Source organism: Streptomyces sp. NPDC012888 (genome assembly GCF_042900645.1).
GTDB lineage: Bacteria > Actinomycetota > Actinomycetes > Streptomycetales > Streptomycetaceae > Streptomyces.
The window spans coordinates 1-111,653 of the sequence record NZ_JBIBBM010000007.1; the positions used below are offsets into that span (position 1 = coordinate 1).

Here is a 111,653-nt window from a genome sequence, read left to right on the forward strand (position 1 = left end):
CGCAGGCCATCGCGCAGCGACGCGACGAAGGAGCGCCCTTGACGCCGCCGCACGCCCCGGAAGGACGATGGGACGGACGGGCAACCACCCCGACGCACCCAACGCCCCCGCCCGAGTGGGCCCAGCCACCCCCACCCCCGTCCCGCTGACGAAGCCCCGCCCGAGCAGGCCCGGCCACCCCCACCCCGCTCGCGGCCCGTGAGCGGGCCGGGGCACGGGGCACCCGGCACCGGCCGGGGGAGGTCGGTGGCCGGTAGGCGGGACGGTCAGCGCCTGGCGCCGAAGTTCTGGGTCCACCACGGGCCGCCCGAGCCCTTCTGGATGCCCACGCCGATGTCCTTGAAGTCGCAGTTGAGGATGTTGGCCCGGTGACCGGGGCTCTTCATCCAGGACTCCATCACCGCCTCCGGCGTCTGCTGCCCCCGGGCGATGTTCTCGCCGTACGTCGACCAGCGGTAGCCGGCGGCCGTGGTGCGCTCCCCGGGGTCGGCGCCGTCCGGGTTGGTGTGGTCGAAGAAGTCGCGGTTCGCCATGTCCGCGGAGTGGCCCTGCGCGGCGGCGCGCAGCCGGGCGTCGTCCCTGAGCGGACCGCAGCCGGCCGCCGCCCGCTCCTTGTTGACGAGGGCCACCACCCGCGCCACCGCCCCCGTAGGGGCGGGGGAGGCCGCGCGCGGTGCCGGAGAGGTGGAACTCCTCGTCGGAGTGGCGCTCCTGGCCGTCGGCTTCGACGGACCCTTCGGTGCGGCCGGGGCGCTGGAGGGCGACCCGGACGGGGACGGCGAGGCGGAAGCCGGGGCCGACGGCGGGGCGGAGGGTGCGGGTGCCGCCGCGGAGGCCTCGGGGGCGGACAAGGCCACCACGGGGGACGCGGGGGTCCGCCGGCCGGCCTCGGCCCCGGTGCCGTCGGGCCCGGTCGCGGCGTACCAGAGGCCCCCGCCGGCCACGCAGGCGGCGGCGACGGCGGCTCCCGCGGCCCGGCGCCGGGTCTGGCGGCGCCGGCGGAGCGCGCCCCGGCCGCCGCCCGCCCCGGACCGGCCGGCCACGGTGGCGCGCCCGCTGCTCCCGGAGCCGGAACGGGGGCCCGTGGCGGTCGCGGTCGCCGGGGCGGCCTGCGCCGAGCCCGCCGGTGCCAGCCCGGCCGCCGAGCGCACCCCGGCCAGCAGGGCCGCCGACACCGGGACCAGGGCCAGGCCGGCCAGCAGGCCCTCGGCGGGGACCAGGCCGCTCCACAGGCCACCACAGCGCACGCAGTCCCGGGCGTGGCGAGCTATCCGCTTGCGCCACAGAGCCGAGGGGCGCCCGTCCCAGCCGGCCAGCACCCGCCCCAGCTCGGGGCAGGGCGGGTCGGTGTCCAGTGCGCGCACCACCACCCGGGCCGCCTCCAGCTGGGCCTTCATCCGCTGCACCCGAACGGCGGTGTGCTGCGGGGACAGCTCCAGGGCTTCGGCCACCTCGGCGCGGGTCAGTTCGCCCGCGCATTCCAGCCACCACAGGGACAGCAGCCCGCGGTCGTCGGGCTCCAGCCAGCGGGTGGCGCGCGCGGTCTCCTGGCGCTGACCCGACAGCTGCAGGCGGAGCATCGTCAGGTCGACGAAGTCGGCGCCCGGGTCGGCGATCTCCCTGGCCTCGTCCAGGGCGCCGGGGCCGGCCTGGCGGTGCTGCCAGTCCGCCCGGACCCGGTTCATGGCGATCGCCACCAGCCAGGACCGGAAGCTTTCCGGGGTGCGCAGGCCGGGCAGTCCGTCCAGTGCCCGCAGCATGGTGTCCTGGACGACGTCGTCGACGTCCCAGGAGCCGCCCAGCGCGCGCCCGACGATGTTGTAGACCAGCGGCAGGTGCGCGCTGACCAGCTCGTCCTGTGCCCGCGGGTCGCCCTCCCGGGCGGCGATGACGAGCGCCGCGAGGGCCGCCGTGTCGTGCTGTGCGTTCATGTGATGATCCCTGTCCGTGCCGCCGGTCGATGATGCCCAATGCCTGGGAGACCGTCGAGGGGGCACCGGATAACGGTTTTCCGTACGACCTTCGAAGAAATCTTCCGCGAATTCCTCCGCCTCGGCGCGGCGCGCTGCTCAGAGCAGTGGGGCGAGGGCCTCCGCGGCCGCCCGAACGGCCGGGGCGTAGGACTGCAGTTCCGCCCGGTCGGTCAGGAAGGTGACCGTGGTGACGCTGACGCCGCCGATCGGCCGTCCCCCCGGGTCGAGTACGGCGGCCCCGACGCAGCGGATCGACGGCTCGTTCTCCTCGTCGTCCACCGCGAACCCGCGGGCCCGGATCAGTTCCAGCTCCGCCGCCAGTTCCGCGGGGCCGGTCAGGGACCGGGGCGTACGGGCGGTCAGCGCGGCGGGGCCGTTCTCCCCGGTCAGGGCGGCCACTTCGGCGTCGGTGAGGTGGGCGAGGACCGCCTTGCCGATCGCGGTGGTGTGCAGCGGCATCCGCATGCCGGTGCGCGAGGCCGTGCGGAAGGGGCGGTCGCTCTCCAGTTTGCGGATGTAGGTGATGGTGTCGCCGCTGTGCAGGGCGAGGTGCACGGTCTGCCCGGTGGCCCGGCGGAGCTCCTCCAGGACCTCTCCGACACCCCGGGGTTCGCTGCCCGCGACGGCCGCGGCGAGGGCGCGCAGCCGCGGCCCCGACGCGTACCGGCTCTCGCCGGCCGGCCGGACGTAGCCCTGTTCGGCGAGGGAGGCGAGGATCCGGTGGGTGCTGGACTTGGGCACGGCGGCGGCCGCCGCCACGTCCGTCAGCCGGTGCGGCCCGCCGGGCGCCGACACCGCCTCAAGGATGCGCAGCGACTTCTCCAGCGCGGTGCCGGCCGTCGACGTGCGGCCGCCGGCCCGGGGCGTCCGTGGCGGGGGCGGCGCGGTTCCGGCGTCGATGTCGGGTTGCTGCTCGGGACCGGGCACGGAGGCCTCCGGGGGTGGGTAGAGTCGGCGCACAGGAAGTTCCGTTATACGGTACCGAGTTCCACTACGTGGAACAGGGGGGAGGGTTCCGTTGCACTCCGATTCCGATTCCGAGGCCCAGTCCGATTCCGAGGCCGATTCCGAGTCCGAAGCCCCGTCCGAGGCCGCGCCCTGGTCCTGCTTCCGGGCCGGGAGCTGCCATCCGTACGCGGCCATCGCCGCCCAGCGGCTGCTGCCGGTCCTCCGTAACACCTCGGCCGACGAGGCCGTCCGGCAGACCACCGACCTGCTCGCGGCCGGCTGCCGCGTGGTGGAGCTGACCACCTCCACGCCCGGCTGGGCCGGTGCCGTCGCCCGGACGGCCGCGCTCGCCGATGCGCACGGCCGGCCGGCGCTCGTCGGCACGGGCACCGTGACCACCGCCCGCGAGGCCCGTACCGCGCTCGACGCCGGAGCCGCCTTCCTGGTCTCGCCCTACCCGGCGCCCGAGGTACGGGCCGAGGCCGACCGCCGGGGAGCGGTGTTCATCGAGGGCGGGTTCACCCCCGGGGAGATCGCGGCGGCCGTGCGTGCCGCCGGCGCCGCCAAGGTGTTCCCGGCCCATGCCGTCGGGCCGGGGTTCGTCCGTTCCGTCAGGGCCGTGCTCCCCGACGCGCTGATCGTCCCCACCGGTGGCATCCGGCCCGACGGGGTCCGGCCCTGGCTCGACGCGGGGGCCGCGGCCGTCGGTGTGGGCGCCGGGCTGCCGGACGACCCCGCCGAGCTCGCCGCGCTGTTCGCCGGGCTGGCCCGCCACTGCGCTTGTGCCTGTGGCTGTGGCTGTGGCTGTGCTTGTGCCGGCTGCGTGGTGGAGGGGCGGTCGTGAGCGCGGCGTCGGCGGCCGGGGCGGGGTCCCGGCCCGCCGGGGGGTACGACGTCCTGGTGCTCGGCGAGGTGCTGGTCGAGATCCACGCCGACCGTGCCCTGCACGAGGCCGCTGACGGCACCGCGGCCCGCATCTCGTACTCCGGGGACGCCCTGAACGCGGCCGCCGCGGCTGCCGCCGCCGGGGCGCGGACCGCCCTGCTGGCCGTCGTCGGCGAGGACGAGCTCAGCGTTCCCCTGCTGGAGCGGGCCGCCGCCCTGGGCGTCGACGTCAGCCACGTCCGGCGTTCGCCGCGGCCCAACGGCGCGTACCTGTTGTCCGCGGACGGGGAAGGGGGACGGGAGTTCGTGTACTGGCGTACGGGGAGCGCCGGTTCCACGCTCGGCCCCGAGCACGTGGAGGGGTGGCGTCCGCTGCTCGGCTCGGGCGCGGCGCTGATCACCAGCGGCATCACCGGTGCGCTCGGGCCGGGCTGCCGGGAGGCGGTGGTCGCCGCGGCGGAGGTGGTGCACGCGGCCGGCGGGCACCTCTCGTACGACCCCAACTACCGCGCGCGGCTCACCACCCCGGGCGAGGCCCGCGCCCTGCTCGCCCGCGTCGCGCCGCTCACGGGGCTGCTCAAGACCTCCTGTCCGGCCGACGCCCGCGCCCTGGTCGGCACGGGTGATCCGCGGGCCGCCGCGGAGCGGTACCGGGGGCTGGGGGCGCGGGCGGTCGCGGTGACCGCGGGGGCCGGGCGGCTGCTCCTGCACGACGGCGACAGGGCCGGCTACCTGCCGGTGCCGGCCAACCCCCGTCCGGTGGACGCCACCGGGGCCGGCGACTGCTTCACCGGCACGGTCACGGCCCGGCTGGCCCTGGGCGACCCGCTCGGCGTGGCCGCCGCGTACGGGGTGGCGGCGGCGTCCCTGTCGGTCTCCGGCCGCGGGGGTACGGGGCGGGTGCCGGGCTTCGCGGAAACGGAGGCGTTGGCGGCGGGTCAGCCCCTGGCTTGGGGCTGACCGGGCCTGCCCTGCGGGCCGGTGCCCGGTGCGGGGCGGAGTGCCCGCTGCGCGGCTGTGGCTCCGCCCTGGCCCGCTCAATCGCCGCTCGGGCTTGGTCTCGCCCGGCGGGGGTGTGGCCCTGCGGGCCGGTTCCGGTGGGGCAATCCAGCCCCTCCGGCGTTTGAGGAGCGGGGTTCGGGGCGGAGCCCTGTGTGCTCGGGGGGAGCGTTGGCTGTGCGGCTGTGGCGCCGCCGGGGCCCGCTCAATCGCCGCTCGGGCTTGAAGTGCGGCCCGGCTTCGCCAGGCGCCCCGGGGCTTCGCCCTGGCCCGCTCAATCGCCGCTCGGGCTGGAGTGGCTCGGCGGGGGTGTGGTCCTGCGGGCCGGTTCTGGGCGGGAAATCCAGCCCCTCCGGCGTTTGAGGAGCGGGGTCGGGGCGGGGCCCCGGGTGAGGGTGGGGCGCCGCCGGGACGGGGGTGTCTCGCGGCCCGGCGGCGCCGGTCGGCGGCGGGGTCAGCGGCCCCGCAGGCCCCGGTCGACGGCGGTGATCAGCTCGCCGTCCGGGGTGTCCGCGTCCAGCGACCAGAACATGGCCCCGCCCAGCCCGCGTTCGCGGACGTACGCCGACTTGGCGCGCAGCACCCACGGGTCGTCGTACGTCCACAGCGTGGTGCCGTCGAACAGCCAGGCGTGGCCCCCGCGCAGGTCCCGGTGGAGCCGGTACCGGCCGCTGTCGGCGAGCTGCTTCAGCGCCTCGTAGTCCTCGTAGCCGGGGGCCCAGGTGGCCGGTGCGGGGCCGGAGGCGGGCCGGCCCATGCCGTCACCGCCGCCGGTGACGCCGGTCCAGCCCTGACCGTAGAACGGCATGCCGACCACCAGCTTCTGCGCCGGGGCGCCGCGCCGCAGCCACGCGTCCACCGTGCCGTGGACGCTGAAGTCCCCCCGCGCGTACAGGGCGGACTGCTGCGCGGTGGTCCGCTCGCCCGACACGTGGAAGTCGTAGCCCTGGAGGGTGACGAAGTCGAGGTCCCGCATGACGCGGCGGACCTCGAAGCCCGCGTCGATCTTCGCGGGCGCGGCCGGTACGAAGGCCGTCAGTTCGTACGCGCGCTTCCCCGCGCGGCCCAGGGCGTCCAGCTGGGTACGGAACTCCCGGACCAGCTCGGTGAAGTTGTGCTTGTCCTCCGGCCGGAACCGGGTGTCGGTGTCCCCCTCCGAGCCCGGCCACTCCCAGTCCAGGTCGATGCCGTCGAACAGGCCGGCGGCGGCGCCCGGGCCGCCGCGGGAGCCGTCCTGGGGCAGGTTGCCCTTGATGTAGAGGTCGATGCAGGACTCGACGAAGGCCTTGCGGGAGGCCGGGGTGAGGGCGGCGTCCGAGAAATGCGTGGACCAGCTCCAGCCGCCCAGCGAGATGAGCACCTTCAGGTGCGGGTGCTTGGCCTTCAGTTCGCGCAGCTGATTGAAGTTCCCGGCGAGCGGCTGCTGCCAGTCGTCGGCGACGCCGTCGACGGAGTCCGTGGCGTCCAGGGGGCGTACGTAGTCGGCCCAGGCGTCGGCCTCGCCGGGCACGTTGCCGGTGAAGCACCGGCCGTCGGGACCCACGTTGCCGAAGGCGTAGTTGACGTGGGTGAGCTTGGCGGCCGTGCCGCTGGTGTCCAGGTCCTTGACCTGGAAGTCACGCCCGTAGACGCCCCACTGCGTGAAGTACCCGACGCGCTTGAGCGCACGGCCGGGGTGACGGTCGGCTCCCGAACCGGTGTCGGCGCCGGCGGCGGGCGCGAACGCGGCCAGCAGGGAGAGGGAGCAGGCGGCGACGGCCAGCCTGCCGAGCATGCTGCGGCGCATGGGCTTCCTTTGCGTCAGGAGGCGGGAGGATGCGGCGTGCGGCGGTGCATGCGCGAAGGTATTGGTCTGGACCAGGCTGGTCAAGGGGAGGAACCGGCCGCCCGGAGAACGGAGTCGGGACCCGTTGTCCGCGCCGCCGTTCCCCGGCGCCGCCGGCCGGGCGGAGCCCGCGCCAGTGGTCGGCCGCACGGCTGACACCGACGCCGCGATCGCACCCGCCGCGCGAGTCGTCGTGCGGAATCCGGTGGCGGGGCGACGGCTGTGGCGTGAAGGATCACCGGATGCCTGAAGTGGAGCTGTCCGAAGGGACCATCACTCTGTCCCCCCTGCGTCCGGACGATGTCGAGGCGCACCTCGCCGGGGAGGACGAGCTGCTCGTCCGTTGGCTCAACGGCGGTCCCGGCACGCGGGAGGGAGTCGACGCGTACTTCCGGCACTGCCGGGAGCAGTGGGACACCGGCGGGCCACTCCGCGCGTTCGGCGTCCGGACGGGTGCCGACCAGGTGCTCGCGGGCACGATCGACTTGCGGTTCGCAGGAGAGGGCCTGGCGCCCGGCCAGGTGAACGTCGCCTACGGCCTCTATCCGTCCTGGCGGGGGCGCGGCCTGGCGACCCGCGCGGTCCTGTTGGCGTCCCGGTACGCGGCGGGTGAGGGCGCGGCGGAGGCGGTGATCCAGGTGGAGCCGGAGAATCCCGCGTCTGCCGCAGTCGCGCGGCGGGCAGGGTTCACCCTGGGCAAGCCGACGCGCAGCAAGGACGGCACGCGCTTCGACCGGTACGTCGGGGACCTGCACGCCGTCGCCCGGTGACAACCGACGGTTACGGGCCGGCCCGCAGTCCGACAACGCTGTTCTGGCGCTGGGGGTGCACGGAGTCCGTTCGTGCCACCCGGTCGCCGTGCTCCGGTCGGACGAGCCAGGCCGTCGCGGTGGCACGATCCGGTTCCGGAGGGGCGTAGCCTCGGCAGCGGCCGCCGGCGGACCCCGGGCCGACGGGTACCCCATACGCCACCACCCGCGGAGGAACCGACCGTGAAGTACGCCTTCTCCACCCTCGGCGTCCCGGGCCGCACCATCGCGGAGGCCGCCGCCCTCGCCGCGGAGCACGGCTTCGACGGGGTGGAGCTGCGCGCCCACCCGGAGGAGCCGCTCCACCCCGGAACCGGATCCTCCGACCGCGCCGCCGCCGTCCGCACGCTCGCCGCCGCCGGGGTCGAGGCGCTCACCGTGGCCGGTTACGCCCGGGTCGCCGCGCCGGGGGAGGACGACCTCGTGGTCGCCGAACTGCTGTCGCTGATCGTGCTCGCCGCCGACCTCGGGGCCCCGTTCGTCCGGGTGTTCGCCGGCGGCCGCGGGCTGCCGGAACGCGCGGCCGACGCCGCCGCCGTACGCCGGCTCGCCGCCGCTGCGCCCTTCGCCGAGCGCCACGGCGTCCGGATCCTGCTGGAGACCCACGACTCGCACCGCACCGGCGCCGCCACCGGCCGGGTGCTGGACGAGGTCGGGCATCCGGCCGCCGGCGCCCTGTGGGACGTACTGCACACCTGGCTGGGCGGGGAGGAGCCGGCCGCCTCCCGCCGCGCCCTGGCCCGGCACCTGGCGTACGTCCAGGTCAAGGACGTGGCCTCGCCCCGCGAACTCACCCCGCTCGCGCTCGGCGCCGGGGTGCTGCCGCTCGCCGAGGCCGTGGCGGCCGTACCGCCCGGCGGGTGGGTCTGCTGGGAGTACGAGAAGCGGTGGTACCCCGGCTCCGCCGAACTGCCCGGGCAGCTGACCCAGGGCCGCGAGTACCTGGCGGGCCTGGCCCGGGTTCAGGCGGACCGGGCCAGCCGGCGCGGGTCCACCGGGTGACGGAACGGCAGCCCGCGCGCGTACCGCTCCACCTCGGACACCGCGAGCTCCGCCAGCCGGGCCAGTTCACCGCCCAGCGAACCCGCGACGTGCGGGGTGAGCAGCACGTTCGGCAGGGTGAACAGCGGTGAGCCGGCGGGCGGCACCTCCGGCTCGGTGTGGTCGAGCACGGCGTTCAGCCGGCCGGTGACCAGCTCCCGGAGCAGCGCCCCGGTGTCGACGAGGGAGCCGCGGGCGGTGTTCACCAGGGTGGCGCCGTCGGGCATCAGCGCCAGCCGTTCCGCGTCCAGCAGGTGCCGCGTCTCCGCGGTGGCCGGGGCGTGCAGGCTCACGACGTCGGCGTGGCGCAGCAGTTGCTCCAGCGTGCACGGCTCCGCACCCAGCGCGGCCAGCTCCGCCGGGTCCGCGTACGGGTCGTGCACCAGGACCCGGAAGTCGAAGGGGCGCAGGAGCTCCAGCACCCGGCGGCCGACCAGGGAGGCGCCCACGAGGCCGACCGTACGGCGGTGGTTGCCGGCGTCGGGGTAACGCGCGAGCAGGTCGACGGGGGCGCGGTCGGTGCGGTAGGCGTGGGCGGCCTGGAGCACGCGCTTGTTCGCGAACAGGATCGCGGCCAGGGTGTACTCGGCGACCGGCACGGCGTTGGCGGCGGCCGCGCTGGACACCACCAGGCCCCGCTCCCAGCAGGCCGCGGTGACGTGGGCCTTGACACTGCCGGCCGCGTGCACCAGGGCGCGCAGCCGGGGCATCCGCCGCAGCGCGGACGCGTCCACCGGCGGGCAACCCCAGCCGGTGACCAGGACCTCGGCCTCCCGCATCCGGTGGTCCAGGGCGGTGTCCGGCGGCACCGCGAAGTCGGTGGCCAGCAGCGCGGGGTCGACGTCGGCGACCCGGAGCAGCGAGGGGAGGGCCTCCGGCGAGCCGAACACGGCGGACCGGGTGGCGGCGCTCATGGCGAGCAGGGCGACGGGACGGCGGGTCACTGGGCGGCTCCTGCGGTCACGGGTCGGTCGTCGGGGACCAATCTGGCCGCCCTGGCCGCCCGGGACAACGCCCGCCGCGCGCTCACGGCCGGGTCGTACCGAAGCCGTCGCGTGGCTGTCGGGCCGGGGGGCGCGGTCTGGACGGTGGGGGAGGGGGTTTCTATATTCGCCACCGACCGGCATTCCCACGCTCGGGAGTCAGCCCATGCTCACGTACGATCAGGACGGCTTCCGGCGCGCGGGCCGGTCACACCGCGTCATCTCCGGTGCCCTGCACTACTTCCGCGTCCATCCCGCCCTGTGGGAGGACCGGCTCCGCCGGCTGCGCGCCATGGGCGCCAACACCGTCGACACCTACGTCCCCTGGAACTTCCACGAAACCGCCCCCGGCAAGGCCGACTTCACCGGCTGGCGCGACCTGGGCCGGTTCCTGCGCACCGCCGCCTCCCTCGGCCTCGACGCCGTCGTCCGGCCCGGGCCCTACATCTGCGCCGAATGGGACTTCGGCGGCCTGCCGGCCCGGCTGCTCGCCGTCGACGGCCTGCGGCTGCGCTGCTCCGACCCGGCCTTCCTGGCCGAGGTCTCCGCCTGGTTCGACCTGCTGGTGCCGGAACTGCTGCCACTGCTGGCCGGCAACGGCGGCCCGGTCGTCGCCGTCCAGATCGAGAACGAGTACGGCTCGTACGGGAACGACGCCGCCTACACCGCCCACGTCGAGACCGCCCTCAGCGAACGCGGCGTGGACTGCCTGCTGTTCACCGCCGACGGCCCCGAGGACGCCATGCTCCAGGGCGGCACCCGCCCCGGCCGCCTCGCCACCGCCACCTTCGGCGCACGCCCCGCCGAACGCCTCGCCGCGCTGCGCCGCTACCAGCCGACGGGCCCACTGGCCGCCATGGAGTACTGGATCGGCTGGTTCGACCACTGGGGCGAGGACCACCACGTACGCGACGTCCGGAACGCCGCCCACGCCCTGGACGAACTCCTCGCCACCGGCGCCTCCGTGAACATCTACATGGCCCACGGCGGCACCAACTTCGGCTTCTGGGCCGGTGCCAACCACACCGGCTCCCGGCCCTGCGAACCCGGCTACCAGCCCACCGTCACCAGTTACGACTACGACGCCCCGATCGGCGAGGCCGGCGAACTCACCCCCAAGTTCCACGCCTTCCGCGAGGTCATCGGGAAGTACACCGATCTGCCCGCCGGTCCGCTCCCCGAGCCCCCGCCCCGGCTCGCCCCGCAGCGGGCCGTGCCCACCGGAACGGCCGCCCTGCTGCCCGCCCTCGACCTGCTCTCAACCCCCGTGCACCGCCCGGCGCCCGAACCGATGGAGAAGCTCGGCCAGGACTTCGGGATGATGCACTACCGGACGTCCGTCACCGGCCCCCGCCCGCCCATGCCCGTCCTCATCGACGGCCTCGGCGACCGGGCGTACCTCTTCGCCGGCGGGCGGCCGCTCGGCACCGTCGACCGCAACGCCCCCGACGAAGGGCCCGACCTGTCCGTCGGCGAGGAGGGCGTCGTGCTCGACGTCCTCGTCCGCGCCCAGGGACGGGTCAACTACGGGCCGCTGCTCGACGACCGCAAGGGCGTCTGGCGCGGTGTCCGGCACGGCCACCAGCAGCTCTTCGGCTGGGAGATCCGGCCCCTGCCGCTCTCCGACCTCTCCGCCCTCGCCTTCACCGACGACCCCGGTACGGCAGGCGCCCCCGGCCCGGCCTTCCACCGGTTCGCGCTCACCGTGCCCGCCCCCGCCGACGGATTCCTCGACCTCACCGGCTGGACCGCCGGCCTGGTCTGGCTCAACGGCTTCCTGCTCGGCCACCACGACAGCGCACGCGGCCCCCAGCGCACCCTCTACGCCCCCGCCCCGCTCTGGCACGCCGGCACCAACGAGGTCGTCGTGCTCGAACTGGAGCGCCCCGGCCCCTACCTGGACCTCCGCGACACCCCCGACCTGGGCCGGCCCACCCCCTTCACCCCGCACTGACACCCCCGAGGCTCGCCCGGGGGATAGCGTGCGACCATCCACTGACGAGGAGTTGCACACACCATGCGCTACGTCCCCCTGGGCAGTTCCGGCCTCCACGTCTCCGCCATCGGCCTCGGCTGCAACAACTTCGGCGGCCGGCTCGACGAGGCCGGCACCCGTGCCGTGGTCGACGCCGCCCTGGACAGCGGCATCACCCTCTTCGACACCGCCGACATCTACGGCGGCCGCGGTGGCTCCGAGAGCCATCTCGGCAAGGCCCTCAAGGGGCGCCGCGACCAGGTGGTGCTCGCCACCAAGTTCGGCTACGACGGCGTGGACATGGGATACGGCCCGGCCGTCGGCGCCCGGGGCGGCCGCGCCTACGTCCGGCGCGCGGTCGAGGAGTCCCTGCGCCGCCTGCGCACCGACCACATCGACCTCTACCAGCTGCACAGTCCGGACCCCGCCACCCCGATCGCGGAGACCCTCGCCGCCCTCACCGAACTCGTCGCCGAGGGCAAGGTCCGCTACATCGGGCACTCCAACCTCAGCGGCTGGCGGCTCGCCGAAGCCGCCCACACCGCCCGCGAGACCGGCGCCGTACCCTTCGTGTCGGCGCAGAACGAGTGGTCGCTGCTGGAGCGCTCCGCCGAGCGGGACCTCGTGCCCGCCGCCCGCCACTACGGCGTCGGCGTCCTGCCGTACTTCCCGCTCGCCAACGGACTGCTGACCGGCAAGATCCGGCGCGGTGCGCCCGTCCCGCCCGGCTCCCGCCTGGAGGGCCGCGACGCCTACCTCACCGAGGCCCGCCTCGACGTGGTCGAGGCCCTCGCCGCCCTCGCCGAGAAGCACGGCCGCACCGTGCTGGAGCTGGCCGTCGGCTGGCTCTCCGCCCAGCCCGGCTGCTCCTCCGTGATCGCCGGCGCCACCTCCGCCGAGCAGGTGCGGGCCAACGCCGCCGTCGCCGACCGCCCGCTCGACGACGCGCTCCTCGCGGAGGTCACCGCCGTCGCCGACGGGGCCGGGCCCGGGGCCGCCACCGCCGGCTGAGCACCGGTCGAGGCCGCGGGCCCGTCCGCCGTGCCCGGACCCGCGGGTCCCGCACGGCGGACGGACCGAGGGTGGAGCCGGCTTCAGGGGCCGGCTTCAGGACACGATGTCCTTGCGGGCGAACCCGCGGAACGCCAGCGCCGTCAGGACCAGCGCGTACGAGACCGACACCGCTGCACCCTTGGCCATCCCGCCCCACTCCAGCTGCGGCTGCAGGGCGTCCAGCCAGGCGAACTGCCAGTGCGCCGGCAGGAACTCCCGCCAGTCGCCCAGCGCCGTCACCGCGTCCAGCACGTTCCCGACGATCGTCAGGCCCACCGCGCCGCCGACCGCGCCCAGCGGGGCGTCCGTCCGCGTCGACAGCCAGAACGCCAGCCCCGCCGTCACCAGCTGGGACACGAACACGTACCCGGCGGCCAGCGCCAGCCGGCCCAGTGTCTCCCCGGCCGGCAAGGCCCCGCCGGTGGGCAGCTCCAGCGGCCCCCACCCGTAGGCGACCGACCCGACGGCCAGCGCCACGGCCGGCAGCAGCAGCATCGCGGCCAGGCTGAAGCCCAGCGCGACGACCAGCTTGCTCCACAGCAGCCGGGCCCGGGGCACCGGCGAGGCCAGCAGGTAGCGCAGCGAGGACCAGCTGGCCTCCGAGGCGACCGTGTCGCCGCAGAACAGGGCCACCGGAACCACCAGGAGGAAGCCGGCGGAGACGAACAGGCAGGTGGCGGCGAAGTTCGCGCCCGACTGGGTGGCCGTGTCGATCAGGGTGACCCGGCCGGCGCCGCCGCGGTCGTCGTCCGGCCCGCCGCCCACCGCGAAGGCGACGAGCATCACGAACGGCAGCGCCGCCAGCACTCCGCCCATCACCAGCGTCCGCCGGCGCCGCCACTGCCGCAGCGCCTCCACCCGCAGCGGCAGCGTCCGTCCCGGCCGGTAGCCGGGCGCCGTACCGGCCGTCCCGGGCGTCTCCGCCGTCGCGCGCGTACCCGCCGCCCTCATGCCGGTCCTCCGATCAGGGTGAGGAACGCGTCCTCCAGCCTCCGGTGCGGGCCGACCGCGCTGACCGGCACGTCCAGCCGTACCAGCTCGGCGATCAGCTCGGCCGCCGTGGCACCCTCCAGCCGCACCAGCAGCCCGTCCTCGGTGACGGTCACCGCACCCACTCCCTCCAGGGCCGCGACCTTGCCGACGACCACCTCCGTCACCGGCCCGGCCGGCTTCACCAGCAGTGTGTCCCCGCCGCCCGTGATCTCGGCCACCGGGCCCGCCGCCACCCGCCGTCCCCGGTCCATGACGACCAGGTGCGTGCAGGACTGCTCGACCTCCGCCAGCAGGTGGCTGGAGACGATGACGGTGCGTCCGCCGGCGGCGTAGCGGATCATCACGTCCCGCATCTCGCGGATCTGCGGCGGGTCCAGACCGTTCGTCGGCTCGTCGAGGATCAGCAGGTCGGGCAGCCCCAGCATGGCCTGTGCGATCGCCAGCCGCTGCCGCATGCCCTGCGAGTACGTCCGTACGGCCCGTTCCAGCGCGTCGCCCAGACCGGCGATCTCCAGGGCCTCCGCCATGTGCGAGTCCCCGGCCGGGCGGCCGGTCGCCCGCCAGTACAGCTCCAGGTTGGCCCGGCCCGACAGGTGCGGCAGGAACCCGGCGCCCTCCACGAACGCCCCGACCCGCGAAAGCACCGGCGAGCCGGCGTGCACCGGCTGCCCGAACACCCGGATCTCCCCGGCGTCCGGCGAGATCAGCCCCATCAGCATGCGCAGGGTGGTGGTCTTCCCTGCGCCGTTCGGGCCGAGCAGCCCCAGCACCTGGCCCGGCTCCACCCGGAACGACAGGTCCCGCACCGCGTACCGGTCCTCGGCCCCGGCGTACTTCTTGCTCAGGCCGGTGATCTCCAACGGCACCCGTACGTCGGCGACCGGAGCTCCCGCGTCCGGCCCGGCCGGACCCGCCGCGGCCGGAGCCCCGCCCGCCCGGCGGCGCCGTCCCACCGTCAGCAGCAGTACGGCCAGCACGGCCGCACCGAGCGGAAGCCCCCACGTCCAGGCGGGCAGCCCCGCCGCGGCGGTCCGCACCCCGTCCGCGACCGGCACCTGCAACGGCCCCCGCACGGTCACCGTGTACCCGGCCGGGGCCGCCGGGGTGGCGTACCCGAGGTCGGTGGCCGCGACCACCAGCCGCAGCCGGTGCCCCGCCTCCACCTTGTGGTCGATCGCCGGCAGCCGCAGCTCCACCGTGGCACCCGCCGTGGCGCCGGTCACCCGGACCGGGGCCACCAGCTGGCTCGGCAGCACCTGCTGCCGCCCGTCCGGCCCCACGTCGTACACCTTGCCGAAGAGCACGGCGGAGCCGTCCGCGGCGGTCGACCGCACGGTAACCCCGACGGTCGGGGTTCCGGTGATCCGCAGCTCGGTGTCCAGCGGCGCGGAGTCGAAGCGGGCGAACTGGCCGGGGAAGTCCACCGCCACGCCGGTGCCCAGCGCGGCGAGCGCGCCGCCGCCGAAGCCGGGCAGCGCGGACAGGCCTGGCGGGGCCCCGCCGGCGGGGTTGGCGAAGGCCTGCTCGCGGCCGGTGAGCGGGAAGGGGCGCGGTGAGGACGTCAGGCCCGGGTAGCGGTCCGCGGACGCCCCGCGGACCCGGACGTCGCCGTTGGTGGTGTCGATGCCGCCGGTGCGGGTGACCCGGAACGCGGGGCCGGTGTCGGCGTGCTCGTCGCCCTTCAGGTAGCGGTCGAACCAGGACGCGGTGCGGTCCGCCACCCGGGCGGACTCGTCCGTGCCGCCGTCGTGCCCGCCCGCCGTCCAGTCCACCGCGACGGGGGCCCCGTTGGCGGAGATCGCCCGGGCCATCGCGTCGGCGTGGTCCAGCGGGAACAGCGAGTCGGACTGCCCCTGCACGATCAGCGCCGGCACCTTGATCCGGTCGCCCACCGCCGAGGGGCTGCGGGCCTCCAGCAGGGCGCGGGCCTCCGCGTCGGGTGCTCCGGCCACCGCCACCCGTTCGTACATGGCGCACAGCACGGGCTGGAACCTGCCGCAGCCCGGCGCGCCGGCACCCTGGGCGGCGCCGGGGGCAGCGTTCCCCGGGGCCGTGTTCCCGGCGGCCGTGTCCCCCGGGGCCGTGTTCCCGGCGGCCGTGTCCCCGGGGGCCGTGTTCCCGGTGGCCGGGGCGGCCGGCGGAGGGGCGGCCCCGGCACCGGCGGCCGCGCCACCGGTGAAGAACACGCCGGCCCACAGCTTCTTGAACACGCCGTTCGGGAACAGCGCGTCCGCCAGGTTCCAGTACGTGATCTGCGGGGCGATCGCGTCCACCCGCCGGTCGTGCCCGGCCGCGAGCAGGGCGATGGCACCGCCGTACGAGGCGCCGGCGACGCCCACCCGGGGGTCGCCGTCCGCGTCGAGCCGTACCTCGGGCCGCTTCGCCAGCCAGTCGATCAGCCGCGAGACGTCCTTGACCTCGAACTCGGGATCGTTCAGGCCGATCCGGCCGCCGGAGCGGCCGAAGCCCCGCGCCGACCAGGTCAGCACGGCGTACCCGTCCCGGGCCAGCCGCTCGGCCTGCGGGCGCAGGTCCTCCTTGCTGCCGCCGAAGCCGTGTCCGAGCAGCACCGCGGGACGCTTGCCCGGGCCGGCGCCGCCGGAGGTGAAGTACGAGGTGTCGATCGCCGCGCCGGGCATCTCCAGCACCTGGTCCTGCCGGTCCACGGGCGGCGAGTCCCCGGCCGCCGACGTGGCGGTCCAGGTCCCGGCCCCCGCGAGCAGGGTGAGGGCGGCGGCGCCGGCGAGCATGCGGTCGCGGCGGCGCCGGGGCAGTCGGAGCTTCATACCGGCACCCTACGGCGGCGGGGCCGCCCGGTCCGAGCACCCCGGGGGGTACACCGCCTCCTGCCCGGGGCGTACGCGGGGGTGGACGCGTACCGCGGGCGCGGTACGCGGTCCCCGCCCGGCCGGCGGGGCACGTGCGCCGCCCGCGGGCCGCCGTGCCGTGCTCGCCGCCCGTGCCGTGCTCGCCGCCGGTGCCGCGCCCGGCGCAGGTGCCGTGCTCCCCGCCGGTGCCGCGCCCGGGCCCGTCCGACCTGCGCGAGGGCCGCCGGGGCGGGACGATGGCGGCATGCTGCTGGCCGACGTCGCCCGCGTGTCCCGGGAGGTCACCGAGACCTCCGCCCGGTCGCGCAAGGTCGCCCTGCTCGCGGAGCTGTTCGCCGCCGCCCCCGCCGACGAGGCCCCGCTGGTCATCTCCTACCTCGCCGGCCGGCTCCCGCAGGGCCGGCCCGGCATCGGCTGGCGGGCCCTGGCGCAGGACGTGCCCCCGGCCGGCCTGCCCACCCTCACCCCGGCCGCGGTCGACTCCGCCCTCACCGCCCTGACCGGCGTGGCGGGCACCGGCTCGCAGGCCGCGCGGCACCGGATCGTCGGCGGCCTGCTCGGCGCGGCGACCGCCGAGGAGCAGCGGTTCCTGCGCGGCCTGCTGTCCGGCGAGGTCCGCCAGGGCGCCCTGGACGCGGTGGCCCTGGAGGCGGTGGCCCGGGCGGCCGGGGTGCCCGCCGACCGGCTGCGCCGCGCCGTCATGCTGGACGGCTCGCTGCCCCGGGTGGCCGGGGCGGTGCTGGCCGGCGGGGCGGCGGCCCTCGACGCGTTCGCGATGCGGGTCGGGCAGCCGGTGCAGCCGATGCTCGCCGGCACGGCGAAGTCCCTCGCGGAGGCGCTGGCCGCGCTCGCGCCGTGCAGCGTCGAGGAGAAGCTCGACGGCATCCGCGTGCAGGTCCACCGGGACGGCGACGAGGTGCGCGTCTACACCCGGTCGCTGGACGAGATCACCGGACGGCTGCCCGAGGTGGTGGAAGTGGCCAGGGCGCTGCCCGAGCCGTGCTTCGTGCTCGACGGCGAGGTGATCGCCCTCGGCCCGGACGGCCGCCCGGTGCCCTTCCAGGACGTGGCCGGCCGGGTCGGGTCCCGGCTGGACGTGGCGGCCGCCCGGGCCGCGCTGCCGGTGGCCCCGTACTTCTTCGACGTCCTCGCCACCGGCGACCGGATGCTCCTCGACCTGCCCGTCCGGGAGCGCTACGCCGCCCTGGCCCGGCTGCTGCCGGAGTCCGCGCGGGTGCGCCGCCTGGTCGTCGACGACGCCGACGCGCAGGCCGCTCCGGCGGGGGAGTTCTGGGCCGAGACCCTGCGCCGGGGCCACGAGGGCGTGGTGGTCAAGGCGCTGGACTCGCCGTACGCGGCGGGCCGCCGGGGCAAGCAGTGGCTCAAGGTGAAACCGGTGCACACCCTGGACCTGGTGGTGCTGGCGGCCGAGTGGGGCCACGGCCGGCGGGCCGGCCTGCTGTCCAACCTCCACCTGGGGGCCCGGGCCGCCGACGGCGGGTTCGTCATGCTCGGCAAGACGTTCAAGGGACTGACCGACGAGATGCTGCGCTGGCAGACCGGCCGGCTGCGCGAACTGGCCACCGGCGACGACGGGTTCACGGTCCGGGTCAGGCCCGAGCTGGTGGTGGAGATCGCCTACGACAGCGTGCAGCGCTCGCCCCGGTACCCGGGCGGGGTGACGCTGCGCTTCGCCCGGGTGCTCCGGTACCGCACCGACAAGACCGCCGACCAGGCCGACACGGTGGAGACGGTGCGCGCGGCGCCCGGCGCCGCCGCTTCCGGGTAGCCCCTGAGGGCCCGGGCCTGGGTGCGGGTCCGGGAGGGCGGCGGCGCCGGGGGAGCGGGTCAGCGTACGGGGGCGGCCGCCGGGCCGGTGAGGGTGCTCGGCCGCCGACGCCTCGCGCGTGCCGCACCTGGCCGCCGTGGGCGGCCGCTGGGGCGAACTGGCCGCCCGAGACGGCTACCGCGAGGGCCTCCGTGCCTTCGTGGACGGCCTCCTGCCCCCACCGCCGACCCCGCCCGCCGCGACCGCCCTGCCGGCCCCGCCGGCCCCGCCCGCCCCGCTCGCATGACGCTGGCGGCGGACCGGGGTGCGTGACAACCTGTGGCCGTGATCATCAGAGTGAGTGAAGCGCGCGTACGCCCCGACCGTTTCGACGCGTTCCGCGACATGATCGTCGCCGCGGTGCGCGACTTCCCCGACCTGCACCCGGGGCTGGTGGCCCACGAGGTGCTGCTGGCGCCCCCCGACTCGCTGCTGTACGTCAGCCGGTGGCGCGGCGAGGAGGACCTGGTGGCCTACGCCGGAGAGCACTGGCGTGACCAGCCCGTGGTCCTTCCGGGCGAGGACGAGTACCTCCTCGCGCCGCTCCGGGTACGGCACTTCACGTCCACCACTCCTTAGCCGCCGTGCCGCTACGCGGCCACCCGGCCCGTCCGGCGGGCGGCGGCCGCGGCGCGGGCCGGGGCCCAGGCCCACAGGGCGATGGCGATGAAGAGCACCTGCTCGGGAATCCTGAACCACAGCGGCGTCGCCGGCTCCCCGTCGAGCGTGATCCCGGCGACGGCCGCGTGGACGTTGGCCGGCAGCATCACGACGAACAGCGCGGCGAGACCCAGCCCGGCCATCGGCCGCGTGCTCTCCCGGACGAGCCCGGCGGCGCCGAGGAGTTCCAGGACGCCCGTCGCGTAGACCACGAGCCGGGGGAACGGCACGAACGGCGGGACCATCGCGACCAGGTCGTGGTGGCCGGGCATGGGCCCCAGGTCGGACGGGACGAAGTGGGCGCTCGCCGTGAACACCAGCATGGCCGCGAGGCCGTGCAGCACGGACACCCGCCAGGTAGCGAACCGTACGACGCCGAACGCGCCGAGCAGCCGGAACAGGACGGTGGGAACGGCGATGAGCATGAGTGTGCCGAGCATGAGAGGAAGTTCCTTTCGATGGGTCGGTCGCGTTCAGGCCCTCGTTGGAAGCCGGCCCTGTCGAGGGTGCGAGACACCCTCGATAGAATGGATAATAGCGTTATCCATTATCCGTTGGCGAGAGGATCGAGCAGATGAAGGTCTCCGAGCTCAGCCGGCGCACGGGCGTGCGCGTGCCGCTGATCAAGCACTACCTGCGCGAGGGGATGCTGCCCCCGGGCCGGGCCACCGCGTCCAACCAGGCCGAATACGGCGAGGACCACGTCCGCCGGCTCCGTCTCATCCGCACCCTGATCGCGACGCGCGGGCTGTCGGCCGGTGCGACGAAGGAGATCCTGGACGCGATCGCCGCCGGTCAGGAGGACCTGCACCAGGTCTTCGGGATCGTGCTGGGCGTCCGCCCGGCCGCACTGGAACGGGAGCCGCACCGCGAGCGCGCGGCCGGCTCGGAAGCGGCGTCGCCGGAGCCGGCGTCGCCGGAGCCGGCGTCGGCGGGGTCGGCGGCGGGGCCGGAGTCGGCGGGTCTGGCCGACGCGCGCCGGCTGATCGCGGAGATGGGGTGGGACGTCTCCCCGGGCAACCCTGCCGCCCGCACCGTGGCGGAGGTCCTGACCGCGCTCGCCGGCCTGGAAGCGGACATCGACTGGCGCGGCCTGCTGCCCTACGCCCGTCTCGCCGACGGCATGGCCGACGAGGACATGCGGCAGATGCGGGGCGACCGCGACCTGCTGGCCCAGGCCGAACGGGCCGTCCTGGTCACGATCCTCCTCGAACCCGCCCTGCTGGCGCTCCGCCGCCTGGCCCAGGAGTCCAAGTCGGCCCGGCACTTCGGCGGCGCCCGGCCGCCCGGCGGCGCGGACGAGGGCTGAGGCCCGGCTGCCGCCGGGGGGCGCCGAGTAGGCCATAAGGCACGCTTATGGGGTGATAACCAGACCCCGGGTACCAGCTTAGGTAAGCCTTAGTTTAGGGTTCTCTTGATCACGTCCTGCCGTCCGAAGGGAACCCCCATGCCTCGCCCCCTGCGCGTAGCGATCGTCGGAGCCGGCCCCGCCGGGATCTACGCCGCCGACGCGCTGCTGAAGTCCGAGGCAGCCGCCGAACCGGGCGTGTCGATCGACCTGTTCGAGCGGATGCCGGCCCCCTTCGGTCTGATCCGCTACGGCGTCGCCCCCGACCACCCCCGCATCAAGGGCATCGTCACCGCCCTGCACCAGGTGCTCGACAAGCCGCAGGTCCGGCTCTTCGGCAACGTCGACTACCCGGCCGACGTCTCGCTGGACGACCTGCGTTCCTTCTACGACGCGGTCATCTTCTCCACCGGCGCCACCGCCGACCGGGCACTGGACGTCCCCGGCGTCGACCTGGACGGCTCCTACGGCGCGGCCGACTTCGTCTCCTGGTACGACGGCCACCCGGACGTGCCCCGCACCTGGCCGCTGGAGGCGGAGAAGGTCGCCGTCCTCGGCGTCGGCAACGTCGCCCTCGACGTCGCCCGCATCCTCGCGAAGACCGCCGACGAACTGCTGCCCACCGAGATCCCGCCGAACGTGTACGACGGACTCAAGGCCAACAAGGCCCTGGAAGTCCACGTCTTCGGGCGCCGCGGCCCGGCCCAGGCCAAGTTCAGCCCGATGGAGCTGCGCGAACTCGACCACTCCCCGTCCATCGAGGTCATCGTCAACCCCGAGGACATCGACTACGACGAGGGCTCCATCACCACCCGCCGCTCCAACAAGCAGGCGGACATGGTCGCCAAGACCCTGGAGAACTGGGCGATCCGCGACATCGGCGACCGCCCGCACAAGCTGTTCCTCCACTTCTTCGAGTCGCCCTCCGAGATCCTCGGCGAGGACGGCAAGGTGGTCGGCCTGCGCACCGAGCGCACCGCGCTCGACGGGACCGGCAACGTCAAGGGCACCGGCGAGTACACGACCTGGGACGTCCAGGCCGTCTACCGCGCCGTGGGCTACCTCTCTGACGAACTCCCCAAGCTGCCCTGGGACGTGGAGTCGGGCACGGTCCCGGACGAGGGCGGCCGGGTGGCCGAGGCGGGCGAGCCCGTGCCGTCGACGTACGTCACCGGGTGGATCCGGCGCGGCCCCATCGGCCTGATCGGGCACACCAAGGGCGACGCCAACGAGACCGTCGCCAACCTGCTGGCCGACCACGCGGCCGGCCGCCTGCTCACTCCGGCCACGCCGGAGCCGGAGGCGGTGGACGCGTTCCTCGCCGAGCGCGGTGTGCGCCACACCACGTGGGAGGGCTGGTACCGCCTCGACGCCGCGGAGAAGGCGCTGGGCGAGCCGCAGGGCCGCGAGCGCGTGAAGATCGTCGAGCGTGAGGACATGCTCCGCGCCAGCGGTGCCTGACGGGCGCCCGCGCCCTCCTTCTCCGGCCCGGTCCCGCAGTGCACGCCCCGCACTGCGGGGCCGGGCCTTTTGCCTCAGAGGCAAGCCGCTTTGCCGGTGAGGCAACTCTCTGGCTCAATCGGACGTATGGACGACGCCGAAGACGAGCTCCCCTCGGTCGCCCCGCAGCTGCGCGCCCTGCGCCGCCGCACCGGGCTGACCCTGGAGGCCGCCGCCGCCCGGGCCCGGCTCTCCCCGGCCCACCTGTCCCGTCTGGAGACGGGGCAGCGCCAGCCCTCGCTGCCGCTGCTGCTGGAACTCGCCCGCACCTACGGCACCACGGTCTCGGAGCTGCTGGGGGAGACCCCCGCCGTCGCCGACCCCATCGTACGGGCCGGTGCTCCGGGGGCCCGGGAGGCCGACGGCTGGACGTACTGGCGCGCGGGCGGCTCCGGCCGCGGGATGCAGGCGCTGCGCGTGCACGTTCCGTACGGGCGGCCGCAGGGGGACCTGGTCCGGGTCCACCCGGGCGAGGAGTGGCTCTACGTGCTCCAGGGGCGGCTGCGGCTGCACCTGGGAGAGGCGGAGTACCGGCTGGAGCCGGGCGACAGCGCGCACTTCGACTCGCTCACCCCGCACCGCATCGGCGCGGCCGGCGCCGCCGGGGCGGACCTGCTTTTCGTCCACACCCTGCTGCAGAGCAGCCTGGCCGGGGTGTGCCTCGGCGGCGCTGCCGCTCCGCGATGAAGGAGACCCGCGTGACCGAGACCCCGTCGACCCCCTCGACCCCGTCGACCCCCTCGAAGCCATCGGAGATCGAGTCGAAGTTCCCGCGCGGGCTGGTGATCCGGCTGATCGCGTACCTGTTCGTCGGGCACCTGTTCGCGTTCTTCGTGTACCTGCTCTTCGTGCTCGGCGCCAGCAACCAGTAGCGGCCGTCGCCGCAGCCGCGCGGCCCCTTCCCCCGCGACTCGAACGCCGGCGAGGCTGAATTCGCCGCCTACGCCGGGCGGAGTGGCGCGCGGCGCACCGAGGGGGCTGGCCTCCGGCCGGCGCAGCCGCGCTAAGCCCCGGACTCCGGCCGGCGATCAGGCGGCGGTTCCAGGGGCGGCGCCGTGACCTGGCACTGGACGCGGCACTGCGGATGCGCCGCCCCCGCGAGGTCCGCCGGGCGCCGCACCGTCGCCCACGCCAGCACTGCCCCCGCCACCAGCAGTCCCGCGCACCACACCATCGCCCACCCGAAAGCCGCGTCGAACGCGGCCGGCGTACGGTACGCCTCCGGCCCCATCCCCGACAGCAGCGGCAGGGCCGCCACTGCCAGCAGGCCCGCCGCCCGGGCCGCCGCGTTGTTGATGCCGCTGGCCAGCCCGGCCCGGCCCGGGTCGACCGAGGCCAGCACCGCCGAGGTCAGCGGCGCGACCAGCGTCGCCAGGCCGAGGCCGAGCACCGTCATCGCGGGCAGCACGTCCGCCCCGTAGGAAGCCGACGGGCCGGCCCGCATCATCAGCAGCATCCCGGCCGCACAGACCAGCGGGCCCACGGTCAACGGGATCCGTGGCCCGATGCGCTCGCCGAGCTCTCCCGCCCGGGCCGACAGCAGCAGCATGATCACCGTGGTCGGGAGCAGCGCCGCGCCGGCGGCCAGAGCCGAGTACCCGGAGACCACCTGGAGCTGGAGCACGGCCAGGAAGAAGAAGCCGCCCAGGGCCGCGTACACGGCCAGCGTGACCAGGTTGACGGCGGTGAACTGCCGCGAGGCGAAGATCGACGGCGGCAGCATCGCGTTCGGGCGCCGCCGCTCCACCAGCACGAAGGCCACGCCCAGCAGCACCCCGGCGACCGCGGCGCCGGCCACCCACCCCGTCGCCGAGTAGGCCTCGATCAGCGCGTACGTCACCAGGCCGAGCGAGAGCGCCCCCAGCGTCGCGCCCAGCACGTCGAACCGGCCCGTGGCCTGCGGGTCCCTGGTCTCGGGTACGTAGCGCAGGGCGACCGGCACGCACAGGGCCGCCAGCGGCACGTTGATGAGGAACACCCAGCGCCAGCCGGGGCCGTCCACCAGCCAGCCGCCGAGGAACGGTCCGACCGCCGCCCCCACCCCGCCGAGCCCGGACCACAGCCCGACGGCCCGGGCCCGGTCGTCCGGGTGCAGCGAGGACTGGATCAGCGCCAGCGAGCCGGGGGTGAGCAGCGCGCCCCCGACGCCCTGGAGGGCGCGGGCGGCGATCAGCACCCCGGCGTTGGGGGCCAGCCCGCACAGCAGGGAGCCGGCCGCGAACCACACCGTGCCGATCACGAACACCCGGCGCCGGCCGAACCGGTCCCCGAGCGCACCGCCGACGAGGATCAGCCCGGCCAGCGTGAGCATGTAGGCGTTGACCGTCCACTGGAGCACGGCCAGGTCCGCGTCCAGGTCCTCGCCGATGCGGGGGAGGGCCACGTTGACCACCGTCGAGTCCAGCAGGGCCATGGTCGACCCGAGGACGGTGGTGAGCAGGATCCACCGCCCGCGCGCGGAGGCGAGCCGGATCCCGGGGGACGGTGTGGAGGGCGCGGCGGGTACGGACGGTGCCATGCCTCCAGGCTGGCCGCCCCGGCGCGACCGGGCCACCGGAACCGGCGGCGGGCCCCGGCACCCCGGAACGGGCTGTCGGCGCGCTGCCGCCCGGTGGCGGAGCGGCGGGAGCCGGAAAGGCCCTCTTGTCGCCCCGCCGTCCCGTGACCCACCATGACGCGCACATGTCACACACATGTCCTGCGCATCCCCACCCCATACCCCCACGCGCCGCACACCCGCAAGCGACGCACGAGGAGACACACGTGGCACGACGGAACGGACCGTTACGCGCGGCGCTCGCCGCCCTCACCTCCCTGGTGCTCCTCCCCGCCGGCATCGCCGCCGCGGCCGGACCACCGCCCGGGCCCCCGCCCACCGCCGCCGAGCAGAAGATCGAGCCCGAGCTCCGCACCCGGCTCGACCAGGCGGACAAGGCCGTCTTCTGGGTACGGCTGGACAGCGCGGCCGACCTCACCGCCGCCGCCACCCGCAGCAGCCGGGCCGACCGGGCCGACGCCGTGTACCGGGCCAAGAAGGCCCATGCCGAACGCACCCAGGCCGGGCTGCTCAGGGCCCTCGACGGTGCCGGCGCCGAGTACACCCCGTTCTGGATCGTCAACACCGTCCGCGTGGTCGGCAGCGCCAAACTCGCCGGAACCCTCGCCCAGCGCCCCGAGGTCGCCAGGATCGCCGCCGACGACCACGTCACCCTCCCGAAGCCGGCCGAAGGCAGCCCCGAACCCACCGCCGACGCCGTCGAGTGGAACATCGACCGGATCAACGCCCCGCGCGTCTGGGAGGAGTTCGGCGTCCGCGGCGAGGGCGTCGTCGTCGCCAACATCGACAGCGGCGTCGACTACCAGCACCCCGCCGTCGCCGCCCAGTACCGGGGCCGGGCCGCCGACGGCTCGGTCAGCCACGCCTACAACTGGTTCGACCCGGCCGGCATCTGCGCGGGCGGAGCCCCCTGCGACAACAACGACCACGGCACCCACACCATGGGCACCATGGTCGGCGACGACGGCGGCGCCAACAAGATCGGCGTGGCACCCGGCGCCAGGTGGATCGCCGCCAAGGGCTGCGAGACCAGCTCCTGCTCCGAGGCCTCCCTGCTGGCCTCCGGCCAGTGGATCGTCGCCCCGACCGACGCGAACGGCCAGAACCCGCGGCCCGACCTCGCCCCGCACGTCGTCAACAACTCCTGGGGCGGACCCGGCGGCGACGGCTGGTACCAGCAGGTCGTCGACACCTGGCGGGCGGCCGGCATCTTCCCGGCCTTCTCCAACGGCAACTCCGGCCCCGGCTGCGCCACCAGCGGCTCACCCGGCGACTACGCCGCCTCCTACAGCTCCGGTGCCTTCGGCGCCGACAACGCCATCGCGTCGTTCTCCTCGCGCGGCGCACCCCAGGGCGGCGGCATCAAGCCGAACATCGCCGCCCCGGGCGTCAACGTCCGCTCCTCCGTGCCCGGCGGCTACGACTCCTTCTCCGGCACCTCCATGGCCTCCCCGCACACCGCGGCCACCGTCGCCCTGATCTGGTCGGCCGCGCCCGCCCTGGAGGGCGACGTCGCCCAGACCGAGGCACTGCTCGACGGCACCGCCGTCGACACCGAGAACACCAGCTGCGGCGGCACCGCCGCCGACAACAACGTCTTCGGTGAAGGACGCCTCGACGCCCTCGCCGCGGTACGGGCCGCCCCGCGCGGCCCGGTGGGCTCCCTCGCCGGGACGGTCCGCTCCGGCGGCGAGCCGGTGGCCGGCGCGAAGGTCACCGCCGACGGCCCCATCGACCGCACCACGACCACCGCGGCCGACGGCAGCTACCGCTTCCCGTCCCTGTCGGCCGGCGAGTACGCCCTGACCGCCGGCAAGTTCGGCTACGGCCAGGAGGCCGCGACCGCCACCGTCACCGAAGGCGCCACCGCCACCTCCGACTTCACCCTCGCCCAGGCGCCCTCCGGGAAGCTGACCGGTACCGTCTCCTCCGCCGGTGGCCCTGCCCCCGGCGCCACCGTCACCATCGCCGACACCCCGGTCACCGCCACCGCCGACGACCGGGGCCGCTTCGAGGTGACCCTGCCGCACGGCACCTACGAGGTGCGCGCCACCCACACCTCCCGCTGCCTCAGCGGCGGAAGCAGCCGGGTCACCGTCGCGGGCGACACCACCGTCACCGTCACCCTCCCCGACCGCACGGACGGCTACGGCCACGCCTGCGCCACCGCGGAGGACCGCCCGTACCAGGCCGGCGACCGGCGGATCGCCCTCACCGGCGACAACGCCACCGAACGGGTCGACCTGCCCTTCCCGCTCCCGCTCTACGGCCGGACCCACGGCCAGGCGTGGATCAGCACCAACGGCACCGTCAGCTTCGGCGGCGCCCACGGCGGCGACTTCAACGGCGACATCCCCAGCACCGCCACCCCCAACGCCGCCCTCTACCCGTTCTGGGACGACCTCGTCGTCGGCCCCGCGGACAGCGGCTCCGGCATCTTCACCTCCGTCACCGGCACCGCCCCGCACCGCGCCTACGTCGTCGAGTGGCGCAACGTCTCCCACTTCTCCGCCCGCGCGGAGACCTTCTCCTTCTCCGCCGTGATCGGCGAGGACGGCCGGGTGACCTACCACTACGACGGCACCGGCGGCAGCGGCACCAGGGGCGGCTCCTCGGCCACCGTCGGCGTGGAGAACCCCACCGGCACGGACGCCTTCAAGTACGCCTACAACAGCCCCGTCCTGACCGACGGCCTGTCCATCGCGTTCCGCACCACCCGCAGCGGCGTCGTCTCCGGACGCGTCCTGGACGCCAACGACGGCGGCGGCGTGGCGGGCGCCACCGTCACCTTCGGCACCGGCGAAACCGCCGTCACGGCGACCACCGCCGCCGACGGCGGGTACGTGGTCCAGGCACCCGCGGGCACCGGCACCGCCACCGTCAGCGCCCCCTCGTACGAGACCGCCCAGGCGGCCGTCGAGGTCAGGGCGGCCGAGGTCACCACCCTCACCAGGTCGCTCCGCACCGGCAGGGTGACCCCCTCCCGTACCTCCGTCGAACTGGTCGCCACCCCCGGCCAGAAGCGCACCCGCACCCTCGGCCTCACCAACCCGGGCCTGGGAACCGCCTACACGGTGGCCGAGGACGCGGACTGGCTGGCCGTCACCCCCGCCGCCGGCGACCTGCCGTCCGGCGGCAGGGCCACGCTCACCCTCGCGGTGGACACCACCGGGGCCGCCCCCGGCACCGTCCTCACCACCGACCTGAGGATCGCCTCGGCCAGCGGCCGCACCCCGGTCCTCGCCGTCCCCGTCAAGGTCGTCGTCCCCCGCTACCAGACCGCCCTGGACGCCGGCGCCGACTACTCCGGCACCGACGCCCTCGGCGACACCTGGACCCCGGACCGCAAGTACACCCCCGGATCCCACGGCTACCAGGGCAGCTCCACCGTGAAGTCCACCGGCCGCGCCATCGCCGGCACCGAGGACCAGCGGCTGTACCGGACCGCCCGCGAGGGCATGTACGAGTACCGCTTCGACAACGTGCCCGACGGCACCTACACGGTGGAGCTCGGCTTCGCCGAACTCTCCTCCACACGGCCCGACAAACGGGTCTTCGACGTCCTGGCCGAGGGCACCCAGGTGCTCCCGTCCCTCGACATCGCCCTGGAGGCCGGCACCTACACGGCCCTGAACCGCACCTACACCGTGACCGTGACCGACGGCACGCTCAACCTGCGCTTCGTCACCCACACCGGCTTCGGCAAGCCGCTGCTCAACACGCTGCGGGTCACCGAACGCCCCGACCTGGGCTGACGCCCGCCCGGCCGGTGGCCGCTCGGACATCCGAGTGGTCACCGGCCCGGCACCCGGGCGGGGCGCCCCGCGCCCGCCGCCCCGTCTGCTCAGCTGGTCAGGATGACCAGTGACCTGACCGTCCCGCTGCCCCCGGGCACCGCCTGGGCCACGGGCGACACCGACGGGATCAGCGACAGCGCGACCCCCGACGGCCCCGGCCCCGGAGGCGAACACCCCGGCCCCGGAGCCGAACACCCCGGCCCCGGCGGCGATCACGCAGGCCCCGGCCCCGGCGGCCCGCCGCTCGACGCGGCCGGGCTCACCGCCGCCCTCGCCCTCTGGCCCGTCCTCGGCACCCTCGTCGAGGAGGGCGAGCTCGGCCTGCACACCCCGCTCGGCGCCTACGGGCTCCCCGGCCCGGCCACCGCCCACCAGTTGCTCACCGCCGGCCGCAGCCCGGGCCGCGACACCGCGCTGACGCGCCTCGCCGAAACCCTCGGCGGCCGCCCCCTGGCCGCGCTCGCCACCGAACGCGTCTGGCGGCCCCTCGGCATGCACCGCACCACCCTGACGCCCGCCCCGCGCACCACGCTCGACGACACCGCCGCCTTCCTCGGGCACCTGCTCACCCCTGGAACCGGCCCCCTGGCCCCCGCGTGGATCGCCGGCTCCCTGCGCATCCGCACCGGCGAACTCGCCCCCGCCCGCGGCCTGCTCTGGCGGCCCGCACCAGGTCAGGGCCCCCGCCGGGACGTCTGGGTCCACCACGCGGACGCCGGCCCGGCAGCGCTCTGGATCTCCCCCCGCCGCCGGCGCTGGGCCGCCCTCCTGGCCCCGCCGACCGCCCCGCCCGCGCTCCGCGAAGCCGTCCGCGACCACGCCTTCGACGCGGCCCCCGCCGCCTGACGCCCCCGGCCGGCGCCGCGAGCCGCGCCGCGCTACGAGCCGCGCCGCACCCGCGCCGCGCGGCGGGCCTCGGCGGTCTTGCGGGCGTCCGCCGCCTTGCGGGACGTCTGGCCGCGGCCCGGCCGGCCGCCCATCCCGCGGAAACCGAGCCGGGTCTGCTCGCCGGCCTCCCGCCCGGCCCCGCCCGGCGCCGAACGGGCACCGGTCAGCCGCGCCAGCTCCGGGTCGCCCGGGCGGACCTGGACCGTACGGGCGCGGACCCCGGCCTCGGACAGCATCCGGGCCAGGTCACGCCGCTGCGCCGCGCTGACCAGGGTGACCACGGTGCCCGACCCGCCGGCCCGGGCCGTACGGCCGGCCCGGTGCAGGTAGTCCTTCGCCTCGCCCGGCGGGTCCACGTTGACCACCAGGTCCAGGTCCTCGACGTGGATGCCGCGGGCGGCGACGTCCGTGGCGACCAGGACCGGGACCGCGCCGGTGCGGAACTGCTCCAGCGTGTGCGTGCGCTGCGGCTGCGACTTGCCGCCGTGCAGCGCGGCCGCCGCGATGCCGCTGTCCTTCAGCTGCCGGGTGAACCGGTCGACCGCCGCCTTGGTGTCGAGGAACAGCAGCACCCGCCCCTCCCGCGCCGCGATCCGCGTGGCGGTCTCGAACCGCTCGGCCTGCTGCACCTGGAGCACCAGGTGCTCCATCGCGGTGACCTCGCCCGCCTCCGGGTCCACCGACACCACCGCCGGGTCGTCGAGGAACTCCCGGACCAGGCCGGCGACGCTGCCGTCGAGCGTCGCCGAGAACAGCATCCGCTGCCCGTCCGCCCGCACCAGGCCCATCACCTCGGTCACCTGCGGCAGGAAGCCCAGGTCGCACATCCGGTCGGCCTCGTCGAGCACCGTCACGGCCACGTCGTCCAGCCGGCAGTACTTCCGCTCCAGCAGGTCCGCCAGCCGTCCCGGGGTCGCCACCAGCACCTCGGTCCCGGCCCGCAGCGCGGCGGCCTGCTGGTTGATCGCCAGCCCGCCCACCGCGGTGGCGGTCCGCAGCCCCAGGGCCCGCGCCAGCGGATCGAGCGCCTCCGTCACCTGCTGCGCCAGCTCGCGCGTGGGCACCAGCACCAGCGCCAGCGGCTGCTTGGCCGCGGCCCGCCGGCCCGCCGTACGGGCCAGCAGGGCCAGCCCGAAGGCCAGGGTCTTGCCGGACCCGGTCCGGGCCCGGGCCAGCACGTCCCGTCCGGCGAGCGCGTTCGGCAGGGCGGCCGCCTGCACCGGGAACGGCTCGGTCACCCCCTGGCCCGCCAGGGCCGCGCGCAGCGCCTCCGGCAGCTCCAGGTCCGCGAAGGAAGCGGCCGGCGGCAGGACGGGGGCGGCCGGCTCCGGGAGGCCGGAGCCTCCGGTCGTACGGCTCTCGGTGCGCGTACGGGGTGACTGGGCCACGAATCGCCTTTCGTCGGCGGAGGAGGGGGCGGCGGGGACGCCGGTCCCGTCAATCGTAGGCGCAGCCGCCCGGTGCACCCGGTTGACGGGGTCCGCCGTGCGGCCCGGGCCCGGCCGCGCGACCATGCTCGTATGGTCGGCGCTGCCCCGGACCGGACCCCCGCCCAGACCGAGCTGAAGCACGACGCGATCGGCTTCCTCGACGCCCTGGTCATCGGTCTGAACTCCACCTCGCCCGCGTACTCCCTGGCCGCCGCGATCGGCCCGATCGTCGCGCTCGCCGGCGTCCACGCACCGGGGGTGATGCTGGCCTCGTTCGTGCCGATGCTGCTGATCGCCACCGCCTTCTACTACCTCAACAGGGTCGACCAGGACTGCGGCACCACCTTCTCCTGGGTGACCAGGGCCATGGGCCCGTGGGCGGGCTGGCTCGGCGGCTGGGCCATCTTCATGACCGGCGTGCTCGTCATCGGCTCCCTCGCCGACGTCGCCGTCCGCTTCGGACTGCTCACCGTCGGCCTGGACTCCTGGGCCAACAGCGAGGCCGTCCGGCAGACCCTCACCGTCCTGCTCATCCTCGTCATGACCGCCGTCTGCGTGCTCGGCACGGAGATGTCGGCGCACGTGCAGAACGTGCTGATCATCGCCCAGGTGCTCTCCCTGCTGCTGTTCGCCGGCGTCGCCATCCAACGCGTCTACGCCGGGACCAGCACCCTCGGCGGCACCGAACCGGAACTGAGCTGGCTCAACCCGTTCGGCGCGGGCGGCGCCGCGCTCACCGGCGGACTGCTGCTCGGCGTGTTCATCTACTGGGGCTGGGAGTCCGCGGTGAACCTCACGGAGGAGGTCAGGGACTCCGCGTCGGCCCCCGGCAAGGCCGGGCTCTGGTCCACCGTCATCCTGCTCGTCACCTACCTGTCGGTGGGCATCGCCGTCGTCGGCTACGCCGGTACGCAGTTCCTCGCCGACAACGCGGACGAGGAGGAGGCCGTGTTCGCGGTGCTCGCCCACGAGGTGATGGGCGGCTGGGACTGGGTGGTGCTGCTGGCCGTGTCCACCTCCGCCCTGGCCTCCACCCAGACGACCATCATCCCGGCCTCCCGGACGGCCCTGTCGATGGGCCGCCGCCACGCCTTCCCCGAGGGGCTCGCCCACATCCACCCCCGGTTCCGCACCCCCGACGTCAGCACCTGGCTGGTGGCGGGCATCGCGATCGCCTGGTACCTGGTGGTCAACTGGATCAGCGAGAACGCGCTGTTCGACTCGATCACCGCGCTCTCCCTCCTCATCGCCTTCTACTACGCCCTCACCGGAGTGGCCTGCGCGATCTACTACCGGCGGCACCTGACGGAGAGCCTGCACAACTTCCTGTTCATCGGCCTGGGCCCGCTCGTCGGGGCCGGCCTGCTGGCCTGGCTGCTCGCCGAGTCGGTCGTCGACATGTCCGACCCGGCGAACTCCTACAGCGGCGTGTCCTGGTTCGGCCTCGGCCCGCCGCTGGTCATCGGCATCGGCATCGCCCTGACCGGCGTGGCCGTGATGGTCGTCCGGCGGCTGCGGCACGGCCTGTTCTGGCGGGAGCGGCGGGGTGTCGCCGACCCCGCCCTGGTCCACGGCGGAGCCGGACGGCCCGCCGGTCCGGACAGTGGGGAGGCCTGAGATGTCCGTCGTCCTCGGCTACGACGAATCACCCGGCGCGGAACGTGCCCTGCGGGTCGCGCTGGAGGTCGCGGCCGCCTTCGGGGAGCCGCTCGTCCTGGTGTACGGCGCGGCCGCGCCCGGCTCGCTCGGCGAGGAGTACCGCTCCCACCAGGAGGCCATCCGCCAGGCCGGGCGCACCGCCCTCGCCCACGCGGTGGAGGCGGCCGACGAGGCCGGGGTGCCCTCGGCGGTCGAGATCGTCGACGAGAAGCCCGCTCAGGCCCTGCTCGGCGCCGCGGAACGCCACGGCGGGCGGGTCATCGTCGTCGGCAGCTGGGGCGAGAGCCCCATCCGCGGCGCCCTGCTGGGCTCCACCCCGCACAAGCTCCTGCACCTGTCCCGGCTGCCGGTGCTCTGCGTCCCGACCGACTAACCGCCGGCCCCAGCCGGGACGCGGACCGTCTCCACCCACCGGGGCGGGTCGGGCGCGCCGTCGCCGATGACGGCGGCGATCAGCCGGCAGGACGGGGACTCGTCGGGCCACGGGGTGTACCCGTCGGTGAGGACGACCACGATGCCCGGCCGGTCCGGCAGGGCGAGCGCGGCGGTGATGCCCCTGACCATGTTCGTGCCGCCACCCCCGGCCAGGACGATCTGCTCGGTGCTGGTGACCCGCGAGACGGCGTGGACGTCGGCGTCGCAGGCCAGTACGGCGACCCGGTTGCTCCCCACGCCCACCTGCCGCAGCACCCCGGTGACCTCCCCGAGCGCCGCCGCCAGGTCCGCCTCGCCCATGGAGCCCGAGGTGTCGATGACCACCGCCACCCGGGGCAGCGGCCGGCGCAGGCTGGGCAGGACGACGCCGCGCAGCGCGGGGGTGCGGCGGGAGGGCCGGCGGTAGGTGTAGTCGACGGCCCCGGCGGCCCAGGCGGCGGCCTCCCGTACGGCGCCCGCGAGGGCCTGCCGCCAGTCGACGGTGGGTTCGAGGACCTCCCGGGACCAGCGTTCCCAGCCGGCCGGCAGCCGGCCGCGGGCCCGCTGGTGGGCGCGCATGGCCTGGGCGGTGGTGCGCCGCAGTGCCTCGGCCTCCACGGGGCCGAGGCGGGCCGGCCCGGCGTCGTCGGGCAGCTCCCACGCCGCGGGGAGGCCGTGGGCGCCGGAGCCGCAGTCCGGCGGGCAGCCGGGCGGGGTGGGCGGGACCGACGCCAGGTAGCCCTCGAACAGGCCGCCGGTGGGCAGGCCGAAGTGCTTCGGCTCCATCCGGCCGGCGGGAAGCCGGATCCCGTCGGCGAGGAGGTCGTCGTTGATCTCGCAGTCCTGCGCGATGTTGACCCGTACGGGATCCCGCTGGTCGGCGGCCGGCAGCCGGTCGGCGCGCCCGTGGTGGTCGCGCAGCAGGTGCGCCACCTCGTGCAGCCATACGCCGGCGAGCTCCGCGACCGGTGTCGCGTCCACGAAGCGGGGGGAGACGTAACAGCGCCAGTGCCGGTCGACGCCCATCGTCGGGACCCCGTCCGAGGGCACCACGGTGAGGGCGTACAGGGCGGAGGCGAGGTAGGGCCGGTCCTCGGCCGCCCGGTAGCGGGCCGCCAGCAGCTTGGCGGAGTCGAGGCGCCGCGCGGCGTCCCCGGGCTGCATGCTGTCCCCGGGCTGCTCGGCTTCCACGGGCTGCGTGGTGCTCACGGGATGCGCGGTGTCCCCGGGCTGCGCGGTGTCCACGGGCGGGTCAGCCGGTGCCCGGCAGCGAACCGGCCAGCTGCAGCAGCTCCACGAAGGCGTCGATCCCGTCCGGCACGGGCCAGGTCAGGTCCCGCATCGCCGCGAGGTCGGCCGCCGCCCGCGCCGCCACGTCCGGCACGCCCGCGTCCACGGCCTTGGCGAGGACCGCCCAGGCCGCCTCCCAGCGCTCCCGGGTCAGGTCGCCCTGCACGGCCGCCACCACGGCGATCAGGAAGGCGAGCTGCCGGTCCCCGCGCTCCGGCAGGGCGAAGGCGTCCGGGTTGGCCAGCACCCGGTCCGGGTCCGGCAGGTCCAGGTGCTCCGTGTACGAGAGCAGCTCCAGGCCCGCGCCCTCGCCCACCGTCCCGGTGAGCGCGGCGGCCAGCGCCTCCCGCCCGGCCCCGGCCGCGTACCCGGTGGCCAGCAGCCGCAGTGCCATCTCCCAGGTGCGCGGCGACGGCCAGGCCCGGCCCCGGCCCTCCGCCGCGTCGGGCAGGTGGTGGACGAGTCCGGGCCGGGCGGTCAGGAAGCCGGAGATCACCCCGCGTGCGCGGGCGACGGCACCGGGGGCCCGGTTCGGGTCCACGACGGGCACGGCGAGCTCGGGCCAGGTGCCCGCCATGCCGCGGGCGACCGTCCGCGGCCGGTGGGTCCAGTCGAGGTGGACGAACCGGTTGGCCAGCGGTGCGCTGAGGTGCCAGCCGTCGGCCGCGCTGGAGGGCGGGTTGGCGGCCGCGACGATACGGACGGACCGGGGCAGCACCAGGCTGCCGACCCGGCGCTCCAGCACCACCCGCAGCAGGGCCGCCTGCACGGCGGGCGGGGCGGAGGACAGCTCGTCGAAGAACAGCAGCCCGTGCCCGGTGCGGGCCAGGCGGACCGCCCAGTCCGGCGGTGCCATCGGCACACCGGTGGTCGCCGGGTCCTCGCCGACGACCGGCAGTCCGGCGAAGTCCGACGGCTCGTGGACGCTGGCGATGACCGTCTCCAGAGGCACGCCCAGCCGGTCGGCCAGGCGCTCCATCCCGGCCGACTTGCCGATGCCGGGCTCGCCCCACAACAGGACCGGCTGGTTGGCCGTCACGGCCAGTGCCAGCGCCTCCAGCTGCGGATCGGTGGCGGGCTCCGTACGGGTGGCGCCCAGCCGGGCGTTCAGGGCGTCGGCGGCCGCCAGCGGGCCCGAGGCCGGGGCGCCGTGGGCGGCGGGGGCGGCGCTCATGCGTCCTCCTCGTCCGAGGCGTACTCCTCCTGCTCGTCCATCCACTCGTCCCACCAGTCGGAGCCGATGCCCGGGAACTCCTCCAGGACCCGCTCGCGGAGGAAACCGAGGTCCGTGCGGGCGTAGCGCCGGATCACCTGGGCCAGGGACATGTCCATGTTGTCGACCACGTCGATGCGGGCGCCGGCGTCCAGCAGCGCCCGCACCAGCTCCGGCGACCCGCCGTAGGTCACGGCGGACATCAGCGGGGTGCGGTCGGTCTTGTCCTGGGCCTCCAGCTCCAGGCCGGCCGCGAGCAGCCGGGGCAGCAGCGGCTCGTGGTCGAGGAGCTGGAGCAGGTGCAGCAGGCTGCGCCCGTTCGGCAGCAGCATCCGCGGGTCGACGCCCGCGTCGAGCAGTGCGAGGACACCGGGGGTGTCGCCGTGCTGGGCCCGCAGTGCCAGCTCCCGCTGCTGCTCCCGCAGGGCGCGCGGCAGCCTGCCCTCCCCGGTGCGGACGGTCTGTCCCACGGCGAAGCAGCCGGCGACCGCTCCGCCGAAGGCCCGCAGCGCCTGCTCGCGCTGCCTCTCCTGCGGGGTGTGCGGCATGTCCAGTTCGCCGTCCCGGAAGCGCACTTCGTGCCACTCGCCGCGGCAGCGCACGCGCAGCGGCGCCGGAGCAGCGGGTGGGCGAGGCCCGGCCGCGGGCCCGGCCTGCGGGAACAGGGCGGCGGCGACCAGCGGGTGGAGCTCGCCCGGGGTGAGCCGTCCGGCCCGGACCAGGTGCAGGTCGGGGTCCGGCCGCCAGGCGTGCTCGGGGAGGAACGGTACGTCGGCGACCTCGTCGCGGTCGGCGAAAGCGGCGCGCAGCGGAGCCGAGGCGTCCGGGCCGTCGGCCAGCAGCAGGAGGTGGAACCGCCAGTGCACCGCGATCCGGAACCGGTCGCCGGCCCCGGCCGCCGCCAGCCGGCGGGTCTCGGCGGCGAGCCCGGCCAGGTCGAGGCCGGCCGCGGCGAGCACCTTGGCGGGGTCGATCCGCAGGTAGGCGGGCGTGTCCCCGTTCTCGGTCGCGTCGAGCTCCAGGCCGGCGGCCGCGCACGCGAGGGCGCTCTCGCCCTTGGCGAGCAGGACGGCGGCCCACTCCGCCCGGGCCGCCGGATCGGTGGCCCCGGGGTCCTCGCCGGGGTACGCCTCCGGCGGGAGCGGGGTGCCGTCGGCGCGGAAGAACGGCAGCCGGTCGGCACCGCGGGCGTGCCGGTCGCGCAGCTCCCCCGCGTGCCGGGCGTCCCAGAGGTGGCGGGCCCCGGACCAGTCCTGCGGGGCGGTGCGGAAGGGGTCGGCCCCGAAGGGGGCGCAGTACAGCGTGATGCGCTGCGGCCCCTCCGTCATGGGGGAGGTGGTGGCGTACAGGGTCAGCGGCTCCGCCGGCGCCGGGTCGCAGGCGTAACGGGCGAGCACGATCCGCCGGTAGGTGTCGAGCGTGGTCCGCCCGCCCAGGAGCCGGGGCATGTGCCAGCGCAGCAGATCGGGCGCGAGGTGGCGCAGGTCCCCGGCCACCGCCTCGGCCGTGGCCGCGCCGAACTCGCCGCGGATGGCGTCGAGGTCGAAGACGGGGTCGACCGCCGCGGCCGCGCACGCGGCCCGCCAGTCCCCGGCCAGCCGGTGCGCCGTCGCCCGCTCGATCATCCAGCGGGGCACGGCGTAGCGGCGCACGCGCAGCCACACCGGCACGTCCGAGGGCGGGAGCCCGCCGGGGAGGGAGGCGTACGTCACCGGTACACGCTGCCGATCGCACGCAGGTCCGGGTGGGCCCCGCGGGCGGGCCGCAGCCGCGCGGAGAAGGACCGCTTGACCCGGCGGGGCAGCCCCGGGCCCAGCCCCACGTACTCCAGCGGGGAGCCGTCCGGGACGGCGGCGAGCAGCGACTTGGCGCCGCGTCCGGTCAGGCCGGTGTGGCGCAGCTCCAGACGGCGCAGCGGGCTGCCCGGCAGGGCCGCGGCGAGGGCCTCGGCCCCCGCGTCCCCGGTGCGGTTGGGCGGCGAGCCGAGGCTGCGCTCGGACATGGGCCGGCCGAGGTCGAGGGACTCGACGGCACCGAGGGCGTCGGCCAGGGCCCGGGCGCCGGCGGGGCCGATGCCGTTGCCGCCGAGGCCGAGGCGTACCGGACGCTCCGGGCCGGCGGCGGCCGCGGCCGCCAGGACGGCGGCGCCCTCGTCGCCGAGGTGGTTGGCCGGCAGGTACAGCTCGCGCACGCCGGCCTGCCGGATTAGGGCGGCGAGCAGCGGCGCGGCGTCGGGACCGAGGCCGTTGCCGCCGAGGAAGAGCCGTTCCAGGGGCGCTTCCCGTTCGGTCAGGGCGTCGAGGAGGAGCCGTACGCCGTCGGTGCCGAGGCCGGTGTTCACCAGGTCCAGGGTGCGCAGGGCGGTGTTGCGGCGCAGCAGTCCGGCGAGGGTCCGCGCGCCGTCGGTGTGGAGCGGGTTCCGCTTGAGCCACAGGGCGCGTACGGACGTGTCACCGGCCAGGGCGCCGGCGAGCGCGCCGAGGCCGTCGGGGCCGATGCGGTTGCAGCCGAGGTAGAGCGTGTGCAGGCCGTGCCGGCCGGCCTGCGCGGTCAGGGCTTCCGCAAGGGCCCGGGCGCCCTCGTCGCCGAGGGAGTTGGTGCCGAGCAGCAGGTGGGCGGCGTGCGGCGAGGCGGTGGCGGCGGGCAGCAGGCGTGCCGCGCCCGCCGGGCCGAGCCCCTGCTTGCACAGGTCGACGCGTCCGTCGGCGCGCAACGTGCCCAGCGGGTAGCTCTCGTCGCCGGTGAGCGGTGCCGCGTCGGCCAGCCGCGCGAGCAGCGGGTCCAGTGCGACCGGGTCCGCGAGCGGCAGGTCCGGGTGCTCGATCGCCGGGCACCGTACGGGTATCGGCTGGGTCATCACCGCTCCACCGGTCACTTCGCCGGTGTCCGGCGTCCACGACTAAGACTGGTGACAAGACCGGTCGGATTCGAACCGACGTCCTCCAGCTTGATGCGTGGGCGCGACGACCTCTGCGCTACGGCCTTGCCGCGGGTGATCATACTGGCCCGGCGGCCGGAATTCGATCACGGTTTCGCACCGGCCGCCCGCCCGGCCGCCCACCGGGCCGCCCGGCGGGGCGTCAGCCGGCGGGCCGGTTCCGCGGCACAGTCTGCTGGACCGCCCACCGGTTGCCGTCGGGGTCCGTGAAGTAGACGAAGGACCCCCACGGCTGGTCGTCGATCTCGCTGACCCCGATGCCACGCGCCGTCAGTTCCGCGTGCGCCGCCTCGATGTCGGCCACCACGACCTGCATGTTGTCCAGGGAGCCGGGGGCCATGCCGGTCAGCCCCCGGCCCAGGGCGATCGAGCAGGCCGACCCGGGCGGGGTCAGCTGGACGAACCGGATCTCGTCGCTCACCGTCACGTCGTGGTCGGCGTGGAAACCGACCTGTTCGTAGAACGCCTTGGCCCGGTCCACGTCGGTGACCGGCACGGCCACCAGCTCCAACTTGATGTCCATGCGCTCCATCATGCGCCCGCCGCGGGGGCCGCGCCCGCCGCCGGAGCCGCGCCGACGTCCGCGTCCGGGTCCGGGTCCGCGTCCATGTCCGGGTCCGCGTCCGCGTCCGTGTCCGTGTCCGCGTCCGCGCCGGCGAACTGGGTCCGGTACAGCTCCTCGTACCGGCCGCCGGCCGCCAGCAGCTCCGGATGCGTGCCCCGCTCCACGATCCGCCCGCCCTCCACGACCAGGATGAGGTCGGCCGCCTGCACCGTCGACAGCCGGTGCGCGATGACCACGGCGGTCCGGCCGGCCAGTGCCTCGCCCAGTGCCTCCTGCACCGCCGCCTCGGAGGTGGAGTCCAGGTGCGCGGTCGCCTCGTCGAGGATCACCACCCGCTGCCGGGCCAGCAGCAGCCGGGCGATCGTCAGCCGTTGCCGCTCGCCGCCGGACAGCCGGTACCCGCGCTCGCCGACCACCGTGTCCAGCCCGTCCGGCAGCGACGCGACGAGCCCGTCCAGCCGGGCCCGGCGCAGGGCCTCCCACACCTCCTCCTCGGTGGCGTCCGGCCGCGCCAGCAGCAGGTTCGCCCGGACCGACTCGTGGAACAGGTGCCCGTCCTGGGTGACCATGCCGAGGGTCTCGCGGATCGAATCCGCCGTCAGGTCCCGTACGTCGACCCCGTTCAGCCGCACCGCGCCCTCGTCGGCGTCGTACAGCCGGGGCAGCAGCTGCGCGATGGTCGACTTGCCGGCCCCGGACGAGCCGACCAGGGCGACCATCTGCCCCGGCTCGGCCCGGAACGACACCCCGTGCAGCACCCGCTCGCCGCCCCGCCCGTCCAGCGCCGCCACCTCCTCCAGCGAGGCCAGTGACACCCGGTCGGCCGACGGGTAGCCGAAGGACACCCCGTCGAACTCCACCGCCACCGGGCCGTCCGGCAGCCGGCGGGCGTCCGGGCGTTCCGCGATCAGCGGCTCCAGGTCCAGCACCTCGAAGACCCGCTCGAAGCTGACCAGTGCGCTCATCACCTCCACCCGCGCCCCGGCCAGCGCGGTCAGCGGCGCGTACAGCCGGGTCAGCAGCAGGGCCAGGGCCACCACCGAGCCGGCGTCCAGGGAGCCGCGCAGGGCGTAGTAGCCGCCGAGCCCGTACACCAGCGCCAGCGCGAGCGCCGACACCAGCGTCAGCGCCGTGACGAACAGGGACTGCGCCATCGCGGTGCGCACGCCGATGTCGCGGACCCGGGCCGCCCGGGCCGCGAACTCCGCCGACTCGTCCGCGGGCCGCCCGAACAGCTTGACCAGGGTGGCGCCGGGTGCCGAGAACCGTTCCGTCATCTGGGTGCCCATCGCCGCGTTCAGCTGGGCGGCCTCGCGCTGCATGCGCGCCATCCGGGTGCCCATCCGGCGGGCCGGGAGCACGAACACCGGCAGCAGCGCCAGCGCCAGCAGGGTGATCTGCCAGGAGATGCCCAGCATCACGGTCAGGGTCAGCAGCAGGGTGACCGTGTTCGCCACCACCCCCGACAGCGTGTTGCTGAAGGCCCGCTGGGCCCCGATCACGTCGTTGTTGAGCCGGCTGACCAGGGCGCCGGTGCGGGTCCGGGTGAAGAACGCCACCGGCATCCGCTGTACGTGGTCGAAGACCGCGGTCCGCAGGTCCAGGATCAGCCCCTCGCCGAGTGTGGCCGACAACTTCCGCAGGAGCAGCCCCAGTCCGGCCTCCGCCACCGCGATCGCCGCGATCAGCAGGGCCAGCCGGACGACGAGGCCGCTGCTGCGGCCCTCCACGATGGCGTCCACCACGCGTGCAGCCAGCACGGGCGTGGCCACCGCGAGCAGCGCCCCGAAGACGCTCAGCAGCAGGAACAGCAACAGGCCCCGGCGGTGGGGGCGGGCGAACGCGGCGACCCGGCGCAGTCCGGCACGGGAGAACGGGCGGCGGTCCGCCTGCGCGTTCAGCGTGCTGTGCAACGAGGTCCAGGCGGTGACTTCCATGTCCATGCCCGCACGCTAGGACCTCGACCAAGGTCGAGGTCAACGCCTCCGCCCGCCCTTCGGCGGGTCACCCCCCGAGCACCCCGTCCCGTCCTCCGCCCCGGCGGGCCGCGCCTGCCGGATCCGCGTCATCGGGTGCCTCCCGGCCGTCGGCTTTCCGCCACGCGTGCGATAGATTCACTTCCCATCGCCACCCGCCCCATCCATCCCTTCAGGCAGGCTTCTCAATGAGCGACATCATCAACGGACTTGGCCGCACCTCCGCCTACGGTGCCCTCGGCCTGGTGCTGCTGATCCTCGGCATCGTCCTGGTGGACGTGCTGACGCCCGGGAAGCTCGGCCGGCAGATCTGGGAGGAGCGCAACCGGAACGCGGCCCTCCTGCTCAGCTCGGCCCTGATCGGTATCGGCGGCATCGTCTTCACCTCCATCTGGACCACCTACGACGACTTCGGCAAGGGCCTGATGTCCACCGCGGCGTTCGGCATCCTCGGCCTGGTCCTGATGGCCGTCGCGTTCCTCGTGCTCGACCTGGTCACGCCCGGCAAGCTCGGCGCCATAGTGGTCGACCCGGAGCCGCACCCCGCCGTGTGGGTCACCGCCGCCTGCAACCTGGCCGTCGCCGCCATCGTCTCGGCCTCCATCGCCTGACCGCGCGTACGGCGCCACGACGGCGGGCCGCGCCCCCGGGTCCTTCCGGACCCGGGGGCGCGGCCGTTCGTACGGTACGGGCGGCGGTTCAGGCCAGTCCCAGCGCGAACACCGCGAACCCGGCCGCCAGCACCCCCGCCAGCACCCGGCGCAGCGCCGGGGCACCGCGCCGTCCGGGCGCCGGCGGGGCCTCGAAGCGGTGCGCGTACCGGCCGATGGCCACCAGCAGGACCGCGAACAGCGGCATCCAGGCCAGCCGCTGCCCGATCCACGCCAGGGTGTCGGGCGCCGTCGTCAGCCCCGGCACGGCGCCCGCGAACGACGCGGCCGTGGCCGTGACCCACATCGCCGTCTGGTGCCAGCACAGGATCGTCATCGCGGACAGGTTGACCACCACCACCGGCGCCCACAGCGCCGGGCGGGCCAGCAGCCGGGCCAGCCGGTCCCGCAGCAGCACCGCCGCCCCGGACTGCGCCGAGGCCAGCGCCAGGACCAGCAGCGACGGCGGGTGCGAGTTGGTCCGCCCCTCACCCGGCACCCCCACCATCGACGCGGGGTAGTGGAAGACCAGCAGCAGCGCGGCGAACAGCGCCGCCCCGCCAGCCAGCAGCAGCCACGCCCCGCGCCGCCCGATCCGCCGCTCGCCCCAGCTCACGCCCAGCTGGTACGCGAAGAGCCAGCCCGGCAGCACGTTCAGCACCGCCACCCAGGACGGCACCGACCCCGCCCACGGCCCGTACCGCAGGAGGTCGACCACCGCCACCGAGGCCATCAGCGGCGCGGCCGCCCAGCCGCCGAGCCGGGCCGCCGCCCGCGCGCACAGCGGGGTGAGCGCGGTGACCACCAGGTACACGCCGACGAACCACAGCGGCTGGATCACCAGCGTGGCGCCGGTGCGCAGCGTGGCCAGCGGCACCCCCGCCGCGTACAGCACGGGCGCGGCCAGCGCCCACACCACGGTCACCCCGAGCACCGGCCGCCCCAGCCGGACGGTCCTGGCGCGCAGCCAGTCCGCCGTGGAGCCCGGCCGCCTGCGGTAGGACAACACCGAGGCGTACCCGCCCACGAGGAAGAAGACACCCAGCATCTGGAGCACCCAGCTCGCCGGGGCGAACCCGGAGAAGGCGGACAGCGGGCTGGCGTTGTGCAGTCCGCCCTCCAAGTCCCGGGTGAATCCGCCGAGCAGCCAGTGCCCGGCGGGCACGGCGAGCAGGGCCAGGGCGCGCAGCCCGTCGAGGGCCCGGTCCCGATGGGCCGGGGTGCGCCGCTCGATCCGGCCGGCGGTGCGGCGGAACAGGGTGGCGGCGCTCATCGGACGTCCCCCGCGGCGATCCGGGCGAAGGCGCCGAGGGAGTCGGTGCCCGGGGCGAAGTAGCCGTCGTGGCCCTCGGCCCGGGCGGCGGGCACGCGCCGGGCTCCGAAGGCGGCGCCGGCCGGGTCGGCACCGTGGCCGAGGCCGGCGAACTCCACGTGCGGGACAGCGGAGATCCAGTCGGAGGGGCCGAGCGCGGCCCACACCCGGGCCCGGGTGCCGAGTCCGGAGACCGTGCCTGCCCGCATGCCCGGCGATCCGGCGACCACCACGTCGCGGGCGTCGGTGCCGTGCGCCGCCAGCCCGCACACCACCGACCCGTAGCTGTGGCAGAACAGCGCCGGGTCGGGCGCGCCGACGGCGTCCAGGCCCCGGACGAACCGCACCAGCCGCGCGGCCCCGGCCTCGGCCAGCCGGCCGCCCGCCGCGTCCGGTCCGACCCCGACCGGGGTGGTGTACCCGGTCCAGGCGATCACCGCCGTGTCCGCACCGGCGGCCGCGCGCAGGGCCCGCGCCATGCCGCGCGGCCCGGTGTGCGGAGCGCGCGCGGCGTCGTGCGAGGCGGCGTCGTTGTCCGAACCGGCCACGAGGACGGAGACCTGCGCGGCCCGCTCCAGGTCGCCGAAGACCTCGGCGACCTGGCCGCGGCCGCGCGGGTCGAAGGCCAGGATCTGCCGCCCGGGCCCGGCGAGGGCCGCGAACCGCGGGTCGGCGGCGGCGCGGACGGCGATCCGGTTGGCCTCGTAGCGCAGGGCCGGCGGCGCCCCGTCCAGGTTTCCCACGACCAGCGGATGACGGCGTACCAGCCGCTCCCGCTCCGCCGCGGACAGTCCGGCGAAGAACCGGGCCACCTCGTGGGGGGCGGCGGCCGGGTCCGGCAGCGGCCGGCCCGCCGTGCCGTCGGCCCGCCAGGCGGCGGTTCCCGGCGGCGGGCCGGTCACCGGCGTCTGCGCGCCGGCCGACACCCATCCCGTCGTCCCCGCGGCCACGGCCCCCGCCAGTGCGACGGCCACCAGGGTCCTCCCCGTGCGGCGCATTCCCGTCTCCTCTCCTCGGCGTCGCCGGAAAGGTAGGGAGGCGGTACCGGGCGGGACGTCCCACCGGGGTGCCAAGCCGGAAGTCATACCTGGGTAGGGGGTGGTGGAGACCGCAGCGGACGTCCGTGGCGTGTCGGCCAGTTGTCCGGATCCGTGCTCCGCCGTGAGGAGGACGCGATCCGGGCCTTCGGGATGATTCGCCCGGCCTCCGGGTGCAAGAGGGTGGTGCGGGACCAACCCCTCCGAAAGGAACGGCACTTCGTGCGTCTGACACGCCTCGGCACCCTGCTCGCCGCCGCCGGCCTCGCCGCCACCACCGTCCCCCTGCTGTCAGCGACCCAGGCGTCCGCCACGGGAGCGGACACCTACCTCCCCAAGTCGCCGGTCTGGCAGCGCTGCAGCCCCGACCAGCCGGCCTCCTTCGAGTGCGCGACCGTCAAGGTCCCGCTCGACTACCGGCGCCCGCAGGGGCGGAAGATCGACATCGCGCTGTCCCGCATCAAGAGCCAGGACCCGGCCAAGCGGCGCGGGATCATGCTGCTCAACCCGGGCGGCCCGGGCGGCTCCGGCGTCGGCCTGGCGCCGATGGTCCACGAGTCGATGCCCAAGGAGGTCCGCGACCAGTACGACCTCATAGGCTTCGACCCGCGCGGTGTCGGTGGCAGCAGCCCGATCAGCTGCCGGCTGACCGACGCGGAGCAGAACTTCGACCGGCCCTACCGCCCCGAGACCTTCGCCTCGGACGTCGCCTGGGCCCGCACGGTCGCGGAGAAGTGCCGCAAGCAGTCCGGTTCGGTCCTGCCGCACATCACCACCCGCAACGCCGCCCGCGACATGGACGCCATCCGTGCCGCCCTGGGCGAGAAGAAGATCTCCTACCTCGGCTACTCCTACGGCACCTACCTCGGCGCCGTCTACACCCAGATGTTCCCGAAGCGCACCGACCGCTTCGTGCTCGACAGCGGGGTGGACCCGGCCCGGATCTGGCGCGGCATGATCCAGGTGTGGGCGACGGACGCCGAGCCGGCGTTCGCCCGCTGGAGCCGGTGGACCGCCGAGCGGAACGCCCAGTACCACCTGGGCGCCACCCCGCAGGCCGTCTCCCGGACCTTCTGGGACCTGGTGGCCCGCGCCGACCGGGAGCCGATCGAGATCGACGGCATGAAGCTCACCGGGGACGACATCCGGTCCTTCCGGGCGGTGTTCTTCTACCCGCAGCAGGCGGCGGAGACGGTCGTCGCCCTGAAGGCCGCCGCGGAGGGCAAGCCCGCCCCCACGCAGCTGCCCGACCTGGTGCGCACCCCGGCCCCGGTGCCCGCCCCGGGCGCGGCCTCCGGACCCGCGCCGGTGCCGGCCTCCGGCCCGGCCCCCGACAACGGCACGGCCGTCTTCTGGGCCGTGGTCTGCGGCGACACCGCGAACTGGCCGCGGGACCCGGAGCGCTACCGCAAGGACGCGGAACGGGACAAGGCCCGCTACCCGCTGTACGGCGACTTCGCCTCCAACATCAAGCCGTGCGCGTTCTGGCAGCCCCCGGTGGAGGCGGCCACGCCGATGAACGTGGCGGCCCCGGTGCTGACCGTGCAGAACGAGTGGGACTCGCAGACCCCGCTCTCCAGCGGCCTCGGCCTGCGCCGGGCGCTCAAGGGCTCGCGGATGGTCACGGCGGCCGGCGGTGAGGGCCACGGCGTGTACCTCTTCGACCCCAAGTCCTGTGCGAACGCCACCGTCAACCACTACCTGGCGACGGGCAAGCTGCCCGCCAAGGACGTGACCTGCCGGACCACCGCGCCGGACACGGCGGACCGCCGCGAGGCCCCGGTCTCGCCCGAACGTCAGCGCTTCCCGCTGGGCGGCACCAACCGCTTCTGAGCCGGATCCCCGTGTGAGTGACGGGGACGGCGGGGACGGCGGGGCGTTCCGGCTAGCGCTGGAGCGCCTCGCCGACCAGGCGGATGCCGCGGGCGATCCGGCCGAGCTGGTCCAGCTCGACGGCGTACATCCGGATGGAGTTCTCGATGACGCCCTCCGCCACGCCGAGGGCGGGCAGTTCCTGGCGGGCGGTGTGCAGGGCCACGCGGACCGCGCGCAGCTCGTGCTGGACCTGGAGCTGGGCGTGCCGGGCGAGCAGCGCGGGGTGGCGCGTCAGGGTCGGGTATCCGGCGTAACGCGCGGGAAGCAGGTCCCGCAGCCAACGAGTGGCGGTGCGCTCCCAGTCGTGGGTTCCGGGTGCCTTGACCTGGCAGGGCCAGTCCGGGCTGAGTGCGGTGGTCGTCCGGGGCATCTCGTCGCTTCCGGGGTGTCGAGCGGCTGTCGAGAGGGTGGAAAGGTGGCGGCCTCGGCCCAGGGGAGTGACCGAGGCCGCCGTAGGGGTGGCGCCCGGCGGGATGTGGGGCCCGCCCGGCGCATCGTCCGGGCGGCGTGAGGAGGATCGCCGACCGGCTGTTCGATGTGGCCTGAGTAAACATATATACCGTCGAGTAGGCAAGGGCATGAAAAATTTCATGCCCGGGGTGGGTGTGAAAACCTGCTCGTCAAACGCGCGAAAGCGGGACGGAAGCGCCTCTTCCGGTCAGAGGAAGAACCCGTGCTGGTCGGCGACCTGCTCGTAGTTCTCCAGCCGCGCCTGCGTACGCTCCGGATCGGCGTCGGCCATCGCCTGGAGCACCGCCGCCGACAGGATGCCCGGCGCCGCGTACGAGTCGAACACCAGCCGCGAGCCGGTCGCGGCGGTCAGCGCCACGTCCGCCTCCTCCACCAGCGGCCCCAGCGTCAGGTCGGTCACCAGCGCCACCCGCAGCCCGGCGCTGCGGGCGGCCTGCAGCGCGGCCAGGGACTCCTTGGCGTGCCTCGGCATGGCGAAGGCCAGCACCCACGTCCCGCCCGCCGCCCGGGCCTGCATCAGCGTGTCGTAGGCGACGCTGCCGCCCTGGGTGATCAGCCGCACGTCCGGGTGGATGCGGCGGGCCGCGTACGCGAAGTAGTGGGCGAGCGAGACCGAGATCCGCAGCCCCATGACGGTCAGCGGCACCGAGCCCGCCAGCTCCCGGCCCAGGTCGAGCACCTGGTCGGTGTCGGCCAGCAGCCGGCGCACGTTCTCCAGGTTCACGATCTCGGTGTCCACGGCGGCCTGGAGCTCGTTGCGCCGGATCTCCCGGCTGGCCTCGGGCGCCCCGGCGACCGCGCTCAGGGCGATCGGCTGGAGCACCTCCCGCAGCGCGGGGTAGCCGCTGAACCCCAGGGCGGTCGCGAACCGGGTCACGGACGGCTGGCTGACGCCGACCCGCTCCGCGAGCTCGGTGATCGACAGGAACGCGGCCTCGGGCAGGTGGTCGATCAGGTACTGGGCGATCCGCCGCTGGCCGGGGGAGAGGCGGTGACCGTTGAAGAGCGCGCGGACCCGGTCGGCCGGGGCCCGCTCGTGCTCCGGAGCCTGACCGCTGCTGGGTGTGATCGCGGCCGCCTGCGCGCGTGCCCGCTGCCCCGATGGCACCGTCGTGTCTCCTTGCTCCCGCCACTCGTCTCCAACATAGCCCACTCGCTGCGATCGGGACGGCACGCTCCGCCGCAGCCGGGCCCCGTCCCAACTGGCGGACGCCCACGCCCCGCACGGCCCACATCCACCCCCGCCCGCAGCGCACGGGCCCAGCCCCGCGCCCCGCCAGGGGCGCGGGGAACTGCGGGCCCAGCCACGCACGGCGGGCGGCCGGGGTACGACGGGGGCCCCGCGAGGGGCGCGGGGAACTGCGCGAGCGGCCGGGCGGGGCCGCCCGGACGGGCGGGGTCAGGGGTGGTCGCCCGGGCGGACCAGGGCGGCTTCGTACGCGAAGATCACCGCCTGCGCCCGATCCCGCAGCCCCAGCTTCGCCAGCACCCGCCCGATGTGCGTCTTCACCGTCTGCTCCGCCAGCACCAGCCGCCCCGCGATCTCCTGGTTCGACAGCCCCCGCGCGATCAGCTCCAGCACCTCCGTCTCACGCGGCGTCAGCCCGTTCAGCCGCAGCGCCGGGTCCCGGCGCGGGGCCGGCCTGCGCTCCACGAAGTCCGCGATCAGCCGCCGGGTCACCGACGGGGCCAGCAGCGCCTCGCCCGACGCGACCACCCGCACCGCCGCGATCAGGTCGGCCGGCGGGGCGTCCTTCAGCAGGAAGCCCGAGGCCCCGGCGCGCAGCGCCTCGTACACGTAGTCGTCGATGTCGAAGGTCGTCAGCATCAGCACCTTCGGCCGGTGCACCACCCCCGGCGGGGGAGCCAGGACCTCCCGGGCCGCCGACAGCCCGTCCAGCTCCGGCATGCGCACGTCCATCAGCACCACGTCCGGGTGCGTGCGCCGGGCCAGCTCCACGCCCTGCCGGCCGTCCGGCGCCTCGCCCACCACGTCGATGTCGGACTGCGCCGACAGCAGCGCGGCGAACCCCGCCCGCACCATGGCCTGGTCGTCGACGATGATCACGCGGATGGTCAACTGGCGTCCTCCGTCAGGGGAAGTCGGGCGGCGACCCGGAAGCCGCCGTCGGGAAGCGGACCGGTGTCCAGCGTCCCGCCGGTCAACCGTACGCGCTCCCGCATGCCGACCAGCCCGTGCCCCGTGCCGGAGTCCTCCAGCGGTGCCGGCGCGCCCTCCGCCGGCCCGTTGACCACCAGCACCAGCAGCTCGGCGCCGTCCTCGGTCACCGACACCCGCGTCGGCGCGCCCGGAGCGTGCCGCACCACGTTCGCCAGCGCCTCCTGCACGATCCGGTACGCCGACAGGTCCACCGCCTGCGGCAACACCCGCGCCCGCGCCCCCGCCCCCGAAAGCGCCGCCGCCAGCGACAACTCCACCGGCTGGCCGGCCCGTACGGTGGCCTCCACCAGCTGCGGCAGCCGGTCCAGACCCGGCTGCGGGGCCCGCTCGCCGTCCGCGCCGTCACCGCGCAGCACCACCAGCAGCCGCCGCATCTCGGCCAGCGACTCCCGCGCGGCGGCCGCGATCGCCTCGAACTCCTCCCGCGCCCCGTCGGGCAGACCCGCCAGCCGGTACGGCGCCGAATCCGCCTGCACCGTGATCACCGACATGTGGTGCGCCACCACGTCGTGCAACTCCCGCGCGATCCGCGCCCGTTCCTCCAGCAGCGTGCGCCGGGACCGCTCCGCCTCGCTGATGCTCTCCTGCTCGGCGATCCGCCGCTCCGCCTCGCCCAGCCCGCGCAGCGCCCCCGCCAGCGCCAGCACCACCCCGGACAGAACGAACAGCAGCGCCCAGGTGCTGCTCGCCCCCGCCGGTGCGAAGAACCCCAGGACCACCCCCACGGCACCGGTGGCCAGCCACACCCCCACCAGGACCCGCACCGGCTCGCGCAGGCCCAGGCACAGCATCAGCACCAGATAGCCGACGATCACCATCGGCGTCCACGGCCACGGCTGCCCGCCCACCCGGTCCGCGTCCGCCGCCAGCAGCACCGCCCCCGCGGTGTCCGCGACCAGCACCGTCCCCCACGCCGGCACCGGCCGGGTCACCGCCAGCAGCAGCGGTACGGTCTGCGCCACGCCCAGCGCCCCGGCCCAGCCGCCGTCCAGCCCGTAGTCGTTCGCCAGCACGGCGATGGTGGTCGGCAGCAGCGACAGCACGAAGCAGGCCACCACCAGGTACGGCAGCCGGCGCTGCCAGGCCCGGGGCGCCCGCGCGAACAGCGGCTCCGCGCCCCCGGCCGGCGCCCGCAGCAGCGCGGCCGCCGCACGGGGCCGCAGGACGGCCCGGCGCCGGGTCGGCACGGGCGGCTCGGGGGAGGGGCCTGGGTTCTTCATGATCCGGCCAGCGTAGTGTCCGGGCGGCGGACGGCACCGGACGACGGGGGAACGGGACACATGGCAGTGGCGGCGGCGCTGGAGAAACTCGTACCGGTCCTCCTGGCCTTCGGGTGCGGGGTGCTGCTGGCACGGCGCAAGGTGGTCCCCGCCGACAGCTCCCGCGTCTTCGCCGACTACGCCTTCCTCTTCGCGGTCCCCTGCTACCTCTTCGGCAACATCTACACCAGCGACCTGCGAGCCCTCTTCGAGTGGCGGGCCGTCCTCGGCTACGCCACCGCGGCCGGCCTCGCGGTCGTCGGCGTGGGTGTCGCGGCCCGGCTGCGCGGCGGGCTCGGGCTGCGCGGCGCCGCCCTGCGGATCATGGCCTCGGTGCAGGTCAACACCGCCTACTTCGCCGTCCCGGTGTTCATCACCGTGTTCGGGACCGCCGCGCCCGTGTTCCCCGTCCTGCTCTTCCAGGTATGCGTGCTGTCCCTGGTCGTCATCGCCGTCATGGAACTCGGCCGCCGGACCCCCGCCGCCGACGGCCCCGGCCCCGGCGGCAGCCGCCCGCTGCGCGCCCTCGCCGCCTCCCTCACCACCCCGCTGGTCCTCGCCTGCAACGCGGGCGTCCTGCTCAACCTGCTCTCCGTGCCCGTCCCCGGCCCGGTCCTGGCCGGCTTCGCCTTCGTCGGCGACAGCGCGTCGCCGGTCGCCCTGTTCGCCCTCGGACTCCACCTCGGCGGAACCGGCCTGAACCTCCGCGGCACCACCGCCGAGGAGGCGGTCCTCGTCGCCTTCAAGTGCGCCGGCTTCCCCCTGCTCACCTGGGCGGTGTGCGCGGGCGCGTTCGGCGTGACCGGCGACCGGCTGGCGTACCTGGTGCTGATCGCCGCCATGCCGGCCCCACAGAACGTGTTCGTCTTCGCCCAGCGCTACGAGGTGGACGTCGACCTCTCCGCCGCCCTGGTGATCAAGAGCTCGGTCGCCGCGCTGCTGCTGCTCCCGCTCTGGATCCAGTGGGCCGCCGCGGTCCCCTGACCGCCCTCACTCCGGGCGCTCCTCCGGCACCGGCCGCAGCGCGGGGTGGCGGACGCGCATCCGCTCCCCGAGGGCCCGCGCCAGCCGGGCCGTGGCCGGCAGTTCCGCGCTGTCCCGGGCCAGCCCGGCCACCACCCCCAGCCGGTGCAGCAGCCGCTGCCGGGCCGAGGCGGTGCCCCACACCCAGTCCCGCCGGGCCGCCCGGGCGAGGTGGTCACGGCCGTCCCGCCGCGCCCGCGGCACCAGCGCGTCGCCGCGGACCAGCCAGCCCGCGCACGCGTCCACCAGCCCCTCCACCGGCGGCGCCGCACCGGTCTCCGCGGTCCACACCCGGGCGTACTCCCGCTCCGCCCGGGCCAGCAGCGGCTCCGCGACGGCCGTGACGCACCAGCAGGTCGGGAACCCGATCCGCAGGTAGGCCAGTTCGGTCAGCCCGCTGCCCAGCGACGCCTGCTCGAAGTCGACGAACCGCACCCCGTCCGCGGCGTGCAGATCGTTGCCCGGACACGGGTCCCCGTGCAGCAGCGCGTTCCCCGGCGCCGCGGCCAAGCGGTCCACGAGCGCGGCGAGTTCGCCGCGCACCCCCTCGGGCACCGGGACGTCCAACCGGGCCGCCAGTCCGAGGAAGGCCTCCACGTCACCGCCGTCCGGCCCCGACCACCGGGGCAGGGCCCCCGCGTCCCCGGGCCGCCCCCGCGAGTGCAGGCGGGCCAGCGCGGCGGCGTAACCGACGATCCACTCCCGGGCGGGCGGCCTGGAGTGCTCCAGGTGCTCCAGGACGAGCACCCGCGCCCCCGGGTCGACGGCCAGGAGCCGCGGCACCACCGCCCGCCCGTCCCGCCCGCCGCGCGCGGCCAGCCGCAGGGCCGTGACCTCGCGTTCGAACCGCTCCCGGGCGTCGGCGCCGCCGACGCTCTGCTTCACCACGGCCGGGCCGCCGGCCAGCTCCACCCGCCACACCCGGGACCGGGGACTGCTCCCCAGCCGCCGGGCCTGGCCCGGCGCTCCCAGCACGTCCCGCAGCCCCGCCCCGAACGGCACCCGCCCTGTCGTCAGCACGGCAGCGATCCTGTCACCGGGCGCCCGTGGCGTCACCGGAATATCCGTGTGTCCGGGGACGTCCACCTCGACCGCCCCCGTGACCCCCTTTCGTTGACCACGGCATGGAACCGTTTCCGACCGTCGCCGCGCCGGGTGTGCGGGAACGCGCCGACGCCCTGGCCGAGGCCGCCTGCCACCTCCACGACGTCGCGGGCCCGGGCCGGTGGAACCGGGACGCCGCCGAGGACGCGGTGGAGGCGATCGAGACCGCCGCCCACGCCCTGGCCACCGTGGACCCGCGGGCCGAGCTGATCCTGGCCCCGCTCCACACGGGCCTGGCCGAGCTGCGCCGGCACCTCTGCCTGCCGCCCGCGGACCCGCTCACCGACACCGGGCAGCCCCCGACGCCCCGCACCCTCGGCAACCCGCGCCGGACCCGGCGGGCCGCCCTGCCGCAGACCCCCGCCGGCGCCCCGACGCCCCGGCAGCGCACGTCTCCCGCCCGGCCCGCGGCCGAACTGGACATGCGCTGACTCCCACCGGCGGGGCGGCACGCCTGCCGTCGCCCCTGCCGTTGCCCCTGCCGTCGCCTCCGCCGCCGTCGCCCCCGCGGTCAGCTCCGTGGGGTCGGCGAGCACCTCGGAGGCGAGCACCGGGTCGAGGTCCGCGAACCGCAGCGGGTACCGGCGCCGCCGCCAGTGGTCCCCGGGGCGGGTGTCCAGCCAGACCGCGCCCAGCCGCTGTTCCGGGGCGTCGTCCACCCCGCCCACCGCGATGCCCGGCTCCAGGCCCACCACCAGGTACTTTCCGAGCCCCAGGCGCCGGCACACCCACCGCTCCACCCCGGCGTCCTGCGGCACCCCGCGCGCGCTCCCAGCCGCGCCGGGTCAGCCCGAGCAGCCCGCCCACCGGCGCGGTGACGCCCTCGAACCGGGCCAGCCGGCGGCCGGCCGCCTCCCCGGGGGTCAAGGCCGGCACCGGCCGCGCCAGCTGCCCGAACGGCTGGGCAATGCCGCGCAGGCCGAGCGGGGCGGCGTCGGTGCCGATGGCGGCCAGTACGTCCAGGCCGTCCACGGCCCGCTGGTGGGCCCCGCCCCCGGCCACCGCGAGATCACCGGGACGAGTCGGCGGACCGTACCGTCGTCGCCCAGGTGCCCCAGGTCGTGCAGGATCCAGGCCTCCTTCGCGGGCATCCCGGCGAGCTCGTCCGGCACCCCAACCGGAGCCGTGGCAACGCCCCGCGGGCCGGCGCGCCCGTCACGCCAGGGGATTGGGCAGCTCCGTCCACTGGTCGCCCGGGACCCCCGGGCTGAGCCGCATCAGGGTCAGCGCCTTGGTGGGCAGCGGCTCGGACAGCAGGGCGCGGGCGTCGGCCGTCGCGGGCAGCCCGTCCGCCGCGGCCGCCAGGCACTCCGCGAACCGCTCCGCCGACCCCGCCGTCGCACCGACGGCCCCGGTCAGCAGGGACCCGAACAGCTTGCGGCGCAGCGCCGTCACGTCGTCCGTCACCAGCCGCCCGGACACCGGCGGCACGGGCAGCCCGTGCCGGGCCAGCCGGGCCGGACTGATCCGTACGTCGGCCAGGTCGCGGTACACCAGCCGCAGCGGATCCCCGCCGGGCGACAGCACCACGAGCAGGTTCTGCCCGTGCGCCTCCAGCGCCACCCCGAGGTCCAGGACCTCCAGGCAGACCGAGACCGCCAGCCGGGCGAAGGCGGCCCGCCAGGACGCCGATCCGGTCAGCCCGGTCTCCGTCAGCGCCGCCACCGGCACCACCCGCTCGCCCGCCCCCGCGTCCGCGTACCGCTCCGGAGCCTCCCGCAACAGTGCCGCCAGGTCCGCGCTGTGCGCGGTGGCCGCCCCCAGGGTGCGGGTGACGTGCAGGCGTCCGCCGAGCCGGCCGCACAGCGCCTGCGCGAACTCCGAGACGGCCGCGGCCGTCTCCACCGAGTACACCGAGATGTCCCGTACGGAGGAGGTCAGCCGGCTGGTCAGCGCCGTCTTGACGTGCCCGTCGGTCCAGCGGGCCCCCTCCGCCGGAGCGAGCGTCCGCAGGGACATCAGCGGATGCGCGGCGAAGTCCCCGCCGGCCGCGCCGAGCGGCGACTTCAGGACGTGTTCGGCCTGCCACGGGTGCACCGGCAGCAACAGCCGCCGCCCGTCCCGCAGCGCGTCCGGCCAGTCGCCCGTGACCAGGCAGTCCCCCTCCGCGACGGCCACCGTCCCGAGCCGCACCAGCGGGCCGTGCTCCGGCCCGTACGCCAGCTGCTCCGCCACCGAGAAACCGGGCCGGGAACGGCAGTTGGGGTGATACGGGTGCCCGTCGCGCACCCGCTGCTCCCACTCCCAGCCGGCCACCGGCCCGCCCGGCCACGGTTCGGCCGGCGGCCGTCCGGCCGCCCGGGACAGCGCCAGCGAGGCGGTGCTGTGGTCGAGTTCGGCGGCGAAGCCGTCCCCGTGCGGCAGGCGCAGGGCCCGCACCAGCGCGGCCGCCTGCCCGAACTCCCGCCCGTCCAGCGCGATCCGGGACACGTGGGCCCCGGTCGCGTACGGGTCGGGGTGCGGCCCGTACAGCCGGGTTCCGGCGGCCGTGGTGACGGTCAGGCCGCCCGCCCCGGCCCCGCGGGCCGCCACCCACGGCAGCGGTTCGAAGGCCAGCGCCCGCCACAGCCGGGTCAGCACCGCCGCCCGCGCGCCGGGCAGCGCGGCCTCGTAACCGGGCACCAGGTCGGGCCGCACGGCGAGCAGTTCACTGCCCACGGCCTCCTCGGCCGGGGAGGCGGCCGGTCCGCCCGGGGTGTCCATTTCAGCTCTACCTGCTTTCCACTCTCGGCTCTCCGATTACGGATACTAGGCACCACACGCTCGACCGAATGGAATCCGTGGACCTCGCCGACCTGTCCGTATCCCACGCCGCCGACACCTACGCAGCCGCCCCGCTGCTCAACTGCCTGCTGCAGGAGGCGGCCGACCCGGTGGACGGTGACGTCCACCGGCTGCGCGGCAGCGGCCGGCTGCTCCGGGTGCAGGGCGGGCGCCGCCCGTCCGGGGCCGCCCTGCGCACCACCTCGGGCTGGCGGCCGCTCGGCCACACGGAACTGGTCAAGCTCACCACCGCGGAGATGCGCGCCATGACCGGCCTGCCCAACGACGAGCTCCCGGGCGAGATGGCCGACAGCCGGGACGTCGTCGCCGCCCTGCTGCGGGCCCGGAGCGCCGCCACCCCGCCCGCCGACCCCTACCTGCGCTCCGAGCAGGACCTGGTCATGGGGCACCCCTGTCATCCGGCCCCCAAGACCCGCGGCGGCGGCCCCGCCCGCGACTGGCTGCCCTACGCGCCCGAGGCGTACGCCAGTTTCCCGCTGGAGTTCCTGGCCGTGCGCGAGGACCAGGCCGTGGAGGACGGCGGGGAGGCGGCCGCCCGGTCCGTCGACGCCCTCGCCGTGCTGCTGGACGGCCCGCAGGCCCCGCCCGGATACCGGCTGCTGCCCGCGCACCCCTGGCAGCTCGCCCTGGTCGCCGGCACGCCGGCGGTACGGGACGCCCTCGCCGACGGCCGGCTGCTGCGGCTGGGCCGCAGCGCCCTCCCGGTGTGGCCGACGGCCTCGGTGCGCACCGTCCGGGTACCCGGGCGCGGCGGTGCGGGGGACCTGTTCGTCAAGTTCAGCCTGGACGTGCGGATCACCAACGACGTGCGCCGGCTGTGGCGGCACGACCTGCTCCGGCTGCGCGGGACCGACGCCGCCGTCGGCACCGCGCTGGCCGCCCTGCGGCGTGACGGGGCCGCGGCGGACGCGGCCTGGCTGAGCGACCGGGGCTACCGGACGGCCGGCTTCGCGTTCGAGGAACTGGCGGTGCTGGTCCGGGACGGACTGGACCAGCACGTGGTGCCGGGAGCCACCCCGCTGCTGGCCGCCGCCCTCGCCGAGGGGTTCGGCGGCGGGCCGCTGGCCCGGCTGACCGATCCGGTCGGCTGGTGGAGCGCGTACCTCGCGCGGGTCCTCCCGCCGGCCCTCGGTCTGTTCGCCCGGCACGGGGTGGTGCTGGAGGCGCACCTGCAGAACACGCTGATCGCCGTCGACGCGGAGGGGATGCCGGTGCAGGCGCTGTTCCGGGATGCCGAGGGCGTCAAGCTGCTCCCGCGGGTGAGCCGCGCGGCCGGGTGGCAGCGGCTGGTGTACTGCCTGCTGGTCAACCAGGTGACCGAGCTCGCGGCGGCGCTCGCCGTCCGCCATCCGGGGGTGTCCGGCTCCCTGTGGCCCGCGGTGCGCCGGGAACTGCTCCGGCACGCCGGCGGCCTGCCGGAGATCGCCGGCCTGCTCGACGCGCCCTCCCTGCCCGGCAAGACCAACCTCTTGCTCCGCTGGACCGGCGCGGACGGTGCCGACGCCCGCTACCTGCCGCTGCCCAACCCGCTGCGCGCGTAGCGGGCCCCGGGGGCCCACCGGTCAGGCCAGCCCCTGCGGGAAGCGGAACAGCCGGTCCGGGTCGTAGGTGCGGGCGACCCGGCGCAGGCGCTCCAGGTTCGCCCCGTAGTAGGCCCCGGCCCAGGAACGCAGCCGCGGGTCGGCGTAGTTCTGGTAGGCGGGCCCGGCCGCCCAGGGGCGGAGCCCCTCCCACAGCCGGTCCAGCCAGGCCAGGTGCGGGGCCTTTGGTCCGGCCGCCGTCCCCGGGGGCCAGTACACGAGGTACTGCGCGAGGAAGGCGCCGTCCCGGTGGACGAACGCGGTGTCCCCGGCCCGTACCCGGTTCAGGGCGCCGCCGCACACCCCGTCGAGCTGTACCACCGCGTGCCCGCCCGCCGGGACCTCCGCCGGGTAGCGGTCGACGGCCGCCAGGACGGCGTCCACGGCGCCCGCGGGCAGCCCGGGGGCCGGCCAGAAGTCGGAGCGGGCCGCGTAGTCCTCGCGGCCGAGCCGTCCCCCCGGGCCCCGGCCCGGCAGCTCCCCGGGCAGCCGGCAGGCCTCCTCGGGCAGCGAGGCGCAGCCGGACAGGGTGCGCAGCAGCTCGGTGTGGCCGAGCGGGATCGAGGAGCCGTGCCGGGGACGCGCCCCGACGAGCCCGGTGAGCCGGGCCGTCTCGCGGTCCACCTGGGCCGCGCCGTCCAGCCCGGCGACGCGTACGGCGGCCTCCGGGGCGGGGCCCCGCACGACGAACTCGACCTGGGTCCACAGCGGGTCGGGGAGGTCGGCCAGCCACCGCTGCCAGCCGGCGAGGACCGCGGCGGCGTCCCGCCGGTCCCAGCGCAGTTCGGCGAACCCGCAGCCGCCGGGCGCCGGCCGGGTACGGAAACGGAATTCGGTGACCACGCCGAAGTTGCCGCCGCCCCCGCCCCGCAGGGCCCAGAACAGCTCGGGGTCGTGGCCGGCGTCCACCTCCCGGACCGCCCCGTCGGGGGTCACGATCCGGGCCCCGGTCAGCGCGTCGCAGGTGGCCCCGTACGCGCGGCTGCCGACGCCCAGGCCCCCGCCCAGCGTCAGCCCGGCGACGCCCACGGTGGGGCACAGCCCGGCCGGTACCACCCGTCCGAGGCGGGCCAGTTCCGTCTGGAGGTCCCCGAGCCGGGCGCCCGCGCCCACCCGCACCTCGCCGGTGCCGGACGTCACCCCGGCCAGGGCGCCCAGGTCGACCACCAGCCCGGTACAGGTCGACCAGCCGGCGTAGGAGTGGCCGCCGCCGCGCGCGACCACCGGCACTCCGGAGCGGCGGGCGAAGTCCAGGCACACCGCCACGTCCCCGTCGTGCGCCGGGTAGGCGACCGCGCCGGGCGCGGCGCGGTCGTACCGGGGCTGGTACAGCTCGCGGGCCTCCGCGTACGCGGGGTCGCCGGCCGGCACCACCCGGCCGTCCAGGGCCGCGCGGAGCGCGCCGTAGTCGACCGTCCGCCGGGCGCCCGGCCGTACCAGGGCGGCGACGGAACCCTCCAGGACCTGCCGTCGATCGAGGACCATGCCCCCATTACGCGCCGGAGCCCCTGCCCCGCAGGGACCCCGCGCCCGCCGCCCGGCGCCGGCCATCCGGACGGCCCAGGGCGGGGGTCAGCCGTCGTCGCGGACGCGCAGCCGGCGGGCGACCTCGCCGAGGCCGTCGGCGATCGCGGTGAGCTGCTCGCCGGTGAGCACGTCGATCAGCAGGTCTCGGACCGCGCCCACGTGGCCGGGGGCGGCCTCCTCCAGCTTGGCGCGGCCTTCCTCGGTCAGCACCGCGTAGACGCCGCGGACGTCCGAGGGGCAGCTGCGGCGGCGGACCAGTCCGGCCTTCTCCAGCTGGGTGACCTGGTAGGTCAGACCGCTCTTGGTGTTGATCAGGGCGTCCGCGAGCTCGGTCATGCGCAGTTCGCCGCCGTCGGCGGCGGAGAGCCGTACGAGGACCTCGTACTGCGCGTGGGAGAGCCCGGAGTCCACCTTCAGCTGCTGGTCCAGGCGCCGGTTCAGGAGGGCGGAGGCGGCCAGGAAGCCCTTCCAGGCGCGCATCTCCTCGTCGTCGAGCCATCGCGTGTCACCCATGCGTTCCAGGATAGGGCAGCTTGTTCAAATTCGAATGACCGCCTAGCATCAGGATCGAGTTCGAATTTGAACTACCCGCGGGCGATCCCTCCGGAGCCCCGCGGTCCGCGCGCACCATGGAGGGGAGAGGACGCCATGCCCCCCGACACGCCCCGCCCGTCCGGCCGGATGCCGGCCCTGTACCTCAGCCACGGGGCGCCCCCGCTGGCCGACGACCCGGTGTGGCCCGGCCAGCTGGCCGCCTGGTCGGCCGCCCTGCCCCGCCCGCGCGCGGTCCTCGTGGTCTCCGCCCACTGGGAGGAGGCGCCCCTGGCCCTCGGTGCCACCGAACGGGTGCCCCTGGTGTACGACTTCTGGGGGTTCCCCGAGCACTACTACCGGGTCCGCTACGACGCGCCCGGCGCTCCCGGGCTCGCCGCCTCGGTCCGCTCCCTGCTGCGCGGCCCGGGCACCCCCGTGCAGGACTTCCCCGACCGCGGCCTGGACCACGGCGCGTACGTCCCCCTGGTCGAGATGTTCCCCGAGGCCGACGTGCCGGTCCTGCAGGTGTCGATGCCCACCCTGGACCCGGGCCGGCTCATGGACATCGGCCGCAGGCTCGCCCCGCTGCGCGACGAGGGCGTCCTCATCGTCGGCAGCGGGTTCTTCACCCACAACCTGGCCGCCCTGCGCCACCGGGGCGCCGGCGTGCCCGGCTGGTCCGCCGAGTTCGACGCCTGGGGGCGCGAGGCGCTGGCCGCCGGTGACGTGGACGCCCTGCTCGACTTCGAACACGCGTCACCCGCCGGCCGACTCGCGCATCCGCGTACCGAGCATTTCGCCCCGCTTTTCGTCACGCTGGGCGCGGCCGACGCCGCGGGAGACCTCGGCGTCCACCGCACCCCGGTGGACGGCTTCTGGATAGGCCTGGCCAAACGGTCCCTCCAGTTCGGCTGACCGCCACCGCGTCCCCCGCCCCTCTCCCACAGGACACAGGAAGCACATGATGACCTCGACCGCGACCTCCCGCGACCTCGCTCCCCGTCACGACACCCGCCCGACCCCCTACGACGTCGGACTGCCGGTGCTGCGCCTGGTGCTCGGCGCGATCATGTTCGTCCACGGCACCCAGAAGCTGTTCCGGTGGTTCGACGGCGGCGGCCTCAAGGGCACCGGGATGTTCTTCAGCAAGGCCGGCTACCCGGCGGGCGAGACCATGGCGGCGATCGCCGGCCTGACGGAGACCTTCGCGGGCCTCGGGGTGATCCTCGGGCTGGTCACCCCGCTCTCCGGTGCCGCCCTGGTCGGCGTCATGATCAACGCGATCTCGGTGAAGTGGGCCGGCTCCCTCATCGGCACGGAAGGCGTCGAGTTCGAGCTGCTGATCGCGGCCGCCGGTGCCACCCTCGCCCTCACCGGCCCCGGCCGCTACGCCGTGGACCGCTTCCTGCCGGTGCTGCGCGACCACCGCACGGTGTACGGCGCCGCGGCGATCGCGCTCTCCGTCGTGCTGGCCGTGGTGGTCCTGCTGCTGCGCGACTGAGCCGGGATGGTACAGACAAAAGTTACCAACTGGTATCTATCGACTTAGCTCACTCGCGGAGTTAGAACTCGTTCCTCTTCCGCCACGAGTGAGGAAGGTCACATGCGCTCGAACACCCCCCGCGAAGAAGGAACGAGCGGAATATCCCGCCGCGGATTCCTGACTGGAACGAGTTCTCTCATCGGAGCCGTGGCCCTCGCCGGCCACGGCTCCGCCGCGCACGCCCGTCCGACGGCCGTCCCCACCGTCACACGGGCCCTCGACAGCGGAGCCCGCCTCCCGGTGCTGATCGTCGGCACCGGCTACGGCGGCTCGGTCACCGCCCTGCGCCTGGCGCAGGCCGGCGTCGACGTCCACATGGCCGAGATGGGCATGGCCTGGGACACCCCGGGCCCCGACGGCAGGATCTTCGCCAACACCACCAAGCCCGACTACCGCTCCTTCTGGCTCCGCACCCGCACCAAGCAGCCGCTCAGCAACTTCCTCGGCTTCCCCCTCGACAAGGACGTCCCCCGCTACACCGGCATCCTGGACGCCGAGGAGTTCAGCGGCATCACCGTCTACCAGGGCCGCGGCGTCGGCGGCGGCTCCCTGGTCAACGGGGGCATGGCCGTCACCCCCAGACGGGAGCGCTTCGGATCCGTCCTCCCCTCCGTGGACGTCGACGAGATGTACGGCGTCTACTACCCCCGCGCCAACGCCGGCCTCGGCGTCACCCACGTCGATCCGGCCTGGTGGGAGAGCGCACCCTGCTACCAGTACGCCCGCGTCGGCCGCAAACACGCCCAGCGCTCCGGCTTCCCCTTCGTCTTCGTCCCCAACGTCTACGACTGGGACTACATGAAGCAGGAGGAGGCCGGCACCGTCCCCAAGTCGGCGCTGGACGGCGAGGTCATCTACGGCAACAACCACGGCAAGAAGCACATGCAGAAGACCTACCTGGCCCAGGCGCGGGCCACCGGCCGGGTCACCGTCTCGCCGCTCCACCAGGTCACCTCGGTGGCACCGGCGGCCACCGGCGGCGGGTACACCGTCACCGTCCACCAGCTCGACACCACCGGCGCCGTCACCGCCACCAAGACCGTCACCGCCGACCGGGTGTTCTTCGCCGCCGGCAGCGTCGGCACCAGCAAGCTCCTCGTCAAGCTCCGGGACACCGGGGCGCTCCCCGACCTCAGCGACGAGGTGGGCAAGGGCTGGGGCGAGAACGGCAACGTCATGTGCGGCCGCGCCAACCACATGTGGGACGCCACGGGCAAGCTCCAGTCCGCCATGCCCACGGCGGGCATCGACAACTGGGACGCGGGCGGCGCCTTCGCCGAGGTGGCGCCGCTGCCCACCGGCATCGAGACCTACGCCTCCTTCTACCTCTCCATCACCAACAACCCCCACCGGGCCGAGTTCACCTGGAACGCCGCCACCGGCAAGGTCGACCTGAACTGGCAGACCGCCTGGAAGCAGGCCTCCATCGACATGGCGAAGACCATCTTCGACAAGATCAACAGGAGGGAGGGGACGATCTACCGCACCGACCTCTTCGGCACCAACAAGATCTGGGGCGACCACCTCACCTATCACCCCCTCGGCGGCGCCGTCCTCGGCCGGGCCACCGACAACCACGGCCGGCTGCACGGCTACCCCGGCCTCTACGTGATGGACGGCGCCCTGATCCCCGGCAACGTCACCGTCAACCCGTTCGTCACCATCACCGCGCTCGCCGAGCGCAACATCGAACGGATCATCGCCACCGACTTCTGACCCCCGGCCGCCGGGACACCCCGGGGCCGGCCGGAACGTCCGGCCGGCCCCGGGGCACGTCACCCCGCGTGCCCGGGAAGCACGCACACGCTGTCGAGGCCCAGCACGTGGTTGAGCCGGCCGAACGCCAGCCACGAGCCGATGCTCATGCTCAACTCCACGATCTCCACCTGGCTGTAATGGGCCGTCATCCGCTCCCAGAACTCCTCGTCCAGCCCGTGATGGTCCAGCGCGTACCGCTCCGCGTACTCCGCGGCCAGCCTGGTCCGGTCGTCGAACACCCCGGTGGTGCGCCACTGGGTCACCGCGTCGGCGAACCCCTCCTCGACCTTCTCCCCGTCCCGGTCGGTCCGCCAGTCCAGGCAGAACACGCACCCGTTGATCTGCGCGATCCGCAGCCGCGCCGCCTCGAACTCGCGCAGCCCCAGCGTCGTGTGCGCGTACACCGACAGCGAGAAGTTCGCCGCGGCCGTGCCGATCCCCGGGACCAGGTCCCCCCACACGTACTCGATCGGATGCTGCCCCTCCGGCACGTCGATCCGCATCATGCCCTCTCCTCCTCCTTCTGGTTCCGGCCGAGCCTCCCGACGGCCGGCCGCAGCGGTACGTCCAACGCGTCGTACAGGCCCGGTTCCGCCTCGACCAGCCAGTCGATGGCCCCCACCAGCCGCCCGACCGCCGTCGCGTTGCCGCCCGCCGAACGGTTCTCGCCCTCGTCGCTGGCCTCCACCGTCACCTCGATCCGCGGCCGGCCCTCGACGATCACCCGGTGCGCCCCCGAACCGTCCGGCGGCACCGGCCAGTCCGGCGCGCACGACGGGTGGATCCGCGTCACGTGCTCGATCACGATGCGGGGCTCGCCCCCGACGATGCCCTGCACCTCGAACCGCACCGCGCCCTGCGTGCCGGCCGCGAACTCGCCCATGGTCCGGGTGCGCACCGTCGACTCCAGCGGCCGCCGCTCCAGGGTCTCCCGTATCCCGTCGAGCTCCACCCCGAGCGCCCGGGCCATCATCCGCACCTGGCCGCCCCACACCATGGTCGGCACCGACTCGATCAGCATCGGCGGGACGTAGTCCATCGGCTGCCCCATGCCGACCAGGTAGCGGACCGACTCCTCCTGCTCGTACGTGGAGTAGTCGAAGATCTCCTGGCAGCGGATCCCGTCCACCACGCTGCCGAGCCCGCTGACCAGCAGCGGCAGCACGTCGTTGCCCCAGCCCGGGTCCACCCCCGACGCGAACAGGCTGCCGCCGCCCTCCTCGACGGCCGCCCGGACCGGGTCCCGGAACTCCGCCGGCGCGTTGCGGTGGTCGTAGAGCGGGTAGAGGGCGGGGGAGACGACCACCGCCCCCGCCCGGACGGCGCGGACGACGTCGGCGAGGGCCTCGTCGGGACGGACGTCCCCGGAGGCCGCGTAGACGACGGCCCGGTGCCCGGCGGCGAGCACCGCCCCGACGTCGTCGGTGGCGGACACCCCCAACGAGCGGTCGAGCCCGGCGAGTTCGCCCGCGTCGCGGCCGACCTTCGCGGGCTGGTGGACGAGCACAGCGGCGAGTTGCAGCTTCGGGTGGGCGTCGACGGCGCGGATTGCCGCGCGTCCGACGTTGCCGGTACCCCAGACGACCGTGGGAATCATGCGGCGGAGGGTAGCGCGCACCTCCACCGGTTCCCATAGCCGTGACGGGCCCGTCCCCCTCCGACTCGCTCACCCGCCGGCGCCGGTCACGGCCGGCCGGCCGTGCGCCCAAGCGGCGGTTGCGATTCCGTGGCCCCGCGGCCACCCGGATGTCGGCGCGCGGTACGAGACTGGTGACGTGACCGACCACGTCAAGCACCTCCCCGCCGCGGCGCTGCCGGAACGCCCCTTACGGCGCTGGGCAGTCGAGGACGCCCGCCACTGGCTGGACGCGCGGGTGCCGGGGGTCTTCGCCCCCGTCGCCGGCAGCTGGGTCCTCGCGCTCCTCGTCGTCACCTCCCAGCAACTCACCGGCTGGCAGGGCTGGAAGGACTCCACCTCCATATCCACCGGCACGACCTGGGCCGGCTATCCGCAGACCGTCCTGCTGCTCTGCCTGCCCCTCTGGTTCCGGCACCTGCCCGGGGCCACCCTGCCGGCCGCCGTCGCCGTCGGCGCGGAATCCGCCGCCTCCCTGTTCCGCCTCGCCCCCGACGACCGGGCCGGCCGCGCCGCGCACGCACTGGCCCTCGCCGTCGCCGTATGGGCCTTCGCCGGAGCCCTGTTCCGCCTCGAAGCCCGGCAGCGCCAGCGGAAGCGGGCCCTCGCCGCCGCCGGTCCGGAGCGCTCCCCGCTGCCGGGGCCGCTGCCGGGCGCGCACGTACGGCGGGGACTGCGCCCCGCCGTACCCGGTGCGGTGCTGTGCCTGGCGGCCGCCCTGCTGCTGGTCTCCGGGCTCGCCGCGGACCTGGCCGGGGCCCGCGCGGGCACCCCGTACGACGCGCTGGCGCACCAGATCACGGCCATGGTGCTGCTGATCGCCGGAACGCCCCTGCTGGGGCGGGGTATCACCGCCCGGCTGGCGGCCCGCCGGTTGCACCGGGAGCCGCAGCCGGCGCTGCTGGTCGGCGTGCGCAGGTCGCCCCACGGCCACGACTGGCTCTACCCGGACGCGTCGACGGTCGACGCGCCACCCCTGATCGGGTACGACGCCTGGGTGCGCAACATCCGGGCCGGCACCCGGCTGCTGGTCAGCGGGGCCGGCCCGGTGCTGCGGACCGAGCACCACGACGTGGACGCCGGTGCGGAACCCTTCGAGGCGGTGCTCTACGGCATCCCGTCCGAGGGTGCCGAGGTCGTCCTGGCGTACGCCGTCTACGCGACGGACTGGCGGATCGCCGAGGACGTCGCCGCGGCCCCGCTCCTGCCGGGCCGGAGCCACGGCTTCTCCGGGCCGTGGCGGCCGCTGGGCCGCTCCCACCGCCTCGAGGTCCGCCGGCGCGAGGCCGAACGGGAGGAGAGGCGGCGGGAGGAGGCCCGGCAGGCCGCCGAGCGCAGGCTGCGGGAGCGCGAGCGGGCCCGCAAGCGGGAGTCCGACGGCCGGCGCAGCGACGCCGGCGGGTGCGGCGGCGGCAGCAGCTGCGGCGGCAGCGGGTGCGGCGGCTGCGGCTGCGGGTGACCCGGACGACCCGTTTGAGCCGGTTGACCCGGACGACCCGGTTGACCCGGATGACCGGGATGGCTCCGCCGCGGCAAGCGGTCAGGCGCCGGTGCAGTCCAGGCCGCCGTGCGCCTGGGCGACCGCGGCGTCGAGCTTGTCGGCGTACGGCTTCAGCGTGGTCACCGCGGCCTGACCGGTGGTGTCGCCCGGCAGGGCCTGGTAGGCGGCCCGCAGGTCGTCGGCGGCCTTGCGCACGGCGTCCTTACTGTCGGCCGCCCACGTGGCCGTGGACTCCGCCACGTCCTCCCAGCCGTCCTGGACGTCCTCGTACGCCCCCTGGATCTGCTCCTTGGTGGCGGTCGCCGGGTCGAGCGCGCGCAGCGCGGCGGTATCGGACTTCAGGTCGCCGAGGTCGGTGCAGAGTTCGGCCGCGGGTCCGGTCGGTTCGTCGGTCGGGCCGGCGGCAGCGGCCGTGGTGGCGCCGCCGACGGCGAGCACGAGCGCGGAGGCGGTACCGACTGCGGTCGAGAGAAAGCGGTTCATGGACTTCACCCTTTCGGGGAGGTGGCCCCCCACCCGCTCCAAGCTGGCACAGCCTTCCCCGCCTCGCACCCCGGTTCGTGCACATGTTCGATATCGGGGGTAGTCTGGAGCCATGCACGCACCGCTCCAGCGATCGCTGTTCGACCAGGCGGACGCCCCGGCCCCGGCCCCGCTCGACGGGCTGCGCCGCCGGCAGCTGGGCGCCGGCGCCTGGGTGGACCTGCTGCCCGGCTGGCTCAGCGGATCCGACGCGCTGTTCGAGGAACTCGCGGCCCGGGTGCCCTGGCGCGCCGAGCGCCGCCAGATGTACGACCAGGAGGTCGCCGTCCCCCGGCTGCTCGCCCACTACGGAGAGGGGCAGCCCCTGCCACACCCGGTCCTCGAAGAGGCCCGCGAAGCGCTGTCCGCGCACTACGCCGGGGAACTCGGCGAGCCCTTCGCCACGGCGCGGCTCTGCTTCTACCGCGACGGCCGCGACAGCGTGGCCTGGCACGGCGACCGCACCGGCCGCTCCTCCCTGCAGGACACCATGGTCGCCATCCTGTCCGTGGGCGACCCCCGCGACCTGGCCCTGCGCCCCCGCGGCGGCGGAAGCGCCGCCCTCCGGCTGCCCCTCGGTCACGGCGACCTCGTCGTGATGGGCGGCTCCTGCCAGCGCACCTGGGACCACGCCGTCCCGAAGTCCCACCGGGCCGTCGGCCCCCGGATCAGCATCCAGTTCCGCCCCCGGGGCGTCGCCTGAGCCCGGCGGGGTAGGCGGGCGGTACGGCGGCCGCGCGGCACCGCTCCGGCCGCCCGCCGAAGCACACCAGGCCCAGGAGGGACACGATGACCAGCACCCCGGCCGGCACCCCGCGCCCCGTCCCCGAGGACCCGGACGCCCTCACCCCGGACCTCCCGCCCCCCGACCCCGAAGCCCCGGACCAGCCCGCCGCCCCCGCGATCCCCGACGAACCCGAGGACGCCGGCGCGGGCGGCGAAGGCGACGAAGGCGGCGGAGACGCTGCCGACGGCGAAGGCGGCCGGACCGCCGGCACCCCCACCGGCCCCGGCAACGCCCCCGCCCAGGAGCCCCCCGACTGAGGACGGCGGTGCCCGCGGCCCCCGCGGCCACGGGCACCGCGCCCCTGGAGGTGCCCTCTTGTGCGCCCCGGCCGGGCGCGGGACTCTGGCGTGCGCCGCCGCGCGGCGGTGGCACACCCCCCACCCGGTCCGAGGAAAGGTCAAGGTGCCCCAGGGATGAGAGCGTTACGCGTGCCCGCCGCCCTGCTGACGGCGGGTCTCCTGTTCGCCCCCGCCACCCCGGTCTCCGCGCAGCCCGCGCGGCCCGCCCCCGCGGCCGCCACCGCGGAGGGCTGGATCGTCGTACTCAAGGCACCCGCCGGCCCGGCCGCCGCCGCGGCCGCCGTGCCCACCACCGCCCGCGAACTCCTCGCCCGGGCCCCCGGGGCGCGGCTGGGCCACCTCTACACGGCGGCCCTCAGCGGCTTCTCCGCCCGGCTGACCCGCGCGCAGGCCTCCCGGCTCGCCGCGGACCCGCGGGTGGCCTACGTACAGCCCGACGTCCGGGTCTCGCTCGACTCCGGGACCTTGCCGGCGGCACCGGCCACGCCGGCCGCCACGGTGGCTCCCGCGGCCACCCAGCCGAACGCCCCCTGGGGGCTGGACCGGATCGACCAGCGGCGGCTGCCGCTGTCCACCACGTACACCTACCGCACCACGGCCGACGCCGTCCGCGTCTACGTGATCGACACCGGCGTGCGCACCACCCACGCCGAGTTCGGCGGCCGCGCCTCCGTCGGCACCGACACCGTCGGCGACGGCCGCGGCGGCCAGGACTGCCACGGCCACGGCACGCACATGGCGGGCATCGCCACCGGTGCCGGGTACGGGGTGGCCAAGGCCGCCCGCCCGGTCGCCGTACGGGTCCTGGACTGCACCGGCTCGGCGAGCACCTCCGGGGTGATCGCCGGCATCGACTGGGTGACGGCGAACGCCGTCCGGCCGGCCGTCGCCAACATGAGCCTGGGCGGCGGAGCCAGCACCGCCCTGGACGAGGCGGTCCGCAACTCCATCCGCTCGGGCATCACCTACACCGTCTCCGCCGGCAGCCAGGCCCGCCCGGACGGAGCGTGCGGCACCTCCCCCTCCCGGGTGGCCGAGACGGTGAGCGTCGGCGCCAGCGACCGGCTCGACCGCCGCGCCTCCTCCTCCAACTACGGGGCATGCGTGTCCCTGTTCGCCCCGGGCGTGCAGATCCCCTCCGCCTGGAAGGACGGCGACACGGCCACCGCCACGATCAGCGGCACCTCCACCGCCACGGCCCACGCGGCCGGTGCCGCCGCGCTGCACCTGGCCTTCCGGCCGGCGGACACCCCCGCCCAGGTGAAGGCCGCCCTGGTCGGCAACGCCACTGCGGGCGTCCTACAGGGCACCCCGCCGGTGACCCCGAACCGCCTGCTGTACACCCTTTACGTCCCGTAGCGCGTCCTGGCGCCGAACGCCGGTACGGCCCCCGCCGCGGAGGCGGTGGGGGCCGTACCGGCGACCGGCGCCTCGGCGGCGGGGCCGGTCAGGCGGCGGAGCCGCCGTCGATCCGCAGGTCGGTGCCGACCACCGAGCCCGCCGCGTCCGACGCCAGGTAGAGCACCGCCGCCGCGATCTCGGCACCCGTGGAGATGCGGCCCAGCGGCGACTCCGACTTCATCCGCTCGGCCCGCTCCGCCTCGGTCTCGCCCGGCAGCAGCGACATCGAGGACTCCGAGACGCCCGGGCTCACCGCGTTGATGCGCACGCCGTCCCGGATGTGGTCCACCGCGGCGGCCCGGGTGAGCGCGGCGACGGCCGCCTTGCTCGCCGCGTACCCGGCGACACCCGGGATGCGCAGGTGGGCGCCGAGGTTGGACGAGACGTTGACGATGGCCCCGCCCCCGTTGGCCTTCATGTGCTCCACCTGGGCCTGGAGGCCGAACAGCACGCCCGAGACGTTGATGTCGAGGAGCTCCTTCCAGTCCGCCTCGGAGAGCTCGGCGACGGGAGCGCCACCGCGGAACACGCCGGCGTTGTTCACGGCGACGTCGAGCCCGCCGAAGCGTTCGGCGGTGAGCCGGACGAGCTCGCGGGCGTCCCCGGCCCGGGACACGTCGGAGGTGAAGGCGGCCGCCGTGCCGCCCGCCGCCGTGACCAGGGCGACGGTCTCCTCCAGCGCCGCGAGGGTGCGGCCGGCGACCACCACGTTCGCCCCCTCTGCGGCGAAGGCGAGGGCGATGTGCCGGCCGAGGCCGGACCCGCCACCGGTGACGAGTACGGTCCTGCCCTGGAAACGGGCGGTGGTCGCGAGGGTGTCGACGGTCATGATCGTGCTCCTTGTCGGACGTGATGGTGGTGATGGTGGTGAGGGACGTGCTCGGGGGCCCGCCTGTGAGGGCCGTGCGCGAGGGCCGTGCGTGAGAGACGCGGCCGTCGGGGCGGCGGTGTCGGAGCCGGTCGCGGCGAGCAGGGCGAGCCCCGCGGCGCCGGTGGCCAACCCGGCGCCGGTGATCCGGCCCGGCCCGAACCGGGCGATCAGCGGTCCGGCGGCCCGCCCGGCGCCGACGAGGGCGGCCGCGAAGGGCAGGAACGCCGCCGAGGCCGTCCCTGTGCCCGTACGGTCCCGATGGTCACCTTCACCACCCGTCCCCCCACCTTTCCCGCCCCCCAGTTCTGAACCGAACGTTCCAGTATGAGCCCGTAAAAGAGGCGCCCGAAGGCGCCCGTGCCGCCCCTCCACCCGCTGCCGCTGCCGCTGCCCGCCCCCGGCGGTCAGTCCAGCAGTGCGAGGGCCTGTTCCGCCGCGTCCCGGACCCGTGCCGGGTCCTCGGAGGCCTTGCCCACCACCCGCAGCCCCTGCATCAGCACCAGCAGCATCCGCGCCAGTGCCCGCGGGTCCCGGTCGCCGGCGAGTTCCCCCTGGGCCCGTGCCCGCAGCAGGGCCGAGTGCAGCAGGGTCTCGACCTGCTCCCAGCTGAGCTGCACCCGTCGGGCGACGGCAGCGTCGTGCGGCCCCAGTTCGGCCGCCGTGTTGGTGACGAAGCATCCGAGCAGGCGCGAGTCCCCGGACCCCGCCTCGGCGGCGAACCGCCGCACCACGCTCCGCACCGCGGGCAGCGCGGGCCCCGGCCGGGACAGCTCCTCCATCATGACCGGCCCGTGTTCCCCGGCGTACAGGTCCAGGGCCTTCAGGTACAGCTGGTGCTTGTTGCCGAACGTGGCGTACAGGCTGGCCCGGCCGATCCCCAGGTGCTCGACGAGGTCCGACATCGCGGTCGCCTCGTACCCCCGGCGCCAGAACAGCTCCAGTGCCGCCCGCAGTGCGGCGTCGGGGTCGAATTCCTTGGTCCTGGCCATGACCGGAACCCTAGATCGTTCTGGAACGTACGGTCAAGTACTTCGGGGTGGGCCGGGAACCACGGCCACCGGGCAGGACGCGTGCACCAGCGCGGCGTTCGCCACCGAACCCATCAGCAGGGAGTCCGCCTTCAGCCGCCTGCGGTGCCGGCCGACCACGAGCAGCGAGGCCTTCTCCGACCGGTCCACCAGCTGCCCCGCCGAGTCCCCGGGCCCCACCACGTTCTCCACCCGGACCCGGGGGAACTCCGCGGCGAAGGGGGCCAGCCGTTCCTGCTGGGCCAGCCCGACCTCGCGCAGCAGCGGCGCCGCGTCCGCCTCGGGCACCCCCGCCATCGGCGCGCCGATCAGCGGCAGCGGGGACACCGGGTCCGTGAACGCCGTCATCACGGTCAGCCCCAGGCCGTGCAGCGCGGCGTGCCGGAACGCGAACTCCACGACCTCGTCGGCGGTCTCGGACGGGTTCAGGCCCAGCACCACACCGCCCCGGGCCGTCACGCCCGCGGCCCGCGCCGTGTGCGGGACCACCACCACCGGGCAGGGAGCGGTCGTCGCGCACGCCCGGCTGATGGAGCCCAGCAGCAGGCTGGTGAAGCCGCCCCGGCCGCGCGAGCCGAGCACCATGACCCGGGCGCCCTCCGCGCGGGCGTCGAGCGCGTCGGACACGGAACCGCCGGTGAGGCTCTCGTACCGGACCGGGGGCAGGTCCTGGCGGTCCTTCAGCACCTTGCGCACGTAGTCCCCGACCGGGTCCGCGGGGGGAAGCGGCGGCTCGCCGACCACCGAGGTCCGCCGCGCGTGCCAGAACTGCGCGTGGTCGGGCAGCACGTGGGCCACCACCACCTCGGCCCGCGCGGCCCGGGCCTCCCGCAGCGCCCACTCCAGGGCCTTCAGACTGTGCTCGGAACCGTCCACCGCGGCGACGACCGGACCGTCTCCCGCACCATTGACGACCATCCGTCCAGGATCCCACCGGGACCGGGCGACCGCATCGGGACGCCGCCCTGCCGGGCCCTGTCACGTCCCCGGACACGCCCAGACGCGGGCGCCGGGCCCCCGGCTCCCGGCCCGTCCCTCCCGGCCCGGTCCCTCCCGGCCCGTCCGGACGCCTCCTGTCCCGTACCGCGCCGACCCGTCATGCTGGGCGGGACCCAGTCCGCCCGCCACGACCGACGGAGCGCGCATGACGATCCAGGACGGGAGCAGCCGGATCACGGTACGGCCGGCCGCCGGCCACATCGGCGCCGAGATCACCGGCGCGGACCTCGCCGGAGACCTCGACGACACGGTGGTCGCCGAGATCCGCGCGGCACTCCTCCGCTGGAAGGTGCTGTTCTTCCGGGGCCAGCGCCTCGACCACGCCTCGCACCTCGCCTTCGCCCGCCGGTTCGGCGAGCCCGTCGCCCCCGGCAGGCGCGGCAGCGCCTCACCGCCCGGCCATCCGCTGATCGAGACCACCGCCGACCGCCTCGACCTCGCCCCCCGCTACGGCATGGAGCAGGCCGAATGGCTCGACCGCCGCCGCCACGACCTGCGGCGGGGCTGGCACTGCGACCACGGCTCCCGCATCGACCCGCCGGCCGCGACCGTGCTGCGGGCCGAGACCGTCCCGCCCTACGGCGGCGACACCACCTGGTCCAACCTGGCCGCCGCCTACGCCGGGCTCTCCGCCCCGCTGCGCGCCTTCGCCGACGGGCTGTGGGCCGAGCACCGGCTGGGCGTGGGCTACGGGGCCCGCCCCGGCGAGGACGCGTACGCCCGGCACCTGCTGGACCACCAGACCGCCTCGCACCACCCGCTGGTCCGGGTCCACCCCGAGACGGGCGAACGCCTGCTCAACGTCAACGGCTACTACGTCGAGCGGATCCTCGGCCTCACCCGCGCGGAGAGCGCCCCGCTGCTGGCGATGCTGGTGGACCAGGCCACCCGCCCCGAGTACACGGTCCGCTTCCGCTGGGAACCGGGCAGCGTCGCGTTCTGGGACAACCGGGCCACCGTCCACCTGGCCCCCTCCGACACCGCGCACCTCGGCCACCCCCGGGTGATGCACCGGGTGATGCTGGCCGGCGACGTCCCCACGGGCCCGGACGGCACCCCCTCGAAGCCGGTCACCGGACCCGCCCCGGGGGAGTGGTGAGGGGCACCCGGCTCAGCGGCAGAGCCGGCCGACGCGCTCCAGTTCCTCCGCCAGCACGGCCGGGTCGCGCGGCCCCAGGTGCGGAGCGGTGAAGGACCGCACCCGGAACCGGTTGCGCGGCGTGGCCTCGTCCGCCTCACGGATCATCAGGTCCTGCAGGGCGGGCGGGATCGACCGGTCCTCGGTGAACCGCAGGTACGTGCGCGGCACCCGGCCCCAGGTCTCCGGCAGCCCCCGCGCGTCGCTCGCCGAGATGGCCGCCGACTCGTCCGGCTCCAGCACCGTGAGCAGGGTCCGCACCTCGTCGTCCGGGTAGTCGGCGGCCAGTGCCTCCTTGGCCGCGGCGAACAACGCAGGGTCGTTCGAACGCCAGTTGACCCGGTTGACCCCCAGCTCCGGCGGGGTCGGGACGGCAGGGATACGGAACAGGACGCTTCCGGCGGCCTCCGGGGTGAACATCAGCTGCCGCACGGTGGCGTGCCCGGTCGGGCAGAACGCCGAGGCGTAGACGAGGTGCGCGATCAGCTCCGGCACCCGGTTGGCGACGGCGTTCAGCGTCACCCCGCCCATGCTCTGGCCGACCAGCACCACCGGGCCGTTCCGGTGCGCCCGCCGCACCACGCCCTCCACGTGGTCGGCGAAGTCGTCGAGCGTCACCCGGCTCAGCGGCGTCGGCTCGGTCCGCAGCCCCTCGAGGTCCTGCGGAGCCTGGTACGAGCGGGGCACGTACGCCTTCAGCCCGTGACCGGGCAGGTCCACCGCGACCACCCGGTGCCCCCGCAGCCCGAGTTCGGCCGCCACCGGCTGCCAGGCCGCCGAGTTGCTGCCCGCTCCGTGCACCAGCACGAAGGTCGGCTGCCCGCCCCGCCGGGCCGGCCCACGTTCCGCCGCCGCCGACGTCTCCGCGGCCGCGGCTCCCGCAGCCCCGACCGTCCCGGCTCCCACCAGCGCGGCCCGGAGGACCGAACGCCGGGAACTCCCCTTGCCAGTCATGTCGTTCACGCCCCGGATCGTACGGACCCGCCCCGCGCCGCCCACGGCCGCCCCCTTGCGCCGCCGCAGCCTGCGGACGCGCGGCCGCGCGGCCGCGCGGCCCCGCGGCCCAGCGCCCCAGCGGCCCATGCGGGAGCAGGCCGCGCCGGTGACGTTACGTCGGCATGACCGATGCCCGTCCCGCCCGTATGCGCCTAACGTCTCTCCCGTCACCGAACCCCCGAAGAAGTGAGCACCGCACCCGAGATGCGCTTCCGTCCCACGACCTCCGCCGACCTCGACCGGGTCACCGCCGTCACCGTCACCGAACCCGTCGGCTGGATCCCCGCCGACCGCTACCTCGACGAGCTCGCCCAGGGCATGTACCGCCCCGGGTGGACCTGGATCGCCGAACAGGACGACCGGGTGGTCGCCCGCGCCCTGTGGTGGGGCCGGGCCGACTCCGCCCACCCGATCGCCCTGGACTGCCTGCACGTCGACGCCTCGGTGCCCGACCGGGCGGCCGTCGCCGCCCGCCTCGTCACGGCCGGCCTCGGAGCCTTCGCCGCGCAGGGCGCACCCAGGGCCCCGCTCTACAACCTCTCCCTGCCCGGCGACGCCGCCGCCGACCCCGCCGTCGCGGCCGCCCTCGCCTGGCGGCGGACGGCCGCCCTGGCGGCCGGGCTCACCGACGAGGTGGAACGGCTCCGGCTGGAGTGGACCCCCGCGGCCGGGCTCCCCGCCACCGGGAACCGGCTCCGCTTCACCGCCGCCCCGGACGAGGAGTTCCTCGACGTGTTCCGGCGGATCGCCGTCGGAACCCTCGACCGGGAGACCCGCCGGAACGTGGAACGCCTCGGCGCCGACGCCACCGCCCGGGAGGAGATGGACTTCTACCTCTCCTGCCCCGGTGACCGCTCCTGGTGGCGGCTGGCCCGCACCCCCGACGGCGAGGTCGCCGGACTGGCCCTCCCCTCGGCCACCCCCTACCACCGCAACGTCGGCTACCTGGGCATCGTCCCCGAGCTGCGCGGCCGCGGACTCGTCGACGAACTGCTCGCCGAGATCACCCGGTTCCACGCCGAGGACGGCGCCGGCCTCGTCACCGCCACCACCGACACCGGCAACGCGCCCATGGCCGCCGCCTTCGCCCGCGCCGGCTACCGCACCGCTGAGGTCAGGATGATCTACACGGCACCGGAGGCATGACCGAACAGCGGGGCCAGTTCGGCGCGGGACCCCACCCCCAGCTTGGGGAAGGCCCGGTAGAGGTGGTGCCCGACCGTGCGCGGGCTGAGGAAGAGCCGCGCGGCGATCTCCCGGTTCGTCGCCCCGCCCGCCGCCAGCCGCACCACCTCCCGCTCCTGCGGGCTGAGCAGGCTGACCGGCCCCTCGTCCCGCGCCGCCAGGTCACCCGTGTCACCGGCCGCCCGGAGCTCCGCCTCGGCCCGCCGCGCCCAGGGCCGCGCGTCCAGCCGGTCGAACAGCTCCAGTGCCGAGCGCAGTTGCTCCCGCGCGTCGACCTTGCGGCGCGTCCGGCGCAGCCACTCCCCGTACAGCAGCGCGGTACGGGCCCGGTCGAAGTCCGCGGCACCGTACAGCCGCAGTGCCGCCAGGAACTCGCCCTCGGCCTCCGCGTCCCGGCTGGTCATGGCCCGGCACCGGTGGGCCGCGGCCCTCAGGGCGGATGTCCCCAGCGCGTCCGCCCACTCGCCGAGCACCCGCACCGGCTCGGCGGCCCGCCCGGCCCGGCCGGCCCGCACCGCCGCCTCGACCAGGTCGGGCACCACCGGCAGCCCCGGCAGCGGATGCCCCGCCCGCCCGTACGCCGACTCCAGCGGCTCCAGCGCCGACTCCGCCCGGCCCAGGCCCAGTTCCAGCAGCCCGCGGGCCCACAGGGCGTCCGCCTCGGCCCGGCCCACACCCCGCGGGACGGCGTACTCCAGGGCCGCCCCCACCTGTTCCCGGCATTCGTCCTCACCGCCGCTGATCGCGGCCGGCCACGCCAGCGCCGCCCGCAGATGGGCCGCCCGGTGGTCCAGGCCGAAGTCCCCGGCGAGACGCAGCGCCTCCTCGGCGTGCGCCCGCGCGTCCGCGTGCCGGCCCAGCGCCAGCTCCGTCCGGGCCAGCAGGTGGAGGGTGGTGGGGAGCCAGCCGCTGACACCCTGCACACGGCAGTGCTCCACCGCCGCCGCCGCGACCTCCCGGGCAGCCGCATGGTCACCCACCAACTGGCAGTAGAGACCCGTGACCAGACGGTCCATCAGGTCCGTGCCCGGTGCCCGTACGGCGTCCAGCAGATCCCGCAGGGCCCCGAGCCCGCCGGGCACGTCCCCGCCGAACAGCCGTGCCGGCACCGCAGCCACGGGCAGCTGCGGGGCCCGCGCCGCGACCTCCGCGACCAGGGCCGCGTCCCCCGCGCTGAACGCCGCGTGCACCGCGTCGGTCAGCAGCCCCGGCAGCACGCCGGGGTCGCCCCGCCCGACCCGGTCGGCGCAGTCCAGCAGGATCCGGGCGGCCGCCACAGGTCTGCGGCAGCCCAGCTCCACCACCGCGCGCACCCGCGCGAACTCCGCGGCCGGCCCCGGGTCCGTGACCGGCAGCGGCACCTGGTCCGCCAGGGCCCCGGACCGCTCGTCCTGCCCGGCGTCGGCCGCCCGGCGCGCGGCCGCGATCAGCCGACGGGCCCGCCGCAGGGGATCGGCGGACAGCCGTGCGGCCCGCTCGTAGGCGGCCGACGCCGAGGCCATCGCCTGCCGGTTCCCCGCCCACTCCGCGACCCGCTCCAGCTCGGCGGCGGCCTCCTCGTCGGGACCGGTGGCCGCCGCGGCCAGGTGCCACGCCCGCCGGTGCCCCTGCCGGACCGGGTCGAGCGCCGCCGCCAGCGCCCGGTGCGCCGCGATCCGCGACGCCAGCGGCGCCCCGTGGTACGCGGCGTACCGCACCAGCGGGTGCCGGAACCGCAGCGTCGACCCCTCGGCGCACGGCCGCACCAGCCCGGCCGCCTCGGCCGGCTCCAGGTCGGCGAGCCCGGCCCCCAGCCCGGCCGCGGCCGCCAGCAGCCGGGGCAGCTCCCCGGTGTCGTCCGCGGCGGCGACCAGCAGCAGCGTCCGGGTCGCCGCGGGCAGCCGGCCGATCCGCTCCGCGAACGCGTCCCGGACCCGGCCCGCCGGGCCGTCCGCCGCCGCGCCCAGCGGGAGCGGCCCCAGCTGTCCGGCCCGCTGGGCCGGCGTCAGCGCGTCCGCGAGCGTCGCGAGCGCGAGCGGATTGCCCCGTGCCTCGTCCAGGACGCGTTCCGCCGCGTACGGCGCGAGCCCCGGCAGCAGTGCCGCGGCACTGGCCCGGTCCAGGCCCTCCACGACCAGCTCCGGAACCCCCGTGACCACCGCGCCCGCGGCGCCGTCACGCACACCGAACAGCACCGCCACCCGCTCGTCGCGCAGCCGGCGCGCGGCGAAGGCGAGCGCGTCCACCGACGGCTGGTCCAGCCACTGCGCGTCGTCGACCACGCACAGCACCGGACGGTCCCGCGAGGCGTCGGACAGCAGGGTGAGCACCGCCAGCCCGACCGTGAACCGGTCGCGCACCGGTTCGTCGGTGAGCCCGAACACCGCCCGCAGGGCCGCCGCCTGCGGGCCCGGCAGCGTGCCGACCAGGTCCAGGACCGGCAGGAACAGCTGGTGGAGCCCACCGTAGGCGAGCTCCATCTCCGACTCGACGCCCTCGGCCCGCAGCACCCGGGCGTCCCCGGCCCGCCGGACCGCGTGGTCCAGCAGCGTCGTCTTCCCGATGCCCGCCTCGCCGCGCAGCAGCAGCGCGCCGCCCGAGCCCCGGCGGGCCTCCTCCAGCATCCGCTCGACGCGTTCCCGCTCGGCGACCCGTCCCCGCACGCTTCCCCCGCACCTTTCCGCCACCGGCCGCGGCCCCCGCCCCGCCGGTCGTACCCGATCTTCTCACCCGGCCCGCCCGCCCCCGGAGAGGCACTATGGGATGAGACACCGCGAGCCGGAGGTGACAGGCATGCCAGAGCACGACAAGGGAGTCGCGCCCCAGCACCTGGAGGAAGCCGTACTGCTCCAGGAACTGGAGGCCATCCACCGGACTCGCCACGAGACCCTGCTGCACGGGTCCGACGAGGCGCTGCGGCACCACTCCACCCGGATGGCCGAACTGGAGCGGGAATACCTCCGCCGTCACCCCGAGCGCGCCCCGGTCCCGGGCCGCACCCGGTCGGGGGCCCGTGCCCGGACCGAGGACCGCTGACCCGTGGCCGTGAAGACGATCTCCAGCGCCGAGGTGTCCGGCGCCCCCTGCTGGGTCAGCCTCCTCACCCACGACATGGCGGCGGCCCAGCGGTTCTACGGCGGTGTCCTCGGGTGGCAGTTCCGCTCCACCCGGCTCGGCGACGAGTTCTCCATCGCGTTCCGCGGCGGCATGCCGGTCGCCGGGCTCGGCGTCAGCGAGGGCCTGTCCGTCCCGGTGGCCTGGACGCCGTACTTCGCGGTCGAGTCGGCCGACGAGGCCGCGGCCCGCATCCGCGAGCGCAGCGCGACCGTGGCCGTCGGCCCGGTGTCGTTCGTCACCGGGCGCGCCGCCCTGGCCGCCGACCGCGACGGGGCCGTCTTCGGGATCTGGGAGGGCCGGGTCCTCCCCCACTGGGGGGTGTTCCAGGAGGCCGCGCCCGTCTGGATCGAACTGCGCACCCGCGACGCCTTCGACGCGGCCATCTTCTATGGTGAGGTCCTCGGCTGGGCGGTGGAACGCCAGGGCGGCTGTGAGGTCAGCTACGAGGGCGACCAGGTGGTGCTGCGCCACGCGGGTCACGGCGTGGCCCGGCTGCGGGGCGGCGCCGTGGAGGCGGACCCGGACCCGCAGGTGCGGCCGCGCTGGCACGTGCACTTCCGGGTGCCGCGGATCGAGGACGCCGTGAAGGCCGCCGTGGACCTCGGCGGGCGGGCCGTCACGTCCGTGGAGGTCGACGGACCGGGTGAGGAGCGCTCGGTCACCCTGCGCGATCCGCACGGCGGGCTGTTCACCGCCACCGAATCCCCGCCCGAGGCCCTGCCGGACACGTTCTGAGCACCCGGCACACCCGACAGGGCCCCGGCCGCACGGTTGGGGCCCTGGGCCGTCCGGGGCCCTGTGCCGTCCGGGACCCTTGCCGTCCGGAACCCGGGGCCGTCCGGAACCCTGGGCCGTCCCGGGCAGCCGCCCCGCCGTCCGGTGCCGCTGCCGGGGCCGGGCGCCCGGCCGTCAGCGGCGGCGGCTGCGGGAGCGGCGTATCCAGAGGCCGACGCCGGCACCGGCGACGGCGGCCACGGCGAACCCGGCGGCGGTCAGCGCGCCCGCTCCCGGGCCGGAGTCCGTTCCGTCACCGGACCCGGCCTGGACCCCCTGTGCCTGGGCCTGAGCCCGGGCCTGGTCCTGCCTCTGCTGCCGGACCCGCTCCGGGTCCGCGGTCGGCGTGGGGGAGACGGCGGCCGGGGAGGTGGCGGCGGGCGGCCGGCCGGCCTGGGGGGCCACGGTCAACTCCCGCTCGGCGCGCCCCAGTCCGGGGAAGCCCGCCTCGACGGTGACCTTCCAGTTCCCGGCCGGGAGGGCCTCGGCCGTGGTCCATCCGCCGCCGGGGCCCGACCCGCCGGGGGCCCGGACCAGCCGCCACGGACCGGCCGTACGGGTGCCGTCGGCGCTGACCGCGTTCACCGTCGCGGCCACCGCCTCCTCCACCTGGTCCCCGTCGTTCTCCCAGGTCACTTCGGTGAGGACACGGCCGTCGCGGTGCCCGACGACGACCACCTTCAGCGTGTCGCCGTGCGCGGTGGCGGCCGGCGCGGCGCCGAGGACCAGTACTCCGGCCAGGGACGCGGCGAGGGATCCGGCCAGCGCCCCGATCCGTGCCGTGCGGCCGGGGCCCGAACTCGTGCGTGTGTGCATTGCGGTGCTCCGATGCTGCGATGCGTGCGATGCGGCGTGTGGGGGGTGCCGGGGCGTGCCCCGGGATGTGGGTACGGGCGGGCGGGCCGCCCCGTGCCGGCCCGCCCGCCCTGCTCGGCCGGCCGGCTCAGCCGGCCTTGCGGACCGCCCAGACCTGGGCCGGGCGGCCGTCGGCGCGCTGGAGGTCGAGCAGCCGGGTCCCGTAGTACGGGCGGTTGCTGACGGTCAGCGCGAAGGCACCGGTGCGGTCGGTGAGGACCATCCCGCCTTCCTTGGCGGTCAGCCGCCACTGCTGCGCCGCGGCTGCGGTCGCGCACGGCTGCTGGGCGACCCACATGCCGGCGGCCGGAGTGCCGCCGGGCTGCAGGCACTTGCCGGACGCGGCGGAGCGGACCCGGACCAGACCGGAGCCGGCGCCGTCGAAGTACCACTGCTGCTGGGCGTACCCGTTGGCCTGTCCGCCGACCAGGACCGTGCCGTCGGCTGAACGGCCGCCCCAGAGTTCGGCGTTCAGACCGGTGGCGCCGTTGGACATCAGGTAGCGGGTGCCGGGTGCGGTGGTGGTGCCCCCGGAGCCGGGGGTGCGGAACGTGGCCGAGCGGCCGGGCCCGCTGTCCCGTCCCTGGGCGTCCCGGACCGACACCGCGACGGTGTGGGAGCTGCCGGGCCGGAGGTTGTAGACGCGCACCGCGGTGCCCTGCACCCAGGTCAGGTGCTTGCCGTCGAACAGGACCTGGTACCAGACCGCTCCCTCGACTCGCGGCCAGCTGACCACGACCGAGTCCGGCTGGATCTGGCCGACGGTCACGGCCGGGCCGCCGCCGGGACGGGGCTTGGTGGGGCTCGGGGTGGGCGTGGGCTTCGGGTTCGGACCGGGGCCGGGATCGGTGCCGCCGCCCCGGGTCCGCATCAGGAACTGGTTGTCCGCGATGTTCCAGTGCGTGGCCAGGTAGCTGCCCGGCTTCGGGCTGGTGTGGAAGTAGTCGTCGTGGTTGCAGTCGAGGATGTTCTCGGAGGCCCGGTTGGTGCACACGTCGCGCATCTTCGGGTAGTACGGGCTGTCCGAGTAGCACATGACGTCCCACTCGTCCGTGCAGTGCGCGCCCCGGCTGGTGTTGGGGGCGCTGTTGTTGACCGCGCCCAGGTTGTGGCCGAGTTCGTGCGCGGCGGTGTGGCCGCCCCAGCAGCCGGTGTCGGTCCGCCCGTAGGAGGGGCCGAAGTTGCTGAGGTTGTTCTGCCCGGGGCGCTCGTCACCGTTGAAGGTGCCGATCCCGCAGTACACCTGGGAGTCCGCGAAGATCATGTACTTGCGGTCGCGCCGGTCGAGGCCCTTGGCGGCCAGCGCCCGGTTGGTGGCGCTGAACTCGGCCAGGGCGGAGTCCGGGAGCTCGATGTTGAGCACGGTGGGCGTGCAGTCGGCCGCCGTCACGTACCGGATGTGGCGGATGCCGCCGGTCTCGCGGGCACTGGCCGAGTAGATCATGTCGGCGTCGGCGGCCCACTTCCGGAAGGAGGCGACGTACTGGGAGTACCGGTCGCGGCCGGGGCCGTGGACGTACACCACCTGGACCCGGTTGCCGCTGGTGCCGTCGCCGTCGCACTGGACGGTCTGCCCGGCGGGTCCGGCGGCGGCGGTCGTGCCGGAGGTGGCGGCGGGCGAGGGCGGCGGCCCCGCCGGGCTGCCCGACGCGCTCCGGGCGTCGGCGGCGGGCGTGTCCTGAGAACGCTCGCCGCCCTGCTCCGGGGTGGGGTCCTGGGCCGCGGGCTTGGCCGGGTCGGCCGCGGCGGCCACGGTACGGACCGCGGGCGGGGTGTCCTTCTTGATGTCCACGCCCTTGGGCGGGGCGTCGGGGCCGTGCGTGCAGTGCCCGGCCTCGGTGCTGTAGACGCCGGCGCAGCGGTCGCCGCGCGGGGCGGTCTTCAGGCCGTCGTAGACCATGCCCCGGGCCGGCTCGTTCGCCGGCTTCTTCCCGATCGGCTTCGGTTCCTCGTCCCTGGCCGGTGCGGCGGCCGGGACGGGAACCTCGGACGAGTGCGCCCCGAGCTGGGCGAGCGTGGTGCCGGAGTCCGTGCGGCCCGCCTCGTAGGCGAACCCGCCGGCGATCACCGCCGCCACGGCCATGGCGGCGGTGACGCCTATGAACCGTCTGCGCGGCGCCCGCTGACGTTCCTTCATCCTTCGATGTTTGGACATGCGCACCTCAATTCTGTGGTCAGGAGACTGGGTGCGCGGAAGCCTGCCAGACCGTCTGGGTGGAGAATTCGGACAAAGGGGAGGGCTGTCGAAGAATCCATTCCGTTACCTGCGGAGTGGATCTGATGAACACTCAACTCCCTTGCAAATAAAGGGAGTTACGCGCGTCGCGGACCCTTGGTCCAGGCCTTTTCCGTGATCTCGTTATGCAATCGAAATAATCGCGGGCAGGTTATTGACGTGAATTCAGTAAAAGATTCACCTTTCCATCACCTCGCGAATATCCCCGGTCACCACTCGTGATCGCCGACGGCCGCCGCGCCCAGCGGCGCGGCGGTCCGGGACCCGAGCCGGGCCGTGGGATGCTCGATCCGCCGCGCAGGGCCGACCGGAGAGGGAGTCACCAGTGAGCAGCCCTACGGACCACACCGCCTTCCCCCCGGACCCCGCCCGCCCCCGGCCCGGCTCCGCCGGCCACCCCGGCGACACGGGGACCGGGACCGGGACCGGAACCGGGGCCGGGGCCGGATCGGGGCCCGACGGGCACGGCCGCTCGACGCTGCGCGTCCTGGTCCTCGCCGGCTCCTCCCGTTCCGGCTCGGTCAACCGGCGCCTGGCCGGACTCGTCGCCGACCTGATCACCCGGGCCGGCGCGACCGCCGACCTCGCCACCCTCGAGCAGTTCCCCATGCCCGGCTACGACGGCGACGCCGAGGCCGATCAGGGACCGCCGCCGGGCGCCGAAGCCCTCCGCGACCGGGTGGCCGCCGCCCAGGCCCTGGTCATCGCCTCACCCGAGTACAACGCCTCCGTCCCCGGAGTCGTGAAGAACGCCGTCGACTGGGTCTCCCGCTTCCGCCCCCAGCCGTTCAAGGACAAGCAGACCCTGCTCGTCTCGGCCTCGCCCTCCATGGTCGGCGGCAACCGCGGCCTGTGGGCGCTGCGCGTACCGCTGGAACACCTCGGCGCCCGCGTCTACCCGGACATGTTCAGCCTGGCCATGGCCCACCAGGGGTTCGACGAGGAGGGCCGGCTCACCGATCCCGGCCTCGGCGAACGGCTGCACGCCACCATCGAGTCCTTCCTGGACCTGGTCGAGGCGGACGTCCGCTACCTCTGCCTGCGCCACCGCTGGTACGAGTTCCTCGGCGACCGCTCCGACGCGCTCGTCACCGCCCGAGCCCAGGACTGACGTGCCCGGCGCGACGGCGGACGCCCCGGACCCCGTGCCCGGCGGCACCTCCGGCCGCCGCCGGGCGGTACGCGCCGGACTGGTCGGCGCCGCCGCACTGGCCGCCGGCCTGGCCGGCGCCTCGGCGGGACCGACCGCCACCCTGGCCCGGCCGGGCGCCACCCGGGCACGCCCCGCCGGCCCCCGGGCCGCCCTCCGCGAACTCGCGGCGGGCAACCGGCGCTGGCGGACGCTGCACGAGAAGCACCCCGACGAGACCCGGCCCGTCCGCCAGGCGCTGATCGGCGGGCAGCACCCGTTCGCCGTGGTCCTGGGCTGCGTGGACTCCCGCGTGCCCCCGGAACTCGTCTTCGACCAGGGCCTCGGGGACCTGCTCACCGTGCGCTCGGCCGGCCAGGTCCTGGACGAGGCCGTGCTCGGCAGCATCTGCTACGGGGTCCTGGAGCTGGCCATCCCGCTGATCGTGGTGCTGGGGCACCAGTCCTGCGGCGCGGTCGCGGCGGCGGTCCGCGCCGACGCCGGCGGCGGCCCCCCGCTCCCCGCCCACCTGCAGTACCTGGCCGACCAGATCCGTCCCGCCATCGACCGCACCGCGCACGGCGGGGCGCGCGTCGACGCGACGGTCACCGCCAACGTCCGGCGGGTCCGGGCGCGCCTGGCCGCCGAGCCCGACCTGGCCGCCCGGATCACCACCGGTCACCTGGACGTCGTGGGCGCCCGCTACGAACTGGCGACGCAGCGGGTGGACCGCGTCGACTGAGCAGGGCGGCCCACCGACCCACTGGCCCGCCGGCCCACCGACCCGCCGGCTCCGCTGCCCGGCCGGCCCGCTGTCCGGCCTACTCGAAGCGCGAGGCGTCCCCGGCCCCGTACCGCAGGACCTCGGCCTCACCGCCGGAGTAGTCGATCACCGTGGTGGGCCGGGTCCCGCAGTCGCCGGAGTCCAGCACGGCGTCCACCTGGTGGTCCAGCCGTTCCTTGATCTCCCAGCCCTGGGTGAGGGGTTCCTCCTCGCCGGGCAGCAGCAGGGTGCTGGAGACCAGCGGCTCCCCGAGCTCCGCCAGCAGTGCCCGCACGACCAGGTGGTCCGGGATGCGGACTCCGACGGTCTTCTTCCGCGGGTGCGCCAGCCGGCGCGGCACCTCGGGAGTCGCACGCAGGATGAACGTGTAGGGCCCCGGGGTGGCCGCCTTCACCGCGCGGAACACGTCGTTGTCCACGTGCACGAACCGGCCCAGCTGCGCGAAGTTCTCGCACACCAGGGTGAAGTGGTGCCGGTCGTCCAGGCCGCGGATCGCGCGGATCCGATCGATCCCCTCGCGGTTGCCGAGCCGGCAGCCCAACGCGAAGCAGGAGTCGGTCGGATACGCGACCAGCGCGCCGGAGCGGATGCTGTCCGCGACGCCGCTGATGGTGCGGCGCTGCGGGTTCTCGGGGTGCACGTCGAAGTACTTCGCCATTCCCCGAGCGTACGCCCGCCGGCCGGCGCGGCCCGGTCAGCAGTACAGCCTGTCGCCCGGTGTGACCCCGAGGAGCCGGGTGAACTGCTGGTACTTGTCGACCCTGCTCTGCACCTGCGCGGGGTTGCCGCCGTTGCACTCCAGGGCGCCGTTGATGGAGCGGATGGTCTCGCCGAAGCCCGCGCCGCCGGTCATGGCGGTGTGCGCGGTCATGGTCCCCGGCCCGTTCTGGGTGTTCCAGTACCACAGGGCGGTCTTCATGGCGACCGCGGGATCCCGCTCGACGAGGAACGGGTCGTTCAGCAGGTCGAGGCCCAGGGCGTCGCCCGCGGCCTTGTAGTTGAAGTTCCAGCTGAGCTGGATCGGGCCGCGCCCGTAGTACGCCGCCTGCCCGGCGGGGCACCCGTACGGCTGGTTGCGGTCGCAGTAGTGCGGGTAGTTGGCCGTGTTCTGCTCCACGACGTGGACAAGCCCGCCGGTCTCGTGGGAGACGTTGGCGAGGAAGGCGGCGGCCTCGCGGCGCCGGGTGGTGTCGTCGCCGGTGCCGGCGAAGCCGGGGTAGGCGGCAGCGGCCGCGACCAGCCCCTGGTAGGTGTAGAACGGGTTCCGGTTCGGGAACATCTGCTGGAACTGGGCCTCGCTGACCACGAATCCGGACGGGTTCGGCTCCTGTCCGCCGCCACCACCGGTCCCGCAACCGCCCTGGTCGGCCCACACCCCCCACTGTCCGGTCGTGCCCGGGGTCTCGCCCTGGGTCCACCACTTGGCCTGCCAGTTGTGACCGCCGTGCGAGACCGTGGCCCCGCCCGTGTAGACGGCTCCGGCGGTCCAGGGGGCCGCGCAGTCGACGGCCGCGGCGGTGGCGGAGGGGAGGGCCGCCGACAGGCCGACGACGGCCGCCGCGGCCGTGGCCAGGGACAGCAGGCGGTGTCGTAGCCTGCGCTTGGGTGCGGTGTTCATCCAACTGCTCCTCAAGTGGGGGGGTTGCCCGGCACGGGCGGTGCCGCCACTCAACCGAGAATGGTCTGGACCTGTCAAGGTCCAGACCATTCTCGGTGTCAGGGAGCGTAGAGGCCCGGGGGATCAGTCCCCGCCGGACTCGGTCAGCTGCCGGAACCGCTCGGGGAGCGCGCTCAGCCAGGCCGCCCGCTCGGTGGCGACCTCCCTGAGCCGGTCGTCACCGCTGCGGGCGACCAGGTGGCCCATGTACCGCTCGTTGAACCGGCCGTACTCGCGGTGCAGGGTGCGCAGGGCGCGCCCCACCCGCCGCTCGTCGGCGCGGGCCAGCTCGGCGACCTGGCCGGTGTGGGCCTTCCAGCGGCCCTCGACGGCCTGTTGCAGCAGGGACGCCAGCTCGGCCGCCCGGCCGATGACGTCCAGCACCTCCTCGGGGCGCATGCCGAGGGCGTCCGCCAGCGCCAGCGTCTGCCGGTCGGTACCGGTCCACTGGTTCGAGGACTCGGCGCGGGCGTAGGCCCGGGGGTCCATGCCGATGCGCCGCGCCAGCCGCTCGGCGGTGAACTGCCGGCCCAGCCGGAACTCCCGCAGGGTCGTCGGGCGCAGGGCCATCAGGGTCGGCACCGGGCACCAGAGGGCGTCGGCGAGGGCGAACAGCTCGACCTCGGTCGGCACCGCGGTTCCGGCCTCCCAGGCGAGGACCGCCTCGGGCGGCCGCGCCAGCCCCAACTGGGCCATGCCCGAGGCGACCTGCTCGGGCGTCATGCCCATCCGGGCGCGGGCGGCCCGGGCCTCGGACGGCGAGAACGGGGGTGTCTGCACGGGGGATCACCTCGGTGGGCGGCGGCTCCGCGGGCCTCGTGACCGGGGGCCTGCGGAGCCGGCGGAGCGTACGGGCGGACCGGCGGGCCGGTGGGCCGGTGGGCCGGTGGACTCGTCCCGGCGGTGGCGGGCGGGGCGAGGTCCACCGGGGGTGACGGGTTCAGCGGGCGCCGGGGGCGGAGCCCTGCCAGCCGCTCCAGCCCTCCCCGCCGTCGCCGTGCTGCCCGGCACCGTGCCCGCCGTGCCCGGCATGGCCGCCGTACGGCTCGTGTCCGCCGTAGGTCTCCTGCGCGCCGTACGTGTCGTGCGCGCCGTACGTGCCGGGGGAGCCGTGGGGGCCGTGGGCCGCGTAGGAGCCGTGGGCTCCGTACGCGCCCCGCCCGGCCGGGTCGTTCCCGGGGTACGGGTCCGGCTCCGGGTCCCCGTCCTGTTCGGCGAGGCCGCCCCAGTCGATGTCCGCGCGCGCGTCGGCGCGCCGGCCCAGGACGTGGAAGAACAGGTTCAGCAGCACCGCCGTGAGGCTGCCCAGGGTGATCCCGCTGCCGAGCACCGCCCGCACCTCGGTGGGCATCCGCTCGAAGAACGGCTCCACGGCCGTCGGGAGCATCGCGGCGCCCAGACTGACCGCCAGGATCAGCGCGTTGCGCTCCTCGCGCAGGTCCACCTTGGCCAGAATCTGGATGCCCACGCACGCGACCATGCCGAACATCGCGACGGCCGCCCCGCCGAGCACCGGGAGCGGGACGGAGGCCACGACGGCGCCCGCCTTGGGCACCAGGCCCAGAAGGATCATGAAGACTCCGGCGGCGACCACGACGAACCGGCTGACCACCCGCGAGATCCGCACCAGGCCGATGTTCTCCGCGAAGGCCACGTACGGGAAGGAGTTGAGGACGCCGCCGAGCACGGTGGCGAGACCGTCGGCGCGCAGTGCCCGGCCGACCGTGTCGCCGTCCACCTTCCTGCCGGTGATCTCGCCCATGGCGTAGACGTCGCCGGTGGTCTCCACCATGGTGATCAGCATGACGACGACCATCGCCAGCATGGGGAACAGGGAGAACTCGGGCGCGCCGTAGTGGAACGGGGTGCTGACGCCGAACCAGTCGGCCCGTTCGACCGCGCCGAGGTCGGCGTCCCCGAGGAGCCAGGCGACGGCGGTGCCGCCGACCAGGCCGATCAGTACCGCGACGCTCCGCAGGAACGGCCCGCCGAACCGGGCGACCAGCAGGATCAGCAGCAGGGTCCCGCCCGCGTACGCGATGTGCTCGGGGGCGCCGTAACCGGGGGTGCCCACCAGGTCGGGGCCGCCGCCGACGTCGCGGAGCGCCACCGGGATCAGCACGATGCCGATGACGGTGAGGAGGGTGCCGGTGACGATCGGCGGGAAGTAGGCGGCCAGGCGTCCCACGAACGGGGCGAACAGGAAGGTGGCGATGCCGCCGGTGATCACGGCCCCGTACACCACCAGCAGCCCGGCGGTGCCACCGCCGGCGCCCTGGCCGATGGCGATCATCGGGGAGACGGCGGTGAAGGTCGCGCCCTGGACCAGGGGGAGCCGGGCTCCGATCCGCCAGAAGCCCCAGGCCTGGATGATGGTGGCGATGCCCGCCGTGACCAGGTCGGCGTTGATCAGGTACACGAGTTCCTGGGGCGAGAGGCCGAGACTGTTGCCCAGGATGATGGGGACGATGACCGCGCCGGCGTAGAACGCCAGGACGTGCTGGAAGCCGTAGAGCGACAGCCGGGAGAGCGGGAGGACCTCGTCCACGGGATGTGGCTGTCCGGAAGCCGGTGTTCTTCGGCGCGGGGCCAGTGGTGCCATCTCTGCCTTGCCTTCGAGGTAGGTGAATGAGAGGAGCGCGCGCGACGTCGCTCGCGCGGGGAGGGGCCTCGGGAAGGCGCGGAGGGCCGGCCGCACGGATCAGGCGGCTCGCCGGGAATGACGGCACGGGATTACCGGTACGCGTTCGGGCGTCGAGGCGGAACCCGGCCGATACTGTCGAAGGAACCCCTGGTTCCGCAAGTGGAGGACCATGTTTTTGTCGGCGAAACCCGCCGGTAATTTATGAATCGATGGCCAAACGTCTCAACAGGTGCGGATTTCGTTGCCGGAGTGGGGTCGTGGCCCTGGGGTTGGCCGACCCTCTGACGGGGCGTTACCGGCCGAGTGCCGCCAGGAGTTCGCGTTCGCGGGCGGCGCTGAGCCCGGCCCGGCGCTCGCGGCCCAGGCCCGCCTCCCGCTCCCAGCGCAGGAGGTCGGCGAGCATTTCCCCGCGGGGGCGGTGCCGCAGCCCCGCCGCGCTCGCCGCGGCCCCGCTCCGCGCGCAGAACCCGGCCCACTCCCCTCCGGGCAGCCACATGGCGAGCGACTCGGGGCCCATGAACGGCGCCACGCCCTCCGCGGTCAGCCAGGCGGGGTCGGCGTGCACGACCGGGCCGGTGTGTCCGCCGGTCGCGCGTGACAGCGCGATCCACTCCCCGAACGGCAGCACCGGCCCGACCGCGTCACAGGTGCCGGTGGTCCCGGCCTCCGCGCAGTCCAGCAGCCACGACGCGAGGTCGCGGGCGTCCACCACCTGGGTCGGCAGTCCAGGGGAATCCGGTACCAGCATCGGGGCCAGCGGCTCGCGGGCCGCACGTGTCACCCAGTAGCCGCTGCGCCCGCTGTGGTCGCCGGGGCCGCCGATCAGTCCCGCCCGGGCGATCAGCAGGCGGTCCCCGACGGCCGCCGCCGAGGCCTGCTCGCAGGCCACCTTGGCGCCGCCGTACTCGTCGCGGCCGACCTCGTCCCGGTCCACGGCGGGGAGCAGTCCCGCCGACTCGTCCGCGCCCGGCCGGTCGTGGGTGGCGTAGGCGCTGACCGACGACACGTACGTCCAGTGCCGGGCCCGCCCGCCGAGGGCGGCCAGCGCCCCGCGCACCCAACCGGGCTGCCAGGACACCTCGACGACGGCGTCCCAGTCCCGGCCGGCCACGGCCGCGTACGCCCCCGGCCCGCGCCGGTCGGCGGCGACCAGCGTCGCGCCCGCGGCCACGCCCCCGCTCTCACCACGCGCCAGGCAGGTCACCCGGTGCCCGCGCTCGACCGCCTGCCGCGACACCTCACGGCCCACCCACGCCGTACCGCCCAGCACCAGGATCTCCATGCGCCCCACCCAACCACCCGCAGCTCGTGGGTGTCTCGCCGCTTCGCCGAGGGCTGATCGTGCGGCGGGCCGGCCGCCCGGTGGGGTCAGCGGCCCATCAGGTCACGCAGCAGGGCGAGTTCGGCCGGACTGAACGGAACGTCAGGGCGGAGCCGTTCGGGATGGCCGGCCGGTGGGCGGGTGAGCAGCGGACGTCCTCCGGCCGGCCGCCGCACCTCCGCGGCCTCGGCTGCGCGCAGCACTTCGCCGCGCAGCAGCATGGTGCCGAACCCGACCAGTGCCGCCCACAGGGCGCGCGCCGCGCGCCGCACCCAGGAGGACGATCCCCCGGCCGCCACGTCCGCCACCGCCCACCTCCGTACGCCGTACCGCCTCGGACGAGGGAGCCGGCCCCGCCGGGCCGGCTCCACACCCGCCCGATGCTCCCGCCGTCCACTCGACGCCACCTGGGCATCCACTCGGGCCCCACCAGAGCCGCGCCCGCACTCCCGCCCCGCGGCCCGCACGCCCACCCCACGCGCGGCACCCCCGAGCCCCGCCGCGCCCGGAGCGCACGCTGGCCGTACGCGGAGCTCGACGACCTGGCGGCCACCGGTACCGCCCCGGCGACCGCGTCACCGCCCTCCCGGACGGTGGCTACCTCCACCAGGGGCGGCTCGACCAGCAGGCGCAGGCCAACGGCTCCCGGGTCAACTCGACGAGTCCGAGGCGGCGTTGCGCGAACAGCCCCGGATGGACGAGGCCGCCGTCACAGCCGTGGAGAACCCCGGCAAAGGCACCGATCCGGCCGCCGCCGGTCCGTCCCCGGGTCGGACCGGCGGGGGAGCGGCCGGCTCCGTTGTCCGCCGGATGGCCCCGGTGCGGCTCGGGGGACGCCGGGCGGGTCTTCCGTACGATCGAGGCGGCCGGGTGGCCGGATCCGCGGAAGGAGCGGCGCGAGATGAACACCGTCGAGAACGACGACCAGGTCAGCGTGCATCTGACCGACTGTGACCGGGAGGCGGCGAACGAGGTCTTCGCCGTCCTCGAAGCAGCCTTCCCCCAGGCCTCGCCGCCGGCGGGGCCCAAGACGGCCGGGGAAGTGAGCGCCGCCACCGTCTGGTCCAGGACCGTGAACGTACGTGACCGCGGCCGGTCCGGCGCCGGCGGCGCGGCCGCCCCGGGGCGGGACGCGGCGGCCACCGCCGCGCTGTACGGGGCCGCCGACCCGGTCCGGCAGGTACGCGAGGCACTGGAGCAGGTCTTCGCCTCCGAGTACCTCGGCACCGTCCCCGGCGAGCACGAGCTGGAGGTCCACCTCCGTCTCACCGGCCGCGGACACGGCTGACGGCCCGACCGGCCTGACCGGCCTGAGCAGCACGACCGGCCGGAAAGCCGCCGCCGCTCGGGCCCCGCTCGGTGGCGGCCCCCCGGCGACCGGCCCAAGGTGGAGACGTGGATGTCGAGGAGACCATCGACGCGCTCTACGCCGGCCTGCCGGAGGAGTTCGTGGCGGCCCGCACCGAGCAGGCCGCCCGTGCGCGCAAGGCCGGCGACGCCGGCGCGGCGAAACGCATCGCCGCCCTGCCCCGGCCCACCCTGGCCGCCTGGGCGGCGAACCTGCTCGCGCACCGGGAACCGGAGCAGACCAGCCGGTTCCGTATGCTCGGCGAGGCGCTGCGCACCGCGCACCACACCCTGGACGCCGCCCGCCTGCGGGACCTCTCCCACCGCCAGCACACCGTCGTCGCCGCGCTCGCCGGCACCGCGGCGCGCCTCGCCGCCGAGGCCGGGCACCCGCTGACCCCACCCGTCCGGCAGCAGGTCGAACAGATCCTCCGCACCGTCCTCGCCGACGAGGCCGCCGCCGAGGTCTGGGCCTCGGGCCGGCTGTCCGAACCGCCCGCGGCCGCCGTGGACTTCCCGCCGGTGGCTCCCGACGCCCGGCCCCCCACGACACGCCGCGGGGACGATGCCGAGGCCGAGGCCGAGGCCGATGCCGAGGCGGGCGCGGCCTCGGACACGACCAAGGACGTGACCGAGGCCAAGACGGCGGCGCGGAAGCGGACGCGGAAGAAGGACCGGCCGGAGGACGAGGCGCGGACGGCCCGAGCCCAGGCCCAGGCCCGGGCGGAGCGGGCCCGGGCGGAGCGGGCCCTCGCCGGGGCACGCCGTACGGCCGACCGGGCCGACGCGGCCCTGGCCCGGGCCCGCGAAGCCGAAGCGGCGGCCCAGCGGCGTACGGCGACCCGGCGGGACGAAGCCGACCGGCTGCGGGAACGCCTGGCCGCGGCAGAGGAGGCCCTGTCGGCGGCGGAAGCCGAGGCGGCCGCCGCGTCCCGGGCACGCGAGTCCGCCGAGCGCACGGCACGACAGGCCGGGGAAGACCTGATCCGGGCGGAACGACAGGCGGCCGGCCCCGACGCGGACCGGTGAACGCGCCCGGCCGGCCTCGGCTCACTGGGCCGTGTGGAGCAGACGCACTCGCCTGCGCGGGGGCCCCGTGCTCGCGCCGCACGCGGTACGGCCGCCGCAGCGGTCAGAATGGGCCCGCTGTTCTCGTAGGCCGACACCAGAGGGAAGCCGCCGTGCTCGAACGCAAGCTGCGCAAGAACTCCACCGAGGTCACCTTCGTCCTGCCGGCGGACTTCCCGCCGGGCCCGGTCAGCGTCGTCGGGGACTTCAACGGCTGGACGCCCGGTACCCACCAGCTGAAAGCCGGCAAGAACGGTCTGCGGGCGGCCACGGTCAGCCTGGAGACCGGCCGGGCCTACGCGTTCCGCTACCTGGCGTCGGGGGACCACTGGTTCGACGACGAGCACGCCGACACCCACGACGGCCGCAACGGCCTCATCCACACCTGACCGTCCCGCCGTGGCCCCGGACGACGGACCCCCGTTCCCGCAGTGGCACCGGACCGGGCCGCCCCCCTCGGGGCGGCCCGGCAAGGGCCTGGCGGTCACCGCCCTGGTCCTGGGCATCGCCGCCTGCCTGCTCTTCTGGACCGTGCTCGGCGGGATCGTCCTGGGCCTGGCGGCCGTCGTCCTCGCCGTGCTCGCCGTGCGCGGCGTACGCAAGGGCCGCGCCGAAGGCCGCACGATGGCGATCACCGGAGCCGCGCTCGGCGTCCTCGGGCTCGTCGGCTCCGGCGTGATCCTCGCCCTGGGCCTCGCGTTCCTCGGCTCCGACACGGCGAAGACCTACAGGGAGTGCCTGGAGCGGGCGGACACCGCGGCGGAGCGGGCGAGTTGCGACCGCCGCTTCGAGCGGGACTTCGACCAGGACCTCCGCTGACTCCCGTGGGCCGCGGGTTCCCCCCGTCAGCGCAGGATCTCCAGCCGTGCCCTCTCGTCCGGCGTCGCGATGTCCCAGAACCGGGCGAAGCCGCGGGCGTTGCGGTAGACGCCCGTACCGCCGGTGACGGCCATGTCCAGGGGCCCCGCGCCCGGCGTCCACAACGACTGCATCGTCAGGGACCCCTGCTCGACCTCCATCGTGATCAGGCACTGTGACGTGCGTTCCTCGCCGTTCAGGTGGATGACCTGACAGGTGCCGCCCCCGCGTCCGACGCTTTGCCCGTCCTTGACGGCGGTGCCGGAGTAGACGTCCATGTCGCCCAGGCTCGGCCCCGCGGGGCCGAGGTCGACAGCCGTGTACTGATCGTTGCGGACCTTCAGTTCGAGTACCTCGACACGTCCCTTCGCCGGGGGGCCGGCATGAGCGCTGCCAACGGCAAGCGCCCCGACCGCGACCGCGGTGAGCGCCGCGGCGGCGGACCTCGTGAGGCCCGCCCGTACGCGCGGGCTCGGCCGTTCCCCCCGACGCGGGGGAGTGGAACTCGAACCTGTGGTCACCGTGCTGTCCATGCCGGATGCTCCTCTTCCGTGTTCAGGGTGGTCAGACGGTCTGGTTCTTGTCGGACGGGAGCCAGACCCGCATCGTGGCGGGGTCGACCGGGATCGAGACGTGTTCGTGCGTGATCGACCAACTCCCTTCCGAACGCCGGAGGCAGACGCTCTCCCGAACCCAGATGGACGCCTGGAGACCGCCCTTGCGCTCGCCGGAGTCCAGGTGGAGCATGTGCGCGAACGCGGTGTCCCCGCCTGCCGCGAGGGTGAGGTCGTGCGTCTCCAGGGTGATGGGCCCGGCGTAACCGTCGAACCAGCGCAGGAAGTTGCGGCGGATCTCGTCGGTACCCGTGAACCGCAGGGGCGGGACGGCGTCGTAGTAGACGGCGTCGGCGGCGTAGTACGACATGAGCCGGTCGATGTCCTTCGTCTGCTGGGCGTCCGCGCGGGCCGCCAGGAGCGCCCGGATCTCGGACTCGTGCGTGGTCATCGCGTACTCCTTCGGTCGTGACGTGTGTTCTGCCGGTACGACGAGACGGCACGGCGGAATGTGAGACGACCCCTTTCGGAAGTCACATTCCGGGGCGCTGTCCCGTCTTAGGGGTGAGAGATGACCCGACCGAGGGAGCCGCGAGACCATGACGACCAGTTCGACCGCGCCGCAGGGCGGCCGTTTCCACCCGACGCCCAACGCGGTCACCGGTGAACGCCGCAGGCTGACCGACCTCGCGTACCGGATGCTGGGGTCCCTGGTCGAGGCCGAGGACGTCGTCCAGGAGACCTACGCCCGCTGGTACGCGATGACCCCGCGGCAGCGGGAGGAGGTGGCGTCCCCCGGCGGGTGGCTGACCAGGGTCGCCGGCCGCATCTGCCTCGACGTGCTCCGGTCGGCGCGGGTGCGGCGGGAGCGCTACGTGGGGGAGTGGATCCCCGAACCGCTCCCCGCGCGGGCCGAGTGGCCCGCCGGCCCGGCGGACGGCAGTACCGCCGATCCGGCCGACCGCGTCACGCTCGACGAGTCGGTCAGCATGGCCTTCCTCGTCGTGCTGGAGGCGATGACCCCGGCGGAGCGAGTGGCGTTCGTACTCCACGACGTGTTCCGCTACCCCTTCGCCGAGGTGGCGGACATCGTCGGCCGCACCCCGGCGGCCTGTCGTCAGCTGGCCTCCTCGGCCCGGCGCCGCGTCGAGGCCGCGCGTACCCCGACGCCGGCGACAGCCGGACGGGCGCGCGTCGTGAGGGAGTTCAAGCTGGCATGGGAGGCCAAGGACATAGGGGCTCTCATCGGCCTGCTCGACGCCGACGCCACCGCCGTCGGGGACGGCGGCGGGGTCGCGACCGCGCTGCCCCACCCGGTCGAGGGCGCCGAGCGGATCGCGCGCTTCTTCGAGGGCCTGTCCCTCCCCGGCCGGCTGGTGCTCCGCGAGTGCACGGTCAACGGCCAGCCCGGCCTGGCGGCCCAACTGGACGGCTCCGTGCTGTCGGTGTACGCGTTCGACATCGCGGACGGGAGGATCCGCAGGATCTGGGCCGTACTCAACCCGGAGAAGCTCCGTCCGTGGAGGACGGCGGGCTGACGGCCGTCGCAGACCGGTCCTGGCCCAGACCGGAGACGTCGAAGACGGCCCGGGCGGCGGCCCCGTCGACGTGCTCGCGCAGCTGCCGGAGCGCGTCCGTCCCGGGGACGGGGCGGCCGTGCCCGGCCGAGAGGCGCAGGTCGGTGTCGAGGCGGTGCCACAGGGCGGGGTTGCGCACCAGCACGCCCGGGTCGATCTCCACCCGCCGGCCCCCGGCGTCCCGCAGGACGAGGCGCCGGGCCACCCCGTCGGACCAGCGCACGGACACCAGGGCGTCGGTGCGGACGGTGCGCTCGGTGAACAGCCCGCGGCTGGTGAGCCGCCCGGGGGCCGCCGAGACGAGGGGCGGCACCAGCACCACGAACACCACGCCGCCGAGGAGCGCCCAGAGGGCCGCGCGCTGCCAGGTCAGCATCCCGGCGGCCGCATCCGCCCCGGCCAGGGCCGCGCCCGCCAGCGCGGCCAGCGCCACTGCGGTCCGCCGTTCCCCGGCCTGGTGGGCGTCCGCGACGGCCGCGCGGGTGCGATCCGTGGCGGCCCCGCCGTGCCGGCCCGCGGGCCGGGGCATCCGTCGTCGCATGGGCCCGACGCTAGAGGGACGGGTCCCGGGGCCGCACCGCCCTGATGCGATGCTGACGACCCGTTGACGAAATCCTTGGCATCGCGCGGCACGCCCATGACGATCGGCCCGGCGGCGGGCGGCGGGCGGCGGGCGGCGGGCGGCTGGTGGCGGTGGCGGCGGTGGCGGCCGGGGAGGCGCTGGAAACCGGCCAATCACTTGACGTGCCCCTGACAGTTCAGCCCTGCTGTGCGACCCTCCCTCACGTCGGGTCCGCGCTGCTCCGCCAGACGGTCGCCGATCCGTCAGCACGAGCTCTCTCCCCCGGCCGGCGCGGTGCGCACAACCGCGGCGCGGCCCGGGCGCACTCCCGCGGGGCCCGCAGCGGCTCCGCATCACACCCCACAAGGACGTGGCAAGGAGGAGCGAAATGAAGCGCACATCCAGGATCTCCGGCACCACCGCACTGGTGGCCGCCGCCCTGCTCTGCGGCGGCACCGCCGTGGCGGCCGGCCCCGCCCCCACTGCCGGGCTGGTCGACGGGGTCATCGTCGTGGCCGGCAACACGTGCACCTGGACCAACGGCCGGACCAGCGCCAACCCGCCGTCGGCCCTGACCGTCGACCGCACCTCGATCAACCGCCCGGGCGGCAACCTGGCCTGCGGCGGCGGCATCACCGCGAGCCTGAACAACAACCCGGCCTTCACCTTCGACGACGCGGCCGGCACCGCCCGGACCGACCTCATCGACATCACCGGCCAGCAGAGCTTCATCTCCTGCCGCTACAAGGCCACCAACATCACCTGGAACCGTGAGGGGACCAGCCGCAAGTACGTCAACCAGGCGTTCACGGCGACCAAGAGCTCGGGCAGCTTCCTGTGTCCCGGCTCGGTCAGCACGCCCGCCGGGGGCGCCACCATGCTGTTCCACTGATTCCCGGCGGGCCGGAGCCCCGGCCGGGGGTGCCTGCCACCCCGGCCGGGGCTCCGTGCGCGCGGGCGACGGTCAGCGGTTGTCGCTCACGTCGTCCATCAGGTCGTCGTCGCGATCACGCATCATCTTGTCGTCGTCCCGGCCCTGCGGGGTCGAGCCGGACCGGTTCTGGCCGGGGTCCCGACCCTGCTGGCCCTTGCGCTGCGTGCTCGAACGCTGCTGCTCCTCGCGGCCCTTGCCGGGCTGCTGGCGCTTGTCCTGCATACCGCCCATGACGGTTCACACTCCTTGGTGACGTGACGGCGGGCACGGACTCCGTTGTCCGGCCCGCCCGGGACGACGCTGACACAGTCCGATGCGCCGCGCATCTTTTCGTCACACAGGGTCACCAACCGGGGGAGGCCCCCGGACCCCGGACGCGGGCGCCGCGCGGGAGCCGGGCGCCCACGGACGGCGGGATCACCCGTCGAGGGCGGCGTCCAGCATCCGCCGCGTGACGGCGGCCAGTTCGGCGGGATCGGGGGCGGGACGGCTGCGCGCCAGGGCGCCCGCCAGGCGGTCGAAGAGCAGCCCTTCCGTCCAGGCGACCAGGAGTTCGGCCGAGACGCGGGGCTCCTCGGCACCCAGCCCGGCCAGTACCGCCGCGGCCCGGTCGCGGAAACCCGCGCCGGCCCGGTGCAGTTCGAGGCCGAGCTCCGGGTTCCGGGCCGCCTCCAACGACAGCTCCCAGCGGGCGAGTTGGCGGGCCCTTCCATCGGTGAGCCAGCGGTGCAGCAGTGCCGCCAGGGCCGTGGCCGCCGCCTCGCGCCCGTCGAGGGCGGGCGGGCCCCCGGGGCCGGGCTCGAAGTCGGCCAGGTCGAGCTCGGCCAGCCGCTGGTAGCAGGCGCCGATGAGGGCCGTACGAGTGCGGAAGTAGTACGAGGTGCTGCCCGGCGGCAGTCCGGCGGCGGAGTCGACCGCCCGGTGGGTCAGTCCGCGCAGCCCGGCGGCGGCCACGGTGGCGATGGCGGTGTCGGCGATCAGGGTGCGGCGGTCGGCGCTGGACATGCCTCTCACTCTACAGATGTAGAGTGAGAGGCATGCGCCTCTACATCCGTAGAGGGAAGTGGACGACGGAGGAGCCGGCCATGACGAAAGGGCACGCGGTCATCGCGGGCGCGGGCATCGGGGGACTCACCGCGGCGGTGGCGCTGCACCGCGCGGGCTGGCGCGTCACGGTGTGCGAGAGGTCCGGCGGGCCGTCCGCGGCCGGTGCCGGGATCGTGCTCGCGCCCAACGCGCTGCGGGCCTTCGAGGCCATCGGCTTCGGCGACACCGCGTGGGCGGGGGAGGCCGTGCCCGCCGCGATGGGCGTCCGGCGGCCCGACGGGGGATGGCTGACCCGCGCCGACTCCGCCGCCATGACGGCCCGGTACGGCCGGCCGCCGCTCGCCGTGCACCGCGCCGCGCTGGCGGCGGCCCTGACCGCCGCGCTGCCCGCGGAGTGCGTCCGCTACGGAACCGAGGTGTCGGGCGTGGACGACCCGGAGCACGGGCCCGTCGTGCGCACGTCCCAGGGAGCGGTCCCCGCCGACGTGGTGATCGCCGCCGACGGCATCCACAGCCCGCTGCGCCGCCGGTTCTTCCCCGAGCACCCGGGGCTGCGCTACAGCGGCGAGACCGCCTGGCGCACGGTCGTACCGGGCCGCGGCCTGCACCTCCCGGCCGGCGAGACCTGGGGCCGGGGCGCGCGCTTCGGGGCGGTGCCGCTCGCCGACGGCCGGGTGTACGTGTACGCGACCGCCCGCGTGCCAGAGCGGAGCCGGTCCGCCGACGCCGTGGCGGAACTGGGCCGGCGCTTCGGACGCTGGCACGATCCCGTACCGGCGCTGCTGGACCGGATCGACCCGGCGGCGGTGCTCCAGCACGACCTGTACGAGCTGACGGCGCCGATGCCGCGCTACCACCTGGGCCGGATCGCCTGGGTGGGCGACGCGGCGCACGCGATGACCCCCAACCTGGGGCAGGGCGGGTGTCAGGCCGTCGAGGACGCGGTGGTCCTCGCGCACCTCCTCTCGGCGGCGCCGGACCTTGCGGGCGTCCCGGCCGCGCTCGGCCGGTACACCGACGCCCGGCACGGCCGCACCAGTGCGATCAAGGTCCGGGCGCGGCGGGCGGGGCGCGTCGCCGGGGCCACGCACCCGCTGGCTGTGGCGGCGCGGGACGCGGCGTTGCGCGCGGTTCCGGCTCGCGCCGCGCACCGCGCGATGGACTCCCTCTTCGCGGGCTTCCGCCTCCCGCCCGCCTAGCGCCCCGGGTCCTCGCCCGCGCCGGGGTGACGGCCGTCGCCGGCTCGCTGGCCCGGGGCTCCGCCTGGACTCGCGGGGCTCCGCCCCGCACCCGGCGCCTCAATCGCCGCGGCGAGGCTGGATGTGCCGGCCGGCGCCGGCCGGCGGGTCCGGACTTCCGTCGGCCTGATGGCCGCGGGGCGCCTCTGGGCCGGGCAAGTACTGGACTGACCAGTACTGCATAGAGTACTGTACCGTCCAGTTCCAGACCGAAGGGGAGTGGGTCCATGGAGAAGGTGTTCTCGTCCGACGGCACGGCCATCGCGTGCGAACGGCGTGGTGCGGGTCCCGCCGTGGTGCTCGTCGGCGGGGCCTTCATGACCAGGGGCGAGTCCGCGCCCCTCGCCGCGCTGCTCGCCGAGCGGTTCACCGTGACCACGTACGACCGGCGGGGCCGCGGAGACAGCGGCGACCACCCCGAGTACGACGTGCGGCGCGAGGTCGAGGACCTGGACGCGGTGATCGGGCACGCGGGCGGTGAGGCGATGGTCTTCGGGATGTCCTCCGGCGCCGTCCTCGCGCTGGAGGCGGCGGCTCGCGGCTGCGCCATCACCCGACTCGCCCTCTACGAACCGCCGTTCATCGTGGACGGCTCACGCCCGCCACTGCCCGCCGACTACGTCGCGCGACTGGAGGAGCTCGTCGGCCGCGGAGCCCGCGGCGACGCCGTCGCCTACTTCATGACCGCGGCCGTCGGCCTGCCGGCCGAAGCCGTCGCCGGGATGCGGCAGGCACCGTTCTGGGCCGGCCTCGAAGCGGTGGCGCACACCCTCTCCTACGACGGGAGGGTCATGGGCGGCACCATGTCCGGCAGGCCCCTGCCCGCCGACCGCTGGAAGCCGGTCACGGTTCCCGTACTCGTCGGGTGCGGCGACGCCGGCGCCCCGCACATGCTCAGCGGCGCCCGTGAACTCGCTTCCCTCGCCGACAACTTCACCCTGCACACCTTCCCCGGTCAGGACCACGAGATCGCTCCGGAGCGTCTCGCCCCTGCCCTGACCGCCTTCTTCACCGCCTGAGGAGACGCCGACATGACCGAACCGGTGAAGGGCCCCGCCAGCTACTTCCCGTCCATCGAGAAGAAGTACGGCCGGCCCGTCACGGAGTGGAAAGCACTCATCCGCTCCTCCCCGCTGACGAAGCACATGGAGCTCGTCACCTGGCTCAAGACGGAACACGGCCTCGGGCACGGCCACGCCAACGCCCTGGTCGCGCATACCCTCGCGGAGAACAGCCGCTGAACCGACCGGTATTGACCTCAAGTCAGGTCGAGCTTCTAGCGTCGTGCGCGACGAGGGGAGAACGACCATGACGACATTGGTCACCGGCGCCACCGGCAACACCGGCCGGCACGCCGTAGCGGAACTGGTCCGCCGCGGGGAACGGGTCCGCGCGCTGACCCGCGATCCGGCGGCAGCCGCCGGCCGGCTTCCCGCCGGGGTCGACCTGGTGGCCGGTACGCATACAGCGCCGCAGCACCTGGGCGGGGCCCTCGAAGGCGTCGACCGGCTGCACGTCACCGTGACGGCCGGACTCGCCGAAGTCGGCCCCGAACTGGTGCGGCGGGCAGTGGCGGCCGGCGTCCGGCGCATCACCGTGCTCTGGGGCGGCTGGGTCGGACCGGTGGAGCGGGCGGTGGCGGAGTCGGGCGTGGAGTGGACGCGCCTGGAACCGCAGGAGTTCATGTCCAACACGCTGACCTGGGCCGACTCGATCCGCTCCGAGGGCGTCGTACGCGAGCCGTACGACTTCCCGAGCGCGCTCGTCCACGAGGCGGACATCGCGGCGGTGGCGGCGGCCGCATTGCTGGACGAGGGCCACGCGGGCCGGGCGTACAACCTCACCGGTCCCGAACCGCTGACCCCCAGCCAGCGGATCGCCGTGCTCTCCCGCCTGGCCGGCCGTGACATCGCCTTCGTCCGGATCACCCACGAACAAGCCGTCGACCGCCTGATGGCCACCGGCGTGGCCCGGGCCGACGCGGAGTACGTCGTCGGCTGGTACGCGAAGCCCACCGCCGACTCCACCACGGTCGACGACACCGTCGAACGCGTCACCGGCCGCCCCGCCCGGACGTTCCCCGACTGGGCGGCCGAACACGCGGAGCGCTTCCGAACCCCGTGAACAGGCCCGTCAGAGCCCGTGCCGGGCGGGGCTCACCAGCCCCGACTCGTATGCGAAGACGACCAGTTGGGCGCGGTCACGGGCGCCGAGCTTGGTCATCGCCCGGTTGACGTGCGTCTTCGCCGTCAGCGGGCTGATCACCATGCGGGCGGCGATCTCGTCGTTGGAGATACCCTGCGCGACCAGGGTCACGGCCTCGCGCTCACGGTTCGTCAGTTCCCCGAGTCGGGAACGGGATCCGGCCCCCGGGGCGGGCGGTCGGGCGACGTACCGGTCGATCAGCCGCCGTGTGATCGACGGCGCGAGCAGCGCGTCGCCGCGCGCCGCCACGCGCACCGAATGCAGGAAGTCCTCCGGGTGCACGTCCTTGACGAGGAACCCCGCCGCCCCCGCGCGGAGCGCCTCGAAGACGTACTCGTCCAACCCGTAGTTGGTGAGGATGACCACGTGCACCCCGGACAGGGCCGGGTCGGCGGCGATGCGCCGCGTCGCCTCGATGCCGTCGACACCCGGCATCTGTACGTCGACCATCGCGATGTCGGGCAGGAGCTCCGCCGCCAGCGCGACCCCCTGACCGCCGTCCGCCGCCTCGCCCACCACCTCGATGTCCTCCTCCATGTCGAGGAGGGCGCGGAACGCGCTGCGGATCAGCGGCTGGTCGTCGACCAGCAGGACGCGGATCACCGGACCCCCTCCGGGTTCACGGGCAGTTCCGCGCGTACGGTGAAACCGCCCTCGGCGCGCGGCGCCGCCCGCAGGCGGCCGCCCAGGGCGGTGACCCGCTCGCGCATCCCGAGCAGCCCGACCCCCGGCCCGGCAGCCGCCGGGCCGGCGGATCCGTCATCGTCGACCTGCACAACCACTCCGTCGGGGCGGTAGTCGATCCGGACGGAAGCCGTCGAGGCGGCCGCGTGGCGCGCGACGTTGGTCAGCGACTCCTGCACGATCCGGTACGCGGTCCGGTCCACCGCGGCCGATACGTCGCGCCGCTGCCCGCCGACCGTCAACCTGGCGTCCAGGCCGTTGCCGCGGGCCCGTTCCACCAGCGCGGGGACGTGGTCGAGCCCGTGCGGCGGGGGCCCCGCCTCGTCGCGCAGGGCCTCGAGGGTCGCCCGCAACTCCCGGGACGCCTCCCGTCCGGCCTCCCGGATGGCCAGCAGCGCCTCCGGCACCGGCTCACCCCGCTTCCGGGCCAGGTGCACGGCGACCTCGGCCTGCACCTTGACGACGGAGATCTGATGGGTCAACGAATCGTGCAACTCCCGTGCGATGTGTAGCCGTTCCTCGTCGGCGCGACGCCGCGCCGTCTCCTCCCGGGTGCGCTCGGCCTCGTCCGCCCGGCGCTCGGCCTGACGCAGCGCCTCACCGGCCGCCCCGGCCGCGACCAGCCAGGCCAGCTGCAGTACGTCCCGCGTCCTGGCGAACGCCTCACCGACGGCCCACTCCTGGGGCGCGGCGAGCAGCGCGAGCGGCACGAGGGCCACCAGCATCAGCACCGACACCACCACGGTCACCGCACGGTGCCCCGCGCGTACGGCCGCGTACACGGCGAACAGGTAGGCGACCGCCGGTACGTCGAGCCCGAGCGCCTGCTGCCCCAGCGCGCACGCCCCGGTCACGGCCAGCACGACCACCGGAGCCAGACGGGCCGCGACCAGGGCCAGTCCGCCGGCCGCCAGCAGCACGTGACCCAGCGGATCCGCGTAAGAGTGATCGCCCGACAGCCCGGCGAACAGCAGGGCCGCCGCCGTGCCGACGGCGACCGCCCCGTCCCGGACCCCGACCCGTCGCTCTCCCATGGCCCGCACCCTAACCGGGGCCGTCATCCGTGGACGTCCTGCGCCCGGATGAGGACGGCTACCGCAGTCGTGGTACCGCCCCGGCACCCTGCCGCGTCCGCAGCACCCCGAACTGCCCACGCCCGCAGGACGCCCCACCCGACCCCACCCGGCCAGAATCCCTGACAACCGTCCACCACCCGAGGAGACTTCCATGCCCACCCGCCACCGCCACGCCACCGCCGCCCTCCTGGCCGTCCTCTTCACGCTCGCCGCACCGGGAACGGCGCATGCCGCCGGCGGCGTCACCGACATGAGCGCGGGCCGTTTCGGCGCCGCCGTGGGCGCCTTCCTGGGGGTGGCCGGTGTGGCCGCCGGGTGGCGGGCCCTCGTCGGCGCGGGACGGGTCCCGCCCGTCGCGGCCATCGCCGCCGGGGCGGCCGGAGTGGCCCTGGGCCTGCTGGTCGTTGCCACCTCCCGGGGCGGCCTCGGCACCGGCAACGGCCTGGGCGGTGCCTACGTGGCCGTACTGCTGGGCCTGGCCGCCACCGCCCTGGGCGCCCGCGCCCGCACCAAGCGCACCGGCGCGACCACCGCGACGGCACACCCCGGACGACGGCGGTAGGGGGGCGGGGGCGGAGGGTGGGGGTGTCCGGGACGTGAGGCGTGAGGTGTGGCGCGACCCCGAACCACGGGCCGGGTTCCGAGCTCCGAGCCGTAAACCGTGCAGTCCCGGACACCCCCGCCCGGAGCCCCCGGCCCCCGGACCCACCACCGCCGCGGCCACCGGCGCCCTCCGCGGCTGACCACCCGCGCGGCCGTCATCCGCCCGGCCCCGCAGCGGATGCCGAGCCGCGCGGCCCGGTCCAGGCTGCGGTCAGGAGCCGACCACCGACCCGCCCCGCCCGCGCACACCGCACGCGCCGACCGCCCCACCGCACCGCCCGCCGCACAGACGAGGACCGAGCCACATGCCCCACCACCGGCGCATCGCCGCCACCACCGGCGCGACCCTGCTGCTGCTCGCCGCCACCGCCTGCTCGGCCGACCGGACCACCGTGGGTCCGCTCAGCTTCCGCGCCCACGACTCGCCGATCGAGGTCACCTACAACAGCACCTCCGTCAACGGCTGCCACCGCATCGGCCTGCCGCGCGGCGCGGCCCACGTCGAGAACAACACCCTCGTCGACGTGATCCTCTACCGGACGCGTGACTGCCGGAAGCTCGACAAGCAGGACGGCACCTACATCCCCACCGAGACCTCGAACGTCACGGCACCCCACACCCTCCCCTGGCGCAGCTTCAGCGTGGTCCACTGACCCGCCGACGCCGACGCCGACGCCGTGCCGCCGCGCGGACCCGCCGTACCGCGCCGGCCGCCGTGAGCAGCCACACCGCCACCGCCGCCCCCAGCAGCACCGTCCCGGCCCCGCGCAGCCACCCCACCCCGGTGACGGCCGCCACGGACGTGGTCGCGACCGCCGCCACGCCCACCGGGAAGGCCGTCGCCCAGCGCCGGACGTCGTAGCGCGGCCGGGGCCACCGCACCTCGGCCGCGGCCAGGGCCGCGCACCCGCCCAGCCCCAGGCCCAGCAGTACGAGCGCGGTCGTACGCAGGGCCGTGTGCGCGGCGCCCGTCCACAGCGGGGACCCGGCGAGCGTCGACGCGGCCAGAGCGGAGATGCACAGGGCGCCCCCGGCCACCCACTGGTCGCCCGCACCCCGCGCGACCTCCCGGAAGTCGAACCGCGCGAGCGCGTCCGCGTACGCCAGCAGCCCGAGGCAGAACGCCGCCAGGGCCACCCGCTCCAGCCAGGGCCGGCCCGTCGCCGCGCCCAGGTCGGCGGCCAGCACGGCGGGGCACTGCACCGCCACGCACAGCAGGAACACCGCCCCGGGTGCCCGCCGCACGCGGTGCCGTACCGCCGTGTACATCAGCCAGGGCCAGCACAGGGCCACCACCAGCAGCATGAAGGCCGCCGCGTCCTGCCGCCCGGCGGTGGACAGCCGTACGCCCAGCACCCCGGTGGCGGCGATCGCGGTCAGTGCCGCCGGGGTGCCGGCCTCCCGCACGAACCGCGGGCGGTCGCCGAACAGGCGCGTGAGGAAGTCGGCCGCCAGCACCGCCCATGCCACGGCCGCCAGGGCGAACGCCCCGGCCGAGGCCGACGGCGCCCCGGCCTGGCCCAGGCCGACGGACAGCACCGCCGTGGCCATCACCGCCGCCCCGGCGGCCGGCGGGAGTTCCGCCCACCAGTGCCCCCGCCACAACGGGTCGGTCATGCGTCCCGTCCCGCCGCGCGGAGGAGGAGCAGGGCCATGTCGTCGGTGTGGGCGGTGGCGTCCCGGGCGTGCCGGATGATCCCGTCAGCAAGCCCGTCCAGCCCCCCGGCCCCCGCACCCGATCCCGTCCCCGCCAGGTACCGCGCCAGTTCCGCCGTCGACTCGTCGATGTCCATGCCCGGGTCCTCGACGAGCCCGTCGGTGTAGAGGGCGAGGACCGCGCCGGGCGGCAGCGCGAGTTCGGTGGTGGGGTAGTCCACGTCCGGTTCGATGCCGAGGAGCAGTCCGGGCGGGACCCGGAGGACCTCGGCCCGCCCGCCGGGCCGGTGCAGCAGCGGCGGGGGGTGCCCCGCGCTGGCGATCCGCACCAGCCCCCGCTCCAGGTCGAGTTCGGCGATCAGGCAGCTGGTGAACAGGCCCGGGTCGAGGTCGGCCAGCAGCCGGTTGGTACGGGCCAGGATGTCGCCGGGGGACGCGCCCGCCGTGGCGTGTGCGTGGACGGCGGTGCGGACCTGTCCCATCAGCGCGGCGGCGGTGGTGTTGTGGCCCTGCACGTCCCCGATGACGGCGACGGCGGTGCCGGGCGCGGGGCGGATGAGGTCGTAGAAGTCCCCGCCGATGTCCATGCCGTGCCCGGCGGGCAGGTAGCGCGCGGCCACCCCGAGGCCGGGTACCGACGGCAGGACGCGGGGCAGCAGACCGGTCTGGAGGGTGCGGGCGAGGGTGTGCTTGACGTCGTAGAGCCGGGCCCGGTCCAGCGCCTGGGCGATCAGCCCGGCCAGCGAGGTCAGCATGGCGCGTTCGGCCGGGGGGAAGGACCGGGGCCGGTCGTAGGAGAGGACGAGGGAGCCCACCTGGCGGCCGGAGGCCGTCAGCGGCAGGAACGCCCAGGCCTGCCGGTCCGCGTGGCGCGGGGCGCCCGGGTAGGCGCGCTCGAACTGCTCGTACGTCGGGTAGAAGACGGGCGTGCCGGTGGCCACCACCTGGGCGTTGGTGACGTCGGCGGACAGCGGCGTGCCGTCGTGGCGTGCCACGAAGTCCCGGTCGTAGCCGCGGTGCCCGACGATCCGCAGCCGTCCCTCGTCCACGGTCATCAGGACCATGCCCTGGGGGCCGAAGGCGGGCACGATCTGACCCGCGACCAGCTCCGCCACGTCGTGCACGCCGACCGCTTCGGCGAGTGCCGCGGCGAGGTGCGTCAGCTGGTAGAGGGCCATGGCGCCGACGGGCTCAGCGGGGTGCGGAGCCGGCGGCACGGGCGCGTCGGGGGCCTGCTGGGTACCGTCGGCGGGCGAGATGTGGACGCTGACGCCGCCCGCGTCGGGGTAGAGCCGGAAGGACAGCCAGGTGTCCGGCGGCCGCAGGGCGGTGAAGGCGGTGGGCTGGCGGGAGACCACCGCAGCACGGTAGCGGTCCTCGGGCACCGGTTCGTGCAGCCACGGCAGCGCCTCCCACGGACGTTGCCCCAGCAGGACGGCCGCACCGGCGCCGACCAGCCGGGCGCCCGCGGCGTTGAGGAAGGTGATCCGGCCTTCGGGGTCCAGGGCGCAGCAGCCCACGGGCAGCCGTTCCGCGAACGCGTGGGCGGCCGCGGCCAGCCCCGGGTCGGCCTGCGGTGGATCCGGCGGGGGGACCAGCCGGGGTTCCCCGCGGAGCAGCGCATGTCCGCCGCCTTCGGCCTGCCGGAGGAGGGGGCCGGCCCGCCGGCAGAACCCGTCGAGCGCCTCGCGTTCGTGCCCGCCGAGGTCGGGCGGGTGCCAGATCGGCCACAGCAGGACGATGCCGCCCCGTACGGTCGCCCCGTCGATGACGGGCGCGGCGGCGAGCATGAACTCGTACGGCAGCATGATCCCCAGCCGGGGGTAGCGGCGGGCGACCTCCTCCTGGCCGCCGCCCAGCCAGACCAGCCTCCGCCCGCGCACCGCGTCGGCCACCGGGATGGGCGCGTCGGCCGGGATCCGGTACCACGGGGCGGCGATCTGCCGGGACACGCCCGCCAGCCCGACCAGTTGCAGCGCGTGCTCCTCCGCGACCCGCAGGTACACCAGGGCCAGCGATGCTCCGGTCTCCCGCATGACCTCGGCGAGGGCGGCGTCCAGCCGCTCGCCGGCGGGGCCGCCGCCGGGGGGCCCGCCGGCCGGGGGCGGCATGCCGTTCACCCGTCCGGCCGGGGCGGCGGCGGGCCGTACCGGTGGTCGCGGCCCGGCGGCATCGGCTGGGGAGCCGCGCACCGGATCTGGCGGACGTCGCTCATATTCGGACGATACGCCCGCCGCCCGGCGACGGCCCCCGGCGCCCGCCCCACGCCGCGACGGCCGCCCGCGCCCGCCCTACGCCGCACCGGGCGTCGCACCCGGCGTCGCACCCGGCGCCGCGATCATCGGCGGGTTCAGCCGGGCGAAGCCCTCCTGCCGCTCGTAGGGGAAGTAGGGGTAGGGGGCGGGGCGGTGCCCGGCGGCGTCCAGGCGGGCGATCTGTGCGGGTGTGAGGGACCAGCCGACGGCGCCGAGGTTCTGGCGCAGCTGCTCCTCGTCGCGCGCGCCGATGATGACGGAGGTGACGGTGGGCCGCTGGAGCAGCCAGTTCAGGGCCGTCTGGGGGACCGTGCGGCCGACCTCCTGCGCGACCTCCTCCAGGGCGTCCACCACGTCGTAGAGGAGGGCGTCCTCGACCGGGGGGCCGTAGTCGGCGGTGCGGTGCAGCCGGCTGCCGGGCGGTACGGGCCGGTCGCGGCGGATCCTGCCGGTCAGGCGGCCCCAGCCCAGCGGGCTCCACACCAGGGCGCCGACGCCCTGGTCGCGCGCCAAGGGCATCAGCTCCCACTCGTAGTCGCGCCCGACGAGGGAGTAGTAGACCTGGTGGGCCGCGTAGCGGGGGTAGCCGTGCAGGTCGGCGGTGGCCAGGGACTTCATGAGCTGCCAGCCGGAGAAGTTGGAGACGCCGGTGTGGCGGACCTTGCCGTCGCGCACGAGGCGGTCCAGTGCGGCCAGGACCTCCTCGACGGGGACCGACGCGTCGTAGGCGTGCAGCTGGAAGAGGTCGATGTGGTCGGTGCCGAGGCGCCGCAGGGCGTCCTCGGCGGCCCGGATCAGGCGGGCGCCGGAGGTGCCGGCGTCCCCGGGGCCGTCGCCGGTCGGCAGTCCCGCCTTGGTGGAGACGAGGACACGGTCGCGGCGGCCCTTGATGGCTTCGCCGAGGACCCGTTCCGAGGCGCCCGCGGAGTAGACGTCGGCGGTGTCGAACAGGATGATGCCGGCGTCGAGGGCGATGTCGACCATGCGGCGGGCCTCGGGGACCCCGGTGCTGCCCCAGGCGCCGAAGAGCGGGCCGCTGCCGCCGAACGTGCCGGCGCCGAAGCTGAGCACCGGCACCTTGAGGCCGGACGCGCCGAGCTGCCTGTGTTCCATGACGGTTCCTCCAGTCGCTAATGGTACTGCTGGTCCGTTAAGGTGGGATCACCGTAGCAGGATCCCGCAATTAATGGAACTGGAGTCCCGTTATGCCGCTCGAAGGTCAGGCCGGCGACCGCCGCGAGGAGCACCGCGACGACCCTCGCGACACGAAGGAACCGGGCACGGTCCGGCCCGGCGGACGCACCGCCCGCGTCCGGGCCGCCGTACTGCGGACCGTCGGCGACATGCTCGCGGAGTCCGGCTTCGACCGGCTCGACCTCGCGGAGGTCGCCCGCTGCGCGGAGGTCGGCAAGACCACCGTCTACCGGCGCTGGGGCACCCCGGCCGGACTCGTCGCCGACCTGCTGGCCGACATGGCCGAGCAGTCCCAGCCCCGTACCGAGACCGGCTCCCTGGACGGGGACCTCCGCGCCAACGCCGACCTCGTGGCCCGCACGCTGTCCGACCCCCGCCAGGGCCCGCTCTTCAAGGCGCTGATCGCCGCCGCAGCGACCGACCCGAGGACCGCCGAGGCCCTGCACCGCTTCTACGAGGTGCGCGTCGCGGAATGGGCGCCCTGCGTCCACCGGGCGGTGGAACGGGGTGAACTCCCCGTGGGCACCGACGCGGAGGAGGTGGTCCGCGCCGTCTCCGCGCCCCTCTACTACCGGCTGCTGACCACCGCGGCCCCCCTGGACGGGGAGGCCGCCGCCCGCGCGGCCCGCGCCGCCGCCGAAGCGGCCCGGGCGGGCGCCTACACCAGGACCGGCACCAGGACCGGCATCGGGCCGGACGCCGGGCCGGACACCGAGCCGGACACCAGGACCGGCACCGGGCCCGGCACACCGGCCGGCGCGCCACCGGGTTCGCCGGCAGGCCCCTCCCGCTGAGCCGTCCCGTGGCCGGGATCACAGCCCGGGCCGCGGCCGGCCGGAATGCCGTGGCCGCCGCGGCGGCTGACACACCTACGCATGCGACACCCGTGCACGCGCAGCCTGGTACCAACGAGGAGCACCTCCCGTGACCGTCACCGCGTCCTCCGCCTCCCGCGCGGCGGAGATCCTGTCCCGGCCCGTCACGCTGGGCGGCCTGACCGTCCCCAACCGCATCGTGATGGCTCCGATGACCCGCCAGTTCTCCCCGGGCGGGGTCCCCGGCGAGGACGTGGCCTCGTACTACGCTCGCCGCGCCGCCGCCGGCGTCGGCCTGATCGTCACCGAGGGCACCTACGTGGGCCACGAGTCGGCGGGTCAGAGCGACCGCGTGCCCCGGTTCCACGGCGAGGAGCAGCTGGCCGGGTGGTCGAAGGTCGCCGCGGCCGTCCACGAGGCGGGCGGCACGATCGTCCCGCAGCTGTGGCACATCGGCATGGTCCGCACCCAGGGCGAGCCGCCCTTCGCCGACGCCCCCGCCATCGGTCCCTCCGGACTGCGCGGTGACGGCGGCGAGCCCACCGGCAAGGCGATGACCCGCCGCGACCTGGACGAGGTCGTCGAGGCCTTCGCCGAGGCGGCCGCGGCCGCCGAGCGCATCGGCTTCGACGGCGTCGAACTGCACGGCGCCCACGGCTACCTCCTCGACCAGTTCCTCTGGGAGGGCACCAACCGCCGCACCGACGGCTACGGCGGCGACCCGGTGGCCCGCGCCAGGTTCGCGGCCGAGGTCGTGGCCGCGGTCCGCGCGTCCGTGTCGCCCGGCTTCCCCGTCCTGTTCCGCTACTCGCAGTGGAAGCAGCAGGCCTACGACGCCCGCCTCGCGGACACCCCGGAGCAGCTGGAGGCGGTGCTCACCCCGCTCGTCGAGGCAGGCGTCGACGCCTTCCACGCCTCCACCCGCCGCTACTGGCTGCCGGAGTTCGAAGGGTCGGACCTCAACCTCGCGGGCTGGACCAGGAAGCTCACCGGCAAGCCCGCCATCACCGTCGGCTCGGTCGGCCTCGACGGCGACTTCATCCGGGCGTTCATGGGCGAGGGAGCCCCCGTCGGCGCCCTCGACAACCTCCTCGACCGGCTGGAGCGCGGCGAGTTCGACCTGGTGGCCGTCGGCCGCGCCCTGCTCCAGGACCCCGACTGGGCGGCCAAGGTGCTGGGCGGCCGGTTCGAGGAACTCAAGCCCTACGACCCGGCCGCGCTGAAGACCCTCAGCTGACGGCCCGGGCGGCGGCCGTGCGGCGGCGGTGGCCGCGCGGCCCGTGCGGCGGCGGTGCGGCCCGTGCGGCGACCGCGCGGGCCGCCGCCACCGGGCCGGGCGTGCCCCTCACGGGCTCGTCAGCACCACCAGCTGCCGGGTCGCCCGGGTCATCGCGACGTAGCGGTCGACCGCCCCCTCGACCCCGTCGCCGAACGCCTCCGGGTCGACGAGCACGACCAGGTCGAACTCGAGTCCCTTCGAGAGCGCCGGAGTCAGTGACCGGACCCGCGGCCCGCCCCGGAACGACGGGTCGCCGATGACGCACGCCACCCCGTCCTCGTGCCCGGCGAGCCAGGCGCCGAGGACCGCGTCCCGGTCCGCGGCCGATCCGTGGACCACCGGAACGCCGGTGCTGCGCACGGACGTCGGCACGTTGGCGTCCGGCAGCGCGCCCCGGATGACCGGCTCGGCCTCCGCCATGACCTCCTCCGGCGTCCGGTAGTTGACGGTCAGGGACGCGACCTCGGCCCGGTCCAGCCCCACCCGTTCGAGCCGCTCCCGCCAGGACTCGGTGAACCCGTGCCGCGCCTGCGCGCGGTCGCCGACGATGGTGAAGCTCCGGGACGGGCAGCGCAGCAGCAGCATCTGCCACTCCGCGTCGGTCAGCTCCTGGGCCTCGTCCACGACGACGTGCGCGAACGGGCCCGCGAGCAGGTCCGGGTCGGCGGTGGGCAGTTCGGACTCGTCGACCAGGCTGACCCTGGCGTCCTGGCCGCGCAGCATCGTCACCAGGCCCTCGCCGTCGTCCCCGTCGGCACCGGACGAGGCCGCGGCCTCGACCAGGTTGTCGACGACCTGCGCCATGCGCTCCCGCTGGGCGGCGAGCGCGACCGTCCGCCGCCGCTCGCGGCGCGCCGCCTCCGGATCGCCCAGGCGCTGCCGGGCCGCGTCCAGGAGCGGCAGGTCGGACACCGTCCACGCCTGCGGCCGGTCCTTGCGCTGGAGCGCCCGCACCTCGTCCGGGCCCAGCCACGGGGCGCACAACCGCAGGTAGGCGCGGTTGGACCACAAGTCCCCCACGAGGTCGGTCGGTTCGAGCAGCGGCCAGGCCCGGTGAAGGGTGGTGACCAGCTCGTCGTCCTGCCGCAGCGCCACGTCCAGGCGGTCGTGCGGGACCTCGCCGCCCAGCTTGTCGTGGACGACGGCGACCAGCGCGTCCCAGATCTGCTCCCGCGCCTCGTTGTGCGGGGTACCGGGGTCCGGCGCGTCGAACGCCTCGGCCCAGTCGTCCGGGTCGAGCCGGACGTCGGCCCAGTCGGTCGTGACCGTCATCCGCTCCGCGGGCGGCTCCTCGTAGAACCGGACCGCGGTCTCGATCGCCCGCACCATGGCCACGGACGACTTCAGCCGGGCCGCCTCCGGGTCGTCCTCGACCCCCGCGGCGGCACCCTCCGGAACGAGGTCCCGCAGAGTGCAGGTCCGCACGCCCTCCTCGCCGAGGCTCGGCAGGACGTCGGACACGTACGCGAGGTACGGCTGGTGCGGGCCGACGAACAGCACGCCGCCCCGGCGGTGCCCCAGTCGCGGGTCGGAGTACAGCAGATGGGCGGTCCGGTGCAGGGCGACGACGGTCTTCCCGGTGCCCGGCCCGCCGTCGACGACGAGGGCGCCGCGCGATCCGGCCCGGATGACGGCGTCCTGGTCGGCCTGGATGGTCGCGAGCACGTCCCGCATCCGGGAGGAACGGCTCTCGCCCAGGCCCGCGATGAACGCGGACTGGTCGTCGAGGGCGGCGTGCCCGGCGAGCCGGTCCGCCAGGAACACCTCGTCCCAGTAGTCGCTGATCCGGCCCCGCGTCCACCGGTACCTGCGGCGGCTCGCCAGACCCATCGGGTTGGCGTGGGTCGCCGCGAAGAACGGCTCGGCCGCGGGGGAACGCCAGTCGACCAGCAGTCGCCGGCCCTCGCCGTCGGTCAGGCCGAGCCGGCCGATGTACATGGGCTCCCGGTCGCCGTCGGCGACCACATGACCCAGGCACAGGTCGAGACCGAACCGCCGCAGGGTGCGCAGGCGGCCGGTCAGCCGGTGCACCTCCGCGTCCCGGTCCATCGCCGCGCGGCCGGTGCCGCCCGGTGCCCGCAGCGCGGCGTCCAGCCGCTCGGACAGCTCCGCGACCGACTGCTCCAGGCTCTCCGCGATCGCCGCGAAGTGCCGTTCGTCCCCGGCGATGAGCGCCGGGTCGGCCTTGGGGGAGAGGCGCTCGGGCAGGTCGAACGCGCTGGTGGTCAGAGGGTTCACGCATCACTCGTTTCCGCAGGAGCCGGGACGGATGAGCGATTCTGCGGTATCACGGGGGCCTTGCCGCAAGACCCCCCATGTGCTATAGGTTAGGAGTGGCCAGGGGGGTATCCGTTCGCCCCCGCAGGGCCCAGCCACCCCCTCGTCAGCGCCGCCGCGCATCAGCGCCGCCGTGCCGGGGGTGAGAGCCCCGCCGGCGGGTACACGCCCCGGCGGAGGAACCCCACATGGACCGCACCGACTGGCTGCTCACCCCGGCCGAGCGCGGCAACCCCGCCACCCGCCTGGACCGGCGCCGCCCCGGCGGCATCGCCTGGTCCGAAGGCAACCACGCCCGCCCGGTGGTGCACGGCGCCGCCTACTTCGCCGAACTCCTCGCCCGGATCCGAGCCCAACGCCCCGGAGACCTGCTGCTCTTCACCGACTGGCGCGGAGACCCCGACGAACGCCTCGGCCCCCACGGCCCCACCGGCCACCGGACCGAGATCGGCACCGTCCTGTGCGCCGCCGCCGCACGCGGAGTCACCGTCAAAGGCCTCGTATGGCGGTCCCACCTCGACCGCATCCACTTCAGCGAGACCGAGAACAGG

The 111,653-nt window shown here is 75.5% G+C and carries 101 protein-coding genes and 3 pseudogenes (1 of these 104 running past the window's edge); 50 read left to right on the forward strand and 54 right to left on the reverse strand.

All coding sequences use genetic code 11. The annotated features are described in order from the left end of the window. Window positions 1–266: 266 nt before the first annotated feature. Window positions 267–1,931: a sigma-70 family RNA polymerase sigma factor gene (locus ACFY61_RS14210; RefSeq protein WP_389471319.1), complete on the reverse strand. Its 1,665-nt coding sequence runs from the start codon at window positions 1,929–1,931 to the stop codon at window positions 267–269. Between the two features lie 138 nt (window positions 1,932–2,069). Further along, on the reverse strand, window positions 2,070–2,900 hold the full coding sequence (locus ACFY61_RS14215; protein WP_389471321.1) for an IclR family transcriptional regulator: 831 nt from the start codon (window positions 2,898–2,900) through the stop codon (window positions 2,070–2,072). Window positions 2,901–2,991: 91 nt separating this feature from the next. On the opposite strand from ACFY61_RS14215, the gene ACFY61_RS14220 reads away from it, so the two are divergent. Both ACFY61_RS14220 and ACFY61_RS14225 read left to right on the forward strand, forming a co-directional pair. Continuing rightward, a complete protein-coding gene (locus ACFY61_RS14220; RefSeq protein WP_389471323.1) occupies window positions 2,992–3,765 on the forward strand; it encodes a bifunctional 4-hydroxy-2-oxoglutarate aldolase/2-dehydro-3-deoxy-phosphogluconate aldolase in 774 nt (257 codons plus the stop codon). Further along, window positions 3,762–4,766, forward strand: coding sequence for a PfkB family carbohydrate kinase (locus tag ACFY61_RS14225; protein WP_389471325.1), 1,005 nt, complete (start codon window positions 3,762–3,764; stop codon window positions 4,764–4,766). Before ACFY61_RS14220 ends, ACFY61_RS14225 begins: the two co-directional genes overlap by 4 nt. Before the next feature lie 493 nt (window positions 4,767–5,259). On the opposite strand, the gene ACFY61_RS14230 is transcribed toward ACFY61_RS14225, so the two are convergent. Then, a complete protein-coding gene (locus tag ACFY61_RS14230; protein WP_389471328.1) occupies window positions 5,260–6,591 on the reverse strand; it encodes a glycoside hydrolase family 18 protein in 1,332 nt (443 codons plus the stop codon). A 281-nt stretch (window positions 6,592–6,872) separates the two neighbouring features. On the opposite strand from ACFY61_RS14230, the gene ACFY61_RS14235 reads away from it, so the two are divergent. Together ACFY61_RS14235 and ACFY61_RS14240 are read left to right on the forward strand one after the other, a co-directional pair. Then, window positions 6,873–7,400, forward strand: a complete 528-nt coding sequence (locus ACFY61_RS14235; protein ID WP_389471331.1) for a GNAT family N-acetyltransferase — start codon at window positions 6,873–6,875, stop codon at window positions 7,398–7,400. A 222-nt stretch (window positions 7,401–7,622) separates the two neighbouring features. Further along, window positions 7,623–8,441, forward strand: coding sequence for a sugar phosphate isomerase/epimerase family protein (locus ACFY61_RS14240; RefSeq protein WP_389471333.1), 819 nt, complete (start codon window positions 7,623–7,625; stop codon window positions 8,439–8,441). Here the strand turns inward: ACFY61_RS14240 and ACFY61_RS14245 are convergent. Further along, window positions 8,402–9,394 carry a hydroxyacid dehydrogenase gene (locus ACFY61_RS14245; RefSeq protein ID WP_389472058.1) on the reverse strand — a complete coding sequence of 331 codons (993 nt, stop codon included), beginning with the start codon at window positions 9,392–9,394 and terminating at the stop codon, window positions 8,402–8,404. The two genes, ACFY61_RS14240 and ACFY61_RS14245, sit on opposite strands and share 40 nt — an antisense overlap. A gap of 235 nt (window positions 9,395–9,629) precedes the next feature. Here ACFY61_RS14245 and ACFY61_RS14250 point away from each other — a divergent pair, with 235 nt between their 5' ends. Then, entirely contained in the window at window positions 9,630–11,417 is a 1,788-nt protein-coding gene (locus ACFY61_RS14250; RefSeq protein WP_389471335.1) for a beta-galactosidase family protein, read from the forward strand. A 63-nt stretch (window positions 11,418–11,480) separates the two neighbouring features. Continuing rightward, the gene (locus ACFY61_RS14255; RefSeq protein ID WP_389471337.1) at window positions 11,481–12,449 is read left to right on the forward strand and encodes an aldo/keto reductase; all 969 of its coding nucleotides are present in this window, start codon (window positions 11,481–11,483) and stop codon (window positions 12,447–12,449) included. 96 nt (window positions 12,450–12,545) lie between these two features. On the opposite strand, the gene ACFY61_RS14260 is transcribed toward ACFY61_RS14255, so the two are convergent. Both ACFY61_RS14260 and ACFY61_RS14265 read right to left on the reverse strand, forming a co-directional pair. Continuing rightward, window positions 12,546–13,442: an ABC transporter permease gene (locus tag ACFY61_RS14260; RefSeq protein ID WP_389471340.1), complete on the reverse strand. Its 897-nt coding sequence runs from the start codon at window positions 13,440–13,442 to the stop codon at window positions 12,546–12,548. Beyond that, entirely contained in the window at window positions 13,439–16,270 is a 2,832-nt protein-coding gene (locus tag ACFY61_RS14265) for an alpha/beta fold hydrolase (RefSeq protein WP_389471343.1), read from the reverse strand. Before ACFY61_RS14265 ends, ACFY61_RS14260 begins: the two co-directional genes overlap by 4 nt. A 286-nt stretch (window positions 16,271–16,556) precedes the next feature. Here ACFY61_RS14265 and ACFY61_RS14270 point away from each other — a divergent pair, with 286 nt between their 5' ends. The 3 genes from ACFY61_RS14270 (at window position 16,557) to ACFY61_RS14280 (ending at window position 18,719) form a co-directional block, all read left to right on the forward strand. Continuing rightward, on the forward strand, window positions 16,557–18,101 hold the full coding sequence (locus ACFY61_RS14270) for an ATP-dependent DNA ligase (RefSeq protein ID WP_389471346.1): 1,545 nt from the start codon (window positions 16,557–16,559) through the stop codon (window positions 18,099–18,101). A 118-nt stretch (window positions 18,102–18,219) separates the two neighbouring features. Then, complete coding sequence (locus tag ACFY61_RS14275) at window positions 18,220–18,387, forward strand: hypothetical protein (protein ID WP_389471348.1); 168 nt, start codon at window positions 18,220–18,222, stop codon at window positions 18,385–18,387. Window positions 18,388–18,425: 38 nt separating this feature from the next. Further along, window positions 18,426–18,719 carry an antibiotic biosynthesis monooxygenase gene (locus ACFY61_RS14280; RefSeq protein ID WP_389471351.1) on the forward strand — a complete coding sequence of 98 codons (294 nt, stop codon included), beginning with the start codon at window positions 18,426–18,428 and terminating at the stop codon, window positions 18,717–18,719. Between the two features lie 11 nt (window positions 18,720–18,730). On the opposite strand, the gene ACFY61_RS14285 is transcribed toward ACFY61_RS14280, so the two are convergent. After that, entirely contained in the window at window positions 18,731–19,240 is a 510-nt protein-coding gene (locus ACFY61_RS14285; RefSeq protein WP_389471353.1) for a hypothetical protein, read from the reverse strand. Between the two features lie 134 nt (window positions 19,241–19,374). On the opposite strand from ACFY61_RS14285, the gene ACFY61_RS14290 reads away from it, so the two are divergent. The 4 genes from ACFY61_RS14290 (at window position 19,375) to ACFY61_RS14305 (ending at window position 22,520) form a co-directional block, all read left to right on the forward strand. Then, window positions 19,375–20,109: a MerR family transcriptional regulator gene (locus ACFY61_RS14290; RefSeq protein WP_389471356.1), complete on the forward strand. Its 735-nt coding sequence runs from the start codon at window positions 19,375–19,377 to the stop codon at window positions 20,107–20,109. A gap of 138 nt (window positions 20,110–20,247) precedes the next feature. Beyond that, on the forward strand, window positions 20,248–21,609 hold the full coding sequence (locus ACFY61_RS14295) for an FAD-dependent oxidoreductase (protein ID WP_389471359.1): 1,362 nt from the start codon (window positions 20,248–20,250) through the stop codon (window positions 21,607–21,609). 126 nt (window positions 21,610–21,735) lie between these two features. Beyond that, the gene (locus ACFY61_RS14300) at window positions 21,736–22,335 is read left to right on the forward strand and encodes a helix-turn-helix domain-containing protein (RefSeq protein WP_389471362.1); all 600 of its coding nucleotides are present in this window, start codon (window positions 21,736–21,738) and stop codon (window positions 22,333–22,335) included. An 11-nt stretch (window positions 22,336–22,346) separates the two neighbouring features. Continuing rightward, window positions 22,347–22,520, forward strand: coding sequence for a DUF6126 family protein (locus ACFY61_RS14305; RefSeq protein WP_389471365.1), 174 nt, complete (start codon window positions 22,347–22,349; stop codon window positions 22,518–22,520). A gap of 131 nt (window positions 22,521–22,651) precedes the next feature. Here ACFY61_RS14305 and ACFY61_RS14310 read toward each other — a convergent pair whose 3' ends face one another. Continuing rightward, window positions 22,652–24,166 (reverse strand): MFS transporter, encoded by a 1,515-nt coding sequence (locus ACFY61_RS14310; protein ID WP_389471368.1) that lies wholly within the window; start codon window positions 24,164–24,166, stop codon window positions 22,652–22,654. Between the two features lie 245 nt (window positions 24,167–24,411). Between ACFY61_RS14310 and ACFY61_RS14315 the strand changes: the two genes are divergently transcribed. Both ACFY61_RS14315 and ACFY61_RS14320 read left to right on the forward strand, forming a co-directional pair. Beyond that, complete coding sequence (locus tag ACFY61_RS14315; protein WP_389471371.1) at window positions 24,412–27,960, forward strand: S8 family serine peptidase; 3,549 nt, start codon at window positions 24,412–24,414, stop codon at window positions 27,958–27,960. Between the two features lie 102 nt (window positions 27,961–28,062). Further along, window positions 28,063–28,848 carry a hypothetical protein gene (locus tag ACFY61_RS14320; protein WP_389471374.1) on the forward strand — a complete coding sequence of 262 codons (786 nt, stop codon included), beginning with the start codon at window positions 28,063–28,065 and terminating at the stop codon, window positions 28,846–28,848. Between the two features lie 32 nt (window positions 28,849–28,880). On the opposite strand, the gene ACFY61_RS14325 is transcribed toward ACFY61_RS14320, so the two are convergent. Further along, window positions 28,881–30,404, reverse strand: coding sequence for a DEAD/DEAH box helicase (locus ACFY61_RS14325; protein WP_389471376.1), 1,524 nt, complete (start codon window positions 30,402–30,404; stop codon window positions 28,881–28,883). A 6-nt stretch (window positions 30,405–30,410) separates the two neighbouring features. Between ACFY61_RS14325 and ACFY61_RS14330 the strand changes: the two genes are divergently transcribed. Together ACFY61_RS14330 and ACFY61_RS14335 are read left to right on the forward strand one after the other, a co-directional pair. Further along, window positions 30,411–31,937 carry an APC family permease gene (locus ACFY61_RS14330; RefSeq protein WP_389471379.1) on the forward strand — a complete coding sequence of 509 codons (1,527 nt, stop codon included), beginning with the start codon at window positions 30,411–30,413 and terminating at the stop codon, window positions 31,935–31,937. Window position 31,938: 1 nt separating this feature from the next. Next, window positions 31,939–32,352 carry a universal stress protein gene (locus ACFY61_RS14335; protein WP_389471382.1) on the forward strand — a complete coding sequence of 138 codons (414 nt, stop codon included), beginning with the start codon at window positions 31,939–31,941 and terminating at the stop codon, window positions 32,350–32,352. Here ACFY61_RS14335 and ACFY61_RS14340 read toward each other — a convergent pair. From ACFY61_RS14340 to ACFY61_RS14370, 7 genes and pseudogenes are all read right to left on the reverse strand, one after another. Further along, entirely contained in the window at window positions 32,349–33,557 is a 1,209-nt protein-coding gene (locus ACFY61_RS14340; protein ID WP_389472060.1) for a VWA-like domain-containing protein, read from the reverse strand. The two genes, ACFY61_RS14335 and ACFY61_RS14340, sit on opposite strands and share 4 nt — an antisense overlap. Before the next feature lie 88 nt (window positions 33,558–33,645). Further along, a complete protein-coding gene (locus ACFY61_RS14345) occupies window positions 33,646–34,857 on the reverse strand; it encodes an AAA family ATPase (RefSeq protein ID WP_389471385.1) in 1,212 nt (403 codons plus the stop codon). Beyond that, window positions 34,854–36,608 (reverse strand): ankyrin repeat domain-containing protein, encoded by a 1,755-nt coding sequence (locus ACFY61_RS14350; protein ID WP_389471387.1) that lies wholly within the window; start codon window positions 36,606–36,608, stop codon window positions 34,854–34,856. Before ACFY61_RS14350 ends, ACFY61_RS14345 begins: the two co-directional genes overlap by 4 nt. After that, window positions 36,605–37,753, reverse strand: a complete 1,149-nt coding sequence (locus tag ACFY61_RS14355) for a gala protein (RefSeq protein WP_389471390.1) — start codon at window positions 37,751–37,753, stop codon at window positions 36,605–36,607. Before ACFY61_RS14355 ends, ACFY61_RS14350 begins: the two co-directional genes overlap by 4 nt. 55 nt (window positions 37,754–37,808) lie before the next feature. Beyond that, window positions 37,809–37,881: pseudogene (locus tag ACFY61_RS14360) on the reverse strand. 95 nt (window positions 37,882–37,976) lie between these two features. Further along, complete coding sequence (locus tag ACFY61_RS14365; protein WP_389471392.1) at window positions 37,977–38,357, reverse strand: VOC family protein; 381 nt, start codon at window positions 38,355–38,357, stop codon at window positions 37,977–37,979. Between the two features lie 8 nt (window positions 38,358–38,365). Further along, window positions 38,366–40,342: an ABC transporter ATP-binding protein gene (locus ACFY61_RS14370; RefSeq protein WP_389471395.1), complete on the reverse strand. Its 1,977-nt coding sequence runs from the start codon at window positions 40,340–40,342 to the stop codon at window positions 38,366–38,368. A gap of 221 nt (window positions 40,343–40,563) precedes the next feature. Here ACFY61_RS14370 and ACFY61_RS14375 point away from each other — a divergent pair, with 221 nt between their 5' ends. Further along, window positions 40,564–40,986, forward strand: coding sequence for a DUF350 domain-containing protein (locus tag ACFY61_RS14375; RefSeq protein ID WP_389471398.1), 423 nt, complete (start codon window positions 40,564–40,566; stop codon window positions 40,984–40,986). An 88-nt stretch (window positions 40,987–41,074) separates the two neighbouring features. Here ACFY61_RS14375 and ACFY61_RS14380 read toward each other — a convergent pair whose 3' ends face one another. Together ACFY61_RS14380 and ACFY61_RS14385 are read right to left on the reverse strand one after the other, a co-directional pair. Continuing rightward, window positions 41,075–42,298, reverse strand: a complete 1,224-nt coding sequence (locus ACFY61_RS14380) for an acyltransferase (protein ID WP_389471401.1) — start codon at window positions 42,296–42,298, stop codon at window positions 41,075–41,077. After that, window positions 42,295–43,335: an alpha/beta hydrolase gene (locus ACFY61_RS14385; protein ID WP_389471404.1), complete on the reverse strand. Its 1,041-nt coding sequence runs from the start codon at window positions 43,333–43,335 to the stop codon at window positions 42,295–42,297. Before ACFY61_RS14385 ends, ACFY61_RS14380 begins: the two co-directional genes overlap by 4 nt. A 261-nt stretch (window positions 43,336–43,596) precedes the next feature. Here ACFY61_RS14385 and ACFY61_RS14390 point away from each other — a divergent pair, with 261 nt between their 5' ends. Continuing rightward, on the forward strand, window positions 43,597–45,207 hold the full coding sequence (locus ACFY61_RS14390; RefSeq protein ID WP_389471407.1) for an alpha/beta hydrolase: 1,611 nt from the start codon (window positions 43,597–43,599) through the stop codon (window positions 45,205–45,207). 52 nt (window positions 45,208–45,259) lie between these two features. Here ACFY61_RS14390 and ACFY61_RS14395 read toward each other — a convergent pair whose 3' ends face one another. The 4 genes from ACFY61_RS14395 to ACFY61_RS14410 form a co-directional block, all read right to left on the reverse strand. Further along, window positions 45,260–45,619 (reverse strand): hypothetical protein, encoded by a 360-nt coding sequence (locus ACFY61_RS14395; RefSeq protein WP_389471410.1) that lies wholly within the window; start codon window positions 45,617–45,619, stop codon window positions 45,260–45,262. A 288-nt stretch (window positions 45,620–45,907) separates the two neighbouring features. Then, window positions 45,908–46,828, reverse strand: coding sequence for a MurR/RpiR family transcriptional regulator (locus tag ACFY61_RS14400; RefSeq protein ID WP_389471412.1), 921 nt, complete (start codon window positions 46,826–46,828; stop codon window positions 45,908–45,910). Between the two features lie 291 nt (window positions 46,829–47,119). Continuing rightward, window positions 47,120–47,800, reverse strand: coding sequence for a response regulator (locus ACFY61_RS14405; RefSeq protein WP_389471415.1), 681 nt, complete (start codon window positions 47,798–47,800; stop codon window positions 47,120–47,122). Next, window positions 47,797–49,122, reverse strand: a complete 1,326-nt coding sequence (locus ACFY61_RS14410) for a sensor histidine kinase (RefSeq protein WP_389471418.1) — start codon at window positions 49,120–49,122, stop codon at window positions 47,797–47,799. Before ACFY61_RS14410 ends, ACFY61_RS14405 begins: the two co-directional genes overlap by 4 nt. A 60-nt stretch (window positions 49,123–49,182) precedes the next feature. Here ACFY61_RS14410 and ACFY61_RS14415 point away from each other — a divergent pair, with 60 nt between their 5' ends. Then, window positions 49,183–50,145 carry an AEC family transporter gene (locus tag ACFY61_RS14415; protein WP_389471421.1) on the forward strand — a complete coding sequence of 321 codons (963 nt, stop codon included), beginning with the start codon at window positions 49,183–49,185 and terminating at the stop codon, window positions 50,143–50,145. 6 nt (window positions 50,146–50,151) lie between these two features. Here ACFY61_RS14415 and ACFY61_RS14420 read toward each other — a convergent pair whose 3' ends face one another. Then, window positions 50,152–51,204 carry an aminoglycoside phosphotransferase family protein gene (locus ACFY61_RS14420; protein WP_389471424.1) on the reverse strand — a complete coding sequence of 351 codons (1,053 nt, stop codon included), beginning with the start codon at window positions 51,202–51,204 and terminating at the stop codon, window positions 50,152–50,154. A gap of 104 nt (window positions 51,205–51,308) precedes the next feature. On the opposite strand from ACFY61_RS14420, the gene ACFY61_RS14425 reads away from it, so the two are divergent. Further along, the gene (locus ACFY61_RS14425) at window positions 51,309–51,719 is read left to right on the forward strand and encodes a hypothetical protein (RefSeq protein WP_389471427.1); all 411 of its coding nucleotides are present in this window, start codon (window positions 51,309–51,311) and stop codon (window positions 51,717–51,719) included. Between the two features lie 400 nt (window positions 51,720–52,119). On the opposite strand, the pseudogene ACFY61_RS14430 reads toward ACFY61_RS14425, so the two are convergent. Both ACFY61_RS14430 and ACFY61_RS14435 read right to left on the reverse strand, forming a co-directional pair. Next, a pseudogene (locus tag ACFY61_RS14430) lies at window positions 52,120–52,290 on the reverse strand (hypothetical protein); the annotation flags it as partial. Window positions 52,291–52,443: 153 nt separating this feature from the next. Further along, complete coding sequence (locus tag ACFY61_RS14435; RefSeq protein ID WP_389471430.1) at window positions 52,444–53,991, reverse strand: IucA/IucC family protein; 1,548 nt, start codon at window positions 53,989–53,991, stop codon at window positions 52,444–52,446. A gap of 68 nt (window positions 53,992–54,059) precedes the next feature. Between ACFY61_RS14435 and ACFY61_RS14440 the strand changes: the two genes are divergently transcribed. Then, complete coding sequence (locus ACFY61_RS14440) at window positions 54,060–55,613, forward strand: IucA/IucC family protein (protein ID WP_389471433.1); 1,554 nt, start codon at window positions 54,060–54,062, stop codon at window positions 55,611–55,613. A 21-nt stretch (window positions 55,614–55,634) separates the two neighbouring features. Here ACFY61_RS14440 and ACFY61_RS14445 read toward each other — a convergent pair whose 3' ends face one another. Together ACFY61_RS14445 and ACFY61_RS14450 are read right to left on the reverse strand one after the other, a co-directional pair. Further along, window positions 55,635–57,137 (reverse strand): FAD-binding oxidoreductase, encoded by a 1,503-nt coding sequence (locus ACFY61_RS14445; protein WP_389471436.1) that lies wholly within the window; start codon window positions 57,135–57,137, stop codon window positions 55,635–55,637. Window positions 57,138–57,224: 87 nt separating this feature from the next. Further along, window positions 57,225–57,692: a MarR family winged helix-turn-helix transcriptional regulator gene (locus ACFY61_RS14450; protein ID WP_389471439.1), complete on the reverse strand. Its 468-nt coding sequence runs from the start codon at window positions 57,690–57,692 to the stop codon at window positions 57,225–57,227. Between the two features lie 135 nt (window positions 57,693–57,827). Between ACFY61_RS14450 and ACFY61_RS14455 the strand changes: the two genes are divergently transcribed. The 3 genes from ACFY61_RS14455 (at window position 57,828) to ACFY61_RS14465 (ending at window position 60,972) form a co-directional block, all read left to right on the forward strand. Continuing rightward, complete coding sequence (locus tag ACFY61_RS14455) at window positions 57,828–58,628, forward strand: dioxygenase (protein WP_389471442.1); 801 nt, start codon at window positions 57,828–57,830, stop codon at window positions 58,626–58,628. A gap of 49 nt (window positions 58,629–58,677) precedes the next feature. After that, window positions 58,678–59,214, forward strand: a complete 537-nt coding sequence (locus ACFY61_RS14460) for a DoxX family protein (protein ID WP_389472063.1) — start codon at window positions 58,678–58,680, stop codon at window positions 59,212–59,214. A gap of 102 nt (window positions 59,215–59,316) precedes the next feature. Beyond that, window positions 59,317–60,972 carry a GMC oxidoreductase gene (locus ACFY61_RS14465; protein WP_389471443.1) on the forward strand — a complete coding sequence of 552 codons (1,656 nt, stop codon included), beginning with the start codon at window positions 59,317–59,319 and terminating at the stop codon, window positions 60,970–60,972. A gap of 59 nt (window positions 60,973–61,031) precedes the next feature. Here ACFY61_RS14465 and ACFY61_RS14470 read toward each other — a convergent pair whose 3' ends face one another. After that, complete coding sequence (locus tag ACFY61_RS14470; protein WP_389472064.1) at window positions 61,032–61,517, reverse strand: carboxymuconolactone decarboxylase family protein; 486 nt, start codon at window positions 61,515–61,517, stop codon at window positions 61,032–61,034. Beyond that, a complete protein-coding gene (locus ACFY61_RS14475; protein ID WP_389471446.1) occupies window positions 61,517–62,611 on the reverse strand; it encodes a dihydrodipicolinate reductase in 1,095 nt (364 codons plus the stop codon). The genes ACFY61_RS14470 and ACFY61_RS14475 overlap by 1 nt, the downstream gene beginning before the upstream one ends. Window positions 62,612–62,789: 178 nt before the next feature. Between ACFY61_RS14475 and ACFY61_RS14480 the strand changes: the two genes are divergently transcribed. Continuing rightward, on the forward strand, window positions 62,790–64,109 hold the full coding sequence (locus tag ACFY61_RS14480; RefSeq protein WP_389471449.1) for a hypothetical protein: 1,320 nt from the start codon (window positions 62,790–62,792) through the stop codon (window positions 64,107–64,109). An 81-nt stretch (window positions 64,110–64,190) separates the two neighbouring features. Here the strand turns inward: ACFY61_RS14480 and ACFY61_RS14485 are convergent, their stop codons facing one another. Continuing rightward, window positions 64,191–64,634: a hypothetical protein gene (locus tag ACFY61_RS14485; protein WP_389471451.1), complete on the reverse strand. Its 444-nt coding sequence runs from the start codon at window positions 64,632–64,634 to the stop codon at window positions 64,191–64,193. Window positions 64,635–64,746: 112 nt separating this feature from the next. On the opposite strand from ACFY61_RS14485, the gene ACFY61_RS14490 reads away from it, so the two are divergent. The 3 genes from ACFY61_RS14490 to ACFY61_RS14500 all read left to right on the forward strand — a co-directional run bounded on the left by ACFY61_RS14490 (window position 64,747) and on the right by ACFY61_RS14500 (window position 67,118). Next, a complete protein-coding gene (locus ACFY61_RS14490; RefSeq protein ID WP_389471452.1) occupies window positions 64,747–65,376 on the forward strand; it encodes an alpha-ketoglutarate-dependent dioxygenase AlkB in 630 nt (209 codons plus the stop codon). A gap of 86 nt (window positions 65,377–65,462) precedes the next feature. Continuing rightward, entirely contained in the window at window positions 65,463–65,717 is a 255-nt protein-coding gene (locus tag ACFY61_RS14495) for a hypothetical protein (protein WP_389471455.1), read from the forward strand. Between the two features lie 156 nt (window positions 65,718–65,873). After that, a complete protein-coding gene (locus ACFY61_RS14500; protein WP_389471456.1) occupies window positions 65,874–67,118 on the forward strand; it encodes a S8 family peptidase in 1,245 nt (414 codons plus the stop codon). Between the two features lie 88 nt (window positions 67,119–67,206). Here the strand turns inward: ACFY61_RS14500 and ACFY61_RS14505 are convergent, their stop codons facing one another. From ACFY61_RS14505 to ACFY61_RS14515, 3 genes are all read right to left on the reverse strand, one after another. Beyond that, on the reverse strand, window positions 67,207–67,989 hold the full coding sequence (locus ACFY61_RS14505; RefSeq protein ID WP_389471457.1) for an SDR family NAD(P)-dependent oxidoreductase: 783 nt from the start codon (window positions 67,987–67,989) through the stop codon (window positions 67,207–67,209). Window positions 67,990–68,435: 446 nt separating this feature from the next. Then, a complete protein-coding gene (locus ACFY61_RS14510) occupies window positions 68,436–69,020 on the reverse strand; it encodes a TetR/AcrR family transcriptional regulator (protein WP_389471459.1) in 585 nt (194 codons plus the stop codon). Window positions 69,021–69,053: 33 nt separating this feature from the next. Beyond that, the gene (locus ACFY61_RS14515; RefSeq protein WP_389471461.1) at window positions 69,054–69,977 is read right to left on the reverse strand and encodes a universal stress protein; all 924 of its coding nucleotides are present in this window, start codon (window positions 69,975–69,977) and stop codon (window positions 69,054–69,056) included. 226 nt (window positions 69,978–70,203) lie between these two features. Between ACFY61_RS14515 and ACFY61_RS14520 the strand changes: the two genes are divergently transcribed. Next, window positions 70,204–71,157 (forward strand): TauD/TfdA dioxygenase family protein, encoded by a 954-nt coding sequence (locus ACFY61_RS14520; RefSeq protein WP_389471464.1) that lies wholly within the window; start codon window positions 70,204–70,206, stop codon window positions 71,155–71,157. A 12-nt stretch (window positions 71,158–71,169) separates the two neighbouring features. On the opposite strand, the gene ACFY61_RS14525 is transcribed toward ACFY61_RS14520, so the two are convergent. Then, window positions 71,170–72,150 carry an alpha/beta fold hydrolase gene (locus tag ACFY61_RS14525; protein ID WP_389472066.1) on the reverse strand — a complete coding sequence of 327 codons (981 nt, stop codon included), beginning with the start codon at window positions 72,148–72,150 and terminating at the stop codon, window positions 71,170–71,172. Window positions 72,151–72,378: 228 nt separating this feature from the next. On the opposite strand from ACFY61_RS14525, the gene ACFY61_RS14530 reads away from it, so the two are divergent. Further along, the gene (locus ACFY61_RS14530) at window positions 72,379–73,338 is read left to right on the forward strand and encodes a GNAT family N-acetyltransferase (RefSeq protein WP_389471467.1); all 960 of its coding nucleotides are present in this window, start codon (window positions 72,379–72,381) and stop codon (window positions 73,336–73,338) included. Here the strand turns inward: ACFY61_RS14530 and ACFY61_RS14535 are convergent. Then, complete coding sequence (locus tag ACFY61_RS14535) at window positions 73,317–76,019, reverse strand: ATP-binding protein (protein WP_389471468.1); 2,703 nt, start codon at window positions 76,017–76,019, stop codon at window positions 73,317–73,319. The genes ACFY61_RS14530 and ACFY61_RS14535 overlap by 22 nt on opposite strands. A 130-nt stretch (window positions 76,020–76,149) precedes the next feature. On the opposite strand from ACFY61_RS14535, the gene ACFY61_RS14540 reads away from it, so the two are divergent. Both ACFY61_RS14540 and ACFY61_RS14545 read left to right on the forward strand, forming a co-directional pair. Continuing rightward, entirely contained in the window at window positions 76,150–76,392 is a 243-nt protein-coding gene (locus ACFY61_RS14540; RefSeq protein WP_389471471.1) for a DUF6158 family protein, read from the forward strand. A gap of 3 nt (window positions 76,393–76,395) precedes the next feature. After that, the gene (locus ACFY61_RS14545; protein WP_389471474.1) at window positions 76,396–77,208 is read left to right on the forward strand and encodes a VOC family protein; all 813 of its coding nucleotides are present in this window, start codon (window positions 76,396–76,398) and stop codon (window positions 77,206–77,208) included. A gap of 174 nt (window positions 77,209–77,382) precedes the next feature. On the opposite strand, the gene ACFY61_RS14550 is transcribed toward ACFY61_RS14545, so the two are convergent. Together ACFY61_RS14550 and ACFY61_RS14555 are read right to left on the reverse strand one after the other, a co-directional pair. Then, complete coding sequence (locus tag ACFY61_RS14550) at window positions 77,383–78,063, reverse strand: hypothetical protein (protein WP_389471475.1); 681 nt, start codon at window positions 78,061–78,063, stop codon at window positions 77,383–77,385. Window positions 78,064–78,190: 127 nt separating this feature from the next. After that, on the reverse strand, window positions 78,191–80,239 hold the full coding sequence (locus ACFY61_RS14555) for an RICIN domain-containing protein (RefSeq protein WP_389471478.1): 2,049 nt from the start codon (window positions 80,237–80,239) through the stop codon (window positions 78,191–78,193). Window positions 80,240–80,816: 577 nt separating this feature from the next. Here ACFY61_RS14555 and ACFY61_RS14560 point away from each other — a divergent pair. Together ACFY61_RS14560 and ACFY61_RS14565 are read left to right on the forward strand one after the other, a co-directional pair. After that, entirely contained in the window at window positions 80,817–81,449 is a 633-nt protein-coding gene (locus tag ACFY61_RS14560; protein ID WP_389472069.1) for an NADPH-dependent FMN reductase, read from the forward strand. Between the two features lies 1 nt (window position 81,450). Further along, window positions 81,451–82,209 carry a carbonic anhydrase gene (locus tag ACFY61_RS14565; RefSeq protein WP_389471480.1) on the forward strand — a complete coding sequence of 253 codons (759 nt, stop codon included), beginning with the start codon at window positions 81,451–81,453 and terminating at the stop codon, window positions 82,207–82,209. Window positions 82,210–82,288: 79 nt separating this feature from the next. Here ACFY61_RS14565 and ACFY61_RS14570 read toward each other — a convergent pair whose 3' ends face one another. From ACFY61_RS14570 to ACFY61_RS14595, 6 genes are all read right to left on the reverse strand, one after another. Continuing rightward, window positions 82,289–82,909: an L-threonylcarbamoyladenylate synthase gene (locus ACFY61_RS14570; protein WP_389471482.1), complete on the reverse strand. Its 621-nt coding sequence runs from the start codon at window positions 82,907–82,909 to the stop codon at window positions 82,289–82,291. Window positions 82,910–82,945: 36 nt separating this feature from the next. Next, window positions 82,946–83,869, reverse strand: a complete 924-nt coding sequence (locus tag ACFY61_RS14575) for a glycoside hydrolase family 19 protein (protein WP_389471485.1) — start codon at window positions 83,867–83,869, stop codon at window positions 82,946–82,948. A gap of 123 nt (window positions 83,870–83,992) precedes the next feature. Next, window positions 83,993–84,688, reverse strand: a complete 696-nt coding sequence (locus ACFY61_RS14580) for a transcriptional regulator (protein ID WP_389471487.1) — start codon at window positions 84,686–84,688, stop codon at window positions 83,993–83,995. Window positions 84,689–84,848: 160 nt separating this feature from the next. Continuing rightward, the gene (locus ACFY61_RS14585) at window positions 84,849–86,456 is read right to left on the reverse strand and encodes a solute carrier family 23 protein (RefSeq protein ID WP_389471489.1); all 1,608 of its coding nucleotides are present in this window, start codon (window positions 86,454–86,456) and stop codon (window positions 84,849–84,851) included. A 388-nt stretch (window positions 86,457–86,844) separates the two neighbouring features. Beyond that, entirely contained in the window at window positions 86,845–87,834 is a 990-nt protein-coding gene (locus ACFY61_RS14590; protein WP_389471491.1) for an oxidoreductase, read from the reverse strand. 86 nt (window positions 87,835–87,920) lie between these two features. Continuing rightward, on the reverse strand, window positions 87,921–88,181 hold the full coding sequence (locus ACFY61_RS14595) for a DUF6059 family protein (protein ID WP_389471493.1): 261 nt from the start codon (window positions 88,179–88,181) through the stop codon (window positions 87,921–87,923). Window positions 88,182–88,774: 593 nt separating this feature from the next. Here ACFY61_RS14595 and ACFY61_RS14600 point away from each other — a divergent pair. The 4 genes from ACFY61_RS14600 (at window position 88,775) to ACFY61_RS14615 (ending at window position 91,107) form a co-directional block, all read left to right on the forward strand. After that, a complete protein-coding gene (locus tag ACFY61_RS14600) occupies window positions 88,775–89,161 on the forward strand; it encodes a hypothetical protein (protein WP_389471495.1) in 387 nt (128 codons plus the stop codon). A gap of 107 nt (window positions 89,162–89,268) precedes the next feature. Continuing rightward, window positions 89,269–90,249, forward strand: a complete 981-nt coding sequence (locus ACFY61_RS14605; protein ID WP_389471498.1) for a hypothetical protein — start codon at window positions 89,269–89,271, stop codon at window positions 90,247–90,249. Window positions 90,250–90,401: 152 nt separating this feature from the next. Next, entirely contained in the window at window positions 90,402–90,677 is a 276-nt protein-coding gene (locus ACFY61_RS14610; RefSeq protein ID WP_389471499.1) for an isoamylase early set domain-containing protein, read from the forward strand. A gap of 10 nt (window positions 90,678–90,687) precedes the next feature. Continuing rightward, entirely contained in the window at window positions 90,688–91,107 is a 420-nt protein-coding gene (locus tag ACFY61_RS14615; protein ID WP_389471502.1) for a DUF4190 domain-containing protein, read from the forward strand. 26 nt (window positions 91,108–91,133) lie between these two features. Here ACFY61_RS14615 and ACFY61_RS14620 read toward each other — a convergent pair whose 3' ends face one another. Both ACFY61_RS14620 and ACFY61_RS14625 read right to left on the reverse strand, forming a co-directional pair. Further along, window positions 91,134–91,679 (reverse strand): hypothetical protein, encoded by a 546-nt coding sequence (locus ACFY61_RS14620; protein WP_389471504.1) that lies wholly within the window; start codon window positions 91,677–91,679, stop codon window positions 91,134–91,136. Between the two features lie 31 nt (window positions 91,680–91,710). Then, window positions 91,711–92,151: a YybH family protein gene (locus tag ACFY61_RS14625; protein WP_389471506.1), complete on the reverse strand. Its 441-nt coding sequence runs from the start codon at window positions 92,149–92,151 to the stop codon at window positions 91,711–91,713. Window positions 92,152–92,299: 148 nt separating this feature from the next. Here ACFY61_RS14625 and sigJ point away from each other — a divergent pair, with 148 nt between their 5' ends. Beyond that, complete coding sequence (sigJ, locus tag ACFY61_RS14630) at window positions 92,300–93,238, forward strand: RNA polymerase sigma factor SigJ (protein ID WP_389471509.1); 939 nt, start codon at window positions 92,300–92,302, stop codon at window positions 93,236–93,238. Here sigJ and ACFY61_RS14635 read toward each other — a convergent pair. Beyond that, a complete protein-coding gene (locus tag ACFY61_RS14635; RefSeq protein WP_389471512.1) occupies window positions 93,198–93,818 on the reverse strand; it encodes a hypothetical protein in 621 nt (206 codons plus the stop codon). The genes sigJ and ACFY61_RS14635 overlap by 41 nt on opposite strands. 409 nt (window positions 93,819–94,227) lie before the next feature. Between ACFY61_RS14635 and ACFY61_RS14640 the strand changes: the two genes are divergently transcribed. Then, window positions 94,228–94,731 carry a hypothetical protein gene (locus ACFY61_RS14640; RefSeq protein WP_389471514.1) on the forward strand — a complete coding sequence of 168 codons (504 nt, stop codon included), beginning with the start codon at window positions 94,228–94,230 and terminating at the stop codon, window positions 94,729–94,731. A gap of 72 nt (window positions 94,732–94,803) precedes the next feature. Here the strand turns inward: ACFY61_RS14640 and ACFY61_RS14645 are convergent, their stop codons facing one another. Both ACFY61_RS14645 and ACFY61_RS14650 read right to left on the reverse strand, forming a co-directional pair. Continuing rightward, window positions 94,804–95,004, reverse strand: coding sequence for a hypothetical protein (locus tag ACFY61_RS14645; protein ID WP_389471516.1), 201 nt, complete (start codon window positions 95,002–95,004; stop codon window positions 94,804–94,806). A gap of 186 nt (window positions 95,005–95,190) precedes the next feature. Then, entirely contained in the window at window positions 95,191–95,778 is a 588-nt protein-coding gene (locus ACFY61_RS14650; protein WP_389471518.1) for a TetR/AcrR family transcriptional regulator, read from the reverse strand. An 80-nt stretch (window positions 95,779–95,858) separates the two neighbouring features. Here ACFY61_RS14650 and ACFY61_RS14655 point away from each other — a divergent pair, with 80 nt between their 5' ends. From ACFY61_RS14655 to ACFY61_RS14670, 4 genes are all read left to right on the forward strand, one after another. Continuing rightward, a complete protein-coding gene (locus tag ACFY61_RS14655; protein WP_389471519.1) occupies window positions 95,859–97,019 on the forward strand; it encodes an FAD-dependent monooxygenase in 1,161 nt (386 codons plus the stop codon). Window positions 97,020–97,285: 266 nt separating this feature from the next. Next, window positions 97,286–98,077 carry an alpha/beta fold hydrolase gene (locus ACFY61_RS14660; RefSeq protein ID WP_389471522.1) on the forward strand — a complete coding sequence of 264 codons (792 nt, stop codon included), beginning with the start codon at window positions 97,286–97,288 and terminating at the stop codon, window positions 98,075–98,077. 12 nt (window positions 98,078–98,089) lie between these two features. After that, window positions 98,090–98,299, forward strand: coding sequence for a DUF4287 domain-containing protein (locus ACFY61_RS14665; RefSeq protein ID WP_389471525.1), 210 nt, complete (start codon window positions 98,090–98,092; stop codon window positions 98,297–98,299). Between the two features lie 67 nt (window positions 98,300–98,366). Then, the gene (locus tag ACFY61_RS14670) at window positions 98,367–99,182 is read left to right on the forward strand and encodes an NmrA family NAD(P)-binding protein (protein ID WP_389471528.1); all 816 of its coding nucleotides are present in this window, start codon (window positions 98,367–98,369) and stop codon (window positions 99,180–99,182) included. 9 nt (window positions 99,183–99,191) lie between these two features. Here the strand turns inward: ACFY61_RS14670 and ACFY61_RS14675 are convergent, their stop codons facing one another. Both ACFY61_RS14675 and ACFY61_RS14680 read right to left on the reverse strand, forming a co-directional pair. Next, window positions 99,192–99,866: a response regulator gene (locus tag ACFY61_RS14675; protein ID WP_389471529.1), complete on the reverse strand. Its 675-nt coding sequence runs from the start codon at window positions 99,864–99,866 to the stop codon at window positions 99,192–99,194. Continuing rightward, window positions 99,863–100,981 (reverse strand): sensor histidine kinase, encoded by a 1,119-nt coding sequence (locus ACFY61_RS14680; protein WP_389471530.1) that lies wholly within the window; start codon window positions 100,979–100,981, stop codon window positions 99,863–99,865. The genes ACFY61_RS14675 and ACFY61_RS14680 overlap by 4 nt, the downstream gene beginning before the upstream one ends. Window positions 100,982–101,174: 193 nt before the next feature. Between ACFY61_RS14680 and ACFY61_RS14685 the strand changes: the two genes are divergently transcribed. Together ACFY61_RS14685 and ACFY61_RS14690 are read left to right on the forward strand one after the other, a co-directional pair. Further along, entirely contained in the window at window positions 101,175–101,585 is a 411-nt protein-coding gene (locus tag ACFY61_RS14685; RefSeq protein ID WP_389471532.1) for a DUF6223 family protein, read from the forward strand. A gap of 346 nt (window positions 101,586–101,931) precedes the next feature. Next, window positions 101,932–102,279, forward strand: a complete 348-nt coding sequence (locus ACFY61_RS14690; protein ID WP_389471535.1) for a hypothetical protein — start codon at window positions 101,932–101,934, stop codon at window positions 102,277–102,279. Here ACFY61_RS14690 and ACFY61_RS14695 read toward each other — a convergent pair. From ACFY61_RS14695 to ACFY61_RS14705, 3 genes are all read right to left on the reverse strand, one after another. Beyond that, the gene (locus tag ACFY61_RS14695; RefSeq protein ID WP_389471538.1) at window positions 102,263–103,243 is read right to left on the reverse strand and encodes a hypothetical protein; all 981 of its coding nucleotides are present in this window, start codon (window positions 103,241–103,243) and stop codon (window positions 102,263–102,265) included. The two genes, ACFY61_RS14690 and ACFY61_RS14695, sit on opposite strands and share 17 nt — an antisense overlap. Beyond that, complete coding sequence (locus tag ACFY61_RS14700) at window positions 103,240–105,393, reverse strand: SpoIIE family protein phosphatase (RefSeq protein WP_389471541.1); 2,154 nt, start codon at window positions 105,391–105,393, stop codon at window positions 103,240–103,242. Before ACFY61_RS14700 ends, ACFY61_RS14695 begins: the two co-directional genes overlap by 4 nt. A 180-nt stretch (window positions 105,394–105,573) precedes the next feature. After that, entirely contained in the window at window positions 105,574–106,650 is a 1,077-nt protein-coding gene (locus ACFY61_RS14705) for an aldo/keto reductase (protein WP_389471544.1), read from the reverse strand. 92 nt (window positions 106,651–106,742) lie between these two features. On the opposite strand from ACFY61_RS14705, the pseudogene ACFY61_RS14710 reads away from it, so the two are divergent. Both ACFY61_RS14710 and ACFY61_RS14715 read left to right on the forward strand, forming a co-directional pair. Next, window positions 106,743–107,399: pseudogene (locus ACFY61_RS14710) on the forward strand (TetR-like C-terminal domain-containing protein); the annotation flags it as partial. Between the two features lie 256 nt (window positions 107,400–107,655). Then, window positions 107,656–108,783 carry an NADH:flavin oxidoreductase gene (locus tag ACFY61_RS14715; protein ID WP_389471546.1) on the forward strand — a complete coding sequence of 376 codons (1,128 nt, stop codon included), beginning with the start codon at window positions 107,656–107,658 and terminating at the stop codon, window positions 108,781–108,783. A 108-nt stretch (window positions 108,784–108,891) separates the two neighbouring features. Here the strand turns inward: ACFY61_RS14715 and helR are convergent, their stop codons facing one another. Beyond that, window positions 108,892–111,063, reverse strand: a complete 2,172-nt coding sequence (helR, locus tag ACFY61_RS14720) for an RNA polymerase recycling motor ATPase HelR (protein ID WP_389471548.1) — start codon at window positions 111,061–111,063, stop codon at window positions 108,892–108,894. Window positions 111,064–111,290: 227 nt separating this feature from the next. Here helR and ACFY61_RS14725 point away from each other — a divergent pair, with 227 nt between their 5' ends. Then, on the forward strand, window positions 111,291–111,653 hold the 5' end (the start) of the coding sequence (locus tag ACFY61_RS14725; protein WP_389471551.1) for a phospholipase D family protein. Its footprint extends 1,269 nt past the window's final position; 363 of the gene's 1,632 nt are visible here — the first part of the coding sequence; its start codon is at window positions 111,291–111,293; its stop codon lies off the right edge, out of view.

Excerpts from the sequence above, each read along its gene's own strand:
- ACFY61_RS14210 (WP_389471319.1), bottom strand. The coding sequence starts at position 1,931 with ATGAACGCACAGCACGACACGGCGGCCCTCGCGGCGCTCGTCATCGCC.
- ACFY61_RS14230 (WP_389471328.1), bottom strand. The coding sequence starts at position 6,591 with ATGCGCCGCAGCATGCTCGGCAGGCTGGCCGTCGCCGCCTGCTCCCTC.
- ACFY61_RS14235 (WP_389471331.1), top strand. The coding sequence starts at position 6,873 with ATGCCTGAAGTGGAGCTGTCCGAAGGGACCATCACTCTGTCCCCCCTG.
- ACFY61_RS14245 (WP_389472058.1), bottom strand. The coding sequence starts at position 9,394 with ATGAGCGCCGCCACCCGGTCCGCCGTGTTCGGCTCGCCGGAGGCCCTC.
- ACFY61_RS14250 (WP_389471335.1), top strand. The coding sequence starts at position 9,630 with ATGCTCACGTACGATCAGGACGGCTTCCGGCGCGCGGGCCGGTCACAC.
- ACFY61_RS14255 (WP_389471337.1), top strand. The coding sequence starts at position 11,481 with ATGCGCTACGTCCCCCTGGGCAGTTCCGGCCTCCACGTCTCCGCCATC.
- ACFY61_RS14260 (WP_389471340.1), bottom strand. The coding sequence starts at position 13,442 with ATGAGGGCGGCGGGTACGCGCGCGACGGCGGAGACGCCCGGGACGGCC.
- ACFY61_RS14265 (WP_389471343.1), bottom strand. The coding sequence starts at position 16,270 with ATGAAGCTCCGACTGCCCCGGCGCCGCCGCGACCGCATGCTCGCCGGC.
- ACFY61_RS14270 (WP_389471346.1), top strand. The coding sequence starts at position 16,557 with ATGCTGCTGGCCGACGTCGCCCGCGTGTCCCGGGAGGTCACCGAGACC.
- ACFY61_RS14285 (WP_389471353.1), bottom strand. The coding sequence starts at position 19,240 with ATGCTCGGCACACTCATGCTCATCGCCGTTCCCACCGTCCTGTTCCGG.
- ACFY61_RS14290 (WP_389471356.1), top strand. The coding sequence starts at position 19,375 with ATGAAGGTCTCCGAGCTCAGCCGGCGCACGGGCGTGCGCGTGCCGCTG.
- ACFY61_RS14295 (WP_389471359.1), top strand. The coding sequence starts at position 20,248 with ATGCCTCGCCCCCTGCGCGTAGCGATCGTCGGAGCCGGCCCCGCCGGG.
- ACFY61_RS14300 (WP_389471362.1), top strand. The coding sequence starts at position 21,736 with ATGGACGACGCCGAAGACGAGCTCCCCTCGGTCGCCCCGCAGCTGCGC.
- ACFY61_RS14310 (WP_389471368.1), bottom strand. The coding sequence starts at position 24,166 with ATGGCACCGTCCGTACCCGCCGCGCCCTCCACACCGTCCCCCGGGATC.
- ACFY61_RS14320 (WP_389471374.1), top strand. The coding sequence starts at position 28,063 with ATGACCAGTGACCTGACCGTCCCGCTGCCCCCGGGCACCGCCTGGGCC.
- ACFY61_RS14325 (WP_389471376.1), bottom strand. The coding sequence starts at position 30,404 with ATGGTCGCGCGGCCGGGCCCGGGCCGCACGGCGGACCCCGTCAACCGG.
- ACFY61_RS14330 (WP_389471379.1), top strand. The coding sequence starts at position 30,411 with ATGGTCGGCGCTGCCCCGGACCGGACCCCCGCCCAGACCGAGCTGAAG.
- ACFY61_RS14335 (WP_389471382.1), top strand. The coding sequence starts at position 31,939 with ATGTCCGTCGTCCTCGGCTACGACGAATCACCCGGCGCGGAACGTGCC.
- ACFY61_RS14340 (WP_389472060.1), bottom strand. The coding sequence starts at position 33,557 with ATGCAGCCCGGGGACGCCGCGCGGCGCCTCGACTCCGCCAAGCTGCTG.
- ACFY61_RS14345 (WP_389471385.1), bottom strand. The coding sequence starts at position 34,857 with ATGAGCGCCGCCCCCGCCGCCCACGGCGCCCCGGCCTCGGGCCCGCTG.
- ACFY61_RS14355 (WP_389471390.1), bottom strand. The coding sequence starts at position 37,753 with ATGACCCAGCCGATACCCGTACGGTGCCCGGCGATCGAGCACCCGGAC.
- ACFY61_RS14365 (WP_389471392.1), bottom strand. The coding sequence starts at position 38,357 with ATGGACATCAAGTTGGAGCTGGTGGCCGTGCCGGTCACCGACGTGGAC.
- ACFY61_RS14370 (WP_389471395.1), bottom strand. The coding sequence starts at position 40,342 with ATGGACATGGAAGTCACCGCCTGGACCTCGTTGCACAGCACGCTGAAC.
- ACFY61_RS14375 (WP_389471398.1), top strand. The coding sequence starts at position 40,564 with ATGAGCGACATCATCAACGGACTTGGCCGCACCTCCGCCTACGGTGCC.
- ACFY61_RS14380 (WP_389471401.1), bottom strand. The coding sequence starts at position 42,298 with ATGAGCGCCGCCACCCTGTTCCGCCGCACCGCCGGCCGGATCGAGCGG.
- ACFY61_RS14385 (WP_389471404.1), bottom strand. The coding sequence starts at position 43,335 with ATGCGCCGCACGGGGAGGACCCTGGTGGCCGTCGCACTGGCGGGGGCC.
- ACFY61_RS14395 (WP_389471410.1), bottom strand. The coding sequence starts at position 45,619 with ATGCCCCGGACGACCACCGCACTCAGCCCGGACTGGCCCTGCCAGGTC.
- ACFY61_RS14410 (WP_389471418.1), bottom strand. The coding sequence starts at position 49,122 with ATGAAGAACCCAGGCCCCTCCCCCGAGCCGCCCGTGCCGACCCGGCGC.
- ACFY61_RS14415 (WP_389471421.1), top strand. The coding sequence starts at position 49,183 with ATGGCAGTGGCGGCGGCGCTGGAGAAACTCGTACCGGTCCTCCTGGCC.
- ACFY61_RS14425 (WP_389471427.1), top strand. The coding sequence starts at position 51,309 with ATGGAACCGTTTCCGACCGTCGCCGCGCCGGGTGTGCGGGAACGCGCC.
- ACFY61_RS14435 (WP_389471430.1), bottom strand. The coding sequence starts at position 53,991 with ATGGACACCCCGGGCGGACCGGCCGCCTCCCCGGCCGAGGAGGCCGTG.
- ACFY61_RS14440 (WP_389471433.1), top strand. The coding sequence starts at position 54,060 with ATGGAATCCGTGGACCTCGCCGACCTGTCCGTATCCCACGCCGCCGAC.
- ACFY61_RS14445 (WP_389471436.1), bottom strand. The coding sequence starts at position 57,137 with ATGGTCCTCGATCGACGGCAGGTCCTGGAGGGTTCCGTCGCCGCCCTG.
- ACFY61_RS14450 (WP_389471439.1), bottom strand. The coding sequence starts at position 57,692 with ATGGGTGACACGCGATGGCTCGACGACGAGGAGATGCGCGCCTGGAAG.
- ACFY61_RS14455 (WP_389471442.1), top strand. The coding sequence starts at position 57,828 with ATGCCCCCCGACACGCCCCGCCCGTCCGGCCGGATGCCGGCCCTGTAC.
- ACFY61_RS14460 (WP_389472063.1), top strand. The coding sequence starts at position 58,678 with ATGACCTCGACCGCGACCTCCCGCGACCTCGCTCCCCGTCACGACACC.
- ACFY61_RS14465 (WP_389471443.1), top strand. The coding sequence starts at position 59,317 with ATGCGCTCGAACACCCCCCGCGAAGAAGGAACGAGCGGAATATCCCGC.
- ACFY61_RS14470 (WP_389472064.1), bottom strand. The coding sequence starts at position 61,517 with ATGCGGATCGACGTGCCGGAGGGGCAGCATCCGATCGAGTACGTGTGG.
- ACFY61_RS14475 (WP_389471446.1), bottom strand. The coding sequence starts at position 62,611 with ATGATTCCCACGGTCGTCTGGGGTACCGGCAACGTCGGACGCGCGGCA.
- ACFY61_RS14485 (WP_389471451.1), bottom strand. The coding sequence starts at position 64,634 with ATGAACCGCTTTCTCTCGACCGCAGTCGGTACCGCCTCCGCGCTCGTG.
- ACFY61_RS14490 (WP_389471452.1), top strand. The coding sequence starts at position 64,747 with ATGCACGCACCGCTCCAGCGATCGCTGTTCGACCAGGCGGACGCCCCG.
- ACFY61_RS14495 (WP_389471455.1), top strand. The coding sequence starts at position 65,463 with ATGACCAGCACCCCGGCCGGCACCCCGCGCCCCGTCCCCGAGGACCCG.
- ACFY61_RS14500 (WP_389471456.1), top strand. The coding sequence starts at position 65,874 with ATGAGAGCGTTACGCGTGCCCGCCGCCCTGCTGACGGCGGGTCTCCTG.
- ACFY61_RS14505 (WP_389471457.1), bottom strand. The coding sequence starts at position 67,989 with ATGACCGTCGACACCCTCGCGACCACCGCCCGTTTCCAGGGCAGGACC.
- ACFY61_RS14510 (WP_389471459.1), bottom strand. The coding sequence starts at position 69,020 with ATGGCCAGGACCAAGGAATTCGACCCCGACGCCGCACTGCGGGCGGCA.
- ACFY61_RS14515 (WP_389471461.1), bottom strand. The coding sequence starts at position 69,977 with ATGGTCGTCAATGGTGCGGGAGACGGTCCGGTCGTCGCCGCGGTGGAC.
- ACFY61_RS14520 (WP_389471464.1), top strand. The coding sequence starts at position 70,204 with ATGACGATCCAGGACGGGAGCAGCCGGATCACGGTACGGCCGGCCGCC.
- ACFY61_RS14525 (WP_389472066.1), bottom strand. The coding sequence starts at position 72,150 with ATGACTGGCAAGGGGAGTTCCCGGCGTTCGGTCCTCCGGGCCGCGCTG.
- ACFY61_RS14540 (WP_389471471.1), top strand. The coding sequence starts at position 76,150 with ATGCCAGAGCACGACAAGGGAGTCGCGCCCCAGCACCTGGAGGAAGCC.
- ACFY61_RS14550 (WP_389471475.1), bottom strand. The coding sequence starts at position 78,063 with ATGCACACACGCACGAGTTCGGGCCCCGGCCGCACGGCACGGATCGGG.
- ACFY61_RS14555 (WP_389471478.1), bottom strand. The coding sequence starts at position 80,239 with ATGAAGGAACGTCAGCGGGCGCCGCGCAGACGGTTCATAGGCGTCACC.
- ACFY61_RS14570 (WP_389471482.1), bottom strand. The coding sequence starts at position 82,909 with ATGGCGAAGTACTTCGACGTGCACCCCGAGAACCCGCAGCGCCGCACC.
- ACFY61_RS14575 (WP_389471485.1), bottom strand. The coding sequence starts at position 83,869 with ATGAACACCGCACCCAAGCGCAGGCTACGACACCGCCTGCTGTCCCTG.
- ACFY61_RS14590 (WP_389471491.1), bottom strand. The coding sequence starts at position 87,834 with ATGGAGATCCTGGTGCTGGGCGGTACGGCGTGGGTGGGCCGTGAGGTG.
- ACFY61_RS14600 (WP_389471495.1), top strand. The coding sequence starts at position 88,775 with ATGAACACCGTCGAGAACGACGACCAGGTCAGCGTGCATCTGACCGAC.
- ACFY61_RS14620 (WP_389471504.1), bottom strand. The coding sequence starts at position 91,679 with ATGGACAGCACGGTGACCACAGGTTCGAGTTCCACTCCCCCGCGTCGG.
- ACFY61_RS14625 (WP_389471506.1), bottom strand. The coding sequence starts at position 92,151 with ATGACCACGCACGAGTCCGAGATCCGGGCGCTCCTGGCGGCCCGCGCG.
- sigJ (WP_389471509.1), top strand. The coding sequence starts at position 92,300 with ATGACGACCAGTTCGACCGCGCCGCAGGGCGGCCGTTTCCACCCGACG.
- ACFY61_RS14635 (WP_389471512.1), bottom strand. The coding sequence starts at position 93,818 with ATGCGACGACGGATGCCCCGGCCCGCGGGCCGGCACGGCGGGGCCGCC.
- ACFY61_RS14640 (WP_389471514.1), top strand. The coding sequence starts at position 94,228 with ATGAAGCGCACATCCAGGATCTCCGGCACCACCGCACTGGTGGCCGCC.
- ACFY61_RS14645 (WP_389471516.1), bottom strand. The coding sequence starts at position 95,004 with ATGGGCGGTATGCAGGACAAGCGCCAGCAGCCCGGCAAGGGCCGCGAG.
- ACFY61_RS14650 (WP_389471518.1), bottom strand. The coding sequence starts at position 95,778 with ATGTCCAGCGCCGACCGCCGCACCCTGATCGCCGACACCGCCATCGCC.
- ACFY61_RS14655 (WP_389471519.1), top strand. The coding sequence starts at position 95,859 with ATGACGAAAGGGCACGCGGTCATCGCGGGCGCGGGCATCGGGGGACTC.
- ACFY61_RS14660 (WP_389471522.1), top strand. The coding sequence starts at position 97,286 with ATGGAGAAGGTGTTCTCGTCCGACGGCACGGCCATCGCGTGCGAACGG.
- ACFY61_RS14665 (WP_389471525.1), top strand. The coding sequence starts at position 98,090 with ATGACCGAACCGGTGAAGGGCCCCGCCAGCTACTTCCCGTCCATCGAG.
- ACFY61_RS14670 (WP_389471528.1), top strand. The coding sequence starts at position 98,367 with ATGACGACATTGGTCACCGGCGCCACCGGCAACACCGGCCGGCACGCC.
- ACFY61_RS14680 (WP_389471530.1), bottom strand. The coding sequence starts at position 100,981 with ATGGGAGAGCGACGGGTCGGGGTCCGGGACGGGGCGGTCGCCGTCGGC.
- ACFY61_RS14685 (WP_389471532.1), top strand. The coding sequence starts at position 101,175 with ATGCCCACCCGCCACCGCCACGCCACCGCCGCCCTCCTGGCCGTCCTC.
- ACFY61_RS14690 (WP_389471535.1), top strand. The coding sequence starts at position 101,932 with ATGCCCCACCACCGGCGCATCGCCGCCACCACCGGCGCGACCCTGCTG.
- ACFY61_RS14695 (WP_389471538.1), bottom strand. The coding sequence starts at position 103,243 with ATGACCGACCCGTTGTGGCGGGGGCACTGGTGGGCGGAACTCCCGCCG.
- ACFY61_RS14700 (WP_389471541.1), bottom strand. The coding sequence starts at position 105,393 with ATGCCGCCCCCGGCCGGCGGGCCCCCCGGCGGCGGCCCCGCCGGCGAG.
- ACFY61_RS14705 (WP_389471544.1), bottom strand. The coding sequence starts at position 106,650 with ATGGAACACAGGCAGCTCGGCGCGTCCGGCCTCAAGGTGCCGGTGCTC.